This is a genomic window from Tepidisphaeraceae bacterium (assembly GCA_035998445.1).
In the GTDB taxonomy this organism is placed as follows: Bacteria; Planctomycetota; Phycisphaerae; order Tepidisphaerales; family Tepidisphaeraceae; genus DASYHQ01.
In genome coordinates, this window is the sequence record DASYHQ010000018.1 from 55,372 (window position 1) to 170,714 (window position 115,343).

A 115,343-nucleotide genomic window follows, 5' to 3' on the forward strand; every position below is an offset into this window, starting at 1 on the left:
AGCCCGACGATCACGCTGTGCAGGCCCGTGCGTGCGCCCTCGGCAACGCCGGCGGCGCTTTCGATGAAGCTGGTGTTGGAACTGGCACCCATCGCCCCACCCAGACTCGCTGCGGCGCTGTCGACGATCAGCAACCGCCGCACGCGCGGGATGTTGCCGTCACCGTCCGCCAACCGCCCCTGTTCGGCGACGGCCGAGGCGGTGCCGAGCGTGTCGAAGAAATCGATCATCACGATCGACAGCAACAGCGGAAGATACCTCCACTGCAGCACCGCGGGCACGTCGGCCTGGAACATCGCGCTAAAGTCCGGCCTTGGAAAGCGATCGGGCAACGACGTCACGCCCAGCCACAACGCCAGCGTCGTGGCCAGCAGGATGCCCAGCAGCAGCGCGCCGGTGACCTTTCGGATCATCAGCACGGCCGTGACGATGAGCCCGACGCTGGCGATCAGCGTCTCGCGGTTCTGGAACGAGCCGGCCGTCACCATCGTCACCGGGCTCGCGACGATGATCTTCGCGCCCTGCAGCCCGATGACGGCGATGAACAATCCGATTCCCGCGCCGATCGCGATGCGCAGTTCCCGGGGTATCGCGCGCAACACCGCCTCGCGCAGGCCCACGAGCACCAGCAGCAGGATGAGCAGCCCATCGAGCACGACGAGCCCCATCGCTGCCTGCCATGACCCCGTTGCCGCAGTGATCTGGAACGCCACCATCGCGTTCAGCCCCATGCCACTGGCGAGCGCGATCGGGAAGTTGGCAAACAGGCCCATCGCGATGCAGCAGACCCCCGCCGCCAGCGCGGTCGACGTCGCCGCCGCCGTGACGCTGATGCCTGCGTTAGCAAGTATGAGCGGGTTGACTGCGATGATGTACGCCATCGTGAGGAACGTCGTCACGCCGCCGCGCATCTCGCGCGCGAGCGTGGTCTGACGCTGCTCGAACTCGAAGAATCGTGCGATCGCGTTCATGATGAGCACCGCGCGGTGAAGGCGTTTATAGCAGCAAATCGCATTTGCGGCGACCTTCGAGATAGAGGTGCAGTCACATTGACAGAAGGGTGTGATAGGGGTGGCGCAACAGGAGAGACGAAGTGAGAACAGACAAAAGAGACACAGGCAAGAATGCCTGTGCCACGGAATAAGGGGGAGAGGAAGACGGGGGGAGAGACAGGCAGGAATGGGCAACAACATACTTGACGCACACCGTGCCCGCGCGTCCCTCCGGTCCCCTCTCCCGGTACGCCGGGGGGTTAGGGTGGGGGCGCGAGCGCCGACACGTTCCAGATCGGACGCGCAGCCCCCTCCCTAGCACCCCCCCGCGAGTACGCGGGAGAGGGGACCGGAACCGATGCATCAAGTATGTTGATGCCTAGGAATGCCTGTCCTACAGAAGAATACGCGGGACTGGCCACTTAAGTGGGCAGTGCTACCGGACGACGTGCGAGACAGCCCTACGGCTTAGCCAACAACGGATCCCCCCACACACCGGGCAGCGCAACCGCATTCGCGGGGTCGGCTGGCTCCACCTTCAGCGTCAGGCGGTTCACCTTGTCCAACTTCAGGCTGACCGGCAGGCTGTCGCTTAGGCTCGTCAGCGCCGGCGAGCGGAAGATTTCCTTGCCGTCGGCCGTCGCAGTGAACAGCAGCCCACCCGTCGGCAGCAACGCCGCCGGCACGCCCGCCGTAGCCAGTAACGTCTTGTACTTGCCATCCAGCGCGTACGTCACGGTCGTGCCCGGCGACAGGCCGATCGAGCGCGTCGGGGTGTAATCGAACAACCGTACGGGCACGCCGACGGGCGTGCCATCGAGCCGCATCGCGCCGCCGCTCACCTCGGGCGACAGCTCGGCAAGCGAGGCGACGCGTTCGCCAGCGTAGGCGATGTCGCGAACCGTGTCGGCGGCAACCGTCACCTTGCCGGCGGCGCGGTCGGTCACGATCAGCTTGCCACCGTCCACCGCTACCTCGTCCGCCATGTAGATGGAACCGTCGACCGTCTTCACGACGTACTCCGCTGGTTCCGGCCGCGCGTCCTGCAGCACCAATGCCGCAACCTCTTTCCGCAGGTCGAACGTGCGCGGGCCGAAGATCAGCGAGTTGACGGTAAGGCGATCGCCCTTCAATCCCTCGACCTGCCCGTCGAAGAAGTCGCCGTTGGTCAGCAGCACGCCGAACGAGCCGCCCGGAATGTGCTCCAGCAACGACGACGTCAGAGGCCGCAGCGACAACCGCGCCACCCGCGCCGTGGGTAGCGACAGCGTCTCGTCGTCGGCGCGCTTGAAGCGCATCGTCGTGTCGTCCATCTGCTCGAGCGTGATGCCGGTCAGCTCCGACCCATCGCGGGTGAGGATGCGCGTGTCCACCTCTTCGCCGGGCGTTTGGAAGCGTTCGCCGGGGATGATTTGCTTGTCGATGTCCGGGCCGTCCCACATCAGCCGCGCGATCCAACCACCGGCGCCGTTAAACGATTCCATTCGGATCGGTACCGGCTCGTTCGCCTTCAGCTGGATGACGCCGCTGTCCTCGACCCCAGGGTTCATCTGCCAGTTGTCGATCAACTGCTTGTTGTTGATCCACAGGCGCACGCCGTCGTCGCTCAGCGTGTAGAAGGTGTACCGGCCGCTGGCCGGTGGCACGAGCATACCGGTCCAGCGAACGGAGAACAGGTTCAGGCCATCGTCGGCGGGCGAGTTAGGCTGCTGGAAGTTCACCTCGCTGTCGGTCCGCACCAGGTGGAGGTTGGAGAGGGTTGCGTCGGCGAAGTATTCGGCGCGCAGGCCGTTCTCCGACTCACCGTCATCGTCGCGCTCCGCAGGGATCAGGAAGCGGCTGGGTATGACCTGCCGGGGGACCTTTTCCGATTCCCACTCCAGTTTCACGTTTGCCTCGCGGACCTTCTCGAAGTAGTCGACGCGGATCGCAACCGACTGCCCGCTGCGCAGCGTGATCTCCCGGCTGCTGCCGCTGCGCTCAAGCAATCGATTGCCGTTCACCCAGACCACCACCGAATCGTCGGCGCTCGCGTGGAAACGATACTTGCCGGTCAACGGCACGCGCAGCCGGCCTCGCCAACGTACCGAAAAGTTGTCCACCGGCAACCCGTCCGCAGGCGCATTGGTGCCCCAGTTGTGGTCCAGGCTCGGGTCGACGCGCGCGATCTTCGGTTCGGTGAACTTCTCGGTGGAGTAATACTGACCGCGCAACCCGGTCGTTGCGACCTGTGCCGCCTCGACCAAGCGAAGCGACTCGAACGTCGCGTGCGGCGTGGCGACGGGAGGCGCGTCCTTCGACGGCTTCTTGTCACCCGACGGGGCTCGGACCGTGCAGGCCATGCCAATCAATACGTTTTCCGGCAGGTCCAGCCGTTCGGTGGCGAAGACCTTCCAGTCGTTGCCGTCCGTCGACGTGCCGACCTCGATAAAGTCGCCCTCGCGGGTCAATCGCATCCACTGCGGCGCCGATATGCGGGGGAGATCGGACTTTCGCGCCGCCTGCCCATTGGCCGGCCGCACGTGGCGCTCACCCGAACGGGTGGTCATTGAACCATCGACGCCACCGATAGCCGCGTAGAACGTCAGCGCGTCCGGCTCGGGCCCACCTCGCAGCATGACGCCCGCCGCCGCGGTGGCGGCCGAGATGTCCGTTATGCGTAGGACCAGTTCGAAATTTCCCTTTACCGGACGACCGAAAAACGGCACGGAATCGCTGGTATCAGTGACGGTGCCGGCCTGCAGCGTGACCCTGGTCGCCGTGCGCTTCACGCCTCCCGCCGGTGGTTTGCCGATCTCCCGCGGCGCCCAGGGTGCGCGGATCGGCTCGCGGTCGGCGACCTCCGCACGCTGCGTCGGCACGCTGGCGCGGAACGAGGCGCTAAGCACGTCCGCCAGTTTCACCCGCACGGCCGATCCGGAGGTCGGCTGCATTGTCAGCATGTCGCCGGTGTCAAACTTGATCTGGCCCTCGTACACCTTGCCGTCCAGCGTGCGCAGCACGTCGGCGCGCGCGCCCGGCAAAGCCAGCAGGACGGTCAGGATCGCGACGATGAACGGGCGGGTACGACTCATTGGTTTCTGACGATGGCAATCGCGTGAGGATCATGCGCGCCCGCGATGGCGATCATCGCTGGTACAGCGGCACGTAATGGTAGGGCATCGCGAGGATCATCGTGTAGACGCTGGTCGCGTAGACCTCGTTCTGCCCGTTGCCGCCGATCGGCGTCCAATAGTTCATGTCGCGCTCGCGCTTCACGGTCTTCATCAGCTCGGCGCTCACCTGCGTGTACCAGCGCTTCCACGTGTCGCCGCCGATCATGTACTGCGCCGGCGCCGCGTAGAACGCGCCGTACGTGTACCACTCGCGGTCGCTGTTGAACTTGTCGAACAGGAACTTCGAGCCGGCCTTCACGAGCGGGTCGTCGTACTGCCCGCACACCTGCAGCGAGTAGATCGCCGCCGCCGTGCGCGCGAAGCCCGCGTTGCCACCGTGCGCCTGGTAGGCGAAGCCACCCTGATCCTTGTTGTAGCACTTGCGCACGTACTCGACGGCCTTGTCGATCGTGGTCTGCGGCACGTCGATCCCACTGTTCTTGGCCACGCGCAGCGCGACGACCTGCAACACGGTGACGGAGATGTCGGCGTCGGCCTTCACGGGCTGGTAGCGCCAGCCCCCTTCGTTGTTCTGACTGTCAATGATCAGCCGGATCGCGCGCTGCAGCTTCGGGCGAATGACGGCGTCCTGCGTTTGGCCGTAAGCCTCACCGAGCGCGATCGTGGCGATGCCGTGACCGTACATCTTCACTTCATCGTTCGGGGCGGCGATGAACCCGTTCGGGCGGCAACTGTCGAGCACGTACTTCAGCCCCAGCTGCACGTTCTTGCTGTACTCGCCTTCCTGCGGCAAGTGACCGGCCGCCATGAAGGCCATGAGCGCGTAGCTCGTGAACGCCGTCGTGTGCCGGCCGCTGACCCACGACCCGTTCGGTTGCTGCTTGCTCGCCAGCCACTTCAGCGCGCCCTTCACCACCGCTTCCGATTGCGGCGAGATTGCGACGTCAGTCGCGGCGCGCCGCGGCGCAGCTGCGGCAAGCGTGGGATCGACCGCCATCACCGGGGTGCTGCACGCCAGCCCCGCGATGAGGGTGAGACCGCCCGCGACGCGCATCAGCGATCGCCGGCGGACTGCAGTTGATCGAAATTGACGGCGTCGGAGGAAGTCGATCATCGCTGCGGCTCGTTGGAGAGGTTGCGAAGGTACTGCTCGATCATCGGGCCATATTCTTCGGGGTACTTTGCGGCGCCACTGCTGATCAGCGCCTGCCGTTCGCGCTCGGGCAGCGCGACGAACTTGCCGGCGCCGTTGGGGTTGCCAAGCGGGCCACCGGCACCACCGGGCTGCTGATTGCCTTCCGTCGGATTATCCGACGGCCCCGGCGGGCCAGGTTGGGCGGCGGGCATCGACATGCCGGGCATCGGCGGGCCCGGTTCGGCCGCGGGGCCTTGGGCCATCTCGGGCAGACCGGCCTGCAGGCCCTCCATCGCCAGTTGCAGTGCCGCCTTGGCGGCCTCCAGCTTGTCGCTGGCGGCTTGGGCGTCTTCCTTGGCACCGGCGGGCTTGTCGGCATTGGCCTTGGCAGCGGCCTCGGCCAATGCCTCGTTCGCCTCGGAGATTGCTTTCTTCGCTTCCGTGGGCAACTGATCGCTCTCCTCAGCGCTCAGCTTCGCCAGATCGCTCTGCGTCTTCTCAAGCTCCTTGGCGGCCTCTTTGGCTTCCTGCAGCTTGCCCTTTTCCGGTGGCAGCTTCTCGGATGACTGATCGATCTCCTGCTGCGCCTTTTCGATCGCATTGGCCAATTCACCCAGCGAACGCCGTTGCTCGGCAGGCGGTTGGTTCAACTGCTGCTGAAGCTGGGCAGCGGTCTGGTCAAGCGCGTCCTTCGCCTTGGCCAGCTGCTGCATTGCCTGCTGCTGATCGGGCTTGGCCGCCTGCGGCTGGCTCTGATTCAGGTCTTGCTGCGCCTGCTGCATGGCTTGCTGCGCGTCCTGCATTGCCTGCTGGGCCTGCTGCGCGCTTTGCGGCAGTTGGGCTTGGGCGTCCTTCGCCGTCTGCTGCATTTGCTGCTGCTGCTTGGCCAACTCCTGCGGCTTCGGGGCATCGGCCGCGGTGCTCTCGGCGGCCTTGGCGGTCTCGGTGGCGAGCTTCTGCTGATCCTGCATCAGCTGGGAGATGTCTTCCTTGGCCTTCTCGACCTTCGCCAGATCCGCAGCCGCCTGTTCAAGCGATTGCTGCTTCTTTTCCAGGATCGCCTGCGCGTCCGCCAGTGCCTGGTCGGACTGCTTCTGCTGCTCGGCGATGGCCGCCTTCTTGTCGGCCGAAATTGCATCTGGCGTGTTTAGCACCGTGGCCGCGCGGCCCATTTTGCCCGCGGCGGACGAGAAGTAGGACGACGCTTCCGGCGCCGTCGCGGTTGCATCCGTTTGGAGGCCCAGCGCCAGCGTCCGCAGTTCCCCCTGTTTCGCCGACGCCGCTCGCAACGGCTCGGCACTCGCCCCGGCAGCGGAGGACTTGGTGACGGTCGCCTGATCGGCGCGCAACTGTTTCGTCCGCGTCAACAAATCGGCGACGGCCGCCAACGCGTCCTTCGGTGGCTCGTTGGCCTTGGCCTGCTCCTTCTGAATTTCCTTCTCCAGCTCGGCCTTGGCATCGTTCAACGCCGCCAGCGCCTGCTCCTGCTTCTGCGCAGCCTCAGGGCCCATCTTTCTCGCCAGGTCGGGACGCGCCTGCTCCATTTTCTGCTGTGCGACCGTCAACTTGTCGGCCGCCATCGGGGCGTCCTTGGCGACGTCCTGCTGCGTCAGGCTGGTACGGTCCGCCAGATCGGCCTGCTGCTCATCCAGCTTCGGACCGAACGCGTTCGCCTTTGTCTGCTCGTTCACCTGTTGCTGCTGCTCGATCGCCTTATCGACCTGCGCGACCGCGTCCTGCAGCGTCTCCAGCTTTTCCTTTGGTGGCGCCACCGCTCGGCTGAGCTCGCGCAGGCTGTCGCGTGTCTTTTTCTCGTTCAACGCCGCCCGGTAGACGTTGCCAGAGGCTAAGTCCTCGGCAGCGGCGGTGGCGGCTTCCTCGACCTTTTCGTCGCGTGCCTTCTTGGCCGCCTCGGCGGCACGCTCGGGGGCGGTCTGCGGGTCCTGCGCCATCGCGGTCAGGTCGCTGACCGCCTGGCGAACCTCTTCTTTCAGCGCCGACTGCTCGGCCTGCTGGACGCGCAGCGCGTCCTTTTGAGCCGCGCTGAACTGCTCAGACTTCCGGCCGGCGGTTTCCTTCGCCAGCGTGACCGATTGCTTGAAGTTCTCGTTCTGCCGATCCGCCAGCTTCTCCAGCCGGCCCGATAGCTCGTGCATCGCCTGCTGCCGCCGATACTCCTTCAGCAGATCACCTAATTGCGACGAGATCGTCTTCTGCCCCACAACCGCCTGCGTGACATTGCGGCGGGCGGCGTCGTCGGTGTCGGCGCTTCGGGCCTTCTGCAGCAAATCGACCACCTGCTGCATCTGCGATGCGCTAAGGCTACCGAGTACGCTGTGGATGGCACGCAGCGTCTGCACGTCGTCACCTGTGATGCCGTTGCGATCGAATTCAGCCAGCACGCCCTCGATCTGCGTCGCGACCGCCTGCGTCTGCGACTTCAGCCGGGTTTGCGTTTCGGCACCGTCGCGCAACGCCTCGTTCGGCACCGCCAGCACCGCGACCGGGCTGGCCGCCAGGGACAGGCACAAACTGAGGATGATCGATCGCTTCATCTGGTCTCCTTCAAGGCTCGTGCGTGCTATGGGTACCATCTTACAGTACCGGGTCAGATTGCGGGCGTTGACGTCAACTTGGGTGGACCGTGCAACATGTACGGGCAACCTTATGGCGTTGCAGCGGGCTTTTCCTGCACCATTGTCCCGAGTTTCGTGCTCAGATCGACCTGCCCCTCACGAACCGCGTTGATCTCGCCGAAGTAATCGCCCACGCGGCCCATCAGTTCGGCCCGCTTCTCGGCCTCGGTGACGACGCGCATCAGGTACTTCTCGCTTGTAGCCACGCCGGGGCCAGTCTGGTCGTTGTTGTCACGAGCTTCAATCCACCACTCGAACGTTGTGCCAATCGGCGCGCTGGCTCCAAGGGATTCGATCTTCCAAGGGTAAAAACCACGCGTCGATTTCGGCGAATGGCCGATCTCCAACGGAATCGCCTTCGCCGCCCGCGCCGCGGCATTGGCGGCGGTGATCTTAGGCGCGTCCAAGTTGAACAGGACCTCGGTTGGAACCACTTGCGGCTGTTCATCTTTCCGCGCCCACATCAGCGTGACGTGAGCGTTGCCCGCGTTCTCGAAGTACTCCAGCGTGATGTCGACCGCCTTGTCGGCCGACAGTTCGATCGGCTGCGATACCGCATCAAAATCACCATCGTGCCACTCGTCGATGATCTTCTTGCCGTCCACCCAGAGCCGCACGCCATCATCGGTGTCGAGCGTAAAGGTGTAGGTGCCCGATTCCAGCGGCTTGATCTGACCACGCCATCGCACCGAGAAGTTGTCCACGGGGATACCCGCCATCGGCGACTTCTGCTCAAAGTCGAACTCGATCGCGGGATCGATGCGGGTCTGACTGCGGCCGGCGAAATCGCGCTTGTCGAAGTATTGGCCGGTAAGGCCGTTGATCGGGAACTCCGGCTCTTCCGTCGCGGGCAGCGGGCGATACTTCAGTTCGAGCTGGGCAATTGCGAAGTCGTCGGTGCCGTCGAAGCCGACGTTGATCAGGCCCTTCGGCGTCACCAGCACCTCTCGCTCGGCCGGGCTGGTGACCGCCAGCGTTGGCGGGCGATCGGGGACCACGTCGATGCGGTACTCGGTTTCGTTCTTGCTTGTGACGCCGGTCTCATCGACCAGCTCAATGCGCATCGCGCGCGTGCCGGGCGGTAGCGGGATCGATCGTGGGCCATCGTGCGACGCATGGGCCTTGGCGGGGTCGTTGATGTCGAGCTCGAGCGGATAAGTAACGTCGGTGCCGATCATCCGAACGACGCTGCGCTGACCACCTTCGGCCGGCCGCAGCATGAGCTTCTTGGTGGCCGTCACGTCCAACACCATTCGGCTGCCGGCCAGGAACGACATGTCGCCCGGCGCTTGGGGCACGTCGGACAATCCCGTGTACTGCGGGTAGATCTGCCGGACGGCAATGGACGCGACGGCAGGCCGCTCGACCGTCTCCACCCGATAGCTCGGGCTGACGCCGTCGTTCAACTGCACGGTGTACGTGAACGATTCCGGCACCGCACCGATGGTGATCGAGAAGCCGTCCGGCACGTTAGGGTCGGGCGCCATGCTGTACGACTGCCGCACGCCCTTGGCATTGGTGGTGATCAGGGTGCCCTGCTTGGGCACGAGACCGTCAGCGGTGGCCGTCAGCGTGATGCTGTCGCCACGGGCGATGAAGCGGTCGCCCTCGCTGACGCGGACGCGCGTCTTGCGCGGCACCTCGACGCCAGGAACCAGCACAGCCCGCTTGATCAGGTCGACCGCGGTCTGTTGCCCGTAGGCGGTGGCCGCCCCTCCGGCGGCCACCAACGCTACGCAAAGGGCAGCCACACGGGTCATCTGACGCGTCGTCACGACCTGGCCGAAGTCGACCGCGCCGGCGATCTGCTCCGTCTCGCGCACCAGCTGTGTAACGAGCCCAGGGGCTGCGCCGACGGGCAGCGCCTCGGGGCGACCCAGCTGGATCGCACTGATCAACCGGCTGCGGAAGACCGGCCAATGCTGCTCGACCGATAGCGCCAGCGTCTCCTCGTCCGGTCCGCGGACGATTGGCCAGATCGAGAGCTTCAACAACAGCGTGACCGCGGCAGCCATCTGCAGGGCGAACAGGATCGCGCGCGTCGTGTACGACAGGTTGAACCACCAGTCGAGCATGGCTGTGACAAACGTCACGCCCACCACGAGCGCCACCGCCGCCGCCACGCCCGTGGCGATGCTCACGACGCTGCGCTTGCGGCGGACGATGTCGAGCTTGGAGTGGAGAAGGTCGCTCATGGGTCGGTTGTCAATTGTCCGAAACTGTTTTGCCTTACTTCAGTTGAAAGATCTTCCGCATGATCCACTCGGCCGACACGACGCCCAGCAGCAACAGGAAGTAGGCCGGGGAGGACCAGATGTCGACCTCCTGGCGGCTCTTTACGCTTTCGGACTGCTGCGAGATCGTCGAGGGAAGCGTGTGCAGATCTTCCTCACGGAAGAACGCGCCGCCGCTGGCGGTGGCGAGCTGGCGGAGCAACGGTTCGTTCATCGCGATCTCGGAGAACTCGATGCGGCTCTCGCCGACGTTCATCGCCAGGCGTGTGCGCTCGTCGCGGTCGACCCAGAACTCGTACTGGCCCTGCGGCGGCGCGACGAACTCGCCGCGGTACATCCCCTTCTGATCGGGCAACGGCCGCAGTGAGACGGTCCCGGTCGTGCGACCGTCGGCCGAGCTGTAGGTGCCCTTCACTTCCGGCGCTTCGATTGGCTGGAACGTCGTGTCGTACAGCCGTGCGTAGACGGTGACGCGGTCGCCGGCGAAGTAGTTGGCACGGTCCAGCGTGAGCTGCGTGCGCTTCGATTCGCCCAGCAGGTGGGCCATTGCCAGCCGCTGGATGATCTGGCCCCAGAATGCGATGTGGCGGGACTCGCCAGCGTTCTTGCGCCATCGCCACGTGTTGTCGGTGCCGGAATAGAAGACCTGGCCCAGGCCGTACTGCTGCAGCGCGAAGATCGGCATCTTCTCGCCCATCCGACCGGTCGTCTGGCCCGCGTCGACCGCGAGCACCTCCGCGCCCGGCTTGGCGCCGGCGACGGGGGCGGCCCAGTAGATGGGCGGCAGTTGCGTCCAGGCGTCGGCGTTGTCCTGCTGGCGGTCGGTCAGCCGCATGAACAGGCTGGAATGCCCCGCCGGCGTTAGCTCGACTTTAATTGGGCGCGTGGCGTCGTCGGCAGAGCCGGCGCTGCGCCCGATGGCCCCGATGCCACGGTTGGCCTCGAGCTGCACGGGCAGCATCTTGCCGATCGGCGTATCTTTGAACGCGGTTGGGTTGAACCGCCGACCGGCCACCACGAGCAGACCACCACCAAACTTGTCGACGAACTCGTTGATTGCTTCCAACTGTTGCTGCGCAAACTGCCGTGGGTCGACGTCGCCGAGGATGATCAGGTCGTAGGTGAACAGTTCCTTCTTGTCGCGGGGGAAGCGCGCCAGGTACGGCGAATCGGCGCCGGCGGCCATGGCGGAATCGGCCTCGAGCAGGAGAAACTTCGCGTCGACCCGGCGGTCGCGCATCAGCACGACCTGCAGGTACTTGTACTCCCAGCGCGGCGTCGTCTCGATCAACAGCACCTTGATCTTGCGATCGATCACCTTCACGCGCTGGGCGACGGTGTTGTTGTCCTTCACCGCCTCGTCGCCCTGCGCATCGATCGTGGCGACAAGGTCGAAGTCGCCCGGCTTGTCGGGCGTGAACTCCATCGAGATCACCTGTTCGTCACCGCTGAACGTCACGTCGCGCACGTCCACCGGCTGCCCGCCCAGCGACAGTTTCAGCTTCGCTGTTCGTCCCTCTAAACCGGCGCCTTTGACGCGCACGACAACCGGCACCTGATCTTTCAGGAACGCCACTTCCTGCGCGAACATGCTGGCGACGACGATGTCCTTCGGCGACGAGATTCCGACGCCCCACACGTAGAGCGGCACGCCCTCTTGCCGTGCGATCTCGGCGGCGGCGAGGGGTTGGCTGCCGGTGTTCGATTGGCCATCGGTGACCAGCCATACGCCCGCCAGTGGTTGGCCGCGCGATCGCAGCAGCGTGTCGCGCACGCCATCACCCAGCGCGGTCGCCGGAGCCGGCGCGTCCAGTCGATTCACCCATGCGTACCGATCGGCCTGCGGATCGTTCGACTGTGCCGCTTGCGTATTGGCCGCGCCCAGGTCTTCGACGCCCTGTCCGAACGACATCGGCCGCAGGTCGTAATCTTCCGACAGTGTCTGCAACAGCTTCAGCCGTTCGTTCTTCAGGCCCGCCTTCACCACGTCAATGCGATTGACGGCGTTGAGGCCCCCGGTGTCGCCGATCGATTGGTCCAGGCCCTTGGCAGGGTCGATCAGGTTGCGGGCGATCGCGACGCGCTTAATGTCGGCATCTTCCGTGCGCGTGTCGGCGATCTTCATGCTGGCCGAGGTGTCGAGCATGACCAACAGCGACCGACGCACGCTGCCCTCGACGGTGTAGCGGAAGACGGGGCGCAACAGCAGCACGAGCAGCAGCGTCAGCAGCGTCGCCCGCAGCGCGGCCATCGTGTAACGCTTGAGCGGCGGCACGTCCCGCGCCGTCTTCCAATACGACCACGCCGCCAGCGCGATCAGCAGCAGCATCGCGATGAAGAACCATCCCAGTTGCCCCGCCCCGCGGAACGCGACCGAACCGTCGGCGATGCGCGTGGCGCCATCCGCAGGAATACCGAGAAATTGGAAGAACAGGCTCTTCATTTTCTTTCGTATCACGGGCCGCGAGCCCGCGATTGCTTAACTAACACAAGACACGGGCGGGCCGCCCGTGGTACGCGCTACCGCGATCGACCGAACCATTGGGCCAAAAAAGTTTCCGACGCCGCGATCAGCAGCGCGATCATCGCCAGCGGCAACCACAGTTCCGTGCCCACGCGCGACTTCTGCACCATTTGCTCCAACGGCGTGCCGTTATTTACCCGAATGACCATCGTGGCCTCGCCGAGCGACTTTTCCTGATCGGGTGGCATCTCAGTTAAATTCGATTCCGCTGGATCGGGCTGGGCGGCGAACTTGAGCGTGCTTGCAGGATCGGTAGCGACCTGAATTTCGTAAGGCCCGCTGCGCGGCGTTTCGGTGACCCTGAGTAATGGCGCGTTGTTGACCAACTCCACACGCGTCGTGAGACGCGTGGCATTCGGGTCGGTATCGGGCGGGAGCACCGTCGCATCGCGGTTCACCCAATCCAACGGTGAGCGATACGCGAACGGAGCCCCCACCGGCACGTTCAGCGCGTCGTCCTGCCGACCGACCAGCGATGCCAGCGTGCGATAGACCAACGGCACGAACACGCCCGGGCGAACGGGCAGATCGGTCCACAGCGTGCTGGCGGTGGTGCCGAACAGCACGACCCGGCCAGCGCCGAACGTGCGTTCCATCATCAACGGCGACCCATCCGCCAGCCGCAGCACCGTACGGGCCACGCCACTGCCTTCGGGCCGAACAGCACCCTCAGCCTCGTACGCGCCGGCCTGCAGCGGGAAGTGCCGGCGTACCTTCACGTCGGCCAGGCTGCCGGACGCGGGGTCGTTCCAGATCGACGCGATCGGGTGATCGAAGTTCTGCGACTGCAGCGGCGTCGCCTTTTCGTCGGCCTTGGCGTCACCGGTCGCGCTGCCGAGCATCGCAGGCAGCATGGCGCGGTTGGCGTAGAGGGCTTCGTTGTAAAACAGCTTGGCGGTCGATTCGGTCGCGGGACCGGGGAAAATGACCAGGCCACCCCCGCCGCGCACGTACTCGACCAGCGCATCCAGCGGGCCGGTGGACAGGTCGGCGACGTTCGCCAGCACCACGGCGTCAAAATTGTCGAACCGCACGCTGCCCACATCAGTGGCGTTCACGGGCGTGGCCTTAATGAAGTGGTCGCCCGCCTCCGCGCCGGCCGGAGCGAGCGCGTTCTGCAGGAAGAACGTGTCCGCATCGCGACCGCTGGCGGCGTTGCCGCTGACCAGCAGCACGCTGATCTGATCGGTGGCGCGCACGGCGATCGTCCGCGAATCGTCGGCGGGCAGGCGGTCGGCCTCGATGCTGGCCGTCACGCTGGCGCTGCCGGGCTCGCGCAACTTGGCGAAGAGCGAGACGCTCTTGCTCTCACCGGCCGGCAGCGAATCGATCGTCGCGCCGTCGTTGGGCGCTTCACCGTTCACCGACAGCCGCACGCGGACGTTGTTCGCATCGGTCAGGCCACTGTTGGAGACGCGGGCCTCGAACCGTAGCGACCGGTCGACCACCGGCAACCCCGATGCCAGCCGCAGGTCGGTCACCGCAAGGTTCTGGTCCCCCTTGGGCCCCACTAGCAACACGTGCGAGGCAACAGCGTCCTTCGATTCCGCCAGCGTGCGCGTCGCCGACTCAAACTGCCGCCAACCGACGGCCTGACCATCGGTGGCGAAATACATCTCTCGCCGCACCGATGGCTTGTTCTTCAACCCCTCGACCGCGGTCCGCAGTGCCGGCACCACGTTGCTGGCGCGGTCGGAGAGCTTGGCTTCACGAATCGTCTTGCGGGCCAGGTTCAGATCAAGCGTTGGCTCAGCAATCACCGCCTCCACCCCGTCGCCCGCGAGCAGGACGGAAGCGGAAGAATTCGTCGGCAGCGAATCGAGCACCTGCTCAAGCGCACGTTTGGCGTTGTCGAAGCGCGTCGTGACGCCGTCGGACATGCCCATGCTGTACGAGTTGTCGAGCACGAGCGCCGCCGTCACGCCCGACCGGCCGAACAGCCCACCCGCCCCACCACCCGGAATCGCCGGCCGGGCGAGCGCCAGCGCCAGCAGCACGAGCAGCGCGCAGCGCAGGATCAGCAGCAGCAGATCCTCGATGCGCAGCCGACGCTGGTTCTGTTCCACGCTGGCCATCAGGAAGCGCATGGCCGCCCACGTCACCTTCTCGTACTGCCGCTTGTTCAGCAGGTGAATGGCGATCGGCACCGCGATCGCGGCGGCGCCGAAGAGGAGGATGGGGTTGAGGAAGCCCATGATTGAAAACTAAATCCCAAATCCCAATGCCCAACAAATGATCAGACACCAATGACCGTGAACTAGTACGCGTGATGCCTGAACGCCTCTTTTGGTCATTGGAACTTGGTCATTCGTTTGGCATCGGGGCTTGGTCATTTACATCACCTACATCACCGCCCCGTCGTTCGCTGCCGAAACGCCAAGTATCCGCTCAGCACTTCATGCAACGGGTGGCTGGTGTCGACCAGCAGGTAGTGCGTGCTGTTGCGCTCGCAGCCGTCGCTGATGCGCTGCTTAAAGTTTTCCAGCTCGCGCATGTAGCTCTTGCGAATGTCGTGCGGACGCGTTTTCAGAATCGGCGTTTCCTCAAGGCCTTCGAACTCGACGTTGCCGTCGAAGGGGAACTCGAGTTCGAACGGATCCATCACGTGGAAGACGATGACTTCCTGCCCGCCGAAGCGAAGGTGCTGGATGCCGTCGAGGATCTTCTGTTCGTCGTCGAACAGGTCGCTGATGAGGATGACGATGCCCTTGCGCTTGAGCTGCCCGGCCATCTGGTGCAGCACGTCGCCGATGTTCGTCTTGGCGTCCGGGTTGAACGCGGCCAGCGTCGACATGATGCCGTGGATGCTGTTGAGGTTGCCGGTGCGCGGGATGTGGTGGCGAACGACGCCGTCGTCGAACAGCGCCATGGAGATCGCGTCCCGCTGGTGCAGAATCAGGTACGACAGGCAGGCGGCGATCATCTTGCCGTAATCGAACTTGCTGAGCGTCGACGCAGTGGTGCCGCGCTTGGCGGCGCCGCGGCCACCACCGGTGATTCCGCTGCCGTAGCGCATCGATTCGCTGCCGTCGAGCAGGATGTGGGCGACGTAGTTCGTCTCCTGCTCGTACTGCTTGAGCATGTACCGGTCGGTGCGGCCGAGCACCTTCCAATCGATGTGGCGCGTGTCGTCACCGGCCACGTACTCACGGTGCTGCGTGAACTCGATCGAGAACCCCCGGAACGGCGACTTGTGCTCGCCGGACATGTACCCTTCCACGACGTGCCGTGCCGCCAGGCCAAGCTGTTCGGCTTGGCTGATGGTCTGAGGGTCGAGGAGGCTGGGGAGGTTTTCTGCCATGACTTTAAGGCTTCAACGCAGAGGCGCAGAGGGTGCCGAAGAGGAACGCGGAGAGATCAGAAGGAACGATGCAAAAAGACCCAGTGTTTCGCTGCGACCCTCTGCGTCTTCCCTCCGCGCCTCTGCGTTCAGAATCAATCGAGCTTCTTGTCCTTCGGGATCGCCGCCAGAATCTTCGCGGTGATGTCGTCGGCCGTGACGCCTTCGGCCTGGGCGGCGAAGTTGGGGGTGATGCGGTGCCGGAAGATCGCAGGAGTGACGGCGGCGACGTCGTCGCAGCTGACGTAGAACTGGCCGTTCAAAATGGCCCGCGCCTTCGCCGCCATGATCAAATTCAGGCTGGCGCGCGGGCCAGCGCCCCAGCTCAGCCACTTCTTGCAGAAGTCGAGCGCTTCGGGCTGCTTCGGCCGCGTCACGCGCACGATACGCTCGGCATAGGCGAAGACGTGGTCGGCAACCGGCACCCGGCGGACGATCTGCTGCAGTTGCACGATGTTCTCTGCGCTCAACACCGGCTGCGGCTTCTCACCACCCAAGCCCGTGCCCATCTTCATGATCTGCCGTTCCTCGGCCGCTGACGGGTAGTCGACGTAGATCATGAACATGAACCGGTCCAACTGCGCCTCGGGCAGCGGGTAGGTGCCTTCCTGCTCTACCGGGTTCTGCGTCGCCAGCACGAAGAACGGGTCGGGCAATTTGTGGTCGACGCCGCCCACCGTCACCCGGCGCTCCTGCATCGCCTCCAGCATGGCCGCCTGCGTCTTGGGGGGCGTGCGGTTGATCTCGTCTGCCAAAATGATGTTGCTGAAGATCGGGCCTTTCAGGAACTTGAACTCGCGGGCACCGGTCGCCTGGTCGGCGTAAATGACTTCCGTGCCGGTGATGTCCGACGGCATCAGGTCGGGCGTGAACTGAATGCGCTTGAACCCCAGATGCAGCGTCTGCGCCAACGACGAGATGAGCAGCGTCTTGGCCAGCCCCGGCACGCCCACCAGCAGCGCGTGGCTGCGGGTGAAGATGCTGATGAGCAGCTCGTCGATCACCTGCTGCTGCCCGACGATCACCTTTCCCAGCTCCGCCTTGATGGCGGCGTGGGCGGCCTTCAGGTCGCTGACGGCCTGCAGATCGGCGTCGGACACCTTCGCGGGCTTTGCTGGCGCAGTGGCGGTCGGGGTCGGCGGCATACGGTCCTTTCCAAATTCGGTCGGCAGGTGCGAGATTGGGGCAATCGCGCCCGGTATCGCCCACCTTGCGTCTATACCACTAACAGATGTCGCTGTTGAAGACGGTCCGAATGCCGCGATTACTAGGAGCGGACTTTACATCTTGCGACAACGTAGATTCCGATCCGCGACGGCCTTGGGACGCGAACGCGGCATGCAGGACGTGAGGCCAACGGGCGCTTGGCCAATCCCAGCATCGCAACGAACATCACACGTCCGCGGGCGGCGAGAAAGTCGGCCGCCGATCGTTTGGGATCTAGGAGAACAGCCCGAGGAAATGCATAGCGGTTTGGGTTGTGGCCTCGCTACCACCCATGCCCAGCCAGTCCTTAATGGGTTCCCAACCGTGCCGATAGATGAAGAAGCCAAGCACGGCGCACGCCGCCACGATCAGAAACGTCAGCAGTTGTCCCGCCAGTACGAAGACGCCGTCGCGCTCGATGATGCCGAGCAGCAGCAGGATAATTCCAAAAGCTGGGATGGCGTTCGTGAACGGGATCGGTAACGGCAACGCCATCACGAAGCCCAGAATGATCAGTGAAATCCCCAGCACCACGTTCACGCCCGGCCACAGCATGAACTGCATGCGCGGCTTCAGCAGCGACTGCAGCCGGTCGGCCCACTTCACGGCCTTCTGCACCAGCTTCTCGACCGCCTCGTGAGACAGGTGGCGTTTCCGGAAGAAGTTGGGCATCCAAGGTTGCCGGCCGATCATCAGCGTGATGCCGAACAATGCGATCGCGGCCCCGGCCGGCGCGCTAAGGCCCATGGTGGGAATCGGGAACAGGAACGGCAGCGTCAGGATCAGGAGCACCACCGCGTGTCCCCGTTCGCGCAGGGCAGCGAGAATCTGGCCCACCGTCAGCCCCTTTCCATCTGATTCGACCAGTAGGCCCTTCAGGTCTTCGGACAGCGACAGGATTCTCTCCGACGACGGCTCAGCTACAGGTTGCATCGATGAACGGTCCTTCAATAACGGCCTCTACACGACGGCGGCAAAGTCTACCACGGGATGCTGAACATTGCAGCTATCGGACGCGTAGTGCCGATGTCAGGCAGAGTTAACGTCGATCGCACGTCACACCTCCTTGATTACACATGGGTACGGCCTACAATTTCCCGGTCACTCATCGCACGGCGTGGTCCTTCCGGCCCACCGGCACAAGTGGATCGCATTTGAGGGGTCGACCTGTAACAGGGATCGGCCAATAGGAGATGGACATGTTCGAACGGTTTACGGATCGCGCCCGAAAAGTCATGGCGCTTGCCAACCAGGAAGCTCAGCGCTTCAACCATGAATACATCGGCACCGAACACATCCTGCTCGGGCTGGTGAAGGAAGGGTCGGGCGTTGGCGCCAACGTGCTGAAGAACCTCGACGTCGACCTGCGTAAGGTACGACTTGAAGTCGAGAAGCTCGTCAAGAGCGGTCCTGACATGGTCACCATGGGCAAGCTGCCGCAGACGCCGCGCGCCAAAAAGGTGATCGAGTACGCGATCGAAGAGGCGCGCAACCTCAACCACAATTACGTGGGCACCGAGCATCTGCTACTCGGCCTGCTTCGCGAGCACGACGGTGTCGCGGCACAGGTACTGATGAACCTCGGGCTGAAGCTCGAAGAAGTGCGGGAAGAAGTCCTTAACCTTTTAGGTGCAGGCGTGGAAAGCGAAGAACCGCAACCGCAGGAAAAACAGGGTACGAAGAGCAAGAGCAAAACCCCAGCGCTCGACTCGTTCGGTCGCGACCTGACGGAGCTGGCCAAAGAAGGCCAGCTTGATCCGGTCATCGGCCGGGCCAACGAGATCGAACGCGTCATTCAGATCCTCTGCCGTCGCCAGAAGAACAACCCAGTCTTATTGGGTGAGGCGGGCGTCGGCAAAACCGCGATCGTCGAAGGCCTGGCGCAGATGGTGATCGGGTCGGCCGTGCCGGAGATCCTGCACGACCGCCGGATCGTCGTGCTGGACCTGGCGATGATGGTCGCGGGCACGAAGTATCGCGGTCAGTTCGAGGAGCGCATCAAGGCAGTGATGAACGAAGTTCGTCGCGCCAAGAACGTCATCCTGTTCATCGACGAGCTGCACACGCTCGTGGGTGCCGGCGGCGCCGAGGGCGCGATCGACGCCAGCAACGTGCTGAAGCCGGCGCTGAGCCGTGGTGAGATTCAGTGCATCGGCGCGACGACGTTCGACGAGTACCGCAAGTACATCGAGAAGGACGCCGCCCTTGCTCGCCGGTTCCAGCCGATCACGGTTGAGCCGCCGAACAAGAAGGACGCGATCGAGATCCTCAAGGGTCTGCGCGACCGCTACGAGGCGCACCATCGCGTGCAGATTCTGGACGAGGCGCTGATCGCTGCCGTGGAGATGTCCGACCGCTACATCAGTGGTCGGGCGTTGCCGGACAAGGCGATCGACGTGTTGGACGAGGCGGGTGCCCGCATCCGTCTTCGTAGCATGACCAAGCCCCCGAACCTTGCCGAATTGGAAGAGCAGATCGAACGGCTCAGTATCCAGAAGGACGAGGCGGTTAAGAACGCCGAGTACGAGGAAGCCGCCCGTCTGCGCGACCAAGCCGAAGCGCTGCGTGCTAAGAAAGAGGACATGCAGAAGCAGTGGCGCGAGAAGGCTAAGGAGATCGACGGCGTGGTCGACGAAGAGGTGATCGCTGAAGTCATCAGCAAGATGACCGGCGTGCCCCTCACCCGCCTCGAGAAGGAAGAGGCCCAGCGGCTGCTCGAACTGGAGAATGAGCTGCACAAGCGCGTGGTCAGCCAAGACGAAGCGATCAAGGCGATCAGCAAGACGATCCGCCGTGCGCGCAGCGGCCTGAAGGACCCGAACCGCCCGATGGGTTCGTTCCTGTTCCTGGGCCCCACGGGCGTCGGCAAGACGCTGCTCAGCAAGGCCCTGGCCGAGTTCATGTTCGGCGATGAGGATGCCCTCATCCAGATCGACATGAGCGAGTACATGGAGAAGCACAACGTCTCTCGTCTGATCGGCGCGCCTCCGGGCTACGTCGGTTACGAGGAAGGTGGCCAGCTCACCGAGCGCATCCGCCGGCGGCCGTACGCCGTGCTGTTGCTCGACGAGGTCGAGAAGGCGCACCCGGACGTCTTCAACATGCTGCTGCAGATCATGGAAGAAGGCCGCCTGACCGACTCGTTCGGCCGGCACGTCGACTTCAAGAACGTCATCATGATCATGACCTCGAACATCGGTTCGGACCTGATCAAGGGTGGCGGGCCGCAGTTCGGCCTGCGTCCGCTCGGTAAGGGCGGCACGGAGGAGCGTAACTACCAGCAGATCAAGGAGACCGTGATGAAGGAGCTCGAACGCTACGTTCGACCCGAATTCATCGGCCGCCTGGACGACGTCATCGTCTTCCGTCCGCTGGGCAAGGCACAGCTCGAGGAGATCGTGGTCTTCGAACTGAAGAAGGTCACCAAGCGCCTCGGCGAGCACGGCATGAAGGTCGAGCTGTCTGAGGAAGCCAAGGTGTTCCTGATCGAGAAGGGCACGAACGTCGACTTCGGCGCCCGCCCGCTGCGTCGCGCGATCGAGCAGCACATTGAAGACCCGCTCAGCGAGGAAATCCTGCGCGGCAACTTCAAGGGCAAGGACACGATCAAGATCACCGTGAAGGACGAAGGCGAGGGCAACAAGCACCTCTACTTCGAAGCCATCAGCAGCGGTGACAAGACCGGCGACAAGCCGCAACTGGCCCAGGCCTCCAGCGACGCGACCTAAGACGTCACGCTCGTAACAACATCAACCCGAAACCCCGGCGTGCTCGATTCATCGAGCACGCCGGTTTTATTTGTGCAAAGCATCTCATCAACGCGTTCTGCTCAACCCAACCTGCTCAACGCACACCAACTCAAGTTGTCATCCCGATGGGAGGCTCGCCGACCTGAGGGATCTCGACCATCAAAAGGCGCTCGGTATTGCGCCTATTTTCCCGTAAAATCTTGTCGTGCCACTAGATGAAGAGGTAATATCGCGCGCCGCTCGGTTCAAGATCGACGCGATGGAACAGGTGCTGACCTATCAACTCCCCGCCGTCCATCGGCTGGCGGTGGCGCTCACCGGCCGCCGCGCCGCGGGCAGTGCCGTTGCGCGGCAGGTGTTGTCTCGCAGTTTGAAGTTCGTCCACACCTGGGATGCCCCCGAGACGGTCGAACGCTGGTTCTACCATCACACGATCCAATCCACCCGGCCCTACGCCGACGATCCACCCGACCCGCGTAAGGACGTGCTGCTCCTCCCTGGCACCACCGCCGACCTGCAGGCGGTGGCGTTCGTGAAAGCGTTGCGATCGCTGCCACCCCAGCAGCGCGAGGCGTACCTATTGACGCACGGCGAGCAACTGCCGCCGCGCCCGGTAGCAACCGCGATGGATTGCTCGCTCGACGCCTCGGCCAACCACCTCGTCGTCGCGACGCGCACGCTGAAAGACATCGGCGGCACCGAATACCCGCGCCTGGAACTGTCGGTCGCCACCGCGTACGCATCGCTGACGCCCGAAGGCGACGAGACCGTCTCCGTCGCCCGCTCCGCCATCCGCCGCCACGTCTGGCCCCGGCGGATCAAGCGCATCCTCTCGACCGCCCTGCTGCTGGCCATCATCGCGGCCATCGCGTGGATCGTGCTGAAGGTCCGGCCAACGATCGAGTTCTAGCTTGGCGTCTCGGAAGAAGTGCCTGCATTGGCCGTGGCATGGGCGTCTCGCCCATGCGTGCGATGATGCCAGTCAATTTGATTTGCAGCTGTTGCTCGGTCGAAGCGAGTGGCCACTAAGAATACTTCCCCTCCAATCCACACGCATGGGCGAGACGCCCATGCCACGGTCGGAGCGCCCGCCCCACAGTCAAGTGCAGATGCGCGCGACGACGCCACGGCTGGTGCTCCCAGCCGTGGCGTCGTTATCGTTCATTGATTTTGCAGAGGGACACGGGCGAGCCGCCCGTGGTACGCGCGTCAGTCACTTCGCGTCGTCGAACGAAAAGCGCCGCCCTACGACCGCGATGCGATCGCGCTGCTCACCGGCCGCAGCACGCGCGGCACGACGTACTGCGTCGCCAGCGTCTCGGCCCGCTCGGTCATCTGCTCGAACATCGACTCCAGCGATTCCTTCGGCTTGTCGCCCCAGTAGCGCCGCAAGATCAGGTAGACGCTGATCACGTCGTCGCTGTAGTCGCCGGTGCGCACCTGATAGCTGTTCGTGCGCGTCACGATGTCGATACGCGCCTGCAACCGGCAGTCGTCGCTCAGCGATACCGTTACGGTCGGTTGGAAGTCGATCGCCCGCGCGCCCACCTCTTCCGTCAGGCATGTCAACGGTGAGTTGGCAAACAAACTGTCGGCGATCACCTCGTCATGGTTGCCCGTGAACGAGAGGTCAAACCCGAACAGCACGTCAAGGTAATCGATCTCGACCGGCGAAATGCCCAGCTGATACGGCGCCTGTTCCAGCACCATCTTGTGCAGCTTCAGCGATTCCTCGACCGTCTCCGGGTTCACGTGGCCGCTCGCCAAGCGCTTGTTCTCCAGCGCCAGCCAGCGATACGCGTGACCGCTGCGATCCTCTTCCAGGTTGAAGTCGCCGTTGTCGGACTTGCGGAAGCGCGTCATTCGCGGAAATGTCTTCTGGACGCGCTCGAACATGTGCAGCACGGTCTCTCGGCTGTGCGGCAACTGCAGTTGCGAACCCAGACGCATGTTGACGTAGAAATCTTCGCAGAAGGCGGCAAACGGATTGGACATACAAACTCCCTATCCCAGAAACGCCCGGCAGTGCAGGCAGCCCTTGTTCTTCCATGAACATCGGCGATTCGCCCGGCCGAAGTGTAACGGATTCCGATAACAACGAAAGTGCTCAGGCAAAGGTTCGTTGACGCACGAAATTTTCGCGCCTATAAGGCTCGCATGGCTGTGCCCGTCTATGCCTTAGTGGGGTCTGATTCGTTCCTGCAACTCGAAGCACTGTCGCGCCTGCTCGCGTCGCTCCCAGCCGACGTGCAGCGCATCGATCTCGACGGCGAGCGGGCTCAACTGGCCGACGTGCTCGACGAGCTCCGCAGCTTCGCAATGTTCGGCAGCGGCAAGGTCGTCGTCGTGCGCGATGCCGACGACTTCATCTCCCGCTTCCGCGAGCAACTCGAAGACTACCTCGCCAAGCCGTCCGACAGCGGCACGCTCGTGCTGCGCGTCCCCTCGCTGCCCGCCAACCAGCGCATCGCCAAGCTCATCGCCAAGGTCGGCAAGATCGAAGCCTGCGAACCCCCCAAGGCCGCCGCCCTGCCCAAGTGGATCGTCGACCGCGCCCGCAGCGTCCACGGCTTAAAGGTGGCAGGGGATGCCGCGCAGATCCTGGCCGACCTTGTCGGCGACGACATGGGCCGGCTCGATGGCGAGCTCTCCAAGCTCGCGCTGCAGGTGGAGGGCAACGTCGCCACCGCCGCCGACGTCACGCTCGGCGTCGCGTTCCAGCGTGAGCAGGAGATGTGGGACATGACCAACGAGCTCGCCGCCGGCCGGGTCGACAAGGCCATGCAGCGATGGCGGCAACTCACGCAACTCGATTCCTCCACCGAGTTCCGCGCCGTCACCTGGCTCAGCATGTGGCTGGAGAACGTCCGCAAGGCGCTGGCGATGAAGCGCCAAGGCATGGCCCCCGGCGCCATTGCCAGCGCGTTGCGCCTCTGGCCGCGCGAGATGCAGGGCCCCTTCTTCAAGACCGCCGACACGCTGGGCGACGCCGGCGTCGCCCGCGCCATCGACCTGCTCGCCCAGATCGACAAACAATCCAAGTCCGGCATCGGCGACGCCGCCGCCAACGTCGAACGCTTCATGCTCACGCTGGCGACGCGGTGATGGGATGAAGAACGGGGGCGGAGCTCATCACGGAAGGCCGAACAATCCCATAGGATCCGAAGGTACGCCTGCGGACCGCTTCTCGACGTGGCAACAAGGGATGGTCCGCAGGGGTACCAGCGGACCCTACAAGACTTAGTAGCCATCGATTTCGGACTTGATCACGCGGTCGTTGGCGTCGAGGTGAACGAACACGAATGCGCTGTCCATGCCCCGCATACTCCAGCCTCCGAGATAATATGTGTACGCGCGAGGGCCCAACACGTGGTTGCCACCCGCATCGCGGTTGGCCAATACCACTTCTTCCGGTTTGCCGAGCATGGCGACGACTTGTGCTTCGGTCATACCTGGCGTCAAGCGCCGGACCACGTCCCGAGCCATTGCAGCGCGAGATACAGGTGTTCCGCCAATCCACGCGCTTGATGAGAAGGACTGCTCGGCGAATGGATCGAGCGCGCGGCGTGTCGCGATGCCAGAGGCGATGACGCAGCCCCCGACGAGCAGACTAATGACGATGATGACCGTTCGCCGGTGACGCATGACGTAAGGCCAATTAACGGCGGGTGGCAGATGTTGTGTACTCGCAACCCGTGTCGTGTCGTTCGGCCCAGCCGGGTGCCACGGGCGGTACGCCGCCCGTGCGGGTCAGTCTATCCGAAGGCACGGGTCGGGTACGACCCGTGGCACGCGGCGTGTTTGATTAGCTGATCCTCGCCGCATTGGCCGCGCGTGTTGCTTCGTCTATCAACCCGTCCTTTGCGCAGCGGTTCAGAAACTTGGCCATGGCACTGACGACTTTTCGCCTGGCCTCTTTGCCGGGTGCCACGGTCGGTACGCCGCCCGTGCGGGTCAGTCTATCCGAAGGCACGGGTCGGGTACGACCCGTGGCACCCGGCAAAGACTCCCGACCTCTTTCTTCCACCGGTGGGTTAGGCCCGTCGGTGAGGGTGGGGCGGGCGGATGATATGCCGCAGGGCCGAGCGTTGCGGCATACTAGGTTCTGTCTGAAAACCGCGCGTAAGGGCAGGCCTCCGTGCCTGCCCGTATTTTGTCGACTGGACGAGGAGGGCAGGCACGGAGGCCTGCCCCTACGCGCGGTGGACTCAAAGTACGGACCTACGCACTTGATGAACCCATGGTGCAACTCGTCATCCTGAGGTACTCCGAAGGATCTCTTTCCGCTTGAAGCAAATACGGGGGGAGATCCTTCGGAGTACCTCAGGATGACGTCGGTTCGTCACGTGCATAAGTCCGGACAAGAATGTCTGTGCCGCAGAAGACAGAAATCAGGAATACGTGGGGAGAGCGGGGGGAGAGACAGGCAGGAATGCCTGTCCCACAGAACGCAGGCCCGACGGCGCGAGTCTCGTCGGGTGGGTTTCATCCCCACCGGTTGGCACGAGGGGCAACGTGGACGAGATGAACCCGACCTCACGGAAAGCGGTAACTGAGCGACAAAATCAGAGCCTTACGCGCCGAATGTCATTTCGGCTCGCCGGACGAGATCCGAGCGTGCCCGATAACAACCGGCCGCGCCAGATAAGATCCGGACGCGCCAAACATGATCCGGAGGCTCCGGATAATTGCCGACCGCGCCGGATAATATTTGAAGGCTCCGGATAATAACTGACCGCGCCGGATAATATTTGGAGGCTCCGGATAATAACTGATCGCGCCGGATGATATTTGGTGGCTCCGGATAATAACTAGCCGCGCCGGATGATATTTGGTGGCTCCGGATAATAACTGGCCGCGCCGGATAATATGTGGAGGCTCCGGATAATAACTGAACGCGCCGGATGAGATACGGCCGCGGCGGGTAATAGCCGATCGCGCCGGATGATATTTGGAGGCGGCGGATAATCGCTGGGCGGGCCGGATAATCGCTGGGCGCAGCGGATGAGATCTGAGAGCGCGGGATAATTGTCGCCTTCGTCGGGATTAAGTCGGGGCGGTGGTGGGTCGATAGGACGCACGGTGCCGGGCGTTTGGGCGGCAAGGGGAACGTTGGCGATCGGGCGACCCATAACGTCCCGTTTTTCTCACTGCGATGGTGGGACGTTAATCTTCCGGGGTGGACGAAGGGACCCGCGTGGTGGGCCACGCAACTTCCGTGGCGGACGACGGAACTTCTGTACAACCGCACGACCGACCCGCCGCGGCCGATCCGAACGGGGTCAGGCAAATTGAGAAGCCCTGAGAATGAAAAAGAAGGATGAACGCGGCGCGGCCCGTACGGCGCGCCGCTTCTTCCTTTGCCCTTCCGCCTTCATACTTCCACACTACCGCCCTGGCGGGGGCACGTCGGGCCGGCGGGCGTTGACGTCGCTGGGACTCAAGTCCTGCCCGCGGCGGGCGGCGATGTCGTCGGGTGTATAGAGGGCGGCACCGTCGGGCAGGCGGGATTCGTTGCCGAAGTTCGTCAGCATGTGGTTCAACACCGCGGCCATGTTCGCGTCGGCCAGGTGGCCCATGGGGGGCATCGGGGCGCGCCAGCGGGGGCTGGTGAGGCCGTAGAGGTGCACGTCGATCAGGTAATCGCGCCCGCCCGGCGCGGCCAGCAGGTCGGCGGCGTGACCGAGGCCGGGGTATTGGTCCCAGCCTTGGCCGTTGGTGCCGTGACAGTTCAGGCAGTTGACGTAGTAGGATTGCCGCCCCACCGCGCGCCAGTCGAACGTCGTGTCGCGCGGCTCGAAGCGCGAGAATGACGTGGGCTCGTCGGAAAGGATGACCTGCCTGGACCGTGCCCACGCGAAGAAGGCCGAGAAGGCGATGAGCAGCACGGCCAGGGTGATGAGTGCGATGTGGGCGATGAGGTGTCGCATGGTGCGTGGCCTTTGATGCTAAGCCAGGTCGAAGCGTTCCATGTGGATGTGCCGCTCGGGCACGTCGTGACCGATGAGCGACTTGTGCACCGCGGCCATCATCGCGGGCGGGCCACAGACGAAGAACGCGCGGGTGAAGCGCTCCTTCGGGATGTGCCGCTCGAGCAGCTCGCTGGTGATCTGGCCGGTATCCACCTCGATGTGGTCGGGCGGGCTTTCCAGCACGTATCGCACCTCGAGTTGGAGGCGTTCCTTCAGTCGCTCGATCTCGTCGTGGTAGGCGGCGTCGTCGAGCGACTTGTCGGCGTAGATGAGCATGACCGGCCGCGGATCTTCGCGGTCGGCCATGGTGCGGAGCATCGAGACGAACGGCGTGATGCCCACCCCACCGGCGATGAAGACGTAACCGACGGCCGGGTAGCGGTCGATGCTGAACGCGCCGTGAGGGCCGTCGACGTAGGCGAGCGTGCCCGGGGCGATGTCCTTCAGGCGCTTCGTGAAATCGCCCAATGCCTTCACGCCAAACTCGATGCGGCCGGGCTTCTCGGCGCTGCCGGCGAAGCTGAAGGGATGCTCTTCGAGCGTGAAGGGTGTGCCCTCCAGCTTGATCCAAGCGAACTGGCCGGGTTCGAACGTCATGCCGTCCTGCCCCACGGGTTCGAGGGTGAGCACGTTGGTGTCGCCGCGCTCGGGCGTGATGGCGGCGATGCGCCACGTGTATTCCTTCTGCCGGACGGGCTTCCACACCCGCAGGTAAAGCACCAGCCCCACGGTGATGACGGCGATGCCGATCCAGACGGCGTGCTTCCAGAACGTGTTCGTGTACAGCCCCGCCATCGAGACGTGCAGCTGCGCGAACACCACCGCCGCCACACCCAGCACCAGGTGCGAGAGGCGCCACATCTCGTAGTTCAACCGCAACCGCTCGCGAAACACCGAGGTGACGACGATGGCGATTAGCGAGAAGATGGCGCCCCACGCCGAGCGGCTGGCCCAGTTGCCGCCGAGCGGGTTGAGCAGCTTTGCGCGTGAGGGATTGTCGATCACGATGATGATGGGGTGCAACAGCACGAGCCCCACGGCCACCAGCGCGATCTGCCGGTGGTAGCGCAGGATGACATCAATACCGTACGGGGCCGTGACGCGCTTGAACCGGGCGATCAACACGAACTGCACGGCGATCTGCGTCAGGGCGACGAAACCCAGCGCAACCGAGAATTCCAGCCAGAACCCGCGCCCGCTGGGCACCGGTGGCACCAGCATCAGCCCCACGGGCAACAGCACGACCAACAGGTAAAGCGCGATCCAGAAGAAGCCGGAGATCGTTCGAGACATGTCACCCTCCGGCAGAAAAAACCGTTGCTGCGATGGCGGCAACGAAGGATCCCGGTTGCCGTCCGCGGTGCCCGTGCGAGCACGGCACGGTCAAGTTCTCGTACGGGATGGCGATCTCGTCAACGGCAAGAATTCGGGCAGCGACGACGCCGATGGCTTAGCGTCGGTATTTGGTGGGAAGCGTCGAGAAGCGTCGAACAGTGGCCTCAATCGGAGTCGAACCGATACGCCCGTGAAGGCGGTGGATTTTGAATCCACTGCGTCTGCCAATTCCGCCATGAGGCCGGGGAATTTTCGACGCGGATTGTAGGATGGCCGCCGATCGATCGCAAGTCGCGCGTTGCGCACGGCGCGGCAGTGGAACGAACGGGGGCGGTGCGGGTAATGTTGATCGCCTATGTTTGACGAGCCCAACGAACCCCCTGCCGACCGTCCGACCGATCCCGCCGTTCGCGCCAAGGACAAGGCCGACGAACTGCGCATGCACGCCGACCTGGCGGCCGTGTTTGAGGGACATCGCAAGTTCGACGCGGAGCTGCGGAGCGATCTTCCGGCCGACACCGCGCGCGACATTCAGCGACGCATCGGGCGATTGGAGAAATCCAGGTCTGCCGACAGTCCGCTGCTGCCTGAGAGCGTTGCGGGTGAGGCGGCCGAGCTGTTGAACCTGCCGCAGGCGGGCTCGCTGTCGACTAACGACTATCACATCCACCGCCGCCCGGGCGAAGCGATGATCGTCCGCTGGTTGACCGGCGAGCAGGTCGAGCAGTTCTACACGCGCGTTCAGGCCCACTTCGATGTCGGGCTGACCGGAGTGCGCGAGGATGAACGCCAAGCCCTCGGCTGGAAGCAGGACCCCGCCACGCTGGCCTACTTGGACGCGCTGGACACGCTCGAAGTGAAGATGGCTGAACGCTACCTGCGCGAACCGATCCGCACGCTCGGCCTGTTCGTGCTGTCCACGCTGGCGATCGACGAGATGAACATCGCCCACGTCTGCGACTACCTCATCGGCCTGCCGGCCGTCGACGTGGTGGGCGCCGCATCCGCCCCGCCAGCGGAACCGACCGAGCAGGATCTCACCTGGTTCTTCAAGCTCTTCTCCCTGCGCGGCACGATCGACGGCGTCGAACGCATGTGCTTCTTCACGTACCTGCAGAAGACCGACGACACTCCGTGGTAAGCGCGGTCCATCTCGATGTTCGGCATCCGCCTCCCCACGTAGCATGGGCGTCTCGCCCATGCCCGCACCCGAAGCGAAAATTGCCGCCCCCGTTCAGTAGCGCATCATTCGACAACGGCCACGTCTTCTCTTCTGCTGACATGCATGGGCGAGACGCCCATGCTACGTGAAGACGGCTGCCTTACCGGCCAAATACCCACCCCGCCCCCCACCGTGTGACAGTCGCCCACCATCGCCCTATACTGCCTAGCCAAACTGTGGATTTTGACCAGGAGCGCCCGTTGTCCGACCGCTATTTCCAGCACACGTTTCCGAACGGTTTAACCCTGCTCGCCGAGCGCATGCCCGGCATGCAGTCGGCCGCCATGAACCTCCTGTTGCCCGCGGGCTCCGCCGGTGATCCCGTCGGCCGCTCCGGCGCCGCCACCGTGCTCTCCGACCTCGTCCTGCGCGGGGCCGGCGTCCGCGACAGCAAGCAACTCACCGACCACCTCGACCGCCTCGGCCTGCAGCGGTCCAACAGCGTCGGCGTCCACCACAGCCGCTTCAGTTGCGCCGCCCTGGCCGACCACGTGCTCGCCGGCCTGCCCGTCTATGCCGACATCGTGCAGCGCCCGCAGTTGCCCCAATCCGGCTTCGACGCCGCCCGCGACCTCGCCGTTCAGGCGGTGGAAGGATTAGATGATGACCCGCGCCAGAAGCTGCTGATCAAACTGCGCGAGTGGCACTTCCCCTCGCCCTATGGCCGCAGTTCGATGGGCACGACCGACTCGCTCGAAAAGCTCACGCTCGACCTGTGCAGGTCCGACTTCGAGCATCGCTACCAGCCGCACGAGTCCATCCTCGCCGTCGCGGGCAAGGTCGACTTCGCGCAGTTGAAGGATGAGGTCGAACGCCACTTCGGCGCCTGGACCGGCGACGCCCCCACACCGTTCGACGTCGTGCCACCGCCCGGCAGTCGCTTCCATGAACATCAGGACAGCGAGCAGACGCACATCGGCGTCGCGTATAAAAGCATCCCCGAGACCAGCGACGACTACTACGTCATCCGCCTCGCCATCGAGGTGCTCAGCGGCGGCATGAGCGGTCGACTCTTCACCGAAGTGCGCGAGAAGCGCGGCCTCTGCTACAGCGTCTGGGCGGGCTACAGCGGCCTGAAGGAACAAGGCCACATCCTCGGCTACGCCGGCACCAGCAACGAACGCGCCCAGGCCACGCTCGACTGCATGCTCTCCGAACTGCACCGTTTGACTGATGGCATCACCGACGCCGAACTCCAGCGCGCCAAGACCGGCCTGAAGGCCAGCACGGTCATGCAAGGCGAAAGCACCAGCAGCCGCTCCGGCGCCATCGCCCACGACTGGTTCGTCCGCGGCCGCCTGCGCACGCTCGACGAGATCAAATCCGCCATCGACGCCGTCACCCTCGACCGCGTCAACGCCTTCCTGAAAGCCAACCCGGCCAACGGCTTTACGATCGTCACGGTCGGCCCGAAGGAACTGAAGCTGCCGGAGTAACGTTAGCGGTCAACTACCTCTGCTCCCTCAACCATCGAAAAGACCCATAGCCCACTAAAATACAACAGTTGTTGCTTTCGACGGCCATTGTTGTAATATGAGAGACTACGGTCGTCAGCGGGGTGTACCCGCAGCATCTCGACGACCTGCTTTCTTCGGTGCAACTGGCCGAACGTCTTTCGAGGAGGAAATGATGACCCGGACTCTAGTTACGCTCTCCGTCGCGATCGCCGCACTAACGCCACTGACAGTTGAAGCGGCGCCGATCTTCATCGACTTCGCCACCGGCACCGGCAACACGCCTGCAGCTCCAACCAACTTCAACCGCGTGGTCGACGCCACCAGCGTCACGAACCTCATCGATATCGATGGCGACGCGACGGCCGTCGATATCACCGTGAACAACGTGCCCTCTGGGAGCAACTCAGGCCGCACCCCGGCCGCCAACACCGATGCCGCCATCTTCGGTTCCGCCCTTGTCAACCACATCGCCTCCAATACCGTGGCCATCCAGGTGACCTTCTCAGACCTGATCCCGGGTTTGGCATACGATTTCGTAGGTAGCGCGTCGCGCGGCAATTTGGCTACGGATGGCAGTCAGCGCGCCATCGGCACCTACACGTTCACGGGCGCAGGCACCCCAACCTCAGTCGACTTCGAACCCGTCAACAACAACAGCCAAGTGTTTCGCGCTGACGACGTGTTCGCCAACGCATCCGGCGAGATCGCCCTCACCGTCACCCGGCACGCCAACAACAACTACAACTTCGTGTTCCTCAACGCCCTGAGCATCGAGGCCGTGGCCGTTCCCGAGCCCGCATCCATGTCCCTGCTGGCCCTCGGCGGCGTCGCCCTGCTGGGTCGTCGCAAGCGGGCCTGCTGATCTCGCCCGTCCGTTCTCAAAAACGATAAGCACCGGCGGCCATTCGGCCGCCGGTGCTTTTTTCCGTTCGGTTGATCGCTTGCCTTGGTCGTCGTTGCTGCAGTGGTTCGATTGCCACCGCCCGCCGTTCCGCGCAACCTCACGCCGCCGGCAGTAGCGGCAGCGTTGCGGCTTGGGGCGGGCCGGCGATGGCTCTGCTCACGTCGTACTTCTCGTTGCCGCTCAGCAGGAACCGCCCGGAGTTCACCTCGTCCAGGTACCGATCGCGCAGCTCGCGCGCTGCTGCCACGTAGCGGGGGTCGTTCTTCTGCTTCGGGCGCAGTTGCCGCTTCACCACCGCCGCCGTCGGCTCATCCGCGACCGTCTGCGTCACTGGCGCCGGCGGAGCAAACCAAAGCCTGCTCTTCGCCGCCGCCGGAGGCGCGGACGCGGGCGCGGGGGCGGGGGCAGGGGCGGGGGCGGGGGCGGGGGCGGGGGCGGGGGATTGCAGGACGAACCCCTCGACGTGAAAGCAATCACAAATCTCGCAGGCGTGCCTGAACCTGCACTACGCTCGATCAGCAGGCGTCACCTGAGGAAGCCGCCAAGGTTATGAACGCCATATTCAGGAACGTTCTCGGCATTCGTCCTCATACGGGCGAGGTGGACGATTACGCTGTCGGAGCCGAATGGTAGCGGGATAACCCGCCGCTGGAGCGGACCGCGGGGGTCGCAGCGATAAAGGGGTTGAGCGATAAAGGAGTCGGGAGTCTTTGATTGTGGCGGGCGATCGAGGAGACGACGATGGGTGAACAAAGCGATTGGCGGCCGCCGAAGGAAGACCGGCAGGGGCTCGCGATGTTTATCGCGGGGACGTGCATCGTGCTGGGGCTGGTCTGTCGCGGGTGCGCCATGGGGTGGGCAAGCGAGTCGGTGCGGCGGTTTGCCGGCAGCGTGGGTGACGCGCGGTCGGACATGCTGTGGTACAGCTTCGTTGGGGATGTCGGCGCCGTGCTGGCGTTGTTCGGGACGATCTTGCTGGCGATCCTGATCGGCCAGTGGACACGCGCGGGCCGATCGGGATCGCAACACTAGGTTCTGTCTGAAAACACAATTTGGGGCGATCGCCCGTAGGGGCAGGCCTCCGTGCCTGCCCGTTCTTTCGGCAGAAGACGAGGCGGGCAGGCACGGAGGCCTGCCCCTACGAGACCTTTTCAGACAGAACCTGGAGCTTACGGGGGCGGCTTCGGGGTGGCCTCGGGTTTACGTCTCCTGATGTTGCGGCAGTGACTTGGCGGGCGGGGTCGCGGCGGCGGTGCTGTCGGGCAGGCGGCGTTCGTCGCTGATGATTTCGGAGACGTACTCCTTGATGCGGTCGTCGTTCAGCAGTTGGCTCATCAGCACTCTGCGGTAGCTCGTGGCGCGCATCTGCTCCTTCAGCGAATCGGTACGCTCGGTCTTCAGCTTCTCGTTTTGCGAGTACAGGGCTTCTTCCAACGCTTCGTTCTCCAGCAGCAGCGCGTACATGGCGTCGGCCTTCTTGCCGCCGGAGCTGAACATGCCGCCGAGGCCGGCGGCCTTCTTGCGATATTCCTCGACCTTGGTGGTCATCTGCTCGATCTGCGCCTTCAGCCCGGCGTTGTCGGCCTTCACGGCGTTCAGTTCCTGCTCGTACAGCGTCTTGAAACTCTTCTGGGCGGTGAAAAGTTCCTGCTCGCGGGCGTCGATGGCCTTGGCGGCGTTGCGGCTGCCCCGCCAGCGGCCGACGCGGTAGCCGACGAACAGCAACAGCAGCGTGCCGATGACCGCCAGCGTGTAGAACATGGCGGCGACGACGGGGGAACTGAACTGGATGAAGCCGTCGTCAGACAGCGTGGCGGTTTGGGCGAGGAGCATAAGGGGGTGCAGGGTCATGGGTGGGATTGTAGCCCGGGCGGCCCGCTGGATGAACGGGCGGATTTCGGCGGGCGAATGACCAATGACCAAAATCGAATGACCAATGACCAAACCCGAATGACCAATGAATGACCAAGCACCAATGACCAATCATTGTTCATTGTTCATTGTTCATTGGGGTTTGATTGGTCATTCGGGCTTGGTCATTGGTCATTCCAAATCACCCTCACCTCGCCTCTCCCGAAGCATGCGGGAGAGGGACCGAAGCTGAACCGTCCGCCTCCCGCACGCCGCACCCCGTTTCCTTCCCCCGCCGCCCGGCTACAATGTCGGCATGGCACTTTCGTTCAAGCATCATCAGCTGCCCAACGGGCTCGACATTATCGCAGAGATCAACCCCGACTCGCACTCGTTCGCGGCGGGGTTGTTCGTGAAGACCGGGGCGCGCGATGAGACGCCGACGATCAACGGCGTGTCGCACTTCCTGGAACACATGATGTTCAAGGGCAGCAGCAAGTACACGTGGGAGGACGTCAACCGCATCTTCGACGAGCTGGGCGCCAAGTACAACGCGTTCACCAGCCAGGAGATGACGGCCTACTACGCGAACGTGGTTCCCGAGTTCACCGAACAGGCGATTGAACATCTCGCCCACCTGCTGCGGCCGTCGCTGCGGCAGAGCGACTTCGATACCGAGAAGAACGTGATCCTGGAAGAGATCGCGATGTACCTCGACGATCCCGGGCATCGGCTGTACGAGAAGCTGATGGAGGAGCACTTCGGCAACCACCCGCTGGCGATGAGCGTGCTGGGGCCGGCGGACTCGATCAAGGCGCTGACGCGCGACCAGATGGCCGACTATTTCCAGCAGCGGTACGGGCCGGGGAACATGGTGCTGTCGGTCACGGGGCAGCTGGACTTCGAGCGCATCGTGAAGCTGGCCGAGAAGTACATGGGCGACTGGCCGCACGTGGAAGCGCCGCGCGTGCAGCCGCAACCGATGCACAAGCCCAAGCGCATCGATCTGACCGACCCGAAGCTGAACCGCATGTACACGATGGGCATGATGCCGGGCCCCAGCGCGCAGGACGACCGCCGCTTCGCCGCCCGCGTGTTGGCCGACGTGATCGGCGACAGCGAGGGCAGCCGGTTCTACTGGGCGCTGGTCGACAACGCGATTGCTGAAGAAGCCGACTTCGGCTTCTACCCACACGACGGGTGCGGCAGCTTTTACATCGCGCTGACAACCGATCCCGATCGCACGCAGCAGGCGCTGGACATCGCGCTGAAGGAACTGGAGAAGGCGAAGAATTCCATCACCGAAGACGAGGTCGAGCGGACGCGGAACAAGATGGCGTCGTCGCTGGTGCTGTCGGGCGAGGTACCGCTGGGCCGGATGCGCGGCATCGGCGGGCAGTGGATCTACAACAAGCGTTATCGCAGCCTGCAGGAAGACATGGCCGCGTTGATGAGCGTGACGCCGGAATCGCTGCATCAGTTGATGCGCGAGTATCCATTCGACCCGATGACGATCGTGACGCTTGGGCCGGAGACGGCGGCAACGGCGACGTAGTTGTCTCAAGAGCGGCGTGTCCCGCGATCTGGTCCCCTCTTCCTCCGGGAGAGGGTTAGGGTGAGGGCTTCGCGGATCACCCCGTTAGTTGTCATCCCGAGGGGAGCGGGAGCGACCCGAGGGATCTCGACCGCAAGCGATGTCCCCGTGGGCGATCCCTCAGGTCGCTACCGCTCCCTTCGGGATGACAACCTCTTTCGTAGACGCTCGAATTATCCTCGTGAAGCGAAGGCCGACCTACCGGATCTCCAGCACCCGCCTGTACCGCGCGAGCACGGGGGGCCATTCGTACCGCTGGCGAACCGTGTCGAGGCCGTTCGCGGTCAACGTCGTCCGTTGGGCGATCGCCTTCTGCAACGCCACCGCAAATTTAGGGCCGTCGCGAACGTCGATCAGCAACCCGTTCTCCCCATTCCGCACGACGTCTTGAACGCCCGGCACGTCCGCGGCGACCACGGGCACGCCGGCGGCCATGGCTTCGATCAGGACCAGCCCGAAGCCCTCGGCCTCGGAAGGTAGGGCCAGCACGTCGATCTGTTGAAACGCCGCCTGTGGGTGGTCGATGCGGCCGTGAAGGGTGACGCGATTTTCCAGCGACCTGACTTTCACCGCAGCTTCGATTCGGGCACGATCCGGACCGTCACCGAATATTTCCAGCCGCCAGTCCGTGGGCAGGTGTGTCATCGCGTCCACGAGCAACGGCACACGCTTGATGGGGTCCAACCGGCCGACGAACCCGACGCGACGGGATTCGCTTGGCCGTAAGTCGGGTGTTGCGCTAAACGCAGCGATGTCCACCGCGTTCGGGATCACCACAATCTTCTCCCGCGGCACGTGCGACCACTGCTCGGCCACGCGCGCAACGGAAGGGCTCGGCACGACGATCGTCTCGGCAGCGTGTTGGGCGATCGCTTGAGCAATCCAGTGCCATCGCGGTCGTGGCTGCGTTGTTTGGATCGATTGCAACAGCCGCACGTTCGGCAGAAACTGCGAGGCGGCCGCCGCGACGACGTTGGCGTGGACCAGGAAGCCGAAGATCGTGTCGAACTGGCGTTCGCGGGCAAGGCGAACCAACCGCTTGATGGTGCGGGGAAAATCGCGTGAACCGCGCGCGTCTAACGCGTGGACCGTCACCGCTGCAGCCTGCAATTGCTCCGACACCGGCCCCGGCCGCGACAGGCACGCGACTTCCACGACCGCCCCACCGGCCGCGTTCAGGCGAATCGCCAGTTCGCGCACGACGGTGGGCGTGCCGCCGATTTCCATATCGGTGATGAGCAGGAGGATTCGCCGCATGGCTGCGGACAGCGTACCCGTGACCTCGTGCGGACGCGATTGCTTGCCTTTGGGGCGCCTGCGGGTGACGATCCGTGCATCGCATGAGAGGCAAGCCGAAGAAATCCCCCCGAGAAAAGGACCAGACCTCCCGCTATATGTCGGGCGGTATGGACGAGGACCGCATCGACGCCAGCCAGCGGTTCAGCGATCGCAACAAGAACGCACAGAAGAACAAGACGCTGAAGACCGCCCAGCAGCGCCAGGACAACACTGCCAGTTCAATCGACATCGACGGCCTGCCGCTCGGTCGTGTGATTCAGGTCTACTCGCTTTACTGCGACGTGCATCACGAGGCGACCACGTACCTCTGCACGATCCGCAAGACGCTGGCGAAGGTGTCCGAGACCGCGATCGTGGTAGGCGATTACGTACGGTTTCGCACATCGGGCAAGGTGAACGGCAATGGGCAGCCCGAGGGCGTAGTGGAACGGGCCGATGCCCGGCGGACGGTCGTCACGCGGGCCGACAGTTTCAAACAGATCGTCCAGCACCCGGTGGTGGCCAACGCCGACCAGATGCTGATCGTCGCCGCCGTCGCCAACCCGCGCCCGAAGTGGGGCCTCATCGACCGCCTGCTGATCGCGGCGACGTCGGGCGGGCTGCGGCCGGTGCTCTGCCTGAACAAGGTCGATCTGACAGAAGCGGAGATGGCGTTCATCGAATCTGAGCCTGACCCCGACGAAGGCACCGACGCCGCCCCACCACCGCACGAAGCGCTGGCGTACTACGCGTCGATCGGCGTGGCCACCCTCGGCACGAGCGTGACGGCCAACGTGGGGCTTGAGGCGCTGTCGGCGGTGCTGGCCAACCAGATCACGGTGCTGGCGGGCCATAGCGGCGTCGGTAAGTCCAGCCTGATTCGGGCCATCCAGCCGCATCTGAACATTCGCGTGGGCGACGTGTCGCTAGTAACGGAAAAGGGCCGACACACCACCACGAGCGCCCGCTACTACCCGTTGGAAGGTAGCGGTGGCGCGGTGATCGACACGCCGGGCGTGAAGGTATTCGGCCTCTGGGGCGTCACCCGCGATAACCTGCTCGAACATTTCCCAGACGTCGCGGACGACACGGCCCCGGAGTGGCGCCGGTTGAGCTATGAGCGGATTGCGGAAAGTCTGAAGGAGTAGGGCTCGCCAGGGACGTGGGCAGGTCGCTCGTCATCCTGACGTACTCCGAAGGGTTTTTCTCCGTGTTCATACGCGGGACGGAAATGAAGCTTCGGAACACCTCAGGATGTCGAAACTCGTGTTAGGTTTGCACAGGCGTCCCAACGAGAAATCCAAGCTGGGTAAGAGAAAAAGACGGGGGGATAGACAGGTAAGAGTCTCCGTCCTACAGAATAGCGATCGGTGTCGCGACTCCGATTGGCGTTTGGTGATTGATCATTTGTTGGTCATTGAGGCTTGGGATTTGCTACCCACCCTCCTCGCCCCATTGAGATTTCCCCCCGTTCCCCCTACACTTTCCCGTTCGATCCCCGGTTTCCCTGTCCCACTGGAGAGTTTGCGTGGCCAAGTCCGAGCCGATTGAAATTGAAGCGACCGTTTCCCAGGCATTGCCCAACGCGATGTTCAAGCTGCGCCTCGACAACAGCGAGCGCGAGATCCTCGGCATCGTGTCGGGCAAGATGCGCAAGCACTTCATCCGCATCCTGCCCGGCGACCGCGTCCGCGTCGAGCTCTCCCCCTACGACCTGACCAAGGGTCGCATCGTCTTCCGCCAGAAGTAATCATTTCGCCTGACGTTGCCACGCCCGGCGTCCAATGCATCCGCGCGCCACCTGGTGTTGCGCGCATCTGACGCCTCCAGTTCAGCGAAATCAACCACGAAGGCGCGAAGACACGAAGAGAGTCTGCCACTACTTCGTATCCTTCGTGTCTTCTCGCCTTCGTGGTTGGTTCTCTTTGTAGACCAATCAGCTCACCGGCGATCCTACCTCGTAGAACTCGCGTACCGATTTCGCCCGCAGCGCGAACAGCAGTCCAACCGGATACGCGATCGACATGAGCAGCGTGACCGCGAGCATGGTCGCCAGGAACATCGAAATTCGTTCAGCGCTGTCACCCATGTCCGCGAACATAGTTTTGTAGATCCAATATGACGACGCGACGGACGCCACGCACTGGGCGATCTTCGACCAGACGAAGATCCAGTGCAGCCGATAGGCTCGGAAGCTGTTACGGATCGTCAGCACGCCCGCCACCAGCAGCAGAACCGACAAGCCCAGTCCAATCACTGACACTGCAATGCCCACCATCAGCGCCGCCAAGCTCACCTCGCGAAACGGGTTGATCGGGGTGGGCAAGGTTGACGTGTTGAATACGGACGTGCTCTTCCCATCGTTGCCGATGCTGATTTGATCACCGCCAGGGAAGCTGAACGTGGTCCAGCCGGCGGTGGTGTTGTCGATCGTTACCTGCCCAGGCAAGGTGCCGGGCGGCGCGTGGGTCTGGCCGGGGCCCGAAAGCATCAACGTCAGCGCCTGCTTCACCTCCGGCGTCAGCGTGTTGCCAGACTGCCGATCTAGTGCCGTCACGAAGGTCGTGGGGTTGATCGGCGGTAGCGTGCCCACCGGTTGCGTAGCCGCGATTAGTGGTGGCGGCGGTGGGGTCGCGGCATTGAACGTGGATGTGAGGTAGAGCATACCGACGCTCTGCAACACCGACGCGCCGTTGTACAAAATGCCCGTGCAACCCAGCACTAGGCTGATGACGCCAATCGCCGTTACCAAGCCGGGCCGGCGGTTGGTCGCGGGGGTGGCGTAAGCGATCGGTTGCGCGAACGGGATGGGTTCATCGACCGGTTGCGCGGGTTGCGGCGGCTGGGCGTCTCCGTTCATGCCGTCGATTGAAACGGCGGCGTCAACCGAACGCAAATAACTGAATCTAGGGTGGCGAACCGACCGACGTAAAGAAAGGTTCGCGAACCTTTCGCGGTTGGGATTCGTCTGTATGATGTCGCGGACACAACCAAAGGAATGGCACAATCGCATGGATGCGAGACACGCCCCGGGCGAACCCCGACTTCTAATCTCGCGAGCCGCCCTGCGGCACAACGTGCGCGTGCTGCGAAAGCAGTTGCGCTTCGGCACCCGCGTCTGCGCAATCGTGAAGGCCGACGCCTACGGCTTGGGCGCCGCGGCCGTCACCGACGCCCTGCTGAACTTCGCCGAGGACGACACGCGCGACACCCGCCCGATCGTCGAGGAACTCGCCGTCGCCACGATTGACGAGGCGGCCGCCCTTCCCGAGCAAAGCCTGAATATCCTGGTGCTGCGTCCGGTCGAGAACGCCTTCGTCGGCCGCGAGCGCACGCGGCTGGAACATGCGGTGCGCAACGGCTGGGCGCTCACGCTCTGTTCCGCCACCGCCGCCGACGACATCGCCCGCATCGCCGTGATTGCCGGTCGGCGGGCGAACGTGCACATCCTGATCGATACCGGCATGACGCGCGGCGGTGTGGCGCCCGAGCAGCTCGACGCGCTCGTCCGCAAGATCGAATCGCTACCGTCGCTGCGACTCATCGGCATGTTCAGCCACTTCGCCAACGCCGAGGTCGGCAACCACGCGCAGACGGCCCATCAGACGGCGCTCTTCACCGCCGCCACCGATTCCCACGCCGGCCGACTGGGCAACCGCATCGTGCGGCACCTGAGCAACTCCGGCGGCATCTTCTTCGCCGGCTCGGCCGCCGGGTTTGACATGGTGCGCCCCGGCATCGCACTTTACGGCATCGATCCCACCTGCTCGCCCGCGGTCGATCGCCCGTTGAAGCCTGTGATGAAATGGCTGGCGCCGCTGGTCGACGTACGCGACGTTCGGGCCGGCACCTCGGTGGGCTACAACGGCACGTGGGTCGCGTCGCGCGACTCGCGCGTGGGCCTGGTGCCGGTCGGCTATGCCGACGGCTATCCGCGCGGCTTGTCGGGTAAGGGCATTACGCTAATCAATGGCCGCCCCGCCCCGGTCATCGGGCGCGTCAGCATGGACATGCTGACGGTCGACCTGACCGACCTGCCTACCCCTACGGTCGGCGACGACGTCACGCTGCTCGACAGCGACCCACTTTCCCCCGCCAGCATCTACGCGGTGGCGGAACGTGCGGGAACCATTCCTTACGAGATTCTCTGCCGTATCGGCCCCCGCGTCCGCCGGTTGGCGGTGGAGCCGGTCGACGAGGAATTTCCTCAGCCGCGATTGCGTAGCAGTGAGCGGTCGTACCTGGCTTAGACGCAGATCGCAGCAGTTGCCCTCGAAGTCTAGTCATCCTGAGGTACTCCGAAGGATCTCCCCCCGTACTACGTCACAAAGAGATCCTTCGGAGTACCTCAGGATGACGAATTGAACTAGCCTTTTCCCGAGGGCCTAGCGGTACTTCTCAATCGGGATCACCAGCGGGCAAACCGCCGGTGGCACGGAGTGTCAGTCACCATCCCACCCGCGATCACTTCTTCTCTTCCACCTGCTTCACGATCGAATCGATGCGCTGTTGAACCTCTGCCGGCTGGCTGGTGCGGAGTTGCCGCAGCGCGGCAGCAATGCTCGGACCCATCGCGACGAGCTGGGCCTCGGCCAAGTCGCGTTGCTTCCAATCTTCCGCGTTCAGATCGGCGACGATCGTCTTGATCTGGTCGACCACGGTCGCCGACGCTTGCGGGCGGGGTTGTTCGTAGCTCGCGAGCAGGCTGACCGGCACTTCCAACGCGATGCCGCTGGTCAATTGCAGCGTCAGCCGGTCGTTCGCGAGTTGGCCGCTGAGCGTAGCACCGTCCCATGTCGTCAGCTGCACGTCGGACGAAAAGCCCTTGCCGCGGGACAGCCCGCGGACGGTCGAGGCATCCAGCTTCAGCACGTCGAACGCTGTCACCAGTTCGAGTTGACCACTGAGTGTGCCCACGAGCGCATCGTTACCGAGCGTGCGCAGGACCGGCGTCTCATCCTTGATGACTTCGGGCAGTTCGCCGGGCACGATGTTCAGTGCCAGCATGTTCGCGACCGGCAACTTCACGGCAGACCCGTTGGCGAGCGTGACGTCGAGTTCTGGCGTGGTCACGAGGCCCGACAGCGACGTGCCATCGGTCAGCCGTACGACGTGCACCGGTGATTCCTCATCCTGAAACATTACGGCCGCAACCGCGGCGGCGGGCACCTCGACGGTGCCGTAGCGCGTAGCGAACGAGAGCGGCGATGTCGGTGCGGCGATCGCGACGCGGTCGCCCTCGCGCAGCACGGCGTGCGGTTGCGTGAGCTGCACTTCTTCCGCCTCGTTGGTGCGCTTGCGCATGCCGATGCGCGACACCTGGCGCAGCGGGATCGCCGTCATCTGCCCGCCGGGCAGCGAAAGCTCGATCGTCTCCTTCGCCAGCGCCCCACCCAACACCTGGCCATCGGTGGTGACGACCAGCTGTCGTGGGCGGTACTGGCCGATGTTGAACGCGCCCAGCACGGTGTCGATCGGCACGTCGATCTGACCGAACGGTGCCTTCAGGCTGAACGACTTATCGACCAGCGTGCCGGTGACGCGGTCACCGTTGCGCAGTTCGACGACATCGAGCGCCTCGCCGCGCAGCAGTTCCAGATCGGCCAGCAACGGTGCAACGGTGCGCACGTTAACAATCGCGCGGCGGATCTCCTTCGGCACGTCGGACAGCAATGCACGCGCGTCGATCTCCTCGATCAATCCCACGGCGGCCTGCTGGCTGACGGCGGTCTGGTGCACGTGGACGATCGCGACCGGCTTGCCCGCGGGGATCGTGAGCGCGTACGCCGCGCTGACCGTGTTGTTCCCCTGCTGCCAGTTCACGGTCGGCTCGACCTCGGCGCCGGCCGCGCCACCGAACCACTCCATCGCGGCGCGGTTGCCGTGCGTCATCGCGGCCCAACCGATCACCTTGCCTTTGTCCTTCGGATCGTTCACGGTCTGCGCCGACTGCACGCCGAAGTTGACCGACGTCTGCAGGCTCACGTTCACCTGCTCTTGCGCCCCACCCTGGCCCGTGAAGATGTCGATGATGCGCAGCGAGCCATCCTCCTCGTTCACCTTAATTCGCCGGGTGACGCTGATGGCGTTCGCCTGCATGTTCTCAAGGACGATCTCACCGGTCTCGGCGTCCACCTTGGCGATGTTGTTCGTCATGTTCGGGTTGTTCCCGTTGACGATCAACTGCCCGCCTTGCGAGTAAACGGGGACGTTGCCCTGCTGGCGAAACCATCCGTTCTGGTAGATCTGCCATTGGTTGCCGGTCTTGTCCGGCAGGAGGTGCGGGAGGTTGACGGTGCCGCGCGCCGCGACTGCGTTTCCGATGCGACGGCGGATCCCCTGTTGTGCGACCTGCGCCTCCACCACGACCGCCATCGTGCCGACACCGATCACCACGACACCGAGCAGATGCGAGAACCGCATGAATCGCCCTCCTGTTACACCGGCCAACACGCGCGACGGCACGTCCGACGAGCCAATGACGGTTGTACCCCAACCGCGACAACGTCGCGAGAAAATAGACGCTGGAATCGCGCGATAGTTCCTGCCGTGCATCGCGGCGCAAGGGAATGGCTCTGGACAATGCATGAGGCATTCGGCCCACACCCGGGGCGGCGGTCTGGGCAAGACAAATCGCGAATCCATGCACCATTATGCTCCATTGTGCAACATTGAGCGGTCGCGGCGCGCATCCCCATGGCACGAAGGTCGGCTATTCAGTTATCAAAGAGCACGCTATCCATCTCTACGTCGGCGCTGCGCGATCGGACTCGATCCGGCGCAACAACCTGGCCTTCCATCGCGCCTTCGCGCGCTCTTGCTCGTCAGGCAGGGAAGACGGGGGAGATTCTTCGGAGTACCTCAGAGGGGTTCAAAAAATCCGGTCGGGGCCGGCCTTCACCGTAGCATGGATGTCCCGCACATGGCGTCGGTACCCCGACGCATCGGACGGTACACCGTCCGAATCAGCGATCGCGCCAGCGAAGGAGCGCCTGGAGTCGAAGAGCAGATCGCTTGCGCTCTTTAGCTCGGGCCGGGTACGGTCCGACACCGCGGCGTACCGCGGCGCCATGGGCGGGACGCCCATGCTACGGTCGGAGCGGACGCGGCCCCGTCTTAGCCGGCCTGCCCGCCACCTTTAAGGTTGGCGGCCATCGTGTGGCCGTACGTGGTGCCGCGCCACTCGACCTTCTTCGTGATGCACATCTTCAGTGCACGGAACAGGATCGCCAGCAACATCGCCAGCGAGACCGGCCATGCCCAGCCGTTGCGCCGCGGGTTGCCGCACCAGGCGTACAGGATGCCGATGAAGTAGACCATCAACCCGAAGTGCAGCACCGCGCCGCCCAGCCAGTACCACTTCAGCAGGTTCGCCGGCTGCGTCAGCATCCAAAGGCCCCAGAGGAACGCGGGGAAGAACGAGAAGCAGCAGAACAGGATGAACTTGACCGCCGCGATCATCGCCCAAGGGCTGCCGACCTTAGCCGAGTAGTAGATGCGGCTCCATCCCTTGAAGATGTTCTCGAGCGACGAGTACATCCGCACGCTCGCCCACTCGCGCCCCCACGACACGCGCGGCCGCATGCCCATGCGCTTCAGCAACATCGCGATCGCGACGTCTTCGCAGTATCGGTCCTTCACCACCTCATGCGTGCCCATCTTCTCGTAGGCATCCCGGCTGATGAGCAGGAACTGCCCGTTCGCAAATGCGGTGTTGCGCATGTAGTTCGCGTTGCACAACGGCACGAGGTACATCGTGCTCGCCGCCGACGCCGCCAACGGCACAAGCAGGCTTTCCCACGTGCTGTGGCTCTCCAAACGCGGCAGCAGACTCAGCAGGTCGAACCTCTTGTTGATGACGACCGACATCGCCCCTGACAGCGCATCCGGTTCCAGCACCACGTCGGAATCGACGAACAACAACCACTTCCCCTCGGCCAACTTCTGACCTTGGAACAGGGCGTTGTTCTTGCCCGTCCAACCGGGTTGCAGCGTGTTCTCCTGCACGTGCAGGACCGACAGCCGTCCGTCGGCGGCGGCCATCTCGTCCATGATGGCGCCGGTGGCGTCGGCGCTGCGATCGTTGATCGCGATCACGCGGAAGTTCGGGTAGTCCTGCGCCAGCGCCGACTGCAGGCAACCACGAATGCGCTCGCCTTCATCTTTGGCGGGAATGAGAATCGTGACGGGCGGAAACTCGTTGGTGAAGTGCGGCAGCGGTGGCCGCTTCATCAACAGCATCTTGCGACGGCCATTGAACATGAGGTAGCCGTAGGCCATCCACGTGAGGGGGCCCATCAACCAGTACGATGCCAGAAACAGGAATTCTAAAGTCACTCAGTTCCGCCTTCAGCACCATCATATGGGTTTTGGAAGGAATGTTAAGGTGGCGGGGACGTGACGTTGAAGGAGAGGAGAAACTCGACAAACTTTCCGTAAGCGACTCATCGCGCAACCGCCGGCGAATTCAACTCTCCGGCCGTGAATACTCCATCACCGGCTGCGCCTCCACCTGCCGGCCGGTCAGATGCGCCACGATCCGGTCCACATGCACGTGGCAGTTTTCCAGGAATACGCTGTATTTGTCCTGCGTGCCCGCAACGGCGGTGCCGGCGACGTATATGCCGGGGACGCTCGTCTCCATCGTCTGCGGGGCGAACGACGGCGCGCGGCACTCGTCCGACAGTTGCAGCCCCGCCAGCTCGAACAGCGTCGAGTCCTGCTCGTAGCCGATCAACGCCAGCACGAAGTCGGCCTCCACCTCGGTCGTGTCGGTTCCGCACGGTTCAAAATCGCTTGTACAGCGGGCGAGGCTGACCGTGCTGGGGCCGATGCGTGTTGGGACGGTAGAACCGTGAAACTTCACCCGGCCGCTGTTGATAAAACCGGTGATCTCCGGGGTCAGCCAGTACTTGATGTTTTTCGTCGGCAGTTCCGCCCGACGGTAGGAGATCGACACCTTCGCGCCGGCGTGGTGACAGCGCAGCGCCGCTTCGACGGCCGAATTCTTCCCGCCGATGATTAAGACCTGCTTGCCGAAATAATCGTGCGGGTCGCGAAAGTAGTACGAAACGTGCGGCCGATCGTCGCCGGGCACGTTCAACTTGCGCGGCCGATCGGTGCCACCGGTCACCAATACGACCTTCCTCACCCGCCAACTGCGGTCGCCACCGCGCGGTCGCGTGGTGAGGACGAACCCGTCGCCGCCCGCATCGCGCTTGATGCCTACCACTGGTTCGTACGTGTTCACCTTCAAATCGAACTGCATCACGATGCTTCGCAGATACGACAGGTACTGCTCGCGGGTCGCCTTGGTCTGGTCGGGCGTCTCCAGTGGCACGCCGGCGATCGCGATGCGCTCGTTGCTGCTGAAGAACCGCGTTTGGGGCGCCCACCACGACATCGTGTAGCCGATTTGCTTTGCGTCGAACTGGATATAGTTGATGCCCTCTCGCTTCAGCGCGACGGCCAGTTCCAGCCCGATTGGGCCGGCGCCCACGATGGCGATCTCGGTAGGTCCTGCGCTCATAGACGCATTGTAGCCGGGCCAGCGATGGTGTCGCTGCGTCCTCATCCGTTTGCCGGGCGCGCGCGATTCCTTATACTGCCAGCGGCGCAAGATGGCCGTGCCCAGCGCGATGTGCGCGGGGTACAGCATCACCCAAACACGAACGCGACGCAGGGAATAGAGGAGCACAGATGGCGGACGAATCGCAGCAGCTACGCGGGATCAACTGGCGCGAAGCCTTCCCCTTCACCAACCTATTCAGGACCTTCCGGATCGCGATCCATCCGTCCAAGCTGCTGCTCGGCCTGATCATGCTGCTGCTGCTGTACTGCGGTGGCCGGCTGATGGACGCCATCTGGCCGGAAACGCATCTGGTGACGAGCGTCGAGCAAGCGCGGTACGGCCTGGCGACCGGCAGCGGCGCTGGCGGCATGATGCCGGGCGATCTGCCCCGCGACTTCGCCGATACCCAGATGGCCGCCGAGATCGAGCGAAACATACGTGAATTGCAGAATTGGGCTGGCCAGCCCGTGGTCGCGACGCTCGTCGATCGGCCGCGCGGCATCTTTATCACGCTGTCCGAATATCAGACCGCGCAGGTCAACAACGTGGCCTATTCCGTGCTGGACGGCAACTGGCTGGGCCGCGACGGCGCCTCGGTGGTGAGTTCGGTTTGGAACTTCATCTTCACGGGGCCGTACTGGTTCTTCACCGCGCACCCGGTCTTCGCCATTCTTTTCTCGCTGCTGTTCCTGTTGCTCTGGAGCGTCTTCGGTGGCGCGATTGCACGCATCGCGGCCATTCACGTGGCACGTGACGAGAAGATCAGCGTTCGCCAGGCCTTACGATTCAGCACCAGCAAGGTGCTCAGCTTCGCGTTCGCCCCTCTTATTCCGCTGATCATCTTGCTGGGTCTGGGGGCGTTGCTGGGTCTGGGTGGCCTGTTGCTGTACGTGCCGTACGTCGGCCCGATCGTCGTTGGCGCACTGTTCGTGCTGGTGCTGCTGGCGGCGTTCGTGATGACGCTGGTGCTGTTCGGCACCGTCGGTGGGATTAACCTGATGTACCCCACCGTCGCGGTGGAAGGATCGGATAGCTTTGATGCCATCAGCCGTAGCTTTAGCTACGTATTTGCCCGGCCGTGGCGCACGTTGCTCTACTCGGCCATCGCGCTCGCCTACGGGGCGTTGACGTACCTGTTCGCCCGGCTGTTCATCGTTGTCATGCTGATGCTTGCCCACGGGTCGGTCGGTTGGTTCCTTGGCCGGACGCACCAGCCCAACGGCTACTGGGATGGCGTGCCTGCAGTCACGCGTTCAGGCGAGGCCGTCAACGCTGCTGGCAATTCCATGTGGCCGACGCCCCGCTACGACTCGCTAACCTATGACATCCCCTTCGCCGGCCTGAAGTGGAGCGAGGACATCGCCGCCAGCCTGATCGCATTCTGGGTGTACCTGACAATCTCCCTGCTGGGCGCGTACCTGATCAGCTTCTACTTCTCGGCCAACACGATTATCTATTATCTGCTCCGCCGAGAGGTGGATGCGACGGACATGGACGACGTTTACGTCGAACAAGCCGACGAGGACTTCAGCGACGCCCCGTTGGACAGTTCCACCGCTCCCGCAGCCGCGGAGGCACCCGTAGGTGGCGCGCCGGCCAGTGAGTCGGCGAAGCTGTCAAACGTGCGGATCTACTCGAACCCGGATGCGTCCCCCCCGTCCACGGCCGGGTCCGCTGACCCCGTGGAACCACCCCCGTCGCAGACGCCACCGAACACGCCTCCGACGACCTAAGGCCGGCCTTGCCCCTCTCCCGGTACTCCGGGAGAGGCTGGGTGAGGGTGATTGCGAACTGCGGACCCACAGCAGTTTTGATCGCCCTCATCCAGCCACTTAAGGCTTACCGGAAGATCGGAGCAGATGGAGCATCACGAAAACACGCCAGTTACACAGAATTAGTCCCCGATTTTACCGGCCAGTATAGTCCCACAATCTTGACACCGACGACGTTCGCGTTACACTTTTCGATTCTTCCGCGGCGAGGCGATGGTCGCAGCACGGGAAGCATTGCCTTCCAGTGGTGCAGTATCAGCCTCGCGGACGGCGGTTTTTGACAGATAGAGAAGAAGAGGATTCATGAGCACGTATTTCCCCAAGCCGGGCGAAGTCGCTCCCAACTGGCACGTGGTTGACGCCACCGGTCAGGTCCTGGGCCGGCTTGCTTCCAAGATCGCCGTCATCCTGCAGGGCAAGCACAAGCCGACCTACACGCCCCACGTGGACACCGGCGACTTCGTGATCGTCCTGAACGCCGACAAGGTCAAGGTCACCGGTCGCAAGGCCGACGTGATCGAGTACGACACCTACTCGCGTTACCCGGGCGGCCGTCACCTGTACTCGTACAAGCGCATGAACGAGCAGCACCCCGAGCGCGTCGTGCAGCTGGCCGTGAAGCGCATGCTGCCCAAGAACAAGCTGAACCGCAACGTGCTGGGTCACCTGAAGATCTACAAGGGCACCGACCACCCGCACGCCGCTCAGCAACCGAAGGAACTGAAACTCTCGTAAGGAATTGCGGAGTGGTGATCGCGATGGCGGATTGAAGAACGACCGTTGTAGTTTTCTTTAGTCCGCAATCGGCAATCCGAAATCCGCACTGAAACCATCATGGCTGAAACCACCGAAACCCCGACGACCACTCCCACCGCGACCACCGAAGCCCCTGCTGGCAAGCCCACCTACACGTGGGGTGTCGGCCGGCGCAAGACCGCCGTTGCCCGCGTGCGCATTGCGCCGGGCACCGGCAAGGTCGAGATCAACGGCCGTGAGCTGAACGACTTCCTGACCGGCGAGCGCGACCGCAAGAGCATCTTCGGCCCGCTGGAGGTCACCAACACCGGTGGCAAGATCGACGTCTTCGCCCGCTGCAACGGTGGTGGCGCGACCGGTCAGGCCGGCGCGATCGTCATGGGTCTGGGCCGTGCCCTGGCCAAGTACGACAGCACTCTGGAAGTGCCCCTTCGCCAGGGCGGCTTCCTGACCCGCGACAGCCGTATGAAGGAACGCAAGAAGTACGGCCAGCGCGGCGCCCGCCGGAAGTTCCAGTTCAGCAAGCGATAATTCGCTGGCTGTTTCTGCGAGACAACGCAATCGACGTTCGGAACCCGAGGGTATTTACCCTTGGGTTCCGTCGTTTACGTAGCTGCGGGACTGTTACCCATCCTCCTCCTCTCTTTGGTTCCTCGGGAGAGGCTGGGTGAGAATGACTCGATCTTGAGGAACTACCCCAAGCACGAGCGACCGCTCCCATCGGCGTTTAGCCGCCCACCGCTAGCGGCGAGCGCAGGTCCGGCGTAGACTGGCGGGCGAAAACGATGCCCTCGTAGCTCAATTGGATAGAGCGATGCTTTCCTAAAGCATAGGTTACAGGTTCGATCCCTGTCGGGGGCACTGACCTTTCCCGTCCTTCACTTCTTGACCCTATGGCTAGATGGCGTGCAGAAGCGCTCCGACGCTTCCCCGAAATGCGAGACACTATTCAGTCCGCCCGCAGCGTGATGGCTTTGTGGGTCGAGTTGAACTGCCGGTTCCAGACCGCTTATGCAGGTACGACACCCGACGACGCGTTGGTCGACGCGGTATACGCATATGCCGAGTGGTGTATGCGAGCACGGCGCAACGCCGCAGCGGAGCACGATCCATGCACCGCTGCAACGGTCGCGTTCTACGAGCACATCCCAACGATCCCGGCGGCGCGGCAAGACATGCCGCGGTGGTTACGGCCTACAGACGTCGTCAAACTTCGCGACGCATTCACATACTTGATCGGCAATCAAGAGTACGACGCTCTACTTAGGTTCGCACCGGTTCCGCTCTCGGCTTTCCTGAATTGATTCGGCTTTGCTATTTGTCCGTGCGCAAAGCAGCGCCGCGGGCGACGTCGATCAGATGTTCGATCTGGGGTTCGTCGTCAGAGTCGGGGGGGTAGGCGTCGATGGGACGGCGGGCGGGTGTCACCAGTTCATCGTCGGCGGTAGCCGTGTACGGCTCATCAATGTCACTGGTGATCCGGAGCATCAAGACCCTTCTGAACTTTCCAACCGTCACTCGCGGCAAGGCCGCGAACGCTGCTTGCATAATATCGGCTGTTGATGGGCCTGAAGTCAAACGCAAAGCACTTTTACTGCCTCGACTGTTTACTCCGTCCGCGTCGCGCTACGCGCGACGCCGCGGGCGGAGCAGCCAGGCCGCTTCCTGCCTTGCCGCCTTGCCGATTGCAGCCACCAGTGCCAATTCGGGTGAGCCGTCGCAGAACGCGCGGGCAACCGCGTGCAGGGCGGCCAGTGGAAATGCCGGCGTGTTGGTGATCACGTAGATCGATTCCCACGCGTCGGGGTGCATCTTCGCACGGAAGGCTTCCAGTCCATCGAAGTGATAGAACCGCCGGCCGTGCGCGTGAGCCCAAGCGGTCAGAAGGCGAAACCAGCGCGGGTTGGCCGCCATTTGCTGGCGTGCATGGTAGGAGAGCGCGACGAGGCCCAGCGTTGCGTACGTCGCGCCGCCTCGGGCCAGCTCCGTCATCGCGGCGTCGATCAATAGTTCGGCGGTGCCGTTGGGGGCATTGGCGCCGCGGGCGATTTCTTCGATCAGATAACCTTGCCGTGTGACGACCGGCGATGCGACGAGGAACGCGACCGCTTTCCCCTCGCGCTTAGCGACCGAAAGCACGCGGTCGCGCATCTCACCGTCCAGCACGTTCGGTTCGACCAGGAAGTGCATCGGCGGCAGGCCGTGGCGATCGAGCCACTCGCGCAGCACGTTGCGCAGGTCCTGCCGACCGGCGGCATCGCAAGGGTCGCAGCGTTCGATCGTAACGCCCTTATTGCGCGCCCGGTGCAACTGCGCGCGCAACGATCGGCGGCCCTTCACCACTGCGGGCCACGCGCGCGGGTCCCACACTGGTTCGGCCCCGATGGTGATAATGGAATGTCCCGAATCGTGCGCGAGCACGTTGCGCAATCGCTCCGCAGCGCACACGTAACACACTCGGCACCCCACCGCGCTGGCCGCGGCTGCGAACTCGGTCGTCGCGGCGGCAAGTTCGCTTGCATCACAGACCGGCGCGCCGGCCGCTACCCACCATCTGCCCTTCCGCACGTACCCCACCACAGCTGTCCGCGTTGGCGACAGCCAGTATGAAAAACCGGGATTCAAGATTTGATACGCGGTCGAATTCCACCCATACCGCATCACGAGGTCGCGCACGCTCGGATCAGAAAATGACATTGCACCCGCGTGTCGCTTCGTTTCGCTGCTCACCCCACCAAATCGCCCTACCGTCCGACGTCAACGCCGGGTCAGACTAAAGCATCCCCAGATCCAGCAGCGCGGCCTCGCTCATGCGGCTCTTGTCCCACGTCGGCTCCCAGACCAGCACAACCTCGGCATCGGTGACGCCATCGACGGCCTTGATCTTGTTCGCCACCTCGTTGGGCAGCGTGCCGGCGACCGGGCATCCCGGCGCGGTCAGCGTCATCTCGACCACGACGGAATTCTCTGGCTTGATGTCGATCTTGTAGATCAGCCCCAGTTCGTAAATGTTGACCGGGATTTCCGGGTCATACACCGTGCTGATGGCGGCCACGATCTTGCCTTCCAGCAGTTTCTGATCGACCGTGACCGCGTTCGACGCGTGGCCGGGACCGGAGGTGGGCATCTGCGACGACGGCGAGGCTTGTTGTTCCTGCATCATCTCTCGCTTCATCTGGTCGACCTTGCCGCTGTTGGGCAGGACGGTGAGCGGAACGGGTTCGTGCGTGCGGTAGTCGGCCATGGTTATCACTCGGGTTGCATCAGTTTGATCGCCTCGGATCGAATTCGCCGGACCATGCCTTCCAGCCCATTCCGGCGACCGAGGCTCAGGTGCTGGTCGAGGCCGAGGCTGCGCAGGAACGCTTCGACGTCGAACGCGATGATGTCCTTTGCGCTCTGGCCGGCGTACACGCGTTGCAGCAGCGCGACCAGCCCGCGCACCAGCGGCGCATCGCTGGCGGCCAGGAAGTCGAGCGAATCCTTCGTGTCGGGCCGCCGGCGGGCGACCAAGTGAACCAGGCTCATGCAGCCATGCACGCGATTGGCTTCCGTCTGAAACACGGCCGGCATCGGGGGGATCTTGTCGCCCAGTTCGATGACGTACGTGTCGCGCTGCGTCCAGTCGCCGAGGAATTCGAAGTCTTCCACGAGCGCGTCTGCCGCCTGCTTGGGCGTTGCGGCTGCGGGCTCGGGCCACTTGGCATCGGTGGGCGTGCCGGCGATGCGCTCACCATCCGTCGCCTTCACCGCCTTCGCAGCGGCGACGATCTTCTTCAGGCCCGTCACCAGCGTGTCGATGTCCGCGATCGTGTTGTACATCGCCAGCGAGGCGCGGGCGGTCGAACCGATCTCGAACCGGTCCATCACCGGCTGGCAACAATGGTGACCGGTGCGGATGGCGACGCCTTCGCGGTTCAATGCGTGGCCGATCTCGTAGGTGCTGATCTTCGGGTCCTCCAGGACGAACGAGATCACGCTTCCCTTCTTCTTGGCGGTGCCGATGATGCGCAGCCCCGGCACCTCCAGAATCGCGGCCGTCGCGTACTTCAGCAGCGAGGTTTCGTGAGCGACGACGCCGTCGAAGCCGACGCGCGTCACGTAATCGATGGCCGCGCCCAGGCCCACCACGCCAGCGATGTCGGGCGTGCCGGCCTCGAACTTACTGGGGATCTGCGCGTAGGTCGTCTTCTCGAACGACACCGACTCGATCATGTCGCCGCCGCCCTGGTACGGCGGCATCTTATCCAGCACCTCGCGCCGGCCGTAGAGCACACCGATGCCGGTGGGGCCGAACAGCTTGTGACCGCTGAACGCGTAGAAGTCGACGCCGAGGTCCTGCACGTCGGTCGGCCCGTGGGCGACCCATTGCGCGCCGTCGCAGAAGACGACAGCGCCGGCGTCGTGGGCGAGCGTGGTCATCGTCTTTACATCGTTGATCGTGCCGAGCGAGTTGGACAGGTGCACGATCGATACGATCTTCACCCGCCCGCCGGCCAGGATCTCCTCGTACTCGTCCAGCAGCAGTTCACCGGCGTCGGTCATCGGGATGACGCGCAGCTTGGCGCCCACCTGCTCGCAGAGCATCTGCCACGGCACGATGTTTGAGTGGTGCTCCATCGCGCTGACGACGACCTCGTCACCGCCTTTGAGGAACGAGCGCCCGTACGATGCCGCCACCAAGTTCACGCCCTCGGTGGTGCCGCGCGTGTAGATGATCTCGGCGGCCTCGCGGGCGTTGATGAACCGCCGGGCCTTCTCGCGGGTGGCCTCGTAGGCCTCGGTGGCGCGCAGGCTCAGGTCGTAAACGCCGCGGTGGATGTTGGCGTTGGTGTGCTCGTAGAACCCGCTGATCGCGTCGATGACGACCTGCGGCTTTTGCGTGGTGGCGCCGTTGTCGAGGTAGACGAGCGGCTTGCCCGAGCTGTGCGGCAGGAACAGGATCGGAAAGTCCGCCCGCACGAACTCCGGATCGAACACGGGCACGCTGGCGGGCGCGAGGTTGGGGCTTTCGGGTTTGGTCATCGGTCGACACCGTCGCTTTCGGCACGCAGGCCATCGAACGACGTATTGTAGCACCGCCGGATCGGTGAACCTAGGACGTACGGCCGTTTATGAGCCAACCGGGACAGCCGCGAAGTCCACGCCGCAGTTCACTCGTGCAGCGCGTGGTCGGCCGGCAGGTCTTGGCCGCACCACACCTTGCGGGCGGTCCAGTCGGTTGCGGGGCAGGCCCAGAACCCATCGGTCCCAGGGAGGCCTAGCGGCAGGAACGCGGTCGAGCACAGGTAGAGGCTGCCGGTGCCAATGTAGCTCTCGCCGAGCGACGGCTGGGCGCCGCAGAGGCCGCGCTGGAGCCAGCCGTTGGCATCGAACGTGCCCGGGGCAGTCAGCGTGCGGTCGATGACGGCCCCAAGGGCGCACCGCACCTGCGGCGGTGGCAACTCGGCCGGCAGGTCGTGCGACAACGCAACCTGCGCCAGCAGTTGAAACGCCCCACAGCGATAGACGAGCGACCGCCCGATCGGCGGGAACGATCCGTCCGGTCCGATCATCCGTTCCTGCACCGCGGCGTAGCGGATGGCCCGCTTCTGGATGCGCTCGGCAAACTGCTGCCAGCGGTCAGTCGTGGCCGCCATCGAACGGGTGATGTCGAGCAGCATCGGGTGGATGACGAAGCTGTTGTAGTAGTCCCAGTGGAACGCCGCCCCGTCGCCATACGCGCCGTCCCCCTTGTACCACTGCTCGTGCTGGCGGAGGGCGTAGTCGATGCGCATGTGGTCGGCGCGCTCACCCATCTGCCCCAGCGTCGCCTCGATTGTGGCCGAGAACAGCAGCCAGTTGTTCGGGCCCGGCGTGATATGGCGCGTGCGCAGCAGCGCCGCGACGAGATTCCGCTGTACACGACCATCCAACTGCTGCCATAAAGCCCGCGGTGCGCGCAACACGGCATGGGCGAGAAACGCAGCATCGACCAACGGCTGGCCACCGCTGTCGAACGTCGCGTAGTCGGCCGACGCGGGATCGGTGATCGCATCGATCGCCTCCCGCGCCAGCCCCGCGTACGTCGACCGCGTCTGCCCTTCCGCATCGGCAGCTTCTTCCAACTCGACCCACGGCGCCAACCCCGCCAGCAACCGCCCTATCGCCTCCAATGGCGCAAACGTCGCGCGTTCCGCTGACCCTTGAACGGGCATAGCCGCGCGCAGACGACGGTCGGCCGTCGCCTTCAGCACGGGGTCAGAAACGCGTTGAAGCAGGGTCAGCCAGTGCGTGCGGTCGGTGGAGTTCACGCCACCGTTTTACATCGAATGGGTGAGATTGCACAGATCGGCCAACAGGAGCGCAAAGTGAGAACAGGATCCCAGTGCATGGCGTTCATGTCCCTCTCCCGGTACGCCGGGGGAGGCTAGGAGGGGGTTCTTCCGATTACGTCCATCGTCCCTGAAGAGGGAGGCGCCCTCGAACGGGCACGGGGACGATTAAGACAAGCGGCCTGCGATCACTTGGCACCTGTTGGCCGCTTGCAGTTCCAGGGGCCCCCTCCAACCTCCCCCGGAGTACCGGGAGAGGGGCGATAACAAACGCGCCTTGACTTGGACTCTTGATCGTCACTACCGCGCCGCTTCGTCGAAGTCACCGAGGTTGGTGATCGCGATGTCCTGCGGCAGGCCGTGCTGGGCGGCCAGCGCGCTTTCGATGCGCCGGCGGACCGGGGCGACCTTGATCCGGCGGGTGACGTCGGCGGCGAAGGCGTAGGTCAGCAGGTGCCGCGCGGCCTCGTCGCTAATGCCGCGGCTGCGGGCGTAGAAGATCATGTCCTCATCGACCGGGCCGATCGTGCTGCCGTGCGTGCACTTCACGTCGTCGGCGTAAATCTCCAGCGCGGGCTGGCTGTTCATCGTCGCGTCGTCGCTCAGCAGCAGCGCCTTGCTCGACTGCTTGCTGTCGGTCTTCTGGGCGGGCTGGCGAACCAGGATCTTGCCCTTGAAGACGCCGGTGGCTTTGCCGTCCAGCACGTGCTTGTACATCTCGTGGCTCGGGCAGTTCGGCACCGCGTGATCGAGCAGCGTGTGGTTGTCGCAGTGCTGCGTGCCACCGATGACGACGAGGCCGTTCAGCACGGCGTACGCGCCCTCGCCGGCCATCGTGCAGTTGAAATCGTTGCGCGTCATCTTCGCGCCCAGCGTCGTGCTGTGGCTGACGAACGTCGTCGCCCGGCCCAGCGACACCTGCATGGTGGCGATGTGATATGCATCGGGCGATTCCTGGTTCAGCTTGTTGTGGTCGATACGGCAATCGTTGCCCAGCACGAACTCGCTGACCGCGTTCGTGAAGTACGTGCCACTGGGACCGACGTAGCTCTCAACGACCTGCGCTTCGGCGTTGTCCTCGGCGATCACCAGCGTGCGTGGGTGCGACGCCGTGGCGTCACCGGCGGTGGTCGACAGGAACAGGAAGTGAATGACGCCCTCGACCGTCGCGCCGCGCGGCAGGAAGAGGAACGCGCCGTCCTGAACCAGGCCCGTGTTCAGCGCGACGAACGGGTTCGTCTGGCTGTCCGCATGAGCGCCAAGGGCGCTTTCGACCAAGATCGGGTCCAGCTCGAACGCCTGCTTTAAGCTGCCGACCTTCACGCCCTTGGGCAGCTTGCCGAGCTTGGACAGTTGATTGGAATAGTGACCGTTGACGAAGACCAGTTCGGTAACGGCCTCGTCGCCAAAGCTGTACTGGCGAGCCTCCGACGGGTCGCCACTTGCCAGGTCGCCGGGCGTGAATTTGGTCTTGGCGATGGGGGAGATATCCGTGAAGCGCCAGTCTTCCTGCTTCTTGTTTGGAAAGCCGACCGTCTCGAAACGATCCATCGCGGCCTTGCGCAGCGACGCGAGCCACGCAGGCGCCTCGGCGTCGGCGGCCAATGCGGTGAACTGGGTTCGAACGGGTTCGGCTAACTGAGTCATGCGTCTACCTGCGAAAGTTCATGTACGAATCGAAGCCGTCAATCTGCGTGCCGTGGTCATCGAGGCTACACCGTGGCGGCGACTTCCTTCTCAACCCAATCGTAGCCCTTCTCTTCGAGCTCAAGCGCCAGTTCCGGGCCACCCGTCTTCACGATTCGGCCGTCGATCATCACGTGGACGAAGTCGGGCTTGATGTAGTTCAGCATGCGCTGGTAGTGCGTGACGAGCAGGATGGCCCGATCGGGGCTGCGCAGGCTGTTGGCGCCAAAGGAGACGGTCTTGAGCGCGTCGATGTCGAGGCCGCTGTCGGTTTCATCCATCAGCGCCAACTTGGGGTCGCAGACGGCCATCTGGAAGATCTCGTTGCGCTTCTTCTCACCACCGCTGAAGCCTTCGTTGACGGCACGGTTCATGAAGCTCTGGTCCATCTTCAGCAGGGCCATCTTCTCGCGCACGAGCTTCAGGAACTGCATGGCGTCCAGCTCGGGCTCACCCTTGTGCTTGCGCACCGCGTTGACGGCCGCCTTCAGGAAGTAGCTCGTGCTGACACCGGGGATTTCAACCGGGTATTGGAAGGCGAGGAAGACGCCTTCACGGGCGCGCTCCTCGGCCGACAGGTCGAGCAGGTCCTTACCGTCATAGGTGATGCTGCCGCTAAGCACTTCGTACGTCTCGCGCCCCGCGATGACGTTGGCGAGCGTGCTCTTGCCGCTGCCGTTCTTGCCCATGATCGCGTGGACCTCGCCGGCGTTGATCGTGAGGTTCACGCCCTTGAGGATCTGCCGATCTTTGATGCCGGCTTCGAGGTTCTTGATTTCAAGCAATGCCATAGTTCGTCCGTTCAATTCTTTACCGCAGAGACGCGGAGGAAGAAAAGTGCAAAGCAAAGAACAACGTTCTTCTCCGAATTGCTCTGCGACTCCTCTGCGCCTCTGCGTTTAAGTTAGTCTGACTAGCCGACCGATCCTTCCAAGCTCACGCCCAACAGCTTCTGTGCTTCCACCGCGAACTCCATGGGCAGCTCGCGGAAGACTTCCTTGCAGAAGCCGTTGACGATCATGTTGACGGCGTCCTCCACGGCGATGCCGCGGGTCTTGCAGTAGAAGAGCTGGTCCTCGCCGATCTTGGACGTCGACGCTTCGTGCTCCACTCGGGCGGTGGTGTTGCGCACCTCGATGTACGGCGTGGTATGCGCGCCGCACTGATCGCCGATCAGCATGCTGTCGCACTGCGTGTAGTTGCGAGCGTTTTCGGCGCCTTTCAGGATCTTCACCAGGCCGCGGTAGGTGTTGTGGCCTTCGCCGGCGCTGATGCCCTTGCTGACAATCGTGCTGCGGGTGTTCTTCCCGATGTGGATCATCTTCGTGCCGGTGTCCGCCTGCTGGCGGCCGTTGGTGAGCGCGACGCTGTAGAACTCGCCGACGCTGTTGTCGCCCTGCAGGATGCACGAGGGGTACTTCCACGTGATGGCCGAGCCCGTTTCCACCTGCGTCCAGGACACCTTGCTGTTCACACCCTGGCACTTGGCGCGCTTGGTGACGAAGTTGTAGATGCCACCCTTGCCGGTCTTCTTGTCGCCGGGGTACCAGTTCTGAACGGTGCTGTACTTGATGGTCGCGTTATCCATCGCCACCAGTTCCACCACGGCCGCGTGCAACTGGTTTTCATCGCGCTGCGGCGCGGTGCAGCCTTCCAGGTAGCTGACGCTCGCGCCTTCCTCGGCAATGATCAGCGTGCGCTCGAACTGGCCGGTGTTCTTGGCGTTGATGCGGAAGTACGTCGACAGTTCCATCGGGCACTTGACGCCCTTGGGGATGTAGACGAACGAGCCGTCGGTGAAGACCGCGCAGTTCAGCGTGGCGAAGTAGTTGTCGCTGTAGGGCACGACGGTGCCGAGGTACTTGCGCACCAGCTCGGGATGTTCCTTCACGGCCTCGCTGAAGCCGCAGAAGATGATGCCCTTCGCGGCCAGTTCCTTCTTGAACGTAGTGACGACCGACACGCTGTCGAAGACCGCATCGACCGCCATCGGCGTGTCGCCGCCCTCTTCAATGCCGAGAAGGGCCTTGCGCTCGTTAAGCGGAATGCCAAGCTTGTCGTACGTCGCAAGGATGTCGGGGTCGACCTCGTCAAGGCTCTTCAGCTTCTTCTTCGGGGCCGAGTAGTACACCGTGCCCTGGTAGTCGACCGGCCCGTACCCGTACGGCAGGAACGGCCATTTGGGCTCCTCCATCGTCAGCCAATGACGGTACGCCTTCAGCCGCCAGTCGAGCAGCCACTGCGGCTCGTCCTTCTTGGCGCTGATGAAACGAATGGTGTCTTCGTTCAGCCCCGGAGGCGCTGAGTCCGCTTCAATGTCGCTGACGAAGCCCCACTTGTACTCGCGGTCGGCCAGCTCTTGGATTTCGGTTGTTTCGGTGGGCATAACAGTCCAAACGGAAAAAATGCGAACGCGAAGACGCGAAGCAACGAAGGACACGCGAAGAAGACCAACCACGATTTTCTTCGCGGCTTTCTTCGCGTCATCGCGCCGTCACGTTCTCCGCCGATCCCGACTTAGGCCGAGAAGCTGCTACCGCAGCCGCAGCTGCTGGTGGCGTTGGGGTTCTTGAAGACGAAACCGCGGCCCATCACCTCGTCCTTGAAGTCGATCTCGACGCCGGACAGGTACAGGTAGCTCTTCATGTCGACCAGGATCTTCACGCCGTTGCTTTCCAGCTCTTCGTCGACGTCGGTCTTGGGCTCTTCCGTCAGGTCCAGCATGTAGCTGAAGCCCGAGCATCCGCCACCCTTCACACCGACGCGCAGCTTGGTCGCGCCGTCGGGCAGGCCCTGTTCGGCGATGATCTTCTTGATTTCCTTGGCAGCCGATTCAGAAAGCAGAATCATGGGGAACTCCTTAGTTGCTCGCCGTCGTCGTTGATGCCGACGCCGTCGTCGCGGTCACGCCCGTCGCCACCGGCGCGGGGGTCTTGTTAGTCTTGGATCCGATGCCGACGGCCTCGAACGGCACGTCGATCCGCCGGCCCGCCAGTACCAGGTCCGACAGCTTCACGTCGGTCAGGAACTGGTGCAGCCTGCTCTTCAGTGCAACCAGGGGCGGGGCCGACGGGTACTCACCCACTTCTGGACAAGTGCACGGTTCAACCGACTCTAGCACGGTCACCAGTTGCAGCAGCGAGATTTTCTGTAAATCGGCGGATAATTGATATCCACCGTTCACCCCTCGCGTGCTCGTCAGCCACCCCTGCTGCTGCAGCGACTTCAAAATCTTCGCCAGCAGCGACGCGGGCAAGCCGGTCTCCACCGACACCTCCCGGGCCGACCAAACCCCCGCCCGCTCCGACAGGAACGCCATCGCGATCAACGCGTAATCGGTCGTTCGGCTGAAGGACAGCGTGGCCATGACAGAATATAGGACCGCAGAAGTCCGGATTCAAGCCTGCACCACCCATTTTGGGTGGATTTGCCGCGTTCGGATCTACGGCTGGGGGGAGACAGCATCGATTCCCCCGCGGAACTGCTGCCCTTAAAGCGGGAGGTGCTGACCGGTAGCGTGACTTCGCCCGCGCAAAACGTGACTTTCCACAGGCGGAACTCGGTTTCGCACGTGCAAAATGCGATTTCGCACCTGCAATATGGAATTTTGCACGTGCAAAATCAGATTTTGTGCCTCCAAAAGGAGATTTCGTGCCTGCGAAATCAGATTTTGTGCCTGCAGAATCGCATTTTGTGCCTTCAAAATCACATTTGGTGCCTCCAAAATCACATTTCGTGCCTTCAAAATCAGATTTTGTGCCTGCAAAATGAGATTTCGCACCTGCGGAATCTCATCTCGCACGGGTCGGACGACATCTTTCCGAGTGCCACGGGTGCCTTGCCTGCGCCCTTGGCACCCAAACCGTTCCGATAAAAACTAATACGACCGGTCCTGGCGATACTGGTGCTCGATCATGATGCAGCGGTCTTCCACGTAGTCGATGCCCGCCCGCTGCGCGGCTTCGCGGGCGTCGTCGTTCACGATGCCCGATTGCAACCACACGCCCTTGGCCCCCACCGCCACCGCGTCTCGGGCGACTTCCGCACAGAGTTCGCTACGGCGGAAGACGTTGACGAGGTCGATCGGGCCGGGCACGTCGGCCAGCGTGGCGTAGCACTTCAGGCCGATCGCGGTCTCGAACTGCGGGTTGACGGGGATGACCGTCTTGCCCATTCGTTTCAAATATTGACCGATCATGTGGCTCGGGCGGTTCGGTTTATCGCTCAGGCCGACGATCGCGATGCGGTCAGCGGCGAGCATTCGGCGGATCTGGGCTTCTTCCGACTCGTCGCGCGATCCCGGTAGCGTGCAGGCTTCGTTGGACATGGCGGTTTTCCTCCTGATGCCGTTCCATCCGGCAAAGGTCATGCTAAGATCGACAATCGTCGCCGTTTCATCGCGCGGCGCAGAAAGATTATGGCCAAACGGGATTATTACGAAGTTCTGGGGATCAACCGCAACGCGTCGGCCGACGAGATCAAGAAGGCGCACCGCAAGCTCGTGCGCAAGTATCACCCCGACGTGAACCGCGACAATCCCACCGCCAACGAGCAGTTCAAGGAAGTGCAGGAGGCCTACGACGTGCTGTCGGACGTCCCCAAGCGCCAGAACTACGACCAGTTCGGCCACGCCGGTGTGGACGCCGGGGCCGCCGGCGCCGCGGGGGTCGATCCGTTCGAAGCCTTCCGCCGGGCTCAGCAGACGCGCGGCCGCACTCGCCGCGGGGCGCCGGGTGAGGAGTTCGACTACGGACCCTTTGGTGGCGGTGGCGCGACCGGGGCCGACTTCTCCAGTGTGTTCGAGCAAATGTTCGGTGGTAACGCCACCGGTCGGCCTGGTGGCCGGGCGGGTCCTGGCGCTGGCCGCCGGTATACGCCCCCCACCCGCGGCGCGGACGTGGAGCATCCCGTCACGCTGTCGTTCGAACAGGCTGCCCGCGGCGTCACGCTGCCGCTGCAGATCAATCGCGATGGCAGGCTGGAAACGATCGACATCAAGATCCCACCTGGCGTGAAGGACGGTAGCCGGGTGCGCATCAAAGGGCGCGGCCAGCAGTCCGACGCTGGGGGTGGCGACCTCTACATCATCACCACGGTCCGCCCGCACGCGTATTACCGCCGCGACGGACTCGACATCTCGGTCGACGTGCCCATGAGCCTGTACGAAGCCCTCCTCGGCACCAAGGTGGAAGTGCCGACGCTCGACGGCATGGTCACCGTCACCATTCCGCCCGGCACCAACAGCGGGTCGCGGTTGCGCATCAAAGGGCGCGGCGTCTTCCGTGGTGAGGAAAAGGGTGACCAGTACGTGGTGACGAAGGTCATCGTCCCGAAGAACCTCTCACCTGAAGCGACGGAGCTTGTGAAGCAACTGCAGGCGGCCCAGCCGTTGGATGCGCGATCGGACGTGAAGTGGTAGAGCGATACGACCCATCCAACCCGCGGGCCAACCAGCAGTCGTTCGTGGTCGACCCGCCGAACTTCGAGTTTCGGGCGACAATCGCGCTGATGTTCGGCCTGATGTTCTGCCTGCCCATCGCCGGCGGCATCGTCGCGATCGCGATGGGCCGGAGCGTGCTTCAGGCGACGGTGCCGAAGACGATACTGGCCAGGAACGTCGCATGGATCGCGATCGGGCTGGGCGCGGCCAACTGCATCATCTGGTCGGTTCGGCTGATTCAATTGGCGATCGGCGAAACGCCGATGGAAATGCCCGCCACCCGCCCCACCCCGGCGTAGCCACAGGCCGCTGCCGTCCCTAATCCTGTGGCATACGCGTCCGTCACTGGACATCGCGTATACTTCCCTGATGCCCCGCCATCACCGCGCTGCTTCCCCTTGGCCGGCCATTTGCTTCCTGGCATTCTTCGCGGCGCTGATCGCGTTCGTCTCCCACTATTACCTGCTGCCCGCGATGGAAGCCAAACAGGCCGCCACCCAACCCGCCCAATCGGTGTTGCGCGCCCAGGCGGCGTTGCTGCTGACGCTGCTTCTGGTCATGTTGCTCTGCGGGCTGGTGCTGACCTTCAAGGTGCACCGCTTCTTCCTGCCGCGCACGTGGACGCCCCGCGCTCGCACAAAATACGTTGACGCCTGGGCGGAGGCGGGAAAACGGGCGGAGTGAGGAGAGGGGGAAAATGACCAATGCCAAAGCCCGAATGACCAACGAATGTCCAATCACCAATGACCAAGGACGGCAGGGTCAGTGGCCAACAATCGCGGGCATCTAGTCATTGGGCATTGTTCATTGGAACTTGATTGGTCATTCGGGCTTGGTCATTGGTTATTCCCGCCTCCCTCCATCTCCGCGTCCTCCGCGTCTCCGTGGTTCGCCTTTGATCCCCCGCCATTGGAAGAAAATAGAATCCGCACCACTCCCCCGCCTATAGTTGCGCACGATGGCACACCCCTCTCCTGCAACGCTGGGCCAGTTGAAGGCCACTGGATATCAACCCGTCTCCGTCAAAGACGAGCTCCGCCGTAATTTGATCGCCAAGCTGAAGGCGGGTGAGGAGCTGTTCCCCGGCATCGTCGGGTATCGCGATTCGGTCATTCCTCAGGTCGTTAACGGCATCCTCGCCAAGCACGACTTGCTGTTCCTCGGTTTGCGCGGCCAGGCCAAGACGCGCATCCTGCGGGCGTTGCCGTCGCTGCTGGACGAGTGGATCCCCGTGCTGGCCGGCACCGAGATCAACGATGACCCGATCGCGCCGACGACCAAGACCGGCAAGCGCATGATCGCCGAGCAAGGGGACGACACGAAGATCGAATGGGTGCACCGCTCGAACCGCTACAGCGAGAAGCTGGCGACACCAGATGTGACGATCGCCGACCTGATCGGTGAGATCGACCTGGTGAAGCACGCGGAGGGCCGATACCTGTCGGACGAGACGACGATGCACTTCGGCCTGATCCCGCGCAGCAATCGCGGCATCTTTGCAATCAACGAACTGCCTGACCTTGCGCCCCGCATTCAGGTGGGCCTGTTCAACGTGCTGGAAGAGCGCGACATTCAGATTCGCGGCTATCCGATTCGGCTGGATCTGGACGTCTGCCTCGTCTTTAGCGCCAACCCGGAAGACTACACGAACCGCGGCCGGATCGTGACGCCGTTGAAGGACCGCATCGGCAGCGTCATTCGCACGCACTATCCCGAGACGGTCGCCGAGGGCATCCAGATCGTCGAGGACAACGCGTGGCTGGACCGCAGTGGTGACAGTTCATCGAGCGGCGTGAAGGTTGAAATGCCCGGCTTTATGGCCGAGACGGTCGAAGAGGTGGTTCGGCTGGCTCGCCATAGCCCACATGTCAGTCAGGCGTCGGGCGTGAGCGTCCGCACGAGCATCGCGAACATGGAGGTCGCCGTCAGCAACGCCGAACGGCGAGGGATCCTGACCGGCGAGTCGCGCGTCATGCCTCGCGTATGCGACCTGAACGCGCTGGTGGCCAGCTGTCGCGGCAAGATCGAGATGACGCTCGCCGAGGAGGACGCCGCCGAGGACAAGCTGATCAAAAGTCTCGTCGGCGAGGCCGTGAAGACGGTCTTCAACCGCTACGCTGATCTGGACGAGTACGAACTGATCAGCGAGCAATTCAAGGGCAACCTGACCTTCCCCGCCGGCGACGACCTGAGCGCCGAGGAGTTCGTCGCGAACATGAAGGCCATCAAGGGCCTGCCGCAGGCGGCCAGTGGTCTGGCGAAGGAAATGCAGCTGAACGGCAGCGACGTCGCGACGCTAGCCAGCGTGGGCGAGTTCCTGCTGGAAGGGCTGTACGTCAACAACCGGTTGAGCAAGTTCAACTCGAAGGGGAAGACGTATTTCAAGAAGTAGGTGCTCTTGGGGGGCCGTCGTCCGGCTCGTTCGGTTCTCTGGTTCTCGATCGTCATCCTGAGGTACTCCGAAGGATCTCCCCCCGTATTCGTACGTTGGACGGAATAGATCCTTCGGAGTACCTCAGGATGACCCATTGTCAGTATCTCGCTAAACAACCCATTACCGCGTCGTCAGCTTGTACAACTGCATCGCCTTGGCGATTGGCCACAGCTTCGGGTGCTTCCAGACCGCATTGTGCAACGCGGTACTCCAGCTCAGCGTCGGGGGCGGCTGGGGCACGGGGACGGGTTTGGAAACTTCCACGATCTTCTCCACCGGCACCTCAACCTTGACCGGCTTCGGACGATTCAAGTTATAGGCGGTGTCATACAGGCCCTTGATGTGCAGCATCCGCTCCTCGACCGCATCGAGACGATGGTCCAGATCAACCGCAGCGACCGCCCGGCGGCCGGGCTTGTTCGACCGCTTCATCGCGTATGCGCCCGCGGCTCCCAAGAGTAGTCCCGCGGCGATACCTCCACCGCCGAAGATCAGCGGGCGCTTCATGTCTGGATCTTTCACACTACCCATACCCGGGCGAAGGGCGACGGGCCGGGCGGGCGATGGCAGTTGCTGTGGGGCCTTGGCCGTCGTGGCGCCGGGGGCCTGGCCGCGGTTGGCGCGCTCGGCGTCGGTGACGGGCATCGCGTTCTCGGTCGGGTTGATGCCGCTACCGAACTTGCGGGCGTAAACCTGCGTGACCTCGGCACCGAAGAACAGGATTTGTGCCGAGTAGTACAGCCAGATCAACAGGGCGATCAGTGACCCCGCGGCACCGTAGGCGGAGGCGGGTGCGCTCACGTTGAAGTAGATCGTTAAGGCGTACTTGCCGAGTTGGAAGAGAATGCCAGTCAGCAGCGCACCGACCCAAACGTCCCGCCATGCGATGTTCACGTCCGGTAGAAATTTGTAGATCGCGGCGAAAAGGACCGTTACGACCGCTGTTGAGATGACCAGATCGATCGTGACTACTATGACCTTCGTGACGATGTTGTCCGAACCAATTGTACTTTCCATGATCCCACCGGATACCGCACCGATGGCTGTGCTGACGGCCAACGAAATAATGAAGAGAAACGCGATCGCCAGCACCATCGCCATCGACAGGAACCGGTCTTTGATCGTCCCCCAGATGCCGCGGTTCGGTTTTGGCTTCACTTCCCAGATGGTGTTGAGCGAGTCCTGAAGCTCTGCGAAGACCGCGCTGGCCGACACGAGGACGATAATGATGCTGATGATGGTTGCGAAGAAGCCAGCGCCTTGCTCGCCGGCATTCTTGATGATCTGACCGATCGTCTCACCCGCCATGCCACCGGTAAGATCGTTGGCCTGTTTCTCGACGGCGGCTTCGGGATGATCTCTGTAAACCCAGCCGACAATTTTGATCGTGATGATGACCAACGGTGCCAGCGAGATCACCGTGTAGTACGCCAACGCCGCCGCCAGCTTGGACGCCTTGTCGTCCATCCAGTCGACGCCGGCCTCTTTCACCATCGGCCAAACGTCGTTCTTGGTCATTTGCGCCATGTTCAAGCTCCTTGCACAGCGGACTGTGCAAGGCGCGTGCCGGGCGTGGCGGGTGCGGAGGTACGGGGCTGGCCGCTAGCGAGCGCCGATGACCCTGATGAGCGGTTCGATGCGGGCCAGTTCCCCCTTGGCCATCGCCAGCTGGCGCTCGCCGTGCAGGCGGGCGATGGCGCGGACGAGGTGCAGCTTGGCCTGGTCGTAGCGGTTGAGGTAGCGGGCGTAAACGAGGCCGAGCATCAGCTCGACCTGCTCGATCTGCTCGAAGTTGGGGTAGGCCTTCAGGAACCGCTCGTAGGCGTCGGCGGCCTCGGTGAACAGTTGCTGGCTGGCGAGCTGGTTGGCAACGTCCAGCTGCGCCTGGCGGGCGAGCACCTGGGTCTCGTCGAGGTTCTTCAGTTCCAGATAGATCTTGGCCGCGGTTGGCAGATCGTGCTTGGATATCGCGTTGGCGGCCTCGGCGCGCAGTTCGGCGATGCGCAGCGTGCGCGGGTCGGGCGGGGCCGCAGGCTTGCGGGGGTCGACCTTCGTCGTCGGCGCGAACGGGTCGAATCCCTGCGAGACCATGTCGCGGTACTGCCGGCGCTTGTTCCACCGGCCGAACAGCGCCAGCACGTCGAACTGGTCGCGCGGGAGCAAGTGTACGGCCAGCAGCCCCAGGCAGAGCAGGAAGCCGAAAATCGTCCCGGCGATGTGCGCGCCGTACGCCACGTTGCCCGTCATGCCCGAGAAGCCGACGAGGTCCTTCAGGAAGTACAGCAGGATGAAGTACATCGACGGGATCTCGATCGACCCGATCAAAAAGAAGAAGTAGATGATCGTGATGCTCGACCGCGGGAACAGCACCAGGTACGCCCCCGTAACGGCGCTGACTGCCCCGCTGGCCCCCAGCACCGGCGCCATCGAGGTCATCATGTGTCCGATGCCCGAAACGACGGCCGCCGACAGGTAAAAGCCCAGATAGCCGACATGGCCCATCTTGTCGTTCACGTTGTTCCCGAAAATGTAGAGGAACAGCATGTTGCCGAACAGGTGCATGAACCCATCGTGCATGAACGCGTAGCTGACGAAGCTGGGCACTTCCGGATTGGTGGGCCAGATCATGTACGCCCCCCAGCGCCCATACCCCAATTGCTGCTGCAACACGTACGCGACGATGTTGAGCGCGATGATCGCCCAGTTCATGTAGGGCGTGTAACGAAGCGGGCTGTCGGTCCGAATCGGGAGGAACATGGGTGGCGAATCTTAGGGCAGCGGAATGAAAGTGGGAAGTTGGAACGAGGAAGTGGGAACCGCAGGCCAGCGCTGATCCCGCTTGGCAGGCCATTTTCCGTGCATGGCGGACGGCTGACCATGCGTGGTGGGCCATTTTCCGTGCATGGTGGACGGCCGACCGTGCGTGGTGGGTCGAGTTCCAGGCGTGGTGGACCGCTCACCATGCATGGTGAGACGTTTTCCATGCGGGGTGGACGGCTCACCATGGGTGGGCCACTTCCCCCATCGCCGCCCGCACGTACAATGCCGCCGCTCATGCAGCGTCACGTTCCCAATGCTCTCACCGGTTTCCGCCTGGTCCTGGCGGCGATGTTCTTCGTTTTGCTTAGCTTTTATCAGTACGAAGGACGTGGTGATCCTGGCCTGCTCGGCATCGCATTTGTGGTTTATGTGATCGCGCTGGTGACGGACTACCTCGACGGTCACCTCGCGCGCAAGTGGAACGTCAGCAGCGCGTTTGGGCGGGTGGTGGACCCGTTTGCGGACAAAATTCTGGTGCTCGGGGCGTTCATCTTCTTCGCGGGCAAAAACTTCATCATTCCTGAATCCGATCGTGCCGATTCGTTTGTAGTGACTACGATCACCGGCGTTGCGCCGGGCATGGTCGTTTTGATGCTCGGCCGGGAATTGCTCGTCACCAGCCTGCGCGGGCTGGTGGAAAGCGCCGGCGCCAGCTTCGGCGCCGCTTGGATCGGCAAGTTCAAGCTGGCCTTTCAGTCGGGCACTGTGCTGGCGATTCTAGTCTACGTGACCGCGTTGCCCTGGCTACGCGACCACGATTACACCCGCACCGAAACGGTCGCTACGGTACTGCGGGACATCGGGATCTGGGGAACGGTGCTCATCACGCTGTACAGCGGTGTGGAATACGTGCAGCGGGCCGTGGCGATGTACCGACAGTCCTTGCAGTCCGGGGGTTCATCAGTTGACGCGGCACCGGCGACCGTTGCACCCCAGGACAAGGCACCGTGAACGACTACCTGATCTCCGTCATTCTCGGCATCATCGAAGGCCTGACCGAATTCCTACCCGTCAGCTCCACTGCGCACCTACGGCTGGCCTCGGCGCTGTTCAACCAACCGCTGGACGATCCGTACTGGAAGATGTACTCGGTCGTCATCCAACTGGGCGCGGTGCTGGCGGTGGTTGTCTACTTCTGGCCACGCATTACCGACTTCGTACGGTCGTTCCCCACCGGTAAGGGTGGCCAGCGGACGGCCTTCACGCACCCGCTGACGCTGGTGATCGGCGCCTTCCTGGTCACCGCGGGACCGGCGTACCTGCTGGATAAGACGATCGGTAAGAACCTTGAGAACATGCAGGTCATCGGCTGGTCGCTGCTGATCGGTGGCATCGTGATGTGGGTGGTGGACGTCATCTACGGCCGCCGAGAAGAGCGGGCGGCTGCCGCCGTCACCGCGACCGCCACACCGCCTCAAGACGCTGCGCACACCCCTGCCCCGGTCGATGACTCGACAGTGGCAAGCGGGCACGCAGGTCACACGATGGACACGATGAACTGGTGGCAGGCGATCTTCATCGGCGCCGCCCAAATCCTCGCGGCGGCGTTTCCCGGGGTCAGCCGATCGATGGCCACCATCGCCGCCGGTCAGGTCGCCGGTCTCACGCGTACCTCGGCGCTCGAGTTTTCGTTCTTCCTGTCGATCCCGGTCATGTTCGCTGCCACCGGCTTCAAGCTGCTGCAGGCGATCATGGGGCGTGGGTCCGACGAGGGAGAAACCCTCATCATGACGGGCCACCGATGGGGCGTGCTGGCGGTTGGGTTCGTCGTCTCCTTCTTCGTCGCCTGGGCGGTTATTGCATGGTTCATGGCGTGGGTGCGCAAACACGGGTTTACGCCGTTCGCGATCTACCGAATCGTCGTGGGCGTTGTAGTGTTGATCTGGGCAAGGGCGCTGTAAGCGTTACAAATTAGCGCCGCCTGCACGACCGGCATCTCCGCGCGGCATACGGGACCGATTCCGAACATAACGTTGGACGCTCACTGCGTTTGCCCATATAGTCATAAGATCATTTCGTGGGGTCTGCAGAATGGTCTTACATATCCTCCGGGCCTTGTTCATCCTCGTCATTTTTGGCGTGGGCATGTTCTTCCTTCAGCAAACCGGGTTTCGCCTCGGCATTGAAGGCGAGTGGAACTGGCTGATTCCCGCTGCGACGTTGGTTGTGGGCGTCATCGTCGTCTGCATCGATATCCTCGCGCCGCGCAAGAAGCTGGCGGTCTTTTCCGGCACGTTCCTCGGGCTGGTCGTGGGGTTGGTGCTGGCGTACGCGCTGAGCTTCGTCGTGCAGTTGCTGGTCGACCAATACCTGCCGCGCGGCCTGATGCAGCATCGCGAAGTGCTGACGCAGTTCTTCAACCTGGTAATCGGCGTGACCGCGTGCTACCTGTCGATCAGCTTCATCATGCAGACGAAGGACGACTTCCGCTTCATCATCCCCTTCGTCGAGTTCTCCAAGCAAACCAAGGGCGCCCGCCCGATCCTGCTCGACACGAGCGTGCTGATCGACGGGCGCATCGGTGACATCTGCGCCACCGGCATCCTCGAGAGCCAGCTGATCGTGCCGCGCTTCGTGCTGCTCGAGTTGCACCAGGTTGCCGACAGTGGCGACAAGCTGAAGCGCAACCGTGGCCGGCGCGGGCTGGACGTGCTGGCCAAGCTGCAAGGCAGCAGCCGGGTGTCGGTGGTGCTTTACGATTCGTCAGTACGGGAAGAGGAAAAGGACGCCCCGGTCGATACGCGACTGCTGAACCTGGCTAAAGACCTGAACGCGCGCGTGCTCACCAACGACTTCAACCTGAACAAGGTCGCCCAGCTCCGCGGTGTGGACGTCATCAACATCAACGACCTGGCCAACGCGCTCAAACCCGTGGTGCTGCCGGGCGAGAAGATGATCCTGCGCCTCGTGAAGCCCGGCGAAGAAGCCGGCCAGGGCGTGGGCTATTTGGAAGACGGCACGATGGTCGTCGTCGAACAGGGCCGCCAGCACGTGAACGAAGAGGTGGAGATCACCGTTACCAGCGCGCTGCAGACCAGTGCCGGCAAGATGATCTTCGGCCGATTGAACGAGGGTTACACGAGTGGCGGTGGCGGCAGCGCAAGCAGCCGCCCGCAACCGCGCTCGCGCGGCCGCGGTGAAGCCGCCGCCAACCCCGGTCCCGCGGCGCGATGAACGGCAGTTCCTTCCCGTTGCATGGCGTCCCGCCCATGCATGTGATGAAGCCGAATAATCCACTTGGTGGCAGGGGCTCGGTCGAAGCTGGCTGCCACCAATTACATCTTCTATTCGATCTACACGCATTGGCAGGACGCCATGCCACGGACGCAACGTCCACCCTCTCTCCGCTCGCCGCTGCTTCACCCGTTGCCAACGCCCCACGCGCGACATTAGCATCACGCACCTATGACCCTCCGCGACAGCCTTTCCGCCATCGGCCAAGATCAGGTGTTCCGCTTTTTCGACTCGCTTGACGCTGCCGGCAAGCAGAAGCTCACGAGCCAGTTGGAAGCACTTGATCCGCAGTACGTCAAGCACCTGGCCGAGACGCAGGTGAAGACGAAGGCGGCGCTGGATCTGCCGAAGGAGATCAAGCCGGTCACCGCATATCCGAACAAGCCCGACGCCAAGCACCGCGGCCTGTACGCCGACGCCGAACGACGCGGCCGCGAGCTGCTGCGTGCGGGTAAGGTCGCCGCGTTCCTGGTCGCCGGCGGCCAAGGCACGCGGCTGGGCTACGACGGGCCCAAGGGCGAGTACCCCGTGACGCCGGTAAAGGACAAGCCGTTGTTCCAGGTATTCGCCGAGCAGTTGATCGCGCACGGCCGCGAGTTCAGCAAGGCGATCCCTTGGTACATCATGACCAGCGACACCAACGACGCCGCCACGAAGGCCTTCTTCGAGAAACACGACTACTTCGGCCTTGATCGCGCCAACGTCGTCTTCTTCGTTCAGGGCATGATGCCCGCCTTCGCGTTCGACGGCACGATGCTGCTGGCCGAGAAGGACTCGCTGGCGCTGTCGGCCGACGGGCACGGTGGCAGCTTGCGGGCGTTGGCCAAGACGGGCGCGCTAGCCGACATGCGCAAGCGCGGCGTGGAACACCTCTCCTACTTTCAGGTCGACAACCCGCTCGTCCACGTCATCGACCCGCTCTTCATCGGCCTGCACGACCTCACCGGCTCGGAGATGAGCTCCAAGGCCATCCCCAAGGCCAACGCACTCGAAAAGGTCGGCAACTTCGTCATTGGCGACGGCAAGACGCAGGTGATCGAGTACAGCGACCTGCCTGAATCGCTGGCGGTGCAGACGAACGCGGACGGTTCGCTGAAGTTCAACACCGGTTCGATCGGCATCCACGCGCTGCGCGTCAGCTTCGTAGAAGCGCTGAATGCCGATGGTCAACTGAAGTTGCCATGGCACCGCGCGGAAAAGAAGGTGCCGTTCGTCGACGCCAGCGGCAACGTGGTGAAGCCCGAGAAGCCGAACGCCGTGAAGCTGGAGCAGTTCGTGTTCGACGCGATCCCGCTGGCGAAGAACGCGATCGTCTACACGACCGAACGTGCCGAGGAATTCAGCCCGGTGAAGAACGCGGATGGCGTCGACAGCCCCGCCACCAGTCGCCGCGACCAGAGCCGCCGCGCTGCCCGGTGGCTGATCGAATCCGGTGTCGAGGTGCCGCAGAAGTACGGCGAACCGGACGCCGCGATCGAGATCTCGCCCCTGTTCGCCGCCAACCAGCAACAGTTGGCCCAGAGGGCATCGTCGATCTCGGTGAAGGGGTGGCAGAACGTGTATTTGGAATAGCAGGCGTCCGTGGTCATGCTCTTTCCGGTCCCTCTCCCGCATGCTTCGGGAGAGGTTAGGTGAGGGTGATCCGAACTACTGACGACTCTCGGAAGAACGAATCACCCCCACCCAGCCTCCCCCGGAGTACCGGGAGAGGAGCCGGAGCGCGTCCCATCGGTCTAAGGGTGGGTCGAAGGCCCTCCGCGGCATACAATGCTTTCGTGCACGTGCTGTCGGCCATCTTCGCGTTGCTCGTCGCGATCGCGGGGTGGCACTACCTTTTCTACTCGCGGGCGGCCCACCGGCTTGGCGAGTTTGAAAACGAACGGCTGAACCAGCGGCGCATCCTTTTGCGGCGCATGGCCGGGCTCTGCATGCTGGCATTGGGCGCCTGCTTCTTCATCGGCTTCTGGGGCTTCGATCTCGACAACCTGCGCGGCCGGGCCGACACGTTCGTGCTGGTCTGGCTGGCCGTGGCGCTGTTGATCCTGATCCTCGTCGTCCTGGCCCTCATCGACCTCACATGGACCGCCCGCCTGCGCCGGCGAGCACGACTGGAACGGGATAAAATACAGTGACCGCTCTTTGCAAATTCTGCCTGCCCGCCTTGCTCTGGCTGCTGCTGCTGACCGGCTGCAACGATGCCGCGCCGACCGCCCTGCCGACCGTGCCGGTGCGCATCGGCCAGCAGACGTTCCAACTCGAGATCGCCAACGACGACGCCGAGCGGCAACAGGGCCTGATGCATCGCGATTCCATGCCGCCCAACCACGGCATGATCTTCGTCTTCCCCGACGAGCGCGAACGCGCCTTCTGGATGAAGAACACGAAGATCCCGCTCGACATCCTCTACCTCGACTCCGTCGGCACGATCGTCTCGATCCGCCAACTGAAGCCGTTCGATGAAACCTCGATCAGCAGCTGGTTTCCCGCGCGGTTCGCGATCGAACTAAATGAAGGCGCCGCCGACAAGAGCGGCGTGCGCGTCGGGCACGTCGTGAAGATTCCCGCGGTGGCGCGCGAGGTGGAGTAACTTCACTCCGCGCAGGACGGCGGGCTACCGCGCGAACCTGCTGTACGTCACCGCGTCCAGGTCCAACCCCGCCGCGTCCCCATGCTGATGCGCCACCGCGGCCAACCCGGCGGACATGGCGGCGTTGTCGGTGCAGTACTTCAGCAACGGGAAGAAGACCGGCAGTGGGAATCGCGCCAGGGCAGCCCGCAGGCCGGCGTTGGCGCTGACGCCACCGCCGACCACGATCGAGCGCGCGCCGACCTGCCGGGCCGCCCGGCGGATCTTCTCCGTCAGCACCGCGACGCACGCCGCCTGAAAGCCCGCGGCGATGTCGTCGATCTCCTGTTCATCCGGTGGCGACGTTCGCGGGGGTTTGCCCGGCACGCCGCGCACGTGGTACAGCAGCGCGGTCTTGATGCCGCTGAACGAAAAGTCGAGCGAGTCCCGGCCAAGCGTGGTGCGCGGGAACTGAAAACGCTTCGGGTCCCCCGCCGCCGCCAGCCGATCCAGAATCGGGCCACCCGGATAGGCCAGCCCGAGCGTCGCGGCGACCTTGTCGTAGGCTTCACCGACGGCGTCGTCGATCGTCGCGCCGATCAGGCGAACCTCGCGCCAACTGTCGATCGCGTACAACGCCGTGTGCCCACCACTGCAGACCAATCCCACCGCCGGAAACCGCACGTCGACCGCTTGGTCCAGCAGCACGCTGTACAGGTGCGCGTGGACGTGATCGATCGCGATGAGCGGCTTCCCCGCGGCCCACGCCAGCGTCTTCGCCGCGGTCACACCGACCAGCAGCGAGCCCACCAGTCCCGGCCGATGCGCAACCGCGACCGCATCCACCTCCGCCAAGCCACAATTGGCAGCCGCCAGCGCGTCCTGGACCACCGGCAGGATGTTCTCGATATGCGCCCGGCTGGCGATCTCCGGCACCACCCCGCGATACCGCGCGTGCAGTTCCACCTGCGTCGCGACCACGTTGCTCAACACGCGCGCGCCGTCCGCCACCACCGCGGCGGCGGTTTCATCGCAAGTGGATTCGATGCCGAGGATCAGGGGCATGAGAACCTTTCATGCACAGCGGAACGCGCTCCGGCCCCTCTCCCATGTACTCATGGGAGAGGTTGGGTGAGGGTGATTTGAACTGCTGGCGATTGCCGGAATATAGCAAACCACCCCCACCCAGCCTCCCCCGGAGTACCGGGAGAGGGGCCAGAGCTGCCGGTCGACGCTTATTGGGCCGGTGCGGTCGTCGTGGTCGCGGGCTTCTGATCACGCAGCACCAGTCGGCCGACGAGCGTTGTCACGGCGGTCTCCAGTTGGGCATCGATCTCCTGCGTGCTGGCCGTCGTGGTCGCGCGCGTCGTCGGTTGTGTGGCGGCTGGGCGATGGAACAGCTCGGCATTGGCCAGGCTGCGTTCGACGAAGCGGCTCGTCTCCTCGTCCAGTTCGACCTTAATATGCGGCTCGACGCCCCAATCCGTCGCATCCTTCTTGCGATGCACAAGCCGGCCGCTCGGCAGGTAGTAGTACGCGGTCGTCAGCTTCAGCTCGCCGCCGCGCTCGTCGAGGGGGATCAGTTCCTGCACGCTCCCCTTGCCGTACGTGCGCGTGCCGATCACCGTCGCGCGCCCGTGATCCTTCAACGCGCCCGCGACAATCTCAGCAGCGCTGGCGCTGTGTTCGTTCACCAGCACGATCATCGGGAACTCGCCGAGCGTGCCCTCGTCCACCGCGTACAGAACTTCCTCCGTGCGGTTGCGGCCCTTCGTGGAGACGATCGCTCCTTCCTTCACGAACAAATCGACCACCAGCTTCGCCTGTTCCAGCAGCCCGCCGGGGTTGTAGCGCAAATCGAGGATCAGTCCCTTCGCGCCATCGTTGAGCGCAGTGGTCACGGCCTTCGTGAAGTCGGCGTAGGTCTCGTTGGTGAACTGCGTGAGACGCACGTACGCGATCTTCGGGTCGTTCGAGACGAAGTAGTCCCAGCTGTTGTCGCCGGCGCGGCGCTTGTAGCCCTTTACGGTGGGCACGCGGATCTCCTGCCGCGTGATCGTCAGCTCAACCTCTTCGCCGCTCGGATGGCGGACGGTCAGCTTCACGTCGGTGCCGACCTTGCCGCCGATGCGCTTGGTCACCTCGTTGACGCGCAGGCCCTGAACGGACTCCCCATCCACCTTCACGATCACGTCGCCCGCCTGCACGCCGGCCTTGAACGCCGGGCTGCCCTCGACGGGGCTGACGACCTCGACGGCGCCATCCTCGCGTGCGTCGACGAGGATGCCGACGCCGGTGAAGCTGCCCTCGAGCATGCGGTCGAACTGCTCCTGCTGGGCCGGCGGCACGTAGACGCTGTAGGGGTCCAGGTTGGCCAGCATGCCATCGATCGCCGCCTGGCGGAGTTGGCCTGCGTCAACCGGTTCGACGTAGTTGGCCGCCACCTGCCGTTCGACATCGACCAGCGTGCGCACGAAGGCGTAGTCGTCATCCCGCTGTGCGAACGTGCCGGGCAGCCGAAAGGCCAGGGCACAGATGAACAACGCGGCCACCGTCCATGCGAAGCGTTCACGATTCATGCCGGGATTGTATGCAGGGAAGGATGACGGGGGAAACGATGCTGCTTTGGGGGAAATGACCAATGCCCAAATCCCAATGACCAATGAAGCCTCAATAACCAATGACCAACAGAAGGCGGTCCTCATTGGTCATTGGTGCTTGGTCATTCATTGGTCATTCGGACTTGGGTGTTGGTCATTCCGAAATCACCCTCCGGGCGTACCGACGAGAGGACCAGGAACTGCTCATACAAGCGGGGTAACGAAATCGCGTATCGCGCCGTTCACGTCCTGCGGCGATTCGAACGGCGCCATGTGACCGGCCCCAGCGACCTCGTGTGCGCGGGCGCCGGGGATCTTACTCGCCAGCGCGGCGGCGGTGGCGGGTGGGATGATGGCGTCGTGCTGGCCGACGACGATCAGCGTCGGCACCGCGAGCCGGACGAGGTCGGCGGTGCGGTCGGGGCGCTCGCGCATCGCGGCCAGGGCGTGGGCAATGGTGGCCGGTGGGCAGGCCTCCATCATCTGCCGTAGTTGCGCGACGGCCGGGCCGTTGGCGTTCAGCGCCTCTGGGGCCAGCATCTTCGGCAGCATCTGTTCCGCGACGGCGGCGCTGCCCTTTTCGTTGGCCAGCGCGATCATCTTGTCGCGCCCCGCCTTGCCTTCGGGCGTGTCGGCCTCGGTTTTCGTGTCGATCAGGATCAAGCCGCGCAGCGACTGCGGATACCGCACCGCGAACGCGGCCGCCACGTAACCGCCCATTGAAAGTCCGGCAAGGACGACCTTATCCAGCCCCAGCGAATCGATCAGCCGTTTCACGTCGTCGGCGAGTTCGTCGAGCGAAAACGGACCTTCATCCGTGTTCTCGCCGAAGCCGCGCAGATCGGGCGCGATGACGCGCATCGAGCCCGATAGCTTCGCCACCTGATGCGACCAGATGCGTCGATCCAGCGGAAAACCGTGCAGCAACACCAAGGCGGCACCGCTGCCCACATCGTCGAACGCCCGTGAGATTGCCGGTGTCTGACTGGCCATGACCTCACCTCCTGAAACCGACTGACGGTCCTGTAATAACACAACTGAACGCTGGAATGCCGAGTGAAGATGCCAACGTTACGCCCGCGAAGTCCATTCTTGCCCGAGCAAAATCGAATTTTGCCCGGGGAAGGTTGCGTTGTACCCGGGGAAGATTCGATTTGCCCCGGGGACAATTGCATTGTACCCGGGGACAATGCCGTTGGACCCGGGGACAATTGCATTGTACCCGGGGACAATGCCGTTGGACCCGGGGACAATGCCGTTGGACCCGGGAACAATGCCGTTGGACCCGGGGACAATGCCGTTGGACCCGGGGACAATGCCGTTGGACCCGGGGACAATTCCGTTGGACCCGAGGACAATGCCGTTGGACCCGGGGACAATGCCGTTGGACCCGGGGACAATGCCGTTGGACCCGGGGACAATGCCGTTGGACCCGGGGACAATGCCGTTGGACCCGGGGACAATGCCGTGGGACCCGGGGACAATTCCGTTGGACCCGGGGACAATTCCGTTGGACCCGGGGACGATCCAACTTTTCTCGGGGAGAACCGGACTTGCCGGGTGCCACGGTGGGGTACGCCAGGCCGTGTCTTTTCAGCCCGAGGAAGGCACGGCCTGGAGTGCCAGACCGTGGCACCCCCGCTGTTGACCGTCCTGCCCAGTCGATCGCCGCTCGCAATCTCACGCAGCGGGCGCAAGCAAACGTAACTTGAAGATTACCGGTCGTTGCGTTCCGTTGATTGCGCCGCGCCTTCATCTACAATCAGGTCTACCCGGTTTAACACCGAATGGGCTGGCTGACGACTGATGGGCGAGCAACAACCAGAGCATCTGCATTTGACCGACTTCATGGATCTGCCCACGCTGCAGGAGATCCAGGACAGCTTCGCGGCCGTCGCGTCGGTGCGCGCCACCATTACGGATGCGGATGGGAAGATCCTGACGTCCCCCACGCCGACGAAGGAGTTCCTGCGCCGCCAGGGCGCGATCGCCGACGCCGAGGAGCGCGACGTCGCCGACGGTCCGCAGCGCGAGGGGGGCGAGTACGTCGCGCCGATCATCGTCAACAACCAGCGGCTCGGCACGATCCGCATGAGCCCCAACGGCACGATCGGTGGGCTGGACGACGAGAAGGCCCGCGCGCTCGGTGAGAAGTTCGGCTTGGACGCCCGCCAGATGAAGGCGCTGATCAGCCAGCTCACCCGCTCGGCCCGCACGCGGCCGGCGGCCATTCAGTTCATGTTCCTGCTGGCCAACGCGGTGGCGCGCATGTGCTTTCAGGAGTATCAGCTGCGCCAGCGCATCCACGAGCTGACGGCCGTCTACAACGTGACGATGATGCTCGCCGACGCGCGCGACCTGCAGCGCGTGCTCGACCGCACCGCCAAGATCGTGTGCGAACTGATGGACGCGAAGGCGTCGTCGATCCGGCTCATCGATCGCGATAAGGACGAGCTGGTCATCAAGGCCGTCTTCAATTTATCGCAGCAGTACCTGAACAAGGGCCCGATCCGCATGAGCACCGCCGAGATCGATCGGCTGGCGCTGAGCCCGCAGGGGGCCGAGTACGTGCGCGACATGACCGACGACCCGCGCGTGCAGTACCCGCAGGAAAGCCGGCGCGAGGGCGTGGTGTCCATGCTGTCGGTCGGCATGCGCTATAAGGGCCGGCCGATCGGCGTGCTGCGCGTCTACACGGAAAAGGAGCAGTCGTTCAGCCCGCTGAAGATCGATCTGCTGAAGGCCGTCGCCGCCCAGGCCGCGGCGGCGATCGAGAACGCGCGGCTATTGCAGGAGACGATCGAGGCGGAAGCGCTGGAAAAACAGGTCCAGATGGCGGCCGAAGTGCAGATGCGGATGATCCCGGACAAGCCGCCGATCCTGCCGAACGTACAGCTGTCGTGCGTCTACGTCCCCTGCTTCGAGCTGGGCGGCGACTTCTACGACACGATCGAGCTGCCGGACGATAACGTCGGCCTCGTCGTCGCCGACGTCAGCGGCAAGGGCGTGCCGGCGTCGCTCATCATGGCCAGCGTGCGCGCGGCGCTGCGGGCACAGGTGGACAACGTCTATTACCTGTACGAGGTCATCCGCCGGCTGAACCTCATGCTCTACCGCGACACGAAGCCGAGCGAGTTCGTGACGGTCTTCTACGGCGTGCTGGATGCGCGGGCCAGGCGCCTGACCTACTGCAACGCGGGCCACCCGCCGGCCCTGGTGCTGCGCAACGGTGAGATCATCGAGCTGGCCGGCGAGAACATGGTGCTGGGCGTCGACCCGAACGAGGAGTTCAAGCAGTCCTTCATGGACCTGCAGAGCGGCGACCTGCTGCTGCTCTACACCGATGGTCTGCCCGACGGCATGAACTTCCAGAACGAAACCTTCGGCCGCCAACGCGTCATCGACGCCTTCCGCAAAGGCGGCGACACCGCCGAGGTGGTCGCGCAGAACATCCTCTGGGAACTCCGCAAGTTCGTCGGCATGAGCAAACGCACCGACGACGTGACGATGGTCGTCGCCAAGATCAGCTGACCCACAGAGACAGGGTGACCTCTTCTCTTCTGTAGGACAGGCATTCCTGCCTGTCTCTCCCCCCGTCTGCTTTTCCCCCGGTATTCGATTGTCTCTCGTCTGTGACACGGTCATTCTTGCCTGTCTTCGCCTTGCCGAGTGGGACGCACATTCTTGTCTGTCTCTCTTTGCGTTGCGCATCCATGAATGCAGAAGAGACGCGAAGTCGCGAAGGCGCGAAGCCAGACGCGAAGAAAGAGGGAGAGACGAACGCGACCCCGCTTTGCAACGGCGGTCTGGATAAGGCAAAACGCGAATCTATGCACCATTTTGCACCATTGTGCACCATCGGGTGAGGGTAAAGGGGTCCCCAACCTGTCTTGCTCGTCGGCTATTCAATTGTCAAAGAGCACACTATCCATCTCTACGCCCGCGCTGCGCGTTAGACGTCGGATTAGCGCAACGCCCTTCCTTTTCCTTCGCGTCCGCCTTCGCGCCTTCGCGCCTTCGCGTCTCTTCCTTCCTGATAAGAGAACGAGATACAGGCAAGCATGCCCGTGCCACAGAAGAGAGGCGAACGGGGGGAGAGAATACGGGGGGAGAGACAGGCAGGAATGCCTGTCCTACAGAAGAGCGGCGCGAACAACGCGGCGGGCCGTCATTCGTCGTCGTCCGAATCGTCGTCGGCCAAGCCGTGTTCCACGATGCCATCCAGATAGGCGTCGAGGTACTTGGTCACGAACAGATCGATCGCCCGCACGGTGTCGACATGGGTCATCCCCCAGACGGAGGCTTGCAGATGCTCGAATTCCGGGTCCATCTGCACCACGAGCACGTTGTCGACCGCCAGCACGGTGGGCAGTCGCTCGACGAGGGTTCCAGACAGCATGTTGACGCCGGGGCCGCCGACGCTGATCGCAGGGCGGGACTGCAGTTCCTCGTTGTTCAGGAAGAAAACGTCGCTGACGACCACCGGCGACAGCCGGGGCGACTGGCCGGGCGCCACGGCGGGCAGACGGGTGCGGAGGCGCTGGCGGACCTCCTCCTCAATGCGGTACGCGAGCGGGCGGTCACCCAGCTCGGCGGTCAGGCTGACGCCGGTGACGATCCAGAGCAGTGGGTCGGTATCGATGTCAGGCATGACGGGGTCCGGCCGAGCGAGCCTAAGCCATCGTGCGCTGCTGCACGATCGCGAAGTACTCGCGGTGGTCGGGCACGGTGGCGTTGCCGGAGGGGCGCGTGTTGGTCTTGGCGTTCAGTTCCTGCTGGAGGTCGCGCTCCATCTCTTCCAGCCGGTTGTTGTACGGCCCGAGGCGCAGGCCCTTGAACGTCCCCACCAGCCGCAGCGCGCCGGCGAGGTCGCCGTTGGTGCGCAGCGCATCGGCCTCGCGGCGGACCTCCTGGAAGACGGTGGGCATGTTGGCGGTGTCGCGGCCGATCGTGTCGGTGGCGAACCGCGCGGCCTCGGGGTACTGCACGCTCTTCAGCAGCGATTGCAGATACTGGCCGATCAGCGTCTCAACGACCGCGGGCGCCGGCTGATTCTGGGCGACCCAGAAGTCCAGCGCCGCCTTGAACGATCCCGCGGCCTCACGGTGCTGGCCGACCTGTGCCTGCACCTCGCCGAGGTTCTGCTGTTCTAGCGCCAGGTCCGAATCGTTGGGTTGGCGGCCTTCCTGCTGCAGTTTGTCGACGAGCACCTTCAGCACGCTCAGCCGCAGCGCCGGATTTTGGCGGAACTGGTCGGCTAACTGCTTCAGGCCGCGCTTGTCACCGCTGGGCAACACGCGGTTGACGGACGCGCTGGCCGCGGCACGGATCTCGTCGTCGGGCTCGTCCGCGCGGTTCATGCGTCGCAGCAGCAGCGAGACGTAGTCGAAGCTGCCGACCGAGCCCATGGTGCGAACGGCCGCCAGCCGCACCTCACGCTCGGTGGTGGCCGGGTCGAACAGGTCTGACAACCGGTCGGCGGCCTTCGGGTCACCCACGACGGCCATCGCGTTCAGCGCGGCCACGCGGACGGTGCGCGCCTCGCGCGGGTTCAGCAACTGGATAAACGTGGGCGTGAGCGACGCGTCGGCGATCGGCGCCAGGGCGGTCACGGTGGCGGCCCGCAGCGTCTCGGCGCCGGCCTTGGCGGCGCGGCCGCGCAACACGGCGACCAGTCGAGTGCGCGCCTCGGTCGCAGCGGCCGGGTCCGTCTCGCGCATCGTAGCGCCCAGTTGCCCCATCGCACGAACGGCCACCAGCGCGATGGCGTCGGATGGGCTATCCAGGAACGGCAGGATCGACCCTGCCGCCCGCGCGTCGCCCACGAATCCAAGCGTCACCAGCTGCGCCATGAGCGCGTCGACGTGCGTCTCCTGCGCCAGTTGAACGCGCAGCGGCTCGATCGCCTCGCGGTCGTTCACCGCGCGCAGCGTCAACGCCACCTCGATGCGGACGGCCGGGTCGCTGTCGCCGACCATGGTCCGCATTCGCTCGCGCGTGGCCGGCGACGGCGCGTTTGCGCCGCGCGCGTCGTCCCCCACCAGCGAGGCGCCCAGCGCCCGCACGGTCGGGCTGTCGTCGGACAGATATTTGGCCAGAGCTGAATCCTTCTGTGCACGGGGCATGGCCAGGTACTGCTCGCTCATCACCAATCGCAGGCGCGTCGCCAGCGCCTGCTCGCGGCGCGAGAGCACGTCAGAGCGGTTGGCCCGGGATGCCAACACGGCGGCGCGGAACGCCGTGTCGTTCTGCTGGCCAGCCTCAGCCCACCAGCGCGACCAACGCTGCCCATCGCGACCCCAATCGCGATGACCGGTGAGCACCCCGAGCGCCTCGGCGGCGGCGGCGCGGATGGCCTCGGATTCTAGATCGCTCTGCTGAAGTTCCACCAGCGCCGCGGCGGCACGCTTGTCGGTCAGCAGGCCCAGCGCGCCGATCACGGCGATGCGGGCCGCCTCGCGCTGCCGTGCGTCGGCACCGGCCGGGGCGTTGCGGGCGAACGTCACGAGGGCACGCAGCGCTTCAGGGTTGTCCTTATACGCAGCGAGCGCGCTGGCGACCGCGCCCGCCAGACGGACATCACCGCCCAGCAATTTCGTAAGGGGATCGACGAACGACTCGTCGACCGGCGGGTTGTCCGCCAGCGCGGCCGCGACGGCGATCTGGCCACGCACGTTGCTGGTGTCGGTCAGGACGGCCCGCAACTGAGCCATCGCCGCCGACGTCGCGCGCTCGGTGAGCCGGCGGGCAGCCTCGTCGCGCTGGCCCTGGGTGGCCACGGGGTCGTTGATCGTCTGACCCAGCTGTTGAATATCGCTTTGGATTGCCTCGGGCAGCGGGCGGGCCGAGGGCGTGGTGGAGGCCGTAACTGCAGCGCCCGGCGAGGTTTCAGTGACCGCTTGACCCAGCGACACGATGGGCGTGGCCGCGCAAACCGCGGTTGCCAGCATCATCGCGTTGAGCCAGTCTCGTGCCATCGGATCAGATCCACCTTTATCGTTATCACGCGTCACGGAGGTGCCTGGGCCGATTATTATCGGCAGAACACCGCGGGTCGGTCCTGCGGAAGGTACCGGATTTCAATCCAATTCGGAAGATGACCGGCGCTTCCGTCGTCGGTCGACTTTCACTGCGACCCGGCTCCCAGCCGCGCCGCTGGCCGCGGGACCGCCGCACGTCGCAAGCAACGCGTGCCAATCGAAGCCTCAGGCGACCCAACACCCACTATCCCGGTTTGAGCCATCAGCCACTGATGGCCTTACCCACGAGTTCACATCCTGTTGTTCCGTGGCCGTCCCGCCCGGGCAGGCCGGCCTGACCGTGGACCGGGCGGTGCAGTCCGTAGACTAGGCGATGCCGAACGCGGACCAGACGGTGCCGACCGCGGCGCTCGCGGTGGCGCTTTGCGAGTGGTATGCGCTGCGGCCGCGCCAGTCTCAGCCCGCTTGGCGGCCCGTTCGTTGACCTCCTGACCGAACTTCTTCAGTTCCTTCACTTCGCGCGGCGTTAGCGCCCGCACGTGGCCAACATTCAGGCCTTCCAACGTCAGCGGGCCCATGCGCACGCGCGTCAGGTCTCGCACCTTGTGCCCCAGCTTGGCCAGCATGCGGCGGACCTGCCGGTTGCGACCTTCACGCAGCGTCACCTCTAGGACACTCGAATCGCGTCCACGTTTGACCACTTTCGCCATCGTGCGGGCGGTCTTGAAACCCGCCCCGGTTTCGCGGTCGGCCAGCCAGACACCTTTGCCCAGTTCTTCGATGACCTCCCCGGTCACGAACCCGTCGACCACCGCCCGGTAGGTTTTCGGAACGCCGTACCGCGGGTGGGTGAGCCGGTTGGTAAGTTCTCCATCGTTGGTGAGGAACAGCAGCCCCTTCGATTCCGCATCCAGCCGCCCCACCGGATAGACCCGCGGGTGGCCCGGCGGCAGCAGGTCGATCGCGCGCGTCTGCTCGCCCTGGGCGACGTTCGTGCTGACCACGCCCTTTGGCTTGTTCATCAGCAGGTAGAACCGCTCGGTGGATTCCTTCCCCTCGCGCGAGACCAGCTTCACCGGTTCCTCGTCGACCGTCACCTTATCTTTGGCGGGATTGATGAGGATCGGCAGCTCGGTCATCGTCGTGCCGTTCACCGCGACGCGACCCTGGCGAATCATCTCTTCGACGCTCCGCCGCGAGGCGACACCGGCATTGGCGAGTACTTTTTGAATGCGTTCTTTCACTTCCACATCTTAGCGGCGAAGGTCCGATAAGGCGAAAATGGATTTGTGAGGAGATACTGACCGTCCATTCTCACCCTACAACTGCCACAGCAACACGAGGAAGATGCAGACGATCACCGTCACCACCGCCCACCGCGGAAACCGCCGACCCGTTTTGGCCTCTTCGATGTAAGTCCCACATCGCGGGCAGCGCTCGGCTTGTTCGTAGACGCTGGCGCCGCAGCGCGGGCACTCCACCGTGTCTACCTCGTCATCGTCGTCGGCAAGGTCCGCGTCGGCGTCGCCGATGTCCGCATCGTCCGGACCTTCGTCGTCGTCCCAGTCGTCGGTGGTGTCTTCCGTATCCCGGCGGGCCATGACGACTACCCCTCGCGTGTGGGAAACGTCACTTCCAGCCAGACGCAGTCGGCCAGCGTTTTGATGGTCGGGTTCTTCATCGCCGCCGGCAGCAGGACGGTGTCGCCACGGGAGATGGTGGTCGGTTCCTTGATGCCATCGACGCGTACCTCGGCCTTCCCTTCCAACATCATCCAGACCACCGGCTCGTCGTACGGCACCGCTTCCTCGACGCCCTCGGTCATGCGGACTTTTTCGATCTGAAAGAACGGCGACTTCACCAGCCGGGTGACCGTGGTGAAATAGCCGGCCACGTGCGAGCGCGTCTGCTGCGTCTTGTCGACACCGCTGAAGTCGATGCACTCCATCGCCTGTTGCACGTGCAACGCCCGCGGCTTGCCGGTGGCGGGTTCGATGCGGTTGAAGTCGAACACGCGGAACGTGGTGTCGCTTGGCGTCTGCACCTCGGCTACTAGAATGCCCGCGCCCAGTGCGTGCACCGTGCCGCTGGGCAGGTAGTGGCAATCGCCGGGCTTGATGGGGATGGCTTGGATCTTCGATTCGACGGTGCCGTCTTGGATCGACTTTTCGAACGCTTCGCGCGTGACGCCAGGCGCCAAGCCCTTCAGCAGCCGTGAGCCGGGATCGTTCTGCACAACGTACCACGCCTCGGTTTTCAGGTGCGCGCCGGGGTGCGCGTCGGCGTATGCCTGCGGGGGATGGACCTGCACCGACAGATCTTCCCGCGCGTCGAGATACTTGATCAAAATCGGAAACTGACCGTGGTCACCCACCAGCGGCACATTGCCGGTGAGCGCAACGCCGTGCGCCGTCACCAGTTCGTGCAGCGTCTTCCCCGCCAGCGGGCCGTTGATGACAATCGCGCTCACCCAGCGGTCCGATCCGTCCACCACGCCCGGTGGGAAGTCGTAGATTTCCCAGCTTTCACCGACCTGCTTTTCGCTAGGCAGCGGTTTGCCGAGGACGGTCTCAATTTTTCGCCCGCCCCAGATCTTCTCGACGAAGCGGGGTTTGAACATCAAGGGGTAGAGGGACATAGTGTTTCCTCGGTACGCCGTAACTCGTCATCCTGAGGTACTCCGAAGGATCGTCCCCCGTATTAGGTTACAAAGAGATCCTTCGGGATACCTCAGGATGACGATCCTCTGGCTTGGTATGAACGATCGCGGCCTGGTTGCTCAAGCAACCAGGCCGCGCATCAATTCATCTTCCGTAGGCCCAGTCAAACCTACTTGACGATGTTTTCCTTCTTGCCCATCGACAGCGCCAGGTCGATCACGCGGTTGCTGTAACCCCATTCGTTGTCGTACCAGCTGACGACCTTGAAGAAGTTCTTGTTCAGCTCGATGCCGGCGCCCTTGTCGAAGATGCTGCTGCGCGGGTCGTGGAGGAAGTCGGTCGAGACGACCTCTTCGTCGGTGTAACCCAGGATGCCCTTCAGGTCACCGCTCTCGCTGGCGGCCTTCATGGCCGCGGCGATCTCTTCGTAGCTGGTGGCCTTTTCGGTCTTGAAGGTCAAATCGACCACCGAGACGTCGGGCGTGGGAATGCGGAAGGCCATGCCCGTCAGCTTGCCCTTCAGTTCCGGCAGCACGAGCGTGACGGCCTTGGCCGCGCCCGTGGCAGCGGGAATGATGTTCTGCCCGGCGCCGCGGCCACCGCGCCAATCCTTCTTCGAAGGACCGTCGACGGTCGGCTGAGTGGCGGTCGTGGCGTGCACGGTCGTCATCAGGCCTTCGGCTAAGCCGAACTTGTCGTTGATCACCTTGGCGATCGGGGCCAGGCAGTTCGTCGTGCAGCTGGCGTTGCTGACGACCGTGTGCGTCGCGGGGTCAAAGCTGTTGTGGTTCACGCCGACCAGCAGCGTCTTGACCTTCTCGGGGTCCTTAGTGGGGGCCGAGATGATCACGCGCTTGGCGCCCGCCTTGATGTGGTTCTCAGCGCCGGCGAAGTCGGTGAACAGGCCAGTGCTCTCGATCACGTAATCGGCGCCAACCTTGCCCCAAGGCAGCTCGGCGGGGTTGCGGACCGCGAAGCACGGGATGAACTTCCCGTCGACGACGATGCCGTCCTCCTTGGCCTCCACGGTGCCATCGTACTTGCCGTGCGTGCTGTCGTGCTTCAGCAGGTAGGCGAGGTTGTCCGGCGGGACGAGATCGTTGATGCCCACGAACTGCACGTTCGGGTTCTTCACGCCCGCGCGGAAGACCAGACGACCGATGCGACCAAACCCGTTGATGCCGATTTTCAATGCCATGACGAAGCCTTTCTCGAGACGAAACTGATAAATCGCCACGGGCGTTGCCCACGGCGCGTGCGCGGGAAAATTAGGGCAGCGGGCGCAGCCTGTCAAGGAAACGACCGCGCCCAGGCCCCTGGCGAGCTCATGAGATAGTAGGCGTGGACATTTGCGCGGGACTCAATGGTCCCTCTCCCGGTACTCCGGGAAAGGGACCGGAACGCATGCCTAAGCAACTACGCTTGGCGCACCCTACTTCGTCGCCTTAAACGGCACCGCGGGGAAACCAGCGGCGTTCTTCAGGTTCACCTCGGGGTTGTCGCCCCAGGCGTAGCGGACGCTAGTGGGCGACTCGACACCCTCGGCCGACAGGACCACCGCCTGGCCGTCGATCTTCGCGTCGGCCCAGACGAACTTGCCGTCGTCACCGGCGACCGCGAAACCCTTGGGCGCCGCACCATCGGTCGTTGTTAAGCCGTCGGCGTGCGAGAAGCGCACGCGCAGTTTGTCGCCCGTGCTTCCCAGGTTCTCGAAGGTCGGACCGGCGTACTCGACGTCCTGCCCGTAGTCCTTCGCCAGCGCGATGGCGGACAGCCGCTTGCCCACGTCCTGCTTGTTGCGCGGGTGAATGTCCTTCTCGTCACCAATGTCGATCGTGACGGCCAAGCCGCTGTTGGGCAGCGAGTGCGCTACCTCGGCCTGCGCCTGACGCAGCTTGGCCCAATTGGTGTCGTTCGGTTGCTCGCTGCGCTTCATGAAGTTCGCCAACTGCACGATGTAGAACGAAAAGTCGCCGCGATCCCAATCCTTGCGCCACCCCTCAACCAGCAGCTTCATCAGGTCTGCGTATTCTGCGGGCCGACCGGCGTTGCTTTCGCCCTGATACCAGATCGCGCCGCGAATGCCGTAAGGGACGACCGGCGCGATCATGCCGTTGTACAGCACCGCCGGTTGGTTCGGGCTCTTCGTCGCCGGCTCGGCCGGGCGGGGCGGGATCGTCTTCGGGTCGATCACCCTCTCAACCGTGTACTGCCACGGCCCGGTCAGCGCCTGGTCGCCATTGGCCGTCGTTAGTTTCATCGCGTCGGCGGGGCCATAAAAGCCACCGTGGCCACCGATGTCGACCACGCGCACCGCGATCACGTTCTTACCCGCCTTCAACGTGCCGACGGGCAGTTCGTACTTGCGCGGGTGCGACCAGAAGTTCGGCGTGCTCACGCCGGTCTTGCCCACCTCCTTACCATTGACGTAGGTCGTGTCGAAGTCGTCGATCGCGCCTAACGCCAACGTCGCGGGCTTGCCGGCGGCGCCGGTGGGCACGTCGATTGTCTTGCGGAACCAGATGATGCCGTTGTGGTTTACGTCCGCCTGCTGCCAGGGTATCGGCAGCTCCATCGACTTCCAGTCGCTGGTGTCGTGGTCGGCGTTCATCCAGCCGGCTTCCTCGCCCTTGTTGGCACCGGTATCCGCGTTGCGCCGCTCCCACGCTTCGGTTTCGGCCTTGTACTTGGCCATGGCCTTCTCGGGGTTGGCAGCGGTCTGATTCCGGCGCTCGATCGACGCGTGGTAACGCTCGTCGGTCTTCAACTGGGGCTCGCTCGTCCATGCCTCGGCGATCGTGCCGCCCCACGACGAGTTGATCAGCCCCACCGGCTTGCCGGTTTTCTGATGAACCTCGCGACCAAAGTAGTAACCAACCGCGGTGAAGGACGGGATGCTGCTGGGTGCCGCGGCGACCCAAGTGCCGCTCAACTCCTGCATGGGTTCGTTCGCGATCACCTTCTTCACACGGAACTGGCGGATCTCCGGAAAGTTGGCAGCCGCGATCTCATTCTTCGCATCGTTGCTGTTGGCCACGCTCCATTCCATGTTCGACTGACCGGAGCAAAGCCAAACCTCGCCCACCAGCACGTTGCGCACCGTGATCGTGTTCGTGCCGGCGATCGTCAGGTCGAACGGGCCATTGGCGGCCATCGATTCAAGATCGAGGTTGACGCGCCACTTGCCCTTGTCGTCGGCAACCGTGTCGGCGGTGACGTTGTTAAACGTCACCTTGATCTTCTCGCCCGCATCGGCCGTGCCCCAGAGCGGGGTCTTCGCCGACCGCTGCAGGACCATGTTGTCGGAAATGATGGCCGGTAGTTCCACCGCCGCCACTGCCACCGACGACAACGCCAATGCCGCCACACTCGCCACGATCGACATGTTCATAAGCAGACCCTCGATTTGACCCACGAGCATCGTGGGGTTAAACGTCATACCACAAATGGGCGACAAAGTTGAACGAGATACGCAGTTGATTAGTGCTTCGTCGACCGCCCTCTCCGCTCCGCCGGCGCCTTGAGCGGGTCCTCGGGCCAGGCGTGCTTCGGATACCGCGCCTTCAGGTCTTTTCTCACTTGGAAATACGTGGTCGCCCAGAAATTTTTCAGGTCCTGCGTGACCTGCACCGGGCGATAGTTGGGCCCGAGTAGATGCAGCACGATCGGCACGCGACCATTGGCGACGCGCGGCGTCTCCGTCCAGCCGAACAATTCCTGCAACCGCACCGCCAATACAGGCGAGGGGCCGGTTGTGTAGTCCAGTTTCATCCGGCTGCCACTGGGCACCGCGATCGCCTGTGGCGCTTGCTGTTCGAGCAACCGGTCCAACGGAAACGGCAGCCGAGATTCTAACAACGATACCGGTGACGTCCGACGTACTTCATCGACCGACCGACGACCACTGCACGCCTCAGCGAGCACGTCTCCTAGTTCCGCATCGTCGAACAACGGCCAATCATGCTCGGCCATGTGCTGGCGCAACAGCGCAACGCGCGCCAGCACGTTGGCGGCCGCCTCGTCGTCGCTGAACCAAGCGCGGGCACGCGGTCGCAGCGCCGCGGCGAGGATCGCACCGGCGACAGCGTTGTCGACGGCGGCGTTGTCGTCCTCGGCCAGTGGCAGGTCGAGAAAGCGGGTCGTCGACCGCGCGACGACCCGCTGCTTTGCATCGTCGAACACGTGCACGCGCTCGCGCACGACCGCCTGCGGAAACATCTCCGCGAGCCACGTCGGATCGATCTCGCTGGCGATGCGGACGATTGCCTCGCCGGCCCGCGCGCGGTCGTCCGCCCGGGCGTCGACGGCGACGAAGTACTCAGCCGTCTTCACGATCGACTCGTTCGCAAGCCGTACGCCTGCCCCACCGACCATGACGGCCGCGCTGGCATCCCCACCGCGCCGCCGGCAGACGCGGTCCGGGTAGGCCGACAGCGCCAGGCGCAGCAGCGCGTCGTCATCAGGAACGGTGGCGTTGCGCACTTCGTTGGCGCCCGGCGCACCACGCCGCAGTTCGTCGCGCACGCGCGCGACTGTACGGGCGGCCTCGGGGTCGACTCCCGAATCGCGCAGGTGCCCGCCGAAGCGTTCGTGCTCGGCCCGATCCAGCATTTCCAGTCGAACGAGCAGATCGCTTCGACCGTGCGTGCGCGCGACACGCTCGTGCGGGCGGCCCTCGAACGTCGCGATGTCCTTCTCGCTCAGCAGCGCCGCCATCGTGGCCGCCTGGGGCCAGAGGTTGGCTTGCCGTGCGTCGACGAGCATGCGCCCGAGCCGTGGATGCACCGGCAACTGCGCCGCCTGCTCGCCACGCTTTGTAATGCGCCCGTTGCGCTCCGCGTCGGTCAGTCCCAACAGAAACAACAATCGCTCGGCGGCGGCCAGCGTGCGCTCGTCGGGCGCCTCGTACCACTCGAACGCCCGCACGTCCGCCCGCCCCCACGCGTGTAGCGTGAGCACTGTGGCGGCCAGATCGACCCGGCGAATCTCGGGCAACTCGAACGGTTCGAGCTCGTTTTGCTCCCGCTGCGTCCACAGCCGAATGCACCGCCCCGGCGCCGTTCGCCCCGCACGGCCAGCGCGTTGCGTGGCGGATGCGTTGCTGATCCGGCGGACTTCCAACCGGTCAAGCCCCCGCCGCACGTCGTAACCGGCCACGCGGGCGAGGCCGCTATCGATGACGGTGCGTACCCCGTTGATCGTGAGCGACGTCTCGGCGATGTTCGTCGCCAGAATCACCTTCCGGCGGTTCGCCGGTCGCAACGCGAGCGACTGTTGATCGGGCGGCAGGCTGCCGTGCAATGGCAGGACGAGCAGATCGTTCCGCGACGCCAACGGCGACAGCGCCCGGGCCGCCCGATTGATCTCGCCCGCGCCGGGGAGAAAGACGAGCACGTCACCCGCATCGTCCCGCGTCGGGTCGCTCAGCAACTCATCCAATGCAGCTGCGATGCGCGTTTCGATCGGGTTGCCACTGGGCGGTGTGTAGGCGACGTCGATCGGGTACGTACGCCCTTCCACCGTCACGATCGGCGCATCGTCCAGGAAGCGCGCCACTGGCTGCGCATCCAGCGTCGCGGACATCACGATGATGATCAGTTCCGGCCGGGCCGCGCACACTTCTTTCAACAGGGCGGCCGCCAGATCGGTGTGGATGCTGCGCTCGTGGAACTCGTCCAGAATCACGCAGCCGACGCCGTCCAGCAGTGGGTCGTCGAGCAGTTGGCGGGTGAGGATGCCCTCGGTCATCACGCGCAGCCGGGTATCGCGGCCGATCTTGCGATCGAACCGAACGTGGTACCCGACCTCGCCACCGACGCGCCATCCGTTTTCATCCGCGATCCGCTCCGCCGCCGCCCGCGCCGCCACGCGACGTGGCTGGAGCATCACGATGTTCGGATGCTCTTGCCCCAGCAGCCCCGCCCGCAAAATCGCCGGTGGCACGCGCGTCGTCTTGCCGGCACCCGGTGAAGCAACGAGCACGAGCCGCCTTGCCTCGCGCACGTGCGCGACGATCTGCGGCAGTTGGTTGTCGATGGGCAGTGGAACGGGCATACGCGGATAGTTTTAACCACGAAGCGGCGTAGACGCGACGACCTGAGGATTCGAGCACGAAGGCGTGGCAACGCAGCGTACTGAGTTCGTGGGCAGACGGACCCACTGTCATCCCGAGGGAGCGGTAGCGACCTGAGGGATCTCCCGGTGCCGCACGCGTACCGGTCATTCGAGATCCCTCGGGTCGATACCGCTTCCCTCGGGATGACAGGTGGAACACACCAGCATATAACGCGTATTATGGACGTTAACACCGCGATCGCACGCATGTTCGTTGTGGGGTTCGACGGTCACCACATTACCGATGACGTCCGCCGGCTAATCGACCGCGGCATCGGGGGCGTCATCCTGTTCACGCGGAACGTCGAATCGCCGGTACGACTGAACGCACTGTGCGCCGAGTTGAAGGGCCTGGCGAACGGTCGACCGCTGTTCATCGCGATTGATCAGGAAGGTGGCCGGGTCGCACGACTGCGCGACGGCTTCACCCCAATCCCTTCGATGCGGCAACTGGGCGCAACCGGCGACGCCACGCTCGCGCGGCGGGCGGGTGAAGTGCTCGGCCGCGAGCTGCGGGCGGTGAACATCGACGTGAACTTTGCGCCGGTGCTCGACGTCGACACGAACCCGGCCAACCCCGTCATCGGCAGCCGATCGTTCGGTGCCACGGCGGCGCTAGTGAGCGAGATGGGCACCGCGCTCATCGCCGGCCTGCAATCCGCGGGCGTGGCGGCCAGTGCCAAACATTTCCCGGGGCATGGAGACACGTCGCAGGACAGCCACCTCGACTTGCCGCGCCTGCCGCACGATTTGGAACGACTGGAGGCCGTCGAACTCGCCCCGTTCGCCGCTGCGGTGCGGGCGGGCGTGGCGTCAATCATGTCGGCACACGTGCTGTTCGAGGCGATCGACCCAGAATATCCCGCAACGATGAGCGCGCCCGTGCTGCAGGGCATCCTGCGCGACCGCTTCGGCTACGACGGCGTCGTCTTCAGCGACTGCCTGCAGATGAACGCGATCGCCGAGCACTACGGCGTCGAACAAGCCGTCATCCGCGGTATGAACGCGGGTGTCGACTCCTTCCTCATCTGCCACCATGCGAACGTGCAGATCGAGGGCATTGAAGCGCTGGTGAAGGCGGTAAAGGACGGCCGCGTAAGCCAGGCGAGAATTGCACAGGCGAATCGGCGTATCGACGCAATGTGCGAGCGTTTCGTCAGGCCGGCGGTGCCGTTCGACGCGACGCAGCTTCGCGCCGAAGCGAGCTTGCGCCTCGTCGACGACATCGAGCGCCGAAGCGTGATGGCGCCCGACACGTCCGCCGATCCGACCGCCCGCGTGCCGTAGCAGCAGCAGCGCGCGGCTCAGCCGTTCGATTTTGACGATAAGTTTATAGTCGGCCGAACGAACGGGTTCTGCGAACGTTTATTTCTTATGCAGAGCGCAACCATTAACATCAACAGCGTGCTTAGCAGCGACCTCGACACCGATCTTCGCCGTGCGCGGACGCTGGCCGTCCTGCTGGACAGCCAGTTCGAAATCGCCGGCATCAAGTTCGGGCTGGACGGCCTGGCGGGCTTGGTCCCGGTCGTGGGCGACACCGTCACGGCCGTCGCGGCGCTGTACCCGATCTACGTTGCCCGCAAACACAATCTCGGGCAGGACGTCGTCGCCCGCATGATGGTCAACGTGGCGCTCGACTACGTGACCGGCCTGATCCCGCTCATCGGCGATCTGGCCGACGTGGCGTTCAGGGCCAATCTGAAGAACCTGGCCCTTCTGGAAAAGGCCGCCGAGCGCCGGCGGTAGAATCAGCGAAAGTCGGGACGCCACCTTCGATGACAACGGCGGCGTCCTCAGAACGCCTCGGCGTACCGCTCGATGATCCCCACCAGCCGCGTCTGCGACTGAATCCCGTAGAACAACTCGCGGTCGAACAGCGTGCGCTGCAGGACGGCTGTCTGCTCGGCGGTGGCCATGCGGTGTTGCCAGTCTTCGATGGAAGGGGCGTGGGCGTGCGCCTTCATCTCGCGGTGCATCTTGGCGAACAACGCGGCGCGTTCGAGCGATTTGCGCGGGGCCTCGGCGATGGCCGTGACCAGTTCCCGTTTTGCCTCGCCGAGCACGCGGTGCTTGATCTGGTGCCCCTCCAGCCGCAGGCAGGGCAGGCAGGCCCGCTCCTGGCCGACGGCGCCGGGGAAGTAGAGCGTGGCGGTCGCGACGCTGAAGCGCGGTGGGTCGATCGCGAAGTATCGCGCGATCAGCTTGTCCAGCACCTGGTCGTAGCGCCCGCCGCCAATGCCGTGGATGAACTGGTCGACCAGCAGCAGCCGGAAGAACATGGTCAGCGTGAGCGCTCGTGGCGCCAGCCGCAGGTTGTGCCGGCGGAGCCATGCCCCCAGCGCGGCGGCGGCGTCCCAGGCGTTTAGCGCGCGGTCGAAGACGAACGCATCATCCGCCAGCACCAGCGACCACTGCCCGTCCACCTCCACCAGCACCGCGCGCTGTCGCGAGCCGTCGGTAAGGTTGTCGAACCACAACGGCACTTCGCACGCGCCACTGCCCACCTTCAGGTCGGGCATGGGCCGGCCTGGATTGTCGATCGCGTTCTCATCCCGGTACTCATGCAATGCCGCGTTGTAGGCGGCCGCGAACTCGCCGGCGTTGGCGCAGACATGGTGCGCGAGCGCCAGGAACGGCTCGGCGAAAAAGATCGGCGACGCCAACATCGCGTGGTGCCGCAGGCCGAGCGACCAGTCGAGCGCGTGCGTCGCGTTCGTCAACGCGTTCGACAGCGTTACATCCTCCAGCGCCAGCTTCGTCATCGACGCAAAGAACGGCTCGGCCGCGGGCTTGAAGTCCCAACTGCCGGCGGCCGCGTGAAGGTCGTGTTGCAGCTGCGCCAGGTGCGCCGGCGTGGGCTGCGCCAGTCGGCCGCTCCAGTCGGCCTTGGTGATGTCCGGGTCGTCGGTGATCGGCGCCCCACCGCCGGGCCAGCGCAGCTGCAGGTGCTTAGGCGCGTCCGTATCCACGGCGAAGAAGTAGCCGTCGCCACCGGCGATGCGCGACAGCGCATCCATCATTGCGTGCTTGGCCCACACGCCGGGATGATATAGTTCGGTCTGGTGCCCCGTGGCGATCAATGGCTTATCGGCGTCTGTGTGGCCGATCCACTCCCGCATGCGCGTGCGCAGTTCGGGCAGCGGCACGTTCTGGATGCGCACCTGCGTTGCGTGACCCAGATGTTTGGCATTGTCGCGCGTCTGCTGAAGTAGCGCAGCGGGCTCGGGCCAGATCAGCGTTTGACCGTCGCCGGTCGGCGCCTTCCAGTCGGCGTAGCGGGCGGTGGAAAGGGACGTGGTGGCCGGCATCGCTTAACGCCTCGTGGAATCAGTCAGACGCGCGGCGGCGTTCATTTGGAACAACAACACGACGACGCCTCGCACGCCGCATCGGCGGTGTTCGCGTCGCTGTCGACATCGTTCATCAGCGCGATCTCGCGATCGAGCACGGCGGTATAATGCTTCAAGCGGTTCGTCGGATCATCCAACTGCCCGCCGAAGTGCCGCGAGGGGTCGTTGTAGATCAACCGGACCGGGATCTCCTTCAGCCGCAGGTTGTGCTTCACCACGCGCGGCCAGAGCTGCATGGGAAACGCATAGCCCGGCTCGGTCAGTCCCAGCTTAACCGTCGCGCTCACGCGGTGCGCCTTGTAGCCGCAAAATGCATCCGTGATATTCAGCTTAAACAAATCGTTCAGGCGAGCGGTCAGGCTGGCGTTGATCGATCGGCGGTCGACCGGGGGCAAATCGTCTCCATCTTCCTGTGTCAAATAGCGCGACCCACTGACGACGTCCCACTGGTCGGTCGCGATCTCAGCCAGAAAGTCGGGGATGCGGGCCGGTTCGTGCTGCTCGTCGCAGTCCATGGTGATGACCCAGTCGTACCCGTGGGCGTCGGCGTAGCAGAAGGCGTCGATCAGGCTCCGGCCGTACCCTTGGTTGGGGCGATGCGTTAGAACCTGTATATCCCTCCTGGCCGCCAGGATTCGGGGGGTGTCGTCGTTACTGCCGTCATCGATTACCAGCACATCGCGATGATATCGTGCTACCTTATCTAAGACGTCGTCGGCGTACTTCTGCTCGTTGTGGACCGGGATCGCAATCAATGTTCGCACGGTGAAAAGACTCCGAGTTAACCGTCCCAGTCGCGACAAAAGACGCAGACGCGACCGATCGTAGAAGCGCCAGTGGAGTGGGTCAACCGCCAAACACCGTCGCAGGCAAGCGGTCGGTTTGCCCCGCGCACTGGCGACGCGGTATAGTGCCGAAGAGGCGAGGAAACAAAATCGATGCCGAAACAGAACACGATCGTAGTGGCCCTTTTATCGACCGCGGTGGCGACTGCCACGTTGTTGGTTGGCTGTAAGTCGTCCGGGCGGCAGCAGGGTTCGCTGGAGGCCATCGACCTCTACGTCGCCGGCGTGCGCGCTTACCAAAGCGGTGACCAGGACGCCGCCATCACCAACCTACGCGCCGCCACCGAGGCCAACACGCGCCTGATCATGGCGGCCACGCTACTGGGCAACCTGTACAAGAGCCAGGGCGAATACGACAAGGCACGCGAGGTCTACGAGCGCGTGGCCCAGCTCGATCCCTACACGCCGGACAACCACTACAGCTTAGGCCTGACTTACCAGTTGCTGGACCAGTTGGAACAGGCCACCTCGAGCTATCAGCGCCTGCTGCAGCTGGAGCCGGACCACTTCGAAGGCAACATGAACCTGGGTTCCGTTCGTCTGGCGATGAACGATCCCGACGAGGCCCTGCGCACGCTGCGCAAGGCGACCGAGATCAACCCGAAGAACGCCGCCGCCTGGGCCAACCTTGGCGTGGCGCTGGACGCCAAGGGCGACTTCCCCGAGGCCGAGAAGGCCTATCGCACGTCGATCGACTTGCGCAGCGATCAGCGGTCGACGTTGATGAACCTGGGCGCCAACCTCGTGCGCCAGAAGAAGGCCAGCGAAGCCATCCCGGTGCTCGAACAAGCGCTGTCGCAAAGCGACGACCCCTTCGCCCGCAAGTTGTATGGCGACGCGCTGGCGCAGGCGGGCCGGCTCGATGAAGCCCTGAAGCAGTACGACGCCGCCCTGAAGCAGAACGGCCGCTACGCCAACGCGCTGGCCGAGAAGGGCAACACGCTGATCGCCAAGTACAAGAAGGGGTTGGAACTCGACGAAACGTTGAAGACCGCCGCGGTGGACGCGTGGAATAAGAGCCTGGAGATCAACCCGCAACAGGCCCGCGTGCGCGAATCGCTTGAGCAGTGGAACAAGCAGGGAATGTAGTCCGACCGTGGCATGGGCGTCTCGCCCATGCGTGTGAATGGAACAAGAAATGCTATTGATGGCGGGCCACTTCGATTGAGCTGTTGCAACAAATCAGATTGCATGACCTCATCAAGTGCATGGGCGAGACGCCCATGCCACGTCGAAGAGGCCAACGCCCAGGCGCAATGAAACCCAAGTCCTCCACCACCCTCACGATCCTCCTCGACACGCCCGACTTCGTGGCCATCAACAAGCCCGCGGGGCTGGCGACGATTCCCGGGCGCGCCGAGACCGATAGCGTCCTCGAACGGCTCGGCCGGCAATTGAACCTGCCCTCCACCGGCACCGCCGACCCGCGGTTGCGCGTCGTGCATCGCCTGGACAAGGAAACCAGCGGCGTGCTGCTCTTCGCCAAGCACACCGAAGCGCAGCGGCACCTGTCGCACCAGTTTCAGAACAACACGATCGAGAAGGAGTACCTCGCCCTGATCGCCGGCCGACCCGATTCCGACCACGGCGACATCAAGGCCCCGCTGGCCGTCCACCCGACCGACAAGAAGCGCATGGCCGTCGTGAAACACGGCGGCCGCCCCGCGCGCACCGAGTGGCGCGTCGAGAAAGCCTTCCGCGGCTTCGCGCTGCTGCGCGTCTTCCCCAAGACCGGCAAGACCCACCAGATCCGCGTGCACCTGAAGCACATCGGCCTGCCGCTGGCGATCGACCCGCTCTACAACCGCCGGGCGACAGGCGTACCGGACGACCTCTTCCTCAGCAGTTTCAAGAAGGACTACCGCCCCCCGCGCGGCCACTACGAACGCGCCCTCATCTGCCGCCTGACTTTGCACGCCGAGAAGCTTCGCGTGGTCGGCATGAACGGCGAACCGATCGAGGTTGTCGCCCCGCTGCCGAAGGATTTTGGCGCCACGATCAACCAGATGTCCCGCCACGCCGTGTGACGCGTAGCGATGCAATTTTTGACGATCAACACGTCGCCTGCACAATAGTGCGAGCGACCGAATACCTGCTCTTGGGGAGAATCTCGTGACCAACTCAACTGTTTCCACTGGCACCACGGCGCCCGCAACGCCCGCACCGCGTAAGCCGATGCTGTTCATCCTGCAGAGCGGCATCATCACGTCGGCGATCGCCCTGGCGGCGGTCTACTTCCTGAACAAGCACGCCCAGGACGTGAACATCATGGGTTGGTACGCCAACTATGTGATTCCGCTGGGCGCGATCCTGGTCGGGCTGATCGCCGGCAGCGGCTACGGCATCGCATCGTGGTTCACGGGCGCCAAGATCAGCCGCGGGCTATTGGGCGCGGTGGTGCTGCTGCAGACGACCGCCTACTTCGCCGCCGAGTACGTCGAGTACCGCGAGTTCCGCGGCATGCTCGAGCAGTTCCGCAACGTAATCGTGACCGAGACCGGCGAGTCGTTCGAGATCCCCGGCTTCGTCGAGTACTACCAGGACAAGGCCGAGAGCTTCGCCTGGCAGCCGAAGAACGGTGAGGGGGAAGGCGAACCGATGGGCGGGTGGGGTTACCTCTTCGTCGGCCTCGGCGCAATCGGCTTCATCGCCGGCGGGCTGATCGTGCCTGCCGCTCTGATGGCCAAGCCCTACTGCGACGCCTGCCAGACCTACAAGAAGACCAGGAACCTCGGCCTGCTGCCCGCCAGCGTTGCCCATCGCAAGGTGAAGAAGTCCGACACCGAAGGCCAGGCCGCCTACGTGGCCGAGCAGGCCAAGGCCGCCGAGCAGGGCAGCGAACAGCTCGCCCGCCTGAACGAGCTGACGACCGCCGACGACAGCGCCGGCTATCTCGCGGAACTGAACGAGTACAAGGGCAACCAGAGCGACGTGAAGAAACTGCCGCGCCGCATCGACATCAGCCTGCAGTACTGCGACACCTGCCACGGCGGGCAGCTGCTCTACAACGTCGTCACCGGCACCGGCGACAAGGCCACGATCGAAGTGCTGGCCGCCGTGCCCGTCAGTGCCGCGTTCACGCGTGCGCTAACGACCTGATCTGCCGTCCGACCGCCGCCTTCTTATCCCCTCTCCCGGTACCCCGGGGGAGGGCTAGGGAGGGGGCCTCCCTCTACCCCCCAACAACGTTCACCCCCGCGCGCTACGCCGCGATCGTCCGCGTCTGCGCCGCAATCAGCTTCGCCATCCCCGGCGTCACGCCGAAGCTGACGTTGTGCTGCACCCAGTCGCCGGCCTTGCGCGACCGCACCGCCCGCACGTGGTACGTCACGCTCGCCACCCCCGCCGGCAGCGTGGTGTCGTGGAACCGCTTGGTCCCCACCACGCCCAGGAAGACGCGCTCGGTGCCGAACCCACCGCTGCGCCATACCTCGTACATGGTGCCACGCGCCCCGCGCGGGTTGTCGCACGCCCACTTTAATAGTCCCGTTCCGATGCCGTTGAGGACGAACGTGAAGCGAACTGGTATCCCCGGCGGCGGCAACGGCGATGCGGCATCGCGGACGCTTAGTCCCAGTTTGATCCGCGTGGAGTCGCTTACGGCTGCGTTGCCCGCGATCACCTTCGCCAGCGCCGATGCCATCTGCCGGACGAACTTTTCCGCGCTGTTCTTCGTCGTCACCTCAGCAACAGTGCGGTTGTTCCGATTGCTCGTCGCCTGATACGCCGCCTGCCACTCTGCATCGGCCGCCACGTAAGCCGCCGCTGCTGCTTCGGGTAAACCGTACTCGGCCCACGACGCGCTGATCTTCTCCGCAAACGCCCGCGAGCCAATCGCCAACTCCGCTTCCGTGCCCGTGAAAAAGCTCTTGCTCATATGAATTCCCTTTATCCGCCCGCGGCCTTAGCCGCCCATGCCCGCTTCCCCGTCTCTATCGACGCGCCCGCCCGCCCAGTTCACCCGCAGAGGCGTTTTCATGCCAAAATCATCGTTATCGGTCGCACATCCGCCTCAAACGGTCGACGTTTCGCGCCAAACGGTCGACGTTTTGCCACAAACGGTCGACGTTTCAGGCCAAACGGTCGACCGTTCACGTCAAACGGTCGACGCTCCGTCTTGAACGGTCGACGTTCCGCCCTGAACGGTCGACCGTTCGACTCGGACGGTCGACGTGTCACCTCAAACGGTCGACCGTCCCACCCAAACGGTCGACCGCCCGCCCCGGGAACGGCTCCGATCCCCTAAGCACAAGCGGCGTAACCCCCATCGCGTCCATCAATCATGCTATTGTGCGCCGCGCGCCGATCATCATCCCCACTCGCCCGACCGCCCCATCGCTGCAACTGGCGGTCAACCCCGCTCTTGCGTGCACTTTCATGATCTACTACGGGAATGCTATGATGCGCACTGCGCCAATCAACGTGAATCGGCCGGTCAGGTCAATCACTAGTTATGCGTTGAGGAGATGCAGCATGAACGTTCCTCCACTGATCCGGTCCGTATTGGCGGTCGTCATCGTGTGTGCGACCGCGTTCGAAGGTCGGGGCCAGGACGTTCCCGCCACGCAACCAACAGTAACACGCGATGCGTTCGTGAAAGAGATCAACGCCATGGGTATGGCGTTACTCGATGTGATGCCAGCGGACGAAGCCGCGTTGAAAGATCCCGTCAAACGTGCTGAGGTTGGACAATTGGCCATACCGATCGTGAAGAAGGCCTTGGCAGCCATCGATCGGGCGCCGCTCACCTGCGGCGGCGGAAACATGTCGCCGATGAAGGCGGAATGGGAGCCAATGCTCATCTTCTTCGGAGACGAGGAGTTCACACGGCTCGTCCAACGACAAGCCGCGGGCAACGATGAGGCGGCCTTCAATGCTCAGCTCAACTTGGCATTAGCCAATGCCGCCTTGGCAATGGATGATAAAGAAAAGACCGAGTCGTTCGTAAAGAAGATAGTCGACCTGGCCAGACAGAAGCCAGAATCGGAGCGCGCGACGTTGGCACTGATCCGCATGAAAGATGACGAACGGCTGGGCGACACAAGTCGGCAGGGCGTGCAGTCGGCACTGGATCAGGCCACAAGCCCCACCGCAATCTCCCTGCGGCCATACCTCACGACGAAGCCCGCTCCCTAAACTTCGGCTTGATCGCCGGTGCGGCCAACGCATAACCAAACGCTGCAATGGACCGGCCCCGCGTTGAGCATTCTGGTAAACTCGATTCTCGGTCGGCGCGGTGCCGGCCATTGAACGTTGATCCGTTATCTGTAGAAGCAATCCCCATGTACCACACGAACCTCGACACGTCCGCCGTCCAATGGTCGCCGATGGACGCGCGGGGCATCTCGATGAAGATGCTGTACCGCGACGCCGCGAGCGGCGCGATGACGGCGATGACGCGGATGGCGGCGGGCAGCGCGTTGCCGGCGCATCGCCACTCGGCGGCGGACCAGACCGTGTTCGTGCTGGAGGGCGACCTGATCGACGCGGGCGCCACCTACGGCCCCGGCAGCTTCCTCGTCGCCAAAGCCGGCTCGCCGCACGGGCCGCACGGCACCGCGGGTGGCTGCGTGCTGCTGACGACCTACTCGGCGACGCCGGACTTTGTGATGGTGGAGTGAACGGGGGTTTATGCGGGACGCGCTGTTGGGGTTTGGGGCTTGGTCATTTGTTTGGCATTGGGGCTTGGGATTTTGGCTGTGAGAAATCCGGGGGAGACACAGACAAGAATGTCCGTGCCACAGAAGACGGGGGGAGATCGGGGGGAGAGACAGGCAGGAATGACTGTCCTACAGAAGAGGAAGAGAGACAGACAAGAATGTCCGTCCCACCGCCCTACTGCTTGCCTAAGAGCTTGGCATTCAGTCGGGGCGCCAGCAGTTCCAGCGGGGTCACGTGCTTTACGCGGGCGATCCAGATTGTCCACCCGAGCAACAGGATGGCCGTGAGGTAGTTTTGCCAGCTGCTCAGTTCCCACGCGTGCTGCGTGAGGTAGCCGCGGTCGTCGAACGGCCACCAGTAGTGGATCTTCCACAATGGCCCGGACCCGAAGAAGTCCATCAGCAGATGCAGGTGAAACAGGCCGAGGTAGAGCAGGAAGCACTTCAGCTTGTGCGCCGAGATCGCCGCGGCCGCGAGGCTGTAGAGTAGCCCGACCAGCAGGTTGTGGCCGACGATGTGGTGAAAGCGCCAGTACGCCTCTTCGCCGAAGAAGAAGCCGAGCCCGTCGAGGTCGTGCACGCTGGCCGCCACCATCGCCAGCAGCCGTTCGCGCGGCGACAGGTTGAAGCAGTTGGCGACGCACCAGCCGGACAGGATGTGCGTGGGAATGTGCATGCGGGATCGACTCGGTTTGTCTCAGTTGGGGCAACCGGGACGAAAATCAAAATGACCAAGCCCCAATGCCAAACAAATGACCAATGACCAAATCCCAGTAGGAGAGCCGCTTCGCGCTTCCTTCGCGACTTCGCGTCTTCGCGTCTCTGCCTGAAGACGGCGGGAGAGACGGGCGCGGCCCGCCCTATTGGCCGGCCATCAGCACCGCGATGATCCCCTTCTGCGCGTGCAGCCGATTCTCGGCCTGCGGGAAGATCAGCGACTGCGGGCCCTCCATCACGGCGTCGCTGATCTCCAGGCCGCGGTAGGCGGGCAGGCAGTGCAGGACGACGGCTTGCTTGGGGGCGTTGCTGAGCAGTTGTTCGTCGATGCAGAAGCCGGCGAAGTCTTTGATCCGGCGGGCCTTCTCGGCCTCCTGGCCCATGCTGACCCAGGTGTCGGTGTAGACGGCGTCGGCCTCCTGCACGGCTTCGGCCGGGTCGTTCGTGACGATGTATTCCATGTCCGGCACGAGCGACATCACGCGGTCGACGTCCTCGTTCGGCAGCATGTAGCCGGCGGGCGTGGCGCACACGAACCGCATGCCCAGCTTGCCGCAGGCGATCGCCAGCGAGCGCGTGACGTTGTTGCCATCACCCACGTAGGCGAGCGTGCGGCCCTTCAGGTCGCCGAAGTGTTCCTCGAGCGTGAGCATGTCCGCCATCGCCTGGCAGGGATGGTTGTAGTCGGTCAGACCGTTGATGACGGGGACGGTGGCGTACTTGGCCAAGTCGGTGATCTTCGCGTGCTCGAACGTGCGGGCCATGATGCCGTCGCACATGCCGCTGAGCACGCGGGCGACGTCCTGCACCGGCTCGCGCTTGCCAAGGCCCACCTCTTCGTCGCGCAGCAGCAGGCCGTTGCCGCCGAGGTGCGTCATGGCGACCGCGAAGCTCACGCGCGTGCGCAGCGAGGGCTTTTCGAAGACCATTGCCAGCGTCTTGCCCGCCAGCAGCGCGTCGTTCTTCCCCGTGGATTTGTACTGTTGCTTCAGCCGCTTGGCGACGTCCAGAAAGTGCCGGATTTGATCGGGCGTGAAGTCGGCGATGGAGATGAAGTCTTTCATGGCAAGCCTCAATGACCAAACCAGAATGACCAATCAATGACCAATGCCCATGTCCCAATCTCGACCCCATTGGTCATTGGTGCTTGGACATTATTTGGTCATTCGGGTTTGGTCATTGGTGATTACAGAACAATCTCCGTCCCGATCCCCGCCTCGGTGTAGATCTCCAGCAGCAGCGCATGGGGAATGCGGCCATCGATGATGTGCGTCTTGGTCACGCCGCCCTTGAGCGCGGCGATGCAGGCCTCCACCTTGGGCAACATGCCGGCGCCGATCGCGCCGCTCTTGACCATCTCGTCGATCTGCGGAACGGTCAGGCTGCGCACGAGGCTGTCGGGGTCTTTGGGGTCGGTGCGGATGCCGTGAGTGTCGCTGATGACGACCAGTTTCTCGGCCTTCATCGCGGCAGCAACCGCGCCGGCGGCGGTGTCGGCGTTCACGTTCAGCTTACCGCCGGCCTTGTCGCGGGCGATCGTGGCGATGCAGGGGATGCTGTCGGCCTGCACCAGCAGCCGAAGCAGGCGGGCGTTGACGTCCGTCACGTCGCCGACGAAGCCCAAGTCGATCCGCCGGCCGTCGTCACCCTTCAGGTAGGTCTTCTCGGCGAACAGCACCACGCTCGCCAGCGAGTGCAGGCCCATCGCCTCGCACCCCTGGCTCTGGATGAAGTTCACGATGAACCGGTTGACCTGATTGCACAGCACGTGCTCGGCGATCGCCAGCGTGCGCTCGTCGGTATACCGGCGGCCCATCACCATCTGCGGCTGCAGGCCGGCCTTGGTCATCGCGTCGTTGATCGCCTTGCCGCCGCCGTGCACGAGCACGGGCTGCATGCCGACGTAGTTCATGAAGACGATGTCGACCAGCAGGTTGGTGAGCGCGGTCTCGTCGTCCATGATCGACCCGCCGACCTTCACGACGATCACCTTGTCGTTGAACCGCTGGATGTAGCCCAGCGCCTCGATCAGTGCGCTGGCCTTATCGATCGCTTCGTTCATCACCATCTGATTACGGCCTCCCACAGGGACGAAACGGCAGAGGATACGGACGTTGGCGCGGGGTGTCAAAATGGTTGGGTACGTCAGAAGCGAAGTGGTCGGGATCGCGCTCTGGCCCCTCTCCCGGTACCCCGGGGGAGGCTGGGAGGGGGCGATTCAAATTGCAGACGGCCCACGAACGAGCACGAAGGAGCACGAAGTTTCGCGCGCAGCTAAACTGCTTCTCTTATTCGTGTTCCTTCGTGCCCATTCGTGGGCAGATCCCCGAGCAACCCGACTAAGGCAATTCGAATCACCCCCACCTAGCCTCCCCCGGAGTACCGGGAGAGGGACCGGAGTGGCGTGGTCAGACGTCCCGACTTCCCTTGACTCCGCCCGCCATCGACCGGACCATGCCGAACCATGTCAACCAACAACAACGAAGCGCTCCGCCTCTCCGGCTTTACCGATGAAATTTCGCCGCAACTGGACGATCAGATCAGCGCGGCCAAGGAACTGGGCCTGACCCATGTTGAGCTGCGCGGCGTGTACGGGAAGAACGTCCTCGATTTCGATTCGGCCCTGCGCACCGAGATCAAGACGAAGCTGACGGCTGCGGGCATGGGCGTGATCTCGATTGGCTCGCCGATTGGCAAGGTGAAGATCAGCGATAGCTGGGACGAGCACTTCGAGCGGTTCAAGGTCGCGGTCGACGCGGCCGAGTTCTTCGGGGCGCCGTTCATCCGCGTCTTCAGCTACTACCCCGCCGACAACGAATCGCACGCCGACCTGGTGAGCAGGCACAAGGACGAGGTCGTGCGTCGGTTCAAGCAGAAGGTCGAGTACATCAAGGAACGGCCGGTCGTGATGGTTCACGAGAACGAGGGCAAGATTTACGGCGAGAAGGGCCGCGAGTGCCGCATCCTGATGCAAGAGGTGAACTCGCCGAAGCTGCGCAGCGCGTTCGACTTTGCCAACTTTGTGCAGGCCGGCGAGCACCCGATCAACAATTGGCCGATGCTGAAGGAATACACCGTCCACATCCACATCAAGGATGCGCTGCTGGCCGGTGGCAAGGTCGTGCCCGCGGGCCAGGGTGATGGCGACATCGAACCGATCCTGCGCGACGCGTACGCCAGCGGCTATCGCGGTTTCCTGAGCCTCGAGCCCCACCTGGCCGCCCATGGTCAGTTCAGCGGCTTCAGTGGCCCGGCGCTGTTCAAGACGGCGGTCGAGGCGCTCCGCACGCTGGCAGCGAAGATCAACGTGCCGTTGGCGGGGAAGTAGGGACGGGCGTAAGTCTTGTCCCTCTCCCATGTATTCATGGGAGAGGTTAGGTGAGGGTGATTTCGAAATGCCGACGGTTCGGGCAGAACAAATCACCCTCACCTAGCCTCTCCCGGAATACCGGGAGAGGGACCGGAGACACCACCTCTCAATGCCCTTCCCGTCCATCCTGTGAATTTCCCCCGCCGGTGGCGTACGATGGGCACGTCGTATGACCGAAGCCATTCCACCCGTCTCCAGCATTGCCACGCCCGGTTCGTGGATTCGCGTGCGCCCGTCGCGCATCGATATCGACCTCATCCAGCACGGCGTGCAAGGGAAGCCCGCGACCATCGGTGACGCCGTCCGTCTCGGTGACCGCATCAGCGGGCTTGATGGGGGGTCGATCATCGCGCCCGTGGATGGTGTGATCGTCGACGGTCGGCCCGGTGGCGTTACGATCGAGGTGTCGCCCGACTACAAGGTGGTGCCCGAGCCGCCGCACCACGACTACCTGGACCAGGACACCGTGGCGGCCAAGCTTTCCGCGGCGCGGGAGGCGGACCGTGGGCAGTGGATCGACCGCATTCGGGCCGCCGGCATCGTCGCCGACCGGCACGGCTGCCCGAATCTGTTCGAGCAGCTGCGGCAGTCGTTGAACCGCCCGATCGACGCGGTCGTCTGCTGCGCGCTGGATTCCGAGTCGTCACTGCCTTATGCGTCAACGCTCGTCGAGCAGTTCGCCGCCGAGATGATGATGGGCGTCGCGCTGCTGGCGAAGCTCACCGGCGCCGCCACCGCGATTGCGGCGGTCGATGAACACCTGAAAACGCTGGCGCTCGCGCCCGCACGACACTGGGCGACGCTTGGCAAAATTCGACTCGATCGGCTGTCGAACCCCTACCCGCAAAGCGACCCCACGCTGCTGCTGTACACGCTGCTGGAACGGCGACTGCGTCCGGGGCGATTGCCGACCGAGGTGGGCGTGATCCTGCTGGACGCGCCGGCGGCCGTCGCGATCGGCGCGCTGCTGTTGGGTGATCGGCCGATGACCGACGTCTTCATCGCGGCCCGCGACGTAATGACACGACAGGTCCGCCGGGCCTACGTACCGGTGGGCACCGACTTAACCACCGCGCTGCTGGCAATGGGCTTCAATCCCACTGGCGCCACCCTGCGATCGGGCGAGCTGCTGCGCGACCTGCGTGTGGACCCGAAGCGGTCCATCGGCTTCGACGAGTTGACGTTCCACATCGCCCCACCCGAACCGCCGCTGAATCCAGACCCCTGCGTCCGCTGTGGTTGGTGCGTCGAGATCTGCCCGCCCCGCATCCACCCCGCCGGCCTGCTGGATGCCGCCCAGCGGACCAATCTAGCGCTCGCCGACCGCCACGGCCTGCACGCCTGCATCGAGTGCGGCCTCTGCACCTACGTTTGCCCCAGCAAACTGCCCATCCTGCGTTCGATCCGGGAACTGAAAAACCTAGCGCGGCGTGAGGCGGGCGAATGACGATGGCGGATTTTGCCTAACCTTTCTATCGTGGATGTGTCTGCCCCAGCGGTGGCCGGGAAAACCCGTATTTGGCGCAGTGCTTGCTACGGGTCGACAGGCTACAATTGAATGTAACGAGTCGCTCCAGGACCAAGCTTGGTGACCAGGGAGGTCAAGATGAAGACGTACAACAAATGGGTTCTCTCGGGTGTCGCGATGATGGCGTCGGTCGCCATGTGCACGCCGTCGGCAATGGCGCAGAACCAACCCGTTGCACCACCGGCCTACAACCTTCCGGACACGCCTGGCTTCCCCCAGACGCTCGCGGGTCAGATTCCGGAAGCGTCGTCCCAGCGGGCGCGGTCCCGCATGGTCCTGCTGCGCACGAAGTCCGACATGGCCGGCACGTTCCGCAAGATGCGGTTCATGTTCGACCGCTCGCCCGAGTTTCGCGCGATTGCCGCTGAGGAACGCACCGCGTACGAAGAGTACGAGTCTGCCCGCCTGGCGGCGCTGGCGAAGCTGGTTGACAACGAAGACTACAAGGCCGTCGTCAAATTGCGCGACGAGCTGGGCGAGCAAATCATTCAACTGCAAAGCGTGAAGGACATCCCGGCGTCGTCGATCGTGCCACTGGCCGAGGAAAAGCTGAACTACGCCCGCACGGCCAGCGCGATGGAGGCGCAGGCGCTGGCGGAAGACCCGGCAGTGCGGCAGGCGCGCGACCAGTTCGTGGCCGCCGGTTCGAAGCTGGCCGACACGAAGCTGGCCTTCGACGATTCGATGCGCTATCACCCGGACATTGAGGCGGCCCGCGTGAAGGTGGAGGACGCCCGCATCGAGAAGGTGGCCGACGCCGCCTACTCGCGTGCGCTGAACCGCGTGACCGCCGCCGCGCTGGACTACGCCTACTTCATCAACCGCAGCAATCGCCCCACCGTGGGCTATCCCGCAAGCTATCCCGGTTACGGCGACGACTACGGGTACAACGATTACTACGGGTACGGGTACCGCCGGTAAGGCGTATTCAGTCATCCGAACGCATACCAGCGTCCGCAACCGCCCACCGCGGTTGCGGACGCTTTGCATTGGCGAAGCGACGGAGCGGAATGTGCGCGCACGTATTGAAGCGCAACACCGTGATCCTGCGAGCGTGTTTATCAGGTCCGGTCCCCTCTCCCGGTACTCCGGGAGAGGCTTAAGGTGAGGGTGATTTCGATACACGGAAATCGCCAGCAGTTCGAAAGGCACCCTCGCCTAGCCTCTCCCGGCGTACCGGGAGAGGGACCGGAGCCAGCTCCGTTGCCTTCAATGACGACCCTCTGAGGTATTCCGTAGAACCTCTCCCCGTATCCGTATTGAGGAAGGAAGAGATCCTTCGGAGTACCTCAGGATGACGAGTCAAAGTGCCGTTGCGCAAGGTCTCAAAGCGGTGATCGGAAAGTTCCACCCGCAGCATGGGCGTAGCTAGCCGGCAATTTGCCGCGCTTCCTCAAGTCATCGTTCCGATGACCGATGATGTTCGTATGAGCGCTGTGCCGTCCGCCGTATTTCCCGCGCCCGACCACGAGAACCGCCGCCGCAGTGTGCGCCGGCCGTACGCGATGGAGGCTTGGATCTCGTCCCCCACCGCGACCGACGAGGCCGAAATTCTCGAGGCGAACGCGGTGAACCTGTCCCGCCATGGCGTGCGGTTCGAGATGAACCAGACCCTGCCGGTCGGGTGCTTCTACCGCATCGAACTGGGCATGGGCGACCAGAAGTTGAACACCGAGATCCGCATCGTCTCGTCCCGCCAGACCGGCACGGGCCGGTTCAGCATCGGCGCGGCGTTCTGCTAGTCAGACTGCGTCTTTGGCTGCTTCGTCGGTGCAAAACGGGCGTGCCATCGCTATGGTGGCACAACCTCCCATGCCCGCCCGCACCACCCAACGATTTCCCTGGTCCCGCTACACCGACCGCCGGCTGCTTGATCTTCGCCTCTGCGACCTCGGTCTGACTTTAGAAGGCAGCGCCGTCGAGCTGTTCGTGGACGCGCTCAGCAGTGAACTACAGCAGAAGGGCCTGACCTTTCAGCCGCACGCGTGGCTGAGCAACGAGTGGTTCACGCCCGACCACGTGCCGGGCATCGCGATCCCGTTCTACCTCGCCCACCCGCGGCTCATCGAACTCGAACGCAGCCAGATGCTGGAGGTGGAAGGTGGCACGCGCGACTGGTGCATGCGCATCCTGCGTCACGAGGCGGGCCACGCGATCGACAACGCGTTTGTCTTGAATCGCCGCACGGGCTACCGGCGACTGTTCGGTGACTACGGGGACCCGTACCCGGAGTCCTATCGCCCCAAGCCGTACTCGAAGCAGTTCGTGGTTCACCTCGACATGTGGTACGCGCAAGCGCACCCCGCCGAGGATTTCGCCGAGACGTTCGCCGTCTGGCTGAACCCGCGTTCGCACTGGCTGCAGCACTACGAGAAGTGGCCCGCGATCAAGAAGTTGTACTACGTCGACGCACTGATGACCCGCATCGGACCGCTGAAGCCGACGGTGCGCTCGCGCCGCCGCACGCATCCCCTGCACACGCTGCGCATGACGCTCGGCGAACACTATGCCGCCAAGCGCGCCCACTACTGCCGCGACCATCCTCGCTTCTACGATCGCGACTTGCGCCGGCTGTTCTCCGACGACCCGCAGTTCGCGCGCAATCGAACCGCGGCCGCGTTCCTGGAATCGATTCGCGCCGAGGCGCGCATGATGATTTCCCGCTGGACCGGCGAATCGCAGTGCACGATTGACCGCACGATCGCCGATATGATTGATCGGGTGGCTATCATGAAGCTGCGTCTGGCCAAGCCCGCCAGCGGCGCGAAGGTCGACGTGATGATGATGCTGGCCGTTCAGACCATGAACTTCCTGAACGACGGCCGCCATCGTGTAGTGCTTTAGTAGAGAATCCGACGTGCGATGGAAGCCGTTGTATGCCACTCTTAGGCGAATGCCTTGATCGAAGAGAGAAGCACACCGAGTCGCATCCCTACAATCGAGCGACGAGCGCGATTCTTGAGTGTTCATGCGTGCTCATCTGTGGCACAATGTCCTGCGAATGTTTCGGAAGCCCAAACGAATGCGAAAGTTACGCGTGCTGGTCATGATGGATGAGCTGCTCGTCCCACCGGACTCGGTGGAGGGATTGAGCGTCGCCACGACCACGCGGTTCCGCACGGAATACGATGTATTGTCGACGTTGCGCGCCATGGGCCACATCGCCGAACCGTGCGGCGTGAAGAGCGACCTTGGCGTAATTGTGCCGGCAATCGAAGAGTTCCAACCGCACGTCTGCTTCAACCTCATTGAAGATTTCGACGGCGTCGCCACGCACGATCAGCATGTCGTTTCGTACCTCGAACTTCTCAAGCAACCCTACACCGGCTGCAACCCACGCGGGCTGACCATCGCGCGCGACAAGGCGATCGCCAAGAAGATCCTGGCCTATCACGGCATCAACGTGCCGCAGTTCCAGGTGTTCCACCAGGGCCGCGCCATTCGGCCGGTGGAGGACATGATCTTCCCCGCGATCGTGAAGTCGCTGACCGAGGAAGGCTCGACCGGCATCTCGCAGGCGTCGATCGTGAACTCGCACGACGAGATGGCCGAGCGCGTCACGTTCATCCACGAGAAGCTCAACACCGCCGCCATCGTCGAGCAGTACATCGATGGCCGCGAGCTGTACGTGGGCGTCATCGGCAACGCAAAGGTGACCGCCCTGCCGATCTGGGAACTGAACCTCGCCAACCTGCCCGACGACTCGGCCCGCATCGCGACGTCGAAGGTAAAGTGGGACGTGGCTTACCAAGAACGCTACGACATTCACAGCGGACTCGCCAAGGACCTGTCGGCGGAACAGGAAGATGCCATCGTTGACGACTGCAAGCACATTTACCGCCTGCTTGGCCTCAGCGGTTACGCCCGGCTCGACCTTCGGCTGACCGCCGACGGGCAGGTTTACTTCCTGGAAGCCAACCCCAACCCGCAGATCGCGTGCGGCGAAGATTTCGCGGACTCGGCCCAGCAGGCGGGCCTGTCGTACGAGCTGCTGCTGCACAAGATCATCACACTCGGCATGAGTTATCACCCGATGCAGTTGGCCGCGTGATTTTCCCGTTCATCTGCTAACCACGGCGGCATCGCTGGTCGATGTGTTGAACATCAGCCAGGAGATGTATGTCCGTACCAACCACCGCCACCAACGTCCGAGAATCCCGCCGCGCCGTTCGTAGCCCGCGCGTGCGCGACATCGTCATCTACCCCGACGCGCGCCCATCGACCGGCGGCTACAGCGCGCAGCTACAGGACGTCAGCACGTTCGGCCTTGGCTTCGTGCAAAGCCGGCCGATGACGATCGGTACGGAGTTCGTGCTACGGCTGGAACTGGAAGACGACCAGACCATGCCCCTGCTGTTCCGCGTCGCCTATTGTCGGCCTGAGGCCGCCAACCAGTTCCGCATCGGCGCGCAGCTGCTGCGCGTGATCAACGGCAACGAATCGATCGACATCAACGCCGACCAAGGCGTGGAGTTCGGCGAAGCCATGGTCGACATGATGGTCGGCCAACCTCTCGGCATGATCGGCCGTGCCGCCGACGTGGAGGCGGATGACCTGTCGTGGGCGATCCTCGTCGATAGCGAGGAATGCGCCGAGCTGCTTGCGATCAGCGAACGCAAGGAAGCCGAACGCAGCCGCCTGACGATTGCGGCGTAGAGACGAAATACTCAACTATTCGCAAGGGCAGGCCTCCGTGCCTGCCCTTTTTCGATTGCAAGCATTAGAACGCAAGATAGCAGGCACGAAGGCCTGCCTCTACGTCGATCCGCGCGCTGAATGGCCGTCATTCGCACTTTCCCCGTTCCCACCCTCTGGCGGCACCCTTAGGATGAGTTCGTCAACTAGAGGAGCACCGAATGGCCGAAGAGAATCGTCCCGCGTCGCCGCAGCAGGCCCCCGATCCCACGAACAACTACGAGCGGTCGCACCCGGAGAACGAGGCCGGTCAAGGTCGGCTGACGAACAACAACGCCACGCCCGAGCAGCAGCCCTCTGGCACGAAGGCGGCCGTCCCAAACGCCCACCCCGCCGGCCGGCAGATCAACGCCCACGAGACCGATCAACCCGAACAGGAACCGCTGCCCAACCAGCCCGACCACAGCATGAAGGACGAGGAACCGCTGGGCTGGGACCAAGCCCCCGCCGACATTAAAGACCCCCGTCAGCAACGCCATCCTCGCACCGAAGGCAAGGGAGGGATGGAGTAGCGCGATACTCGACACTGTCTGTCGGATCAAATTCGGTGGCCAAAATGCTCGACTTGTCATCGCGAGCGAAGCCTAAAGGCTGGCTGACATAACCCTGTTGCCTCGCGCGCTTGTCCTCCCGAAGGGAGCCTAAGGCGACCTGAGGGATCTCAAGCCACGGACGGCTCTCGGCCATGGGAGATCCCTCCGATCGCCAAGGCTCAAGGCTCCCATCGGGATGACACTCTCGACCTCTGGCTACATACCCAGAACGCGAACGGCCGTTCGGCCACCACGTCCAATAATCAAGCCGCTGCCCCCTCTTGGCCGATGATCGATTCGTGCCCAAGAACAAAACACTGGTTGAACTGTTGAGCGCTCGCACGGCCGCCCGTTTTGCGGGCAAGACTGTCGTGCATTGCCACGGCTGCTTCGACATCGTTCACCCCGGGCACATCAAGCACCTGCAGTACGCGAAAAGCCTCGGCGACGTGCTGGTCGTGTCGATCAGTGCCGACTCCCACGTCAACAAGGGCGTCGCCCGGCCGCTCATTCCCGACGACCTCCGGGCCGCCAGCGTCGCCGCGTTGGAATGTGTCGACCTCGTCTACATCAACCCCGAACCCACCGCCGTCGGGCTGCTGGAACAGCTTCAGCCGGACGTGTACGTGAAGGGGAAGGAGTACGAGACGAACAGCGACCCCCGCTTCCTGCGCGAGCGCGACACCGTCACCGGGCACGGCGGGCGCGTCGTCTTCTCCAGTGGCGACGTCGTCTACTCATCCACCGCCCTCATCGGCACGCTCGGCGGCGCCGAAGTGTTCAACGACGAGAAGATCCTGCGCCTGCGCGACCGCTACGAGCTTGGCGACGCCAACCTGCACAACCTCGTCCAGCGGTTCCGCGGGCAGAAGGTCGTGGTGATCGGCGACTACATCCTCGACCGCTACCACTTCTGCGACGCCACCGGCATCGCCAGCGAAGGTCCGATGATGACGCTGCGGGCGCTTCAGCAGAAGGACTACGACGGCGGCGCCGCCGTCATCGCGCTGCATTTGGCCGGGCTGGGCGCCAACCCCACGCTCATCACCGCCATGGCCGACGATGAAACCTCGCGGCAGATCGGATTGCGGCTGGCCGGTGAAGGGGTCGACGTGCGCAGCCTGAACGTGCGTAAGTCGATCGTTGCCAAGCACCGCTTCCTGGTCGAGGCCCAGAAGATGTTCAAGGTAGACGACGGCGGACCGTCGCCGTTGGATTCGGTGAATGAGGCGGCGCTGGCCGAGACGATCCTGTCCGCCGCCGAGGGCGCCGCCGCCGTCATCTTCGCCGACTTCGGTTACGGCCTGATCTCTGCGGGCCTGCTCGATCGCGTGCTGGAAACGCTACGGGCGACGGTGCGCACGATCGCCGCCGACGTCAGCGGGAAACAGACGAACCTGCTGAAGTTCCGCGACGTCGACCTCGTCTGCCCCACCGAGCGCGAGGTGCGCGAGACGCTCCAAGACTTCACTAGCGGGCTCGGCGCCGTCGTCTGGAATCTGATGAACAGCACGGGCGTACGGCAGGCGCTCATCACCATGGGCAAACAGGGGCTAGTCACCTTCGACCACCCCGACAGTGACAACGTCGCCGTCGACGCCCGCCTGCGCAGCGAGTACGTTCCCGCGTTGGCCGCCCATACCGTCGACCCCCTTGGCTGCGGCGACGCCCTGCTCGCCACCGCCACCCTCACCCTCGCCGTCGGCGGCAGTTTACAGGCCGCGGCGCTACTGGGTTCCGTCGCCGCGGCGATTGAAGTGGGATCGATCGGTAATCGGCCGATCGATGCCGAAGCGTTGCTCGGTCGCCTGTCGCACCGCGCGCAGCACAGCGAAGCGGCTTAAGCTTCGCCGACAGGTCCCTACGCGCCCCCTACGCGCCTCCTCCCGAACGTGTGTCATCCCGAAGGGAGCGGTAGCGACCTGCGGGATCTCGGCTTGTTAAGCGACCCTCGTCGGTGAGAGATCCCTCGAGTCGCTACCGCTCCGCTCGGGATGACAACTTCGCAGCCATTGCACTTCATCACCCGCTCACGGTCACCCGCTTAGCGCCAAAAGGAAAAGGCGTGCTGCGCAACCGCGCAACACGCCTCTTTATTTTTCACTGCCCGCTTCCGCGTCCAGCTTACTTGCGCGGCTGGCCGGGCTGCGTCGGCAGTTCGCCGAACTGCTGCTCGTAGCGCTTCACGAGTTGGCCGAGCGACATCGCCAGGCGCTTCGTGTTGGCGTAGCTCATGATCACGCGCTCGTTCACCTTGAACAGCAGCGACTGACCACCGCCGGCCGGGTTGGGGTTGGGCATGTTGAAGCCCAGGTCCAGCACCACTTCTTCCGCCGTCGTGTGGATACGGTAGGCGTTGGCGAACACGGTGCGCAGGTCGCGCTCGTCGAGGTTCACCTGAATGTTCTGGGCGTCGGGGGTGCCGCCAGCGTTCGTCGTCGTTTCTTCAGCCATTGCGAATTCCTTTCGTTAGGGGGAGGGCGCATTGTGCGGAAAACGATTCATTTGTCCATCGCGCGCCGGACTTGTGGTAAAGTCGAGTTCGGCACTTCAACGGACGGAAAGGACGCACCGTGGATTCACCGCACGCTCGGCCGCATTCTGAATTACCCATTACCCAGCAGGACCCCTCAATCCGCCACAACGCGCGCCTGGGGCTGGCGCTGTTCTTCCTGTACCTGGCGTTCTACGCGCTGTTCGTCTACCTGGTCGCGTTCCAGCTCGACCTGATGAAGCAGACGCTGGCCGGCGTGAACTACGCGATCGTCTACGGCATGGCCCTCATCATCGCCGCCATCGTGTTGGCGGTGGTTTACGTGATGCTCTGCAAAACGCCGACGGACGAATCGGCTGGATGATCCGCAGCCCATTTTTTGTCGAACCGTCCACCGCACTCCCGGCCTGTTCGCCTAAGCGACAACGCCCGCGCGACCCTCAAACGCACCGAGCCTCACTCCCATCATGACCTACGAAACCTCCCCCATCGCGATCGGCGTGTTCGTCGGCTTCGTCGTGTTCGTGCTGACCTTGAGCTTCTGGCTCGGCCGCAAGGCCACCAGCGCCAAGGGCTACTACGCCGCGCACGGCACCATTCCCTGGTTCGTCAACGGCGTGGCGTTCGCCGGCGACTACCTCAGCGCCGCGTCGTTC

95 protein-coding genes, 2 tRNA genes and 1 pseudogene (2 of these 98 only partly in view) are annotated in these 115,343 nt (G+C 63.8%); 44 read left to right on the top strand and 54 right to left on the bottom strand.

Features of this window, described 5'->3' with window-relative positions; genetic code table 11:
* The 10 genes from VGN72_06815 to VGN72_06860 all read right to left on the bottom strand — a co-directional run.
* Positions 1-971 carry the 5' portion of an NCS2 family permease gene (locus VGN72_06815; GenBank protein HEV7299061.1) on the bottom strand. It extends 319 nt beyond the left edge of the window, so only the first 971 of its 1,290 coding nucleotides appear in the window; it begins with the start codon at positions 969-971; its stop codon lies off the left edge, out of view.
* A 482-nt stretch (positions 972-1,453) separates the two neighbouring features.
* Entirely contained in the window at positions 1,454-4,066 is a 2,613-nt protein-coding gene (locus VGN72_06820; GenBank protein HEV7299062.1) for a PA14 domain-containing protein, read from the bottom strand.
* A 52-nt stretch (positions 4,067-4,118) separates the two neighbouring features.
* Positions 4,119-5,222, bottom strand: coding sequence for a prenyltransferase/squalene oxidase repeat-containing protein (locus tag VGN72_06825; protein HEV7299063.1), 1,104 nt, complete (start codon positions 5,220-5,222; stop codon positions 4,119-4,121).
* The gene (locus VGN72_06830; GenBank protein HEV7299064.1) at positions 5,219-7,798 is read right to left on the bottom strand and encodes a hypothetical protein; all 2,580 of its coding nucleotides are present in this window, start codon (positions 7,796-7,798) and stop codon (positions 5,219-5,221) included. The genes VGN72_06825 and VGN72_06830 overlap by 4 nt, the downstream gene beginning before the upstream one ends.
* Positions 7,799-7,908: 110 nt before the next feature.
* The gene (locus VGN72_06835; protein HEV7299065.1) at positions 7,909-10,074 is read right to left on the bottom strand and encodes a PA14 domain-containing protein; all 2,166 of its coding nucleotides are present in this window, start codon (positions 10,072-10,074) and stop codon (positions 7,909-7,911) included.
* A gap of 34 nt (positions 10,075-10,108) precedes the next feature.
* The gene (locus VGN72_06840) at positions 10,109-12,556 is read right to left on the bottom strand and encodes a hypothetical protein (GenBank protein ID HEV7299066.1); all 2,448 of its coding nucleotides are present in this window, start codon (positions 12,554-12,556) and stop codon (positions 10,109-10,111) included.
* A 77-nt stretch (positions 12,557-12,633) separates the two neighbouring features.
* Entirely contained in the window at positions 12,634-14,832 is a 2,199-nt protein-coding gene (locus tag VGN72_06845) for a BatA domain-containing protein (GenBank protein HEV7299067.1), read from the bottom strand.
* A gap of 152 nt (positions 14,833-14,984) precedes the next feature.
* Positions 14,985-15,938: a DUF58 domain-containing protein gene (locus tag VGN72_06850; GenBank protein ID HEV7299068.1), complete on the bottom strand. Its 954-nt coding sequence runs from the start codon at positions 15,936-15,938 to the stop codon at positions 14,985-14,987.
* A 134-nt stretch (positions 15,939-16,072) separates the two neighbouring features.
* Positions 16,073-17,122: a MoxR family ATPase gene (locus VGN72_06855; GenBank protein ID HEV7299069.1), complete on the bottom strand. Its 1,050-nt coding sequence runs from the start codon at positions 17,120-17,122 to the stop codon at positions 16,073-16,075.
* 295 nt (positions 17,123-17,417) lie between these two features.
* Entirely contained in the window at positions 17,418-18,116 is a 699-nt protein-coding gene (locus VGN72_06860) for an exopolysaccharide biosynthesis protein (GenBank protein HEV7299070.1), read from the bottom strand.
* Positions 18,117-18,382: 266 nt separating this feature from the next.
* Between VGN72_06860 and VGN72_06865 the strand changes: the two genes are divergently transcribed.
* Together VGN72_06865 and VGN72_06870 are read left to right on the top strand one after the other, a co-directional pair.
* Positions 18,383-20,911, top strand: a complete 2,529-nt coding sequence (locus VGN72_06865) for an ATP-dependent Clp protease ATP-binding subunit (GenBank protein HEV7299071.1) — start codon at positions 18,383-18,385, stop codon at positions 20,909-20,911.
* Between the two features lie 226 nt (positions 20,912-21,137).
* A complete protein-coding gene (locus VGN72_06870; GenBank protein HEV7299072.1) occupies positions 21,138-21,842 on the top strand; it encodes a sigma factor-like helix-turn-helix DNA-binding protein in 705 nt (234 codons plus the stop codon).
* A 335-nt stretch (positions 21,843-22,177) separates the two neighbouring features.
* On the opposite strand, the gene VGN72_06875 is transcribed toward VGN72_06870, so the two are convergent.
* Entirely contained in the window at positions 22,178-22,927 is a 750-nt protein-coding gene (locus VGN72_06875; protein HEV7299073.1) for a hypothetical protein, read from the bottom strand.
* A 162-nt stretch (positions 22,928-23,089) separates the two neighbouring features.
* Between VGN72_06875 and holA the strand changes: the two genes are divergently transcribed.
* Positions 23,090-24,037, top strand: coding sequence for a DNA polymerase III subunit delta (holA, locus tag VGN72_06880; protein ID HEV7299074.1), 948 nt, complete (start codon positions 23,090-23,092; stop codon positions 24,035-24,037).
* 135 nt (positions 24,038-24,172) lie between these two features.
* Here holA and VGN72_06885 read toward each other — a convergent pair whose 3' ends face one another.
* The 4 genes from VGN72_06885 to VGN72_06900 all read right to left on the bottom strand — a co-directional run bounded on the left by VGN72_06885 (position 24,173) and on the right by VGN72_06900 (position 28,482).
* Positions 24,173-24,577: a hypothetical protein gene (locus VGN72_06885; protein ID HEV7299075.1), complete on the bottom strand. Its 405-nt coding sequence runs from the start codon at positions 24,575-24,577 to the stop codon at positions 24,173-24,175.
* 1,742 nt (positions 24,578-26,319) lie between these two features.
* Positions 26,320-26,862, bottom strand: coding sequence for a cytochrome c (locus VGN72_06890; GenBank protein ID HEV7299076.1), 543 nt, complete (start codon positions 26,860-26,862; stop codon positions 26,320-26,322).
* Positions 26,863-26,880: 18 nt separating this feature from the next.
* Positions 26,881-28,197 carry a ferric reductase-like transmembrane domain-containing protein gene (locus tag VGN72_06895; GenBank protein HEV7299077.1) on the bottom strand — a complete coding sequence of 439 codons (1,317 nt, stop codon included), beginning with the start codon at positions 28,195-28,197 and terminating at the stop codon, positions 26,881-26,883.
* 201 nt (positions 28,198-28,398) lie between these two features.
* A tRNA-Leu gene (locus VGN72_06900) sits at positions 28,399-28,482 on the bottom strand.
* A gap of 112 nt (positions 28,483-28,594) precedes the next feature.
* On the opposite strand from VGN72_06900, the gene VGN72_06905 reads away from it, so the two are divergent.
* From VGN72_06905 to VGN72_06915, 3 genes are all read left to right on the top strand, one after another.
* The gene (locus VGN72_06905) at positions 28,595-29,380 is read left to right on the top strand and encodes a hypothetical protein (protein HEV7299078.1); all 786 of its coding nucleotides are present in this window, start codon (positions 28,595-28,597) and stop codon (positions 29,378-29,380) included.
* Positions 29,381-29,661: 281 nt separating this feature from the next.
* On the top strand, positions 29,662-30,897 hold the full coding sequence (locus tag VGN72_06910) for a pitrilysin family protein (protein HEV7299079.1): 1,236 nt from the start codon (positions 29,662-29,664) through the stop codon (positions 30,895-30,897).
* A 193-nt stretch (positions 30,898-31,090) separates the two neighbouring features.
* Positions 31,091-31,780, top strand: a complete 690-nt coding sequence (locus VGN72_06915; GenBank protein HEV7299080.1) for a PEP-CTERM sorting domain-containing protein — start codon at positions 31,091-31,093, stop codon at positions 31,778-31,780.
* Between the two features lie 139 nt (positions 31,781-31,919).
* Here the strand turns inward: VGN72_06915 and VGN72_06920 are convergent, their stop codons facing one another.
* Complete coding sequence (locus VGN72_06920) at positions 31,920-32,153, bottom strand: hypothetical protein (protein ID HEV7299081.1); 234 nt, start codon at positions 32,151-32,153, stop codon at positions 31,920-31,922.
* 410 nt (positions 32,154-32,563) lie between these two features.
* Between VGN72_06920 and VGN72_06925 the strand changes: the two genes are divergently transcribed.
* Positions 32,564-32,854: a hypothetical protein gene (locus VGN72_06925; GenBank protein HEV7299082.1), complete on the top strand. Its 291-nt coding sequence runs from the start codon at positions 32,564-32,566 to the stop codon at positions 32,852-32,854.
* A 168-nt stretch (positions 32,855-33,022) separates the two neighbouring features.
* Here VGN72_06925 and VGN72_06930 read toward each other — a convergent pair whose 3' ends face one another.
* Positions 33,023-33,673, bottom strand: coding sequence for a hypothetical protein (locus VGN72_06930; GenBank protein HEV7299083.1), 651 nt, complete (start codon positions 33,671-33,673; stop codon positions 33,023-33,025).
* Between the two features lie 316 nt (positions 33,674-33,989).
* Between VGN72_06930 and VGN72_06935 the strand changes: the two genes are divergently transcribed.
* Positions 33,990-35,228, top strand: a complete 1,239-nt coding sequence (locus tag VGN72_06935; GenBank protein ID HEV7299084.1) for a pitrilysin family protein — start codon at positions 33,990-33,992, stop codon at positions 35,226-35,228.
* A gap of 237 nt (positions 35,229-35,465) precedes the next feature.
* Here VGN72_06935 and VGN72_06940 read toward each other — a convergent pair whose 3' ends face one another.
* Positions 35,466-36,524, bottom strand: coding sequence for a glycosyltransferase family 4 protein (locus VGN72_06940; protein ID HEV7299085.1), 1,059 nt, complete (start codon positions 36,522-36,524; stop codon positions 35,466-35,468).
* A gap of 149 nt (positions 36,525-36,673) precedes the next feature.
* On the opposite strand from VGN72_06940, the gene rsgA reads away from it, so the two are divergent.
* Positions 36,674-37,693 carry a ribosome small subunit-dependent GTPase A gene (gene rsgA / locus VGN72_06945; protein ID HEV7299086.1) on the top strand — a complete coding sequence of 340 codons (1,020 nt, stop codon included), beginning with the start codon at positions 36,674-36,676 and terminating at the stop codon, positions 37,691-37,693.
* 380 nt (positions 37,694-38,073) lie between these two features.
* Positions 38,074-38,295 (top strand): translation initiation factor IF-1, encoded by a 222-nt coding sequence (gene infA, locus VGN72_06950; protein HEV7299087.1) that lies wholly within the window; start codon positions 38,074-38,076, stop codon positions 38,293-38,295.
* 186 nt (positions 38,296-38,481) lie between these two features.
* On the opposite strand, the gene VGN72_06955 is transcribed toward infA, so the two are convergent.
* Positions 38,482-39,405, bottom strand: coding sequence for a hypothetical protein (locus tag VGN72_06955; GenBank protein ID HEV7299088.1), 924 nt, complete (start codon positions 39,403-39,405; stop codon positions 38,482-38,484).
* Between the two features lie 151 nt (positions 39,406-39,556).
* On the opposite strand from VGN72_06955, the gene alr reads away from it, so the two are divergent.
* Positions 39,557-40,795, top strand: a complete 1,239-nt coding sequence (alr, locus tag VGN72_06960; GenBank protein HEV7299089.1) for an alanine racemase — start codon at positions 39,557-39,559, stop codon at positions 40,793-40,795.
* A gap of 214 nt (positions 40,796-41,009) precedes the next feature.
* Here alr and VGN72_06965 read toward each other — a convergent pair whose 3' ends face one another.
* The 3 genes from VGN72_06965 to VGN72_06975 all read right to left on the bottom strand — a co-directional run bounded on the left by VGN72_06965 (position 41,010) and on the right by VGN72_06975 (position 46,074).
* On the bottom strand, positions 41,010-42,968 hold the full coding sequence (locus tag VGN72_06965) for a hypothetical protein (GenBank protein ID HEV7299090.1): 1,959 nt from the start codon (positions 42,966-42,968) through the stop codon (positions 41,010-41,012).
* Between the two features lie 693 nt (positions 42,969-43,661).
* Complete coding sequence (locus VGN72_06970; protein HEV7299091.1) at positions 43,662-44,882, bottom strand: glycosyltransferase; 1,221 nt, start codon at positions 44,880-44,882, stop codon at positions 43,662-43,664.
* A 130-nt stretch (positions 44,883-45,012) separates the two neighbouring features.
* Positions 45,013-46,074: an NAD(P)-binding domain-containing protein gene (locus tag VGN72_06975; protein ID HEV7299092.1), complete on the bottom strand. Its 1,062-nt coding sequence runs from the start codon at positions 46,072-46,074 to the stop codon at positions 45,013-45,015.
* 170 nt (positions 46,075-46,244) lie between these two features.
* On the opposite strand from VGN72_06975, the gene VGN72_06980 reads away from it, so the two are divergent.
* The 4 genes from VGN72_06980 (at position 46,245) to VGN72_06995 (ending at position 49,505) form a co-directional block, all read left to right on the top strand.
* Complete coding sequence (locus tag VGN72_06980) at positions 46,245-47,849, top strand: hypothetical protein (GenBank protein ID HEV7299093.1); 1,605 nt, start codon at positions 46,245-46,247, stop codon at positions 47,847-47,849.
* A 342-nt stretch (positions 47,850-48,191) separates the two neighbouring features.
* Positions 48,192-48,623 carry a 50S ribosomal protein L13 gene (rplM, locus tag VGN72_06985; protein HEV7299094.1) on the top strand — a complete coding sequence of 144 codons (432 nt, stop codon included), beginning with the start codon at positions 48,192-48,194 and terminating at the stop codon, positions 48,621-48,623.
* A 99-nt stretch (positions 48,624-48,722) separates the two neighbouring features.
* Positions 48,723-49,175, top strand: coding sequence for a 30S ribosomal protein S9 (gene rpsI, locus VGN72_06990; protein ID HEV7299095.1), 453 nt, complete (start codon positions 48,723-48,725; stop codon positions 49,173-49,175).
* Between the two features lie 256 nt (positions 49,176-49,431).
* Positions 49,432-49,505, top strand: a tRNA-Arg gene (locus VGN72_06995).
* A gap of 453 nt (positions 49,506-49,958) precedes the next feature.
* Here VGN72_06995 and VGN72_07000 read toward each other — a convergent pair.
* The 12 genes and pseudogenes from VGN72_07000 to VGN72_07055 form a co-directional block, all read right to left on the bottom strand.
* Entirely contained in the window at positions 49,959-50,132 is a 174-nt protein-coding gene (locus VGN72_07000) for a hypothetical protein (protein HEV7299096.1), read from the bottom strand.
* Between the two features lie 138 nt (positions 50,133-50,270).
* Complete coding sequence (locus VGN72_07005; protein ID HEV7299097.1) at positions 50,271-51,341, bottom strand: DUF2156 domain-containing protein; 1,071 nt, start codon at positions 51,339-51,341, stop codon at positions 50,271-50,273.
* Positions 51,342-51,417: 76 nt separating this feature from the next.
* Complete coding sequence (locus VGN72_07010) at positions 51,418-51,888, bottom strand: SUF system Fe-S cluster assembly protein (protein HEV7299098.1); 471 nt, start codon at positions 51,886-51,888, stop codon at positions 51,418-51,420.
* Between the two features lie 5 nt (positions 51,889-51,893).
* Positions 51,894-52,433 carry a SufE family protein gene (locus tag VGN72_07015; GenBank protein HEV7299099.1) on the bottom strand — a complete coding sequence of 180 codons (540 nt, stop codon included), beginning with the start codon at positions 52,431-52,433 and terminating at the stop codon, positions 51,894-51,896.
* Positions 52,416-53,630: pseudogene (locus VGN72_07020) on the bottom strand (cysteine desulfurase). Before VGN72_07020 ends, VGN72_07015 begins: the two are co-directional and overlap by 18 nt.
* Positions 53,631-53,797: 167 nt before the next feature.
* Entirely contained in the window at positions 53,798-54,937 is a 1,140-nt protein-coding gene (locus VGN72_07025; GenBank protein ID HEV7299100.1) for a DUF2264 domain-containing protein, read from the bottom strand.
* A gap of 321 nt (positions 54,938-55,258) precedes the next feature.
* The gene (gene sufD, locus VGN72_07030; GenBank protein HEV7299101.1) at positions 55,259-56,605 is read right to left on the bottom strand and encodes a Fe-S cluster assembly protein SufD; all 1,347 of its coding nucleotides are present in this window, start codon (positions 56,603-56,605) and stop codon (positions 55,259-55,261) included.
* 65 nt (positions 56,606-56,670) lie between these two features.
* Positions 56,671-57,435 (bottom strand): Fe-S cluster assembly ATPase SufC, encoded by a 765-nt coding sequence (gene sufC / locus VGN72_07035; protein ID HEV7299102.1) that lies wholly within the window; start codon positions 57,433-57,435, stop codon positions 56,671-56,673.
* A 122-nt stretch (positions 57,436-57,557) separates the two neighbouring features.
* Entirely contained in the window at positions 57,558-59,030 is a 1,473-nt protein-coding gene (sufB, locus tag VGN72_07040; protein ID HEV7299103.1) for a Fe-S cluster assembly protein SufB, read from the bottom strand.
* 131 nt (positions 59,031-59,161) lie between these two features.
* Entirely contained in the window at positions 59,162-59,494 is a 333-nt protein-coding gene (locus tag VGN72_07045; GenBank protein ID HEV7299104.1) for an iron-sulfur cluster assembly accessory protein, read from the bottom strand.
* 10 nt (positions 59,495-59,504) lie between these two features.
* A complete protein-coding gene (locus tag VGN72_07050; protein HEV7299105.1) occupies positions 59,505-60,011 on the bottom strand; it encodes an Rrf2 family transcriptional regulator in 507 nt (168 codons plus the stop codon).
* 510 nt (positions 60,012-60,521) lie between these two features.
* Positions 60,522-60,971 (bottom strand): CoA-binding protein, encoded by a 450-nt coding sequence (locus VGN72_07055; protein HEV7299106.1) that lies wholly within the window; start codon positions 60,969-60,971, stop codon positions 60,522-60,524.
* Between the two features lie 90 nt (positions 60,972-61,061).
* Here VGN72_07055 and VGN72_07060 point away from each other — a divergent pair, with 90 nt between their 5' ends.
* The 4 genes from VGN72_07060 (at position 61,062) to VGN72_07075 (ending at position 64,476) form a co-directional block, all read left to right on the top strand.
* Positions 61,062-62,063 (top strand): J domain-containing protein, encoded by a 1,002-nt coding sequence (locus VGN72_07060; GenBank protein ID HEV7299107.1) that lies wholly within the window; start codon positions 61,062-61,064, stop codon positions 62,061-62,063.
* A complete protein-coding gene (locus VGN72_07065) occupies positions 62,057-62,383 on the top strand; it encodes a hypothetical protein (GenBank protein ID HEV7299108.1) in 327 nt (108 codons plus the stop codon). Before VGN72_07060 ends, VGN72_07065 begins: the two co-directional genes overlap by 7 nt.
* A gap of 70 nt (positions 62,384-62,453) precedes the next feature.
* Positions 62,454-62,768: a hypothetical protein gene (locus tag VGN72_07070; protein HEV7299109.1), complete on the top strand. Its 315-nt coding sequence runs from the start codon at positions 62,454-62,456 to the stop codon at positions 62,766-62,768.
* Between the two features lie 274 nt (positions 62,769-63,042).
* Complete coding sequence (locus VGN72_07075; GenBank protein ID HEV7299110.1) at positions 63,043-64,476, top strand: sigma 54-interacting transcriptional regulator; 1,434 nt, start codon at positions 63,043-63,045, stop codon at positions 64,474-64,476.
* Positions 64,477-64,638: 162 nt separating this feature from the next.
* Here VGN72_07075 and VGN72_07080 read toward each other — a convergent pair whose 3' ends face one another.
* Together VGN72_07080 and VGN72_07085 are read right to left on the bottom strand one after the other, a co-directional pair.
* Complete coding sequence (locus tag VGN72_07080) at positions 64,639-66,045, bottom strand: YihY/virulence factor BrkB family protein (GenBank protein ID HEV7299111.1); 1,407 nt, start codon at positions 66,043-66,045, stop codon at positions 64,639-64,641.
* Positions 66,046-66,120: 75 nt separating this feature from the next.
* Positions 66,121-67,275, bottom strand: coding sequence for a rhomboid family intramembrane serine protease (locus VGN72_07085; protein HEV7299112.1), 1,155 nt, complete (start codon positions 67,273-67,275; stop codon positions 66,121-66,123).
* Between the two features lie 297 nt (positions 67,276-67,572).
* Here VGN72_07085 and VGN72_07090 point away from each other — a divergent pair, with 297 nt between their 5' ends.
* The 6 genes from VGN72_07090 to VGN72_07115 all read left to right on the top strand — a co-directional run bounded on the left by VGN72_07090 (position 67,573) and on the right by VGN72_07115 (position 73,159).
* On the top strand, positions 67,573-68,289 hold the full coding sequence (locus VGN72_07090; protein ID HEV7299113.1) for a CDP-alcohol phosphatidyltransferase family protein: 717 nt from the start codon (positions 67,573-67,575) through the stop codon (positions 68,287-68,289).
* Positions 68,286-69,239, top strand: coding sequence for an undecaprenyl-diphosphate phosphatase (locus tag VGN72_07095; protein HEV7299114.1), 954 nt, complete (start codon positions 68,286-68,288; stop codon positions 69,237-69,239). Before VGN72_07090 ends, VGN72_07095 begins: the two co-directional genes overlap by 4 nt.
* 154 nt (positions 69,240-69,393) lie before the next feature.
* Positions 69,394-70,512 carry a PIN domain-containing protein gene (locus tag VGN72_07100; protein ID HEV7299115.1) on the top strand — a complete coding sequence of 373 codons (1,119 nt, stop codon included), beginning with the start codon at positions 69,394-69,396 and terminating at the stop codon, positions 70,510-70,512.
* A gap of 231 nt (positions 70,513-70,743) precedes the next feature.
* Positions 70,744-72,144 (top strand): UDPGP type 1 family protein, encoded by a 1,401-nt coding sequence (locus tag VGN72_07105; GenBank protein ID HEV7299116.1) that lies wholly within the window; start codon positions 70,744-70,746, stop codon positions 72,142-72,144.
* 203 nt (positions 72,145-72,347) lie between these two features.
* Complete coding sequence (locus VGN72_07110) at positions 72,348-72,704, top strand: hypothetical protein (protein ID HEV7299117.1); 357 nt, start codon at positions 72,348-72,350, stop codon at positions 72,702-72,704.
* Entirely contained in the window at positions 72,701-73,159 is a 459-nt protein-coding gene (locus VGN72_07115; GenBank protein ID HEV7299118.1) for a DUF192 domain-containing protein, read from the top strand. The genes VGN72_07110 and VGN72_07115 overlap by 4 nt, the downstream gene beginning before the upstream one ends.
* A 24-nt stretch (positions 73,160-73,183) precedes the next feature.
* Here the strand turns inward: VGN72_07115 and tsaD are convergent, their stop codons facing one another.
* The 3 genes from tsaD to VGN72_07130 all read right to left on the bottom strand — a co-directional run bounded on the left by tsaD (position 73,184) and on the right by VGN72_07130 (position 76,731).
* Entirely contained in the window at positions 73,184-74,203 is a 1,020-nt protein-coding gene (tsaD, locus tag VGN72_07120) for a tRNA (adenosine(37)-N6)-threonylcarbamoyltransferase complex transferase subunit TsaD (protein HEV7299119.1), read from the bottom strand.
* A gap of 170 nt (positions 74,204-74,373) precedes the next feature.
* Positions 74,374-75,717 carry a S41 family peptidase gene (locus VGN72_07125; GenBank protein ID HEV7299120.1) on the bottom strand — a complete coding sequence of 448 codons (1,344 nt, stop codon included), beginning with the start codon at positions 75,715-75,717 and terminating at the stop codon, positions 74,374-74,376.
* A 225-nt stretch (positions 75,718-75,942) separates the two neighbouring features.
* Entirely contained in the window at positions 75,943-76,731 is a 789-nt protein-coding gene (locus VGN72_07130; protein ID HEV7299121.1) for an alpha/beta fold hydrolase, read from the bottom strand.
* An 813-nt stretch (positions 76,732-77,544) separates the two neighbouring features.
* On the opposite strand from VGN72_07130, the gene VGN72_07135 reads away from it, so the two are divergent.
* Positions 77,545-79,269, top strand: coding sequence for a SpoIIE family protein phosphatase (locus VGN72_07135; GenBank protein HEV7299122.1), 1,725 nt, complete (start codon positions 77,545-77,547; stop codon positions 79,267-79,269).
* A gap of 637 nt (positions 79,270-79,906) precedes the next feature.
* On the opposite strand, the gene VGN72_07140 is transcribed toward VGN72_07135, so the two are convergent.
* From VGN72_07140 to hrpB, 8 genes are all read right to left on the bottom strand, one after another.
* On the bottom strand, positions 79,907-80,389 hold the full coding sequence (locus VGN72_07140) for a hypothetical protein (protein HEV7299123.1): 483 nt from the start codon (positions 80,387-80,389) through the stop codon (positions 79,907-79,909).
* A 22-nt stretch (positions 80,390-80,411) separates the two neighbouring features.
* Positions 80,412-82,715: a HEAT repeat domain-containing protein gene (locus VGN72_07145; GenBank protein ID HEV7299124.1), complete on the bottom strand. Its 2,304-nt coding sequence runs from the start codon at positions 82,713-82,715 to the stop codon at positions 80,412-80,414.
* Positions 82,716-83,008: 293 nt separating this feature from the next.
* Positions 83,009-83,962, bottom strand: coding sequence for a pseudouridine synthase (locus VGN72_07150; protein HEV7299125.1), 954 nt, complete (start codon positions 83,960-83,962; stop codon positions 83,009-83,011).
* Positions 83,963-84,037: 75 nt separating this feature from the next.
* Positions 84,038-84,319: a hypothetical protein gene (locus VGN72_07155; GenBank protein HEV7299126.1), complete on the bottom strand. Its 282-nt coding sequence runs from the start codon at positions 84,317-84,319 to the stop codon at positions 84,038-84,040.
* Positions 84,320-84,324: 5 nt separating this feature from the next.
* Positions 84,325-85,356, bottom strand: a complete 1,032-nt coding sequence (locus VGN72_07160) for a type I phosphomannose isomerase catalytic subunit (GenBank protein HEV7299127.1) — start codon at positions 85,354-85,356, stop codon at positions 84,325-84,327.
* A 191-nt stretch (positions 85,357-85,547) separates the two neighbouring features.
* Positions 85,548-86,576: a type I glyceraldehyde-3-phosphate dehydrogenase gene (gene gap / locus VGN72_07165; protein HEV7299128.1), complete on the bottom strand. Its 1,029-nt coding sequence runs from the start codon at positions 86,574-86,576 to the stop codon at positions 85,548-85,550.
* A 234-nt stretch (positions 86,577-86,810) separates the two neighbouring features.
* Positions 86,811-88,769: a sialate O-acetylesterase gene (locus VGN72_07170; protein ID HEV7299129.1), complete on the bottom strand. Its 1,959-nt coding sequence runs from the start codon at positions 88,767-88,769 to the stop codon at positions 86,811-86,813.
* Positions 88,770-88,858: 89 nt separating this feature from the next.
* Entirely contained in the window at positions 88,859-91,432 is a 2,574-nt protein-coding gene (hrpB, locus tag VGN72_07175; protein HEV7299130.1) for an ATP-dependent helicase HrpB, read from the bottom strand.
* 240 nt (positions 91,433-91,672) lie between these two features.
* Between hrpB and nagZ the strand changes: the two genes are divergently transcribed.
* Both nagZ and VGN72_07185 read left to right on the top strand, forming a co-directional pair.
* Positions 91,673-92,779: a beta-N-acetylhexosaminidase gene (gene nagZ / locus VGN72_07180; protein ID HEV7299131.1), complete on the top strand. Its 1,107-nt coding sequence runs from the start codon at positions 91,673-91,675 to the stop codon at positions 92,777-92,779.
* 87 nt (positions 92,780-92,866) lie between these two features.
* The gene (locus VGN72_07185; GenBank protein HEV7299132.1) at positions 92,867-93,241 is read left to right on the top strand and encodes a DUF4112 domain-containing protein; all 375 of its coding nucleotides are present in this window, start codon (positions 92,867-92,869) and stop codon (positions 93,239-93,241) included.
* Between the two features lie 47 nt (positions 93,242-93,288).
* On the opposite strand, the gene VGN72_07190 is transcribed toward VGN72_07185, so the two are convergent.
* The gene (locus VGN72_07190) at positions 93,289-94,803 is read right to left on the bottom strand and encodes a hypothetical protein (GenBank protein HEV7299133.1); all 1,515 of its coding nucleotides are present in this window, start codon (positions 94,801-94,803) and stop codon (positions 93,289-93,291) included.
* A 41-nt stretch (positions 94,804-94,844) separates the two neighbouring features.
* Complete coding sequence (locus VGN72_07195) at positions 94,845-95,609, bottom strand: glycosyltransferase family 2 protein (protein HEV7299134.1); 765 nt, start codon at positions 95,607-95,609, stop codon at positions 94,845-94,847.
* Positions 95,610-95,783: 174 nt separating this feature from the next.
* Here VGN72_07195 and VGN72_07200 point away from each other — a divergent pair, with 174 nt between their 5' ends.
* From VGN72_07200 to VGN72_07210, 3 genes are all read left to right on the top strand, one after another.
* Positions 95,784-96,779: a tetratricopeptide repeat protein gene (locus tag VGN72_07200; GenBank protein ID HEV7299135.1), complete on the top strand. Its 996-nt coding sequence runs from the start codon at positions 95,784-95,786 to the stop codon at positions 96,777-96,779.
* Between the two features lie 167 nt (positions 96,780-96,946).
* Positions 96,947-97,717 carry an RluA family pseudouridine synthase gene (locus VGN72_07205; GenBank protein ID HEV7299136.1) on the top strand — a complete coding sequence of 257 codons (771 nt, stop codon included), beginning with the start codon at positions 96,947-96,949 and terminating at the stop codon, positions 97,715-97,717.
* Positions 97,718-97,802: 85 nt separating this feature from the next.
* Positions 97,803-98,789, top strand: a complete 987-nt coding sequence (locus VGN72_07210) for a hypothetical protein (GenBank protein HEV7299137.1) — start codon at positions 97,803-97,805, stop codon at positions 98,787-98,789.
* Between the two features lie 103 nt (positions 98,790-98,892).
* Here VGN72_07210 and VGN72_07215 read toward each other — a convergent pair whose 3' ends face one another.
* Positions 98,893-99,567 carry a hypothetical protein gene (locus VGN72_07215; protein ID HEV7299138.1) on the bottom strand — a complete coding sequence of 225 codons (675 nt, stop codon included), beginning with the start codon at positions 99,565-99,567 and terminating at the stop codon, positions 98,893-98,895.
* A gap of 596 nt (positions 99,568-100,163) precedes the next feature.
* On the opposite strand from VGN72_07215, the gene VGN72_07220 reads away from it, so the two are divergent.
* Both VGN72_07220 and VGN72_07225 read left to right on the top strand, forming a co-directional pair.
* On the top strand, positions 100,164-100,826 hold the full coding sequence (locus VGN72_07220; protein HEV7299139.1) for a hypothetical protein: 663 nt from the start codon (positions 100,164-100,166) through the stop codon (positions 100,824-100,826).
* 146 nt (positions 100,827-100,972) lie between these two features.
* Positions 100,973-101,311 (top strand): cupin domain-containing protein, encoded by a 339-nt coding sequence (locus tag VGN72_07225; GenBank protein HEV7299140.1) that lies wholly within the window; start codon positions 100,973-100,975, stop codon positions 101,309-101,311.
* 214 nt (positions 101,312-101,525) lie between these two features.
* Here VGN72_07225 and VGN72_07230 read toward each other — a convergent pair whose 3' ends face one another.
* The 3 genes from VGN72_07230 to argB form a co-directional block, all read right to left on the bottom strand.
* Positions 101,526-102,026, bottom strand: coding sequence for a hypothetical protein (locus VGN72_07230; GenBank protein ID HEV7299141.1), 501 nt, complete (start codon positions 102,024-102,026; stop codon positions 101,526-101,528).
* 184 nt (positions 102,027-102,210) lie between these two features.
* Complete coding sequence (gene argF / locus VGN72_07235; protein HEV7299142.1) at positions 102,211-103,131, bottom strand: ornithine carbamoyltransferase; 921 nt, start codon at positions 103,129-103,131, stop codon at positions 102,211-102,213.
* A gap of 122 nt (positions 103,132-103,253) precedes the next feature.
* A complete protein-coding gene (gene argB / locus VGN72_07240) occupies positions 103,254-104,129 on the bottom strand; it encodes an acetylglutamate kinase (GenBank protein HEV7299143.1) in 876 nt (291 codons plus the stop codon).
* Between the two features lie 402 nt (positions 104,130-104,531).
* Between argB and VGN72_07245 the strand changes: the two genes are divergently transcribed.
* The 9 genes from VGN72_07245 to VGN72_07285 all read left to right on the top strand — a co-directional run bounded on the left by VGN72_07245 (position 104,532) and on the right by VGN72_07285 (position 114,037).
* Entirely contained in the window at positions 104,532-105,395 is an 864-nt protein-coding gene (locus VGN72_07245; GenBank protein HEV7299144.1) for a sugar phosphate isomerase/epimerase family protein, read from the top strand.
* A gap of 211 nt (positions 105,396-105,606) precedes the next feature.
* Positions 105,607-106,884, top strand: coding sequence for a 4Fe-4S dicluster domain-containing protein (locus tag VGN72_07250; protein HEV7299145.1), 1,278 nt, complete (start codon positions 105,607-105,609; stop codon positions 106,882-106,884).
* Positions 106,885-107,043: 159 nt separating this feature from the next.
* Complete coding sequence (locus VGN72_07255) at positions 107,044-107,886, top strand: hypothetical protein (GenBank protein HEV7299146.1); 843 nt, start codon at positions 107,044-107,046, stop codon at positions 107,884-107,886.
* Positions 107,887-108,392: 506 nt separating this feature from the next.
* Positions 108,393-108,707 (top strand): PilZ domain-containing protein, encoded by a 315-nt coding sequence (locus tag VGN72_07260; protein HEV7299147.1) that lies wholly within the window; start codon positions 108,393-108,395, stop codon positions 108,705-108,707.
* A gap of 70 nt (positions 108,708-108,777) precedes the next feature.
* Positions 108,778-109,809 (top strand): putative zinc-binding metallopeptidase, encoded by a 1,032-nt coding sequence (locus tag VGN72_07265; GenBank protein ID HEV7299148.1) that lies wholly within the window; start codon positions 108,778-108,780, stop codon positions 109,807-109,809.
* Positions 109,810-109,987: 178 nt separating this feature from the next.
* The gene (locus VGN72_07270; GenBank protein ID HEV7299149.1) at positions 109,988-111,016 is read left to right on the top strand and encodes an ATP-grasp domain-containing protein; all 1,029 of its coding nucleotides are present in this window, start codon (positions 109,988-109,990) and stop codon (positions 111,014-111,016) included.
* Positions 111,017-111,084: 68 nt separating this feature from the next.
* Complete coding sequence (locus tag VGN72_07275) at positions 111,085-111,621, top strand: hypothetical protein (GenBank protein ID HEV7299150.1); 537 nt, start codon at positions 111,085-111,087, stop codon at positions 111,619-111,621.
* Positions 111,622-111,821: 200 nt separating this feature from the next.
* Positions 111,822-112,172, top strand: coding sequence for a hypothetical protein (locus tag VGN72_07280; protein HEV7299151.1), 351 nt, complete (start codon positions 111,822-111,824; stop codon positions 112,170-112,172).
* A 320-nt stretch (positions 112,173-112,492) separates the two neighbouring features.
* Positions 112,493-114,037 (top strand): PfkB family carbohydrate kinase, encoded by a 1,545-nt coding sequence (locus VGN72_07285; protein HEV7299152.1) that lies wholly within the window; start codon positions 112,493-112,495, stop codon positions 114,035-114,037.
* A gap of 280 nt (positions 114,038-114,317) precedes the next feature.
* On the opposite strand, the gene VGN72_07290 is transcribed toward VGN72_07285, so the two are convergent.
* Complete coding sequence (locus VGN72_07290) at positions 114,318-114,647, bottom strand: DUF3467 domain-containing protein (protein HEV7299153.1); 330 nt, start codon at positions 114,645-114,647, stop codon at positions 114,318-114,320.
* Positions 114,648-114,766: 119 nt separating this feature from the next.
* Here VGN72_07290 and VGN72_07295 point away from each other — a divergent pair, with 119 nt between their 5' ends.
* Complete coding sequence (locus VGN72_07295; protein ID HEV7299154.1) at positions 114,767-115,051, top strand: DUF485 domain-containing protein; 285 nt, start codon at positions 114,767-114,769, stop codon at positions 115,049-115,051.
* Positions 115,052-115,154: 103 nt separating this feature from the next.
* Positions 115,155-115,343, top strand: the beginning of a protein-coding gene (locus VGN72_07300) for a cation acetate symporter (protein HEV7299155.1). 1,458 nt of this gene lie beyond the right edge of the window; 189 of the gene's 1,647 nt are visible here — the first part of the coding sequence; it begins with the start codon at positions 115,155-115,157; its stop codon lies off the right edge, out of view.

Coding starts and splice junctions, on each gene's coding strand:
- alr (HEV7299089.1), top strand. CDS start 39,557: ATGGATGCGAGACACGCCCCGGGCGAACCCCGACTTCTAATCTCGCGA.
- holA (HEV7299074.1), top strand. CDS start 23,090: ATGGCTGTGCCCGTCTATGCCTTAGTGGGGTCTGATTCGTTCCTGCAA.
- VGN72_07230 (HEV7299141.1), bottom strand. CDS start 102,026: ATGCACATTCCCACGCACATCCTGTCCGGCTGGTGCGTCGCCAACTGC.
- VGN72_07205 (HEV7299136.1), top strand. CDS start 96,947: ATGAAACCCAAGTCCTCCACCACCCTCACGATCCTCCTCGACACGCCC.
- VGN72_06980 (HEV7299093.1), top strand. CDS start 46,245: ATGGCGGACGAATCGCAGCAGCTACGCGGGATCAACTGGCGCGAAGCC.
- VGN72_06885 (HEV7299075.1), bottom strand. CDS start 24,577: ATGCGTCACCGGCGAACGGTCATCATCGTCATTAGTCTGCTCGTCGGG.
- VGN72_07250 (HEV7299145.1), top strand. CDS start 105,607: ATGACCGAAGCCATTCCACCCGTCTCCAGCATTGCCACGCCCGGTTCG.
- VGN72_06860 (HEV7299070.1), bottom strand. CDS start 18,116: ATGCAACCTGTAGCTGAGCCGTCGTCGGAGAGAATCCTGTCGCTGTCC.
- VGN72_06955 (HEV7299088.1), bottom strand. CDS start 39,405: ATGAACGGAGACGCCCAGCCGCCGCAACCCGCGCAACCGGTCGATGAA.
- VGN72_06905 (HEV7299078.1), top strand. CDS start 28,595: ATGTTTGACGAGCCCAACGAACCCCCTGCCGACCGTCCGACCGATCCC.
- sufB (HEV7299103.1), bottom strand. CDS start 59,030: ATGCCCACCGAAACAACCGAAATCCAAGAGCTGGCCGACCGCGAGTAC.
- VGN72_07090 (HEV7299113.1), top strand. CDS start 67,573: ATGCAGCGTCACGTTCCCAATGCTCTCACCGGTTTCCGCCTGGTCCTG.
- VGN72_07260 (HEV7299147.1), top strand. CDS start 108,393: ATGAGCGCTGTGCCGTCCGCCGTATTTCCCGCGCCCGACCACGAGAAC.
- VGN72_07170 (HEV7299129.1), bottom strand. CDS start 88,769: ATGAACATGTCGATCGTGGCGAGTGTGGCGGCATTGGCGTTGTCGTCG.
- VGN72_06865 (HEV7299071.1), top strand. CDS start 18,383: ATGTTCGAACGGTTTACGGATCGCGCCCGAAAAGTCATGGCGCTTGCC.
- VGN72_06850 (HEV7299068.1), bottom strand. CDS start 15,938: ATGGCAGAAAACCTCCCCAGCCTCCTCGACCCTCAGACCATCAGCCAA.
- VGN72_06875 (HEV7299073.1), bottom strand. CDS start 22,927: ATGTCCAATCCGTTTGCCGCCTTCTGCGAAGATTTCTACGTCAACATG.
- VGN72_06895 (HEV7299077.1), bottom strand. CDS start 28,197: ATGTCTCGAACGATCTCCGGCTTCTTCTGGATCGCGCTTTACCTGTTG.
- VGN72_07270 (HEV7299149.1), top strand. CDS start 109,988: ATGCGAAAGTTACGCGTGCTGGTCATGATGGATGAGCTGCTCGTCCCA.
- VGN72_07070 (HEV7299109.1), top strand. CDS start 62,454: ATGCCCCGCCATCACCGCGCTGCTTCCCCTTGGCCGGCCATTTGCTTC.
- VGN72_06965 (HEV7299090.1), bottom strand. CDS start 42,968: ATGCGGTTCTCGCATCTGCTCGGTGTCGTGGTGATCGGTGTCGGCACG.
- sufD (HEV7299101.1), bottom strand. CDS start 56,605: ATGACTCAGTTAGCCGAACCCGTTCGAACCCAGTTCACCGCATTGGCC.
- VGN72_07155 (HEV7299126.1), bottom strand. CDS start 84,319: ATGGCCCGCCGGGATACGGAAGACACCACCGACGACTGGGACGACGAC.
- VGN72_07160 (HEV7299127.1), bottom strand. CDS start 85,356: ATGTCCCTCTACCCCTTGATGTTCAAACCCCGCTTCGTCGAGAAGATC.
- VGN72_07255 (HEV7299146.1), top strand. CDS start 107,044: ATGAAGACGTACAACAAATGGGTTCTCTCGGGTGTCGCGATGATGGCG.
- VGN72_07085 (HEV7299112.1), bottom strand. CDS start 67,275: ATGTTCCTCCCGATTCGGACCGACAGCCCGCTTCGTTACACGCCCTAC.
- VGN72_07200 (HEV7299135.1), top strand. CDS start 95,784: ATGCCGAAACAGAACACGATCGTAGTGGCCCTTTTATCGACCGCGGTG.
- VGN72_07105 (HEV7299116.1), top strand. CDS start 70,744: ATGACCCTCCGCGACAGCCTTTCCGCCATCGGCCAAGATCAGGTGTTC.
- VGN72_06975 (HEV7299092.1), bottom strand. CDS start 46,074: ATGAGCGCAGGACCTACCGAGATCGCCATCGTGGGCGCCGGCCCAATC.
- rpsI (HEV7299095.1), top strand. CDS start 48,723: ATGGCTGAAACCACCGAAACCCCGACGACCACTCCCACCGCGACCACC.
- VGN72_06925 (HEV7299082.1), top strand. CDS start 32,564: ATGGGTGAACAAAGCGATTGGCGGCCGCCGAAGGAAGACCGGCAGGGG.
- VGN72_07000 (HEV7299096.1), bottom strand. CDS start 50,132: ATGCTCCGGATCACCAGTGACATTGATGAGCCGTACACGGCTACCGCC.
- argF (HEV7299142.1), bottom strand. CDS start 103,131: ATGAAAGACTTCATCTCCATCGCCGACTTCACGCCCGATCAAATCCGG.
- VGN72_07075 (HEV7299110.1), top strand. CDS start 63,043: ATGGCACACCCCTCTCCTGCAACGCTGGGCCAGTTGAAGGCCACTGGA.
- VGN72_06890 (HEV7299076.1), bottom strand. CDS start 26,862: ATGCGACACCTCATCGCCCACATCGCACTCATCACCCTGGCCGTGCTG.
- VGN72_06835 (HEV7299065.1), bottom strand. CDS start 10,074: ATGAGCGACCTTCTCCACTCCAAGCTCGACATCGTCCGCCGCAAGCGC.
- VGN72_07045 (HEV7299104.1), bottom strand. CDS start 59,494: ATGATTCTGCTTTCTGAATCGGCTGCCAAGGAAATCAAGAAGATCATC.
- VGN72_06830 (HEV7299064.1), bottom strand. CDS start 7,798: ATGAAGCGATCGATCATCCTCAGTTTGTGCCTGTCCCTGGCGGCCAGC.
- VGN72_07215 (HEV7299138.1), bottom strand. CDS start 99,567: ATGAGCAAGAGCTTTTTCACGGGCACGGAAGCGGAGTTGGCGATTGGC.
- VGN72_06915 (HEV7299080.1), top strand. CDS start 31,091: ATGACCCGGACTCTAGTTACGCTCTCCGTCGCGATCGCCGCACTAACG.
- nagZ (HEV7299131.1), top strand. CDS start 91,673: ATGGACGTTAACACCGCGATCGCACGCATGTTCGTTGTGGGGTTCGAC.
- VGN72_07245 (HEV7299144.1), top strand. CDS start 104,532: ATGTCAACCAACAACAACGAAGCGCTCCGCCTCTCCGGCTTTACCGAT.
- VGN72_07050 (HEV7299105.1), bottom strand. CDS start 60,011: ATGGCCACGCTGTCCTTCAGCCGAACGACCGATTACGCGTTGATCGCG.
- VGN72_06825 (HEV7299063.1), bottom strand. CDS start 5,222: ATGATCGACTTCCTCCGACGCCGTCAATTTCGATCAACTGCAGTCCGC.
- VGN72_07140 (HEV7299123.1), bottom strand. CDS start 80,389: ATGCCTGACATCGATACCGACCCACTGCTCTGGATCGTCACCGGCGTC.
- VGN72_07220 (HEV7299139.1), top strand. CDS start 100,164: ATGAACGTTCCTCCACTGATCCGGTCCGTATTGGCGGTCGTCATCGTG.
- VGN72_07080 (HEV7299111.1), bottom strand. CDS start 66,045: ATGGCGCAAATGACCAAGAACGACGTTTGGCCGATGGTGAAAGAGGCC.
- VGN72_06930 (HEV7299083.1), bottom strand. CDS start 33,673: ATGACCCTGCACCCCCTTATGCTCCTCGCCCAAACCGCCACGCTGTCT.
- VGN72_07190 (HEV7299133.1), bottom strand. CDS start 94,803: ATGCCGGCCACCACGTCCCTTTCCACCGCCCGCTACGCCGACTGGAAG.
- VGN72_07010 (HEV7299098.1), bottom strand. CDS start 51,888: ATGGCCGACTACCGCACGCACGAACCCGTTCCGCTCACCGTCCTGCCC.
- VGN72_07290 (HEV7299153.1), bottom strand. CDS start 114,647: ATGGCTGAAGAAACGACGACGAACGCTGGCGGCACCCCCGACGCCCAG.
- VGN72_06840 (HEV7299066.1), bottom strand. CDS start 12,556: ATGAAGAGCCTGTTCTTCCAATTTCTCGGTATTCCTGCGGATGGCGCC.
- VGN72_06845 (HEV7299067.1), bottom strand. CDS start 14,832: ATGGGCTTCCTCAACCCCATCCTCCTCTTCGGCGCCGCCGCGATCGCG.
- VGN72_07185 (HEV7299132.1), top strand. CDS start 92,867: ATGCAGAGCGCAACCATTAACATCAACAGCGTGCTTAGCAGCGACCTC.
- VGN72_07055 (HEV7299106.1), bottom strand. CDS start 60,971: ATGTCCAACGAAGCCTGCACGCTACCGGGATCGCGCGACGAGTCGGAA.
- sufC (HEV7299102.1), bottom strand. CDS start 57,435: ATGGCATTGCTTGAAATCAAGAACCTCGAAGCCGGCATCAAAGATCGG.
- VGN72_06820 (HEV7299062.1), bottom strand. CDS start 4,066: ATGAGTCGTACCCGCCCGTTCATCGTCGCGATCCTGACCGTCCTGCTG.
- argB (HEV7299143.1), bottom strand. CDS start 104,129: ATGAACGAAGCGATCGATAAGGCCAGCGCACTGATCGAGGCGCTGGGC.
- VGN72_07125 (HEV7299120.1), bottom strand. CDS start 75,717: ATGAATCGTGAACGCTTCGCATGGACGGTGGCCGCGTTGTTCATCTGT.
- gap (HEV7299128.1), bottom strand. CDS start 86,576: ATGGCATTGAAAATCGGCATCAACGGGTTTGGTCGCATCGGTCGTCTG.
- VGN72_07275 (HEV7299150.1), top strand. CDS start 111,085: ATGTCCGTACCAACCACCGCCACCAACGTCCGAGAATCCCGCCGCGCC.
- VGN72_06935 (HEV7299084.1), top strand. CDS start 33,990: ATGGCACTTTCGTTCAAGCATCATCAGCTGCCCAACGGGCTCGACATT.
- VGN72_07130 (HEV7299121.1), bottom strand. CDS start 76,731: ATGGCCAGTCAGACACCGGCAATCTCACGGGCGTTCGACGATGTGGGC.
- tsaD (HEV7299119.1), bottom strand. CDS start 74,203: ATGCCCCTGATCCTCGGCATCGAATCCACTTGCGATGAAACCGCCGCC.
- rplM (HEV7299094.1), top strand. CDS start 48,192: ATGAGCACGTATTTCCCCAAGCCGGGCGAAGTCGCTCCCAACTGGCAC.
- VGN72_07135 (HEV7299122.1), top strand. CDS start 77,545: ATGGGCGAGCAACAACCAGAGCATCTGCATTTGACCGACTTCATGGAT.
- hrpB (HEV7299130.1), bottom strand. CDS start 91,432: ATGCCCGTTCCACTGCCCATCGACAACCAACTGCCGCAGATCGTCGCG.
- VGN72_07060 (HEV7299107.1), top strand. CDS start 61,062: ATGGCCAAACGGGATTATTACGAAGTTCTGGGGATCAACCGCAACGCG.
- VGN72_07005 (HEV7299097.1), bottom strand. CDS start 51,341: ATGTCATTTTCTGATCCGAGCGTGCGCGACCTCGTGATGCGGTATGGG.
- VGN72_07280 (HEV7299151.1), top strand. CDS start 111,822: ATGGCCGAAGAGAATCGTCCCGCGTCGCCGCAGCAGGCCCCCGATCCC.
- VGN72_07265 (HEV7299148.1), top strand. CDS start 108,778: ATGCCCGCCCGCACCACCCAACGATTTCCCTGGTCCCGCTACACCGAC.
- VGN72_06855 (HEV7299069.1), bottom strand. CDS start 17,122: ATGCCGCCGACCCCGACCGCCACTGCGCCAGCAAAGCCCGCGAAGGTG.
- rsgA (HEV7299086.1), top strand. CDS start 36,674: ATGGACGAGGACCGCATCGACGCCAGCCAGCGGTTCAGCGATCGCAAC.
- VGN72_06940 (HEV7299085.1), bottom strand. CDS start 36,524: ATGCGGCGAATCCTCCTGCTCATCACCGATATGGAAATCGGCGGCACG.
- VGN72_07225 (HEV7299140.1), top strand. CDS start 100,973: ATGTACCACACGAACCTCGACACGTCCGCCGTCCAATGGTCGCCGATG.
- VGN72_07145 (HEV7299124.1), bottom strand. CDS start 82,715: ATGGCACGAGACTGGCTCAACGCGATGATGCTGGCAACCGCGGTTTGC.